This window comes from Mesorhizobium sp. M7A.F.Ca.CA.001.04.2.1 (genome assembly GCF_003998485.1).
GTDB lineage: Bacteria > Pseudomonadota > Alphaproteobacteria > Rhizobiales > Rhizobiaceae > Mesorhizobium > Mesorhizobium ciceri.
Genome location: NZ_RZQT01000012.1, coordinates 1 through 85,869 on the forward strand (window position 1 = coordinate 1; position 85,869 = coordinate 85,869).

Annotated in this window: 75 protein-coding genes and 1 pseudogene; 43 read left to right on the plus strand and 33 right to left on the minus strand. The window is 63.3% G+C overall.

What is annotated here, in order from left to right; genetic code table 11:
* The first annotated feature begins 141 nt into the window (after positions 1-141).
* The 4 genes from EN955_RS06100 to EN955_RS06115 all read left to right on the plus strand — a co-directional run bounded on the left by EN955_RS06100 (position 142) and on the right by EN955_RS06115 (position 3,384).
* Positions 142-1,143, plus strand: coding sequence for an Ldh family oxidoreductase (locus EN955_RS06100; RefSeq protein WP_024501902.1), 1,002 nt, complete (start codon positions 142-144; stop codon positions 1,141-1,143).
* Between the two features lie 239 nt (positions 1,144-1,382).
* The gene (locus tag EN955_RS06105; RefSeq protein WP_013528193.1) at positions 1,383-1,664 is read left to right on the plus strand and encodes a hypothetical protein; all 282 of its coding nucleotides are present in this window, start codon (positions 1,383-1,385) and stop codon (positions 1,662-1,664) included.
* Between the two features lie 196 nt (positions 1,665-1,860).
* Positions 1,861-2,313 (plus strand): DoxX family protein, encoded by a 453-nt coding sequence (locus EN955_RS06110; RefSeq protein ID WP_024501903.1) that lies wholly within the window; start codon positions 1,861-1,863, stop codon positions 2,311-2,313.
* A gap of 93 nt (positions 2,314-2,406) precedes the next feature.
* The gene (locus EN955_RS06115) at positions 2,407-3,384 is read left to right on the plus strand and encodes a complex I NDUFA9 subunit family protein (protein WP_024501904.1); all 978 of its coding nucleotides are present in this window, start codon (positions 2,407-2,409) and stop codon (positions 3,382-3,384) included.
* Positions 3,385-3,413: 29 nt separating this feature from the next.
* Here EN955_RS06115 and EN955_RS06120 read toward each other — a convergent pair whose 3' ends face one another.
* Positions 3,414-4,781: a cytochrome P450 gene (locus EN955_RS06120; RefSeq protein WP_024501905.1), complete on the minus strand. Its 1,368-nt coding sequence runs from the start codon at positions 4,779-4,781 to the stop codon at positions 3,414-3,416.
* Positions 4,782-4,958: 177 nt separating this feature from the next.
* Between EN955_RS06120 and EN955_RS06125 the strand changes: the two genes are divergently transcribed.
* Positions 4,959-5,528 carry an NADPH-dependent FMN reductase gene (locus tag EN955_RS06125; protein WP_024501906.1) on the plus strand — a complete coding sequence of 190 codons (570 nt, stop codon included), beginning with the start codon at positions 4,959-4,961 and terminating at the stop codon, positions 5,526-5,528.
* 115 nt (positions 5,529-5,643) lie between these two features.
* Here EN955_RS06125 and EN955_RS34735 read toward each other — a convergent pair whose 3' ends face one another.
* Complete coding sequence (locus EN955_RS34735; protein ID WP_155924935.1) at positions 5,644-5,784, minus strand: hypothetical protein; 141 nt, start codon at positions 5,782-5,784, stop codon at positions 5,644-5,646.
* On the opposite strand from EN955_RS34735, the gene EN955_RS35850 reads away from it, so the two are divergent.
* The 3 genes from EN955_RS35850 to EN955_RS06135 all read left to right on the plus strand — a co-directional run bounded on the left by EN955_RS35850 (position 5,777) and on the right by EN955_RS06135 (position 9,597).
* Positions 5,777-5,908, plus strand: a complete 132-nt coding sequence (locus EN955_RS35850; RefSeq protein WP_255337201.1) for a hypothetical protein — start codon at positions 5,777-5,779, stop codon at positions 5,906-5,908. The two genes, EN955_RS34735 and EN955_RS35850, sit on opposite strands and share 8 nt — an antisense overlap.
* Before the next feature lie 70 nt (positions 5,909-5,978).
* Positions 5,979-8,450: a DNA topoisomerase (ATP-hydrolyzing) subunit B gene (gene gyrB, locus EN955_RS06130; protein ID WP_013528198.1), complete on the plus strand. Its 2,472-nt coding sequence runs from the start codon at positions 5,979-5,981 to the stop codon at positions 8,448-8,450.
* A 229-nt stretch (positions 8,451-8,679) separates the two neighbouring features.
* Positions 8,680-9,597 carry a hypothetical protein gene (locus EN955_RS06135; protein WP_013528199.1) on the plus strand — a complete coding sequence of 306 codons (918 nt, stop codon included), beginning with the start codon at positions 8,680-8,682 and terminating at the stop codon, positions 9,595-9,597.
* Positions 9,598-9,695: 98 nt separating this feature from the next.
* Here EN955_RS06135 and EN955_RS06140 read toward each other — a convergent pair whose 3' ends face one another.
* The 11 genes and pseudogenes from EN955_RS06140 to EN955_RS06190 form a co-directional block, all read right to left on the minus strand.
* Positions 9,696-11,177 (minus strand): hypothetical protein, encoded by a 1,482-nt coding sequence (locus tag EN955_RS06140; RefSeq protein WP_024501907.1) that lies wholly within the window; start codon positions 11,175-11,177, stop codon positions 9,696-9,698.
* Between the two features lie 147 nt (positions 11,178-11,324).
* Positions 11,325-12,722 (minus strand): NAD(P)(+) transhydrogenase (Re/Si-specific) subunit beta, encoded by a 1,398-nt coding sequence (locus EN955_RS06145; protein WP_013528201.1) that lies wholly within the window; start codon positions 12,720-12,722, stop codon positions 11,325-11,327.
* Positions 12,723-12,728: 6 nt separating this feature from the next.
* A complete protein-coding gene (locus tag EN955_RS06150; RefSeq protein ID WP_024501908.1) occupies positions 12,729-13,157 on the minus strand; it encodes an NAD(P) transhydrogenase subunit alpha in 429 nt (142 codons plus the stop codon).
* Positions 13,154-14,434, minus strand: a complete 1,281-nt coding sequence (locus EN955_RS06155) for a Re/Si-specific NAD(P)(+) transhydrogenase subunit alpha (RefSeq protein WP_013528203.1) — start codon at positions 14,432-14,434, stop codon at positions 13,154-13,156. The genes EN955_RS06150 and EN955_RS06155 overlap by 4 nt, the downstream gene beginning before the upstream one ends.
* An 85-nt stretch (positions 14,435-14,519) precedes the next feature.
* Positions 14,520-14,744, minus strand: a complete 225-nt coding sequence (locus tag EN955_RS06160; RefSeq protein WP_013528204.1) for an aa3-type cytochrome c oxidase subunit IV — start codon at positions 14,742-14,744, stop codon at positions 14,520-14,522.
* Positions 14,745-14,941: 197 nt separating this feature from the next.
* A pseudogene (locus EN955_RS06165) lies at positions 14,942-15,075 on the minus strand (DUF3096 domain-containing protein); the annotation flags it as partial.
* A 119-nt stretch (positions 15,076-15,194) separates the two neighbouring features.
* Entirely contained in the window at positions 15,195-15,974 is a 780-nt protein-coding gene (locus EN955_RS06170; protein WP_013528206.1) for a hypothetical protein, read from the minus strand.
* A gap of 335 nt (positions 15,975-16,309) precedes the next feature.
* Positions 16,310-18,622 (minus strand): EAL domain-containing protein, encoded by a 2,313-nt coding sequence (locus EN955_RS06175; protein WP_024501909.1) that lies wholly within the window; start codon positions 18,620-18,622, stop codon positions 16,310-16,312.
* 144 nt (positions 18,623-18,766) lie between these two features.
* Entirely contained in the window at positions 18,767-22,261 is a 3,495-nt protein-coding gene (locus tag EN955_RS06180) for an indolepyruvate ferredoxin oxidoreductase family protein (RefSeq protein WP_024501910.1), read from the minus strand.
* A 220-nt stretch (positions 22,262-22,481) separates the two neighbouring features.
* On the minus strand, positions 22,482-23,018 hold the full coding sequence (locus EN955_RS06185) for a hypothetical protein (protein ID WP_013528209.1): 537 nt from the start codon (positions 23,016-23,018) through the stop codon (positions 22,482-22,484).
* Complete coding sequence (locus tag EN955_RS06190; protein WP_024501911.1) at positions 23,011-23,622, minus strand: CGNR zinc finger domain-containing protein; 612 nt, start codon at positions 23,620-23,622, stop codon at positions 23,011-23,013. The genes EN955_RS06185 and EN955_RS06190 overlap by 8 nt, the downstream gene beginning before the upstream one ends.
* Positions 23,623-23,770: 148 nt before the next feature.
* On the opposite strand from EN955_RS06190, the gene EN955_RS06195 reads away from it, so the two are divergent.
* From EN955_RS06195 to EN955_RS06210, 4 genes are all read left to right on the plus strand, one after another.
* Positions 23,771-24,676 (plus strand): branched-chain amino acid ABC transporter permease, encoded by a 906-nt coding sequence (locus EN955_RS06195; RefSeq protein WP_024501912.1) that lies wholly within the window; start codon positions 23,771-23,773, stop codon positions 24,674-24,676.
* Between the two features lie 188 nt (positions 24,677-24,864).
* On the plus strand, positions 24,865-25,449 hold the full coding sequence (locus EN955_RS06200; RefSeq protein WP_013528212.1) for a TRAP transporter small permease subunit: 585 nt from the start codon (positions 24,865-24,867) through the stop codon (positions 25,447-25,449).
* Complete coding sequence (locus tag EN955_RS06205) at positions 25,446-27,230, plus strand: TRAP transporter large permease subunit (RefSeq protein ID WP_196815380.1); 1,785 nt, start codon at positions 25,446-25,448, stop codon at positions 27,228-27,230. The genes EN955_RS06200 and EN955_RS06205 overlap by 4 nt, the downstream gene beginning before the upstream one ends.
* Before the next feature lie 18 nt (positions 27,231-27,248).
* Entirely contained in the window at positions 27,249-28,277 is a 1,029-nt protein-coding gene (locus EN955_RS06210; RefSeq protein ID WP_024501914.1) for a zinc-dependent alcohol dehydrogenase family protein, read from the plus strand.
* Between the two features lie 85 nt (positions 28,278-28,362).
* Here the strand turns inward: EN955_RS06210 and EN955_RS06215 are convergent, their stop codons facing one another.
* A complete protein-coding gene (locus tag EN955_RS06215) occupies positions 28,363-29,472 on the minus strand; it encodes a TRAP transporter substrate-binding protein (protein WP_013528215.1) in 1,110 nt (369 codons plus the stop codon).
* 263 nt (positions 29,473-29,735) lie between these two features.
* Between EN955_RS06215 and EN955_RS06220 the strand changes: the two genes are divergently transcribed.
* Entirely contained in the window at positions 29,736-30,509 is a 774-nt protein-coding gene (locus tag EN955_RS06220) for a gamma-glutamyl-gamma-aminobutyrate hydrolase family protein (RefSeq protein WP_024501915.1), read from the plus strand.
* Here EN955_RS06220 and EN955_RS06225 read toward each other — a convergent pair whose 3' ends face one another.
* The 5 genes from EN955_RS06225 to EN955_RS06245 form a co-directional block, all read right to left on the minus strand.
* Positions 30,510-30,914, minus strand: coding sequence for a hypothetical protein (locus EN955_RS06225; RefSeq protein ID WP_024501916.1), 405 nt, complete (start codon positions 30,912-30,914; stop codon positions 30,510-30,512).
* 82 nt (positions 30,915-30,996) lie between these two features.
* Positions 30,997-31,980, minus strand: a complete 984-nt coding sequence (locus EN955_RS06230; RefSeq protein WP_024501917.1) for a 2-hydroxyacid dehydrogenase — start codon at positions 31,978-31,980, stop codon at positions 30,997-30,999.
* A complete protein-coding gene (locus EN955_RS06235) occupies positions 31,977-32,999 on the minus strand; it encodes a LacI family DNA-binding transcriptional regulator (protein WP_081714208.1) in 1,023 nt (340 codons plus the stop codon). Before EN955_RS06235 ends, EN955_RS06230 begins: the two co-directional genes overlap by 4 nt.
* Positions 33,000-33,076: 77 nt before the next feature.
* Positions 33,077-33,961, minus strand: a complete 885-nt coding sequence (locus EN955_RS06240; RefSeq protein ID WP_032898728.1) for a DMT family transporter — start codon at positions 33,959-33,961, stop codon at positions 33,077-33,079.
* Positions 33,962-34,159: 198 nt separating this feature from the next.
* Entirely contained in the window at positions 34,160-34,567 is a 408-nt protein-coding gene (locus tag EN955_RS06245) for a DUF2000 family protein (protein WP_024501919.1), read from the minus strand.
* A gap of 49 nt (positions 34,568-34,616) precedes the next feature.
* On the opposite strand from EN955_RS06245, the gene EN955_RS06250 reads away from it, so the two are divergent.
* Positions 34,617-35,486 carry an AraC family transcriptional regulator gene (locus EN955_RS06250; protein WP_024501920.1) on the plus strand — a complete coding sequence of 290 codons (870 nt, stop codon included), beginning with the start codon at positions 34,617-34,619 and terminating at the stop codon, positions 35,484-35,486.
* Between the two features lie 24 nt (positions 35,487-35,510).
* Here the strand turns inward: EN955_RS06250 and EN955_RS06255 are convergent, their stop codons facing one another.
* Together EN955_RS06255 and EN955_RS06260 are read right to left on the minus strand one after the other, a co-directional pair.
* The gene (locus tag EN955_RS06255) at positions 35,511-35,981 is read right to left on the minus strand and encodes a MarR family winged helix-turn-helix transcriptional regulator (protein WP_013528223.1); all 471 of its coding nucleotides are present in this window, start codon (positions 35,979-35,981) and stop codon (positions 35,511-35,513) included.
* Positions 35,982-36,197: 216 nt separating this feature from the next.
* Positions 36,198-36,944 carry an intradiol ring-cleavage dioxygenase gene (locus tag EN955_RS06260; protein WP_024501921.1) on the minus strand — a complete coding sequence of 249 codons (747 nt, stop codon included), beginning with the start codon at positions 36,942-36,944 and terminating at the stop codon, positions 36,198-36,200.
* Positions 36,945-37,143: 199 nt separating this feature from the next.
* Here EN955_RS06260 and EN955_RS06265 point away from each other — a divergent pair, with 199 nt between their 5' ends.
* Positions 37,144-38,196 (plus strand): GTP-binding protein, encoded by a 1,053-nt coding sequence (locus EN955_RS06265; protein ID WP_024501922.1) that lies wholly within the window; start codon positions 37,144-37,146, stop codon positions 38,194-38,196.
* A gap of 253 nt (positions 38,197-38,449) precedes the next feature.
* The gene (locus tag EN955_RS06270; protein ID WP_024501923.1) at positions 38,450-39,424 is read left to right on the plus strand and encodes a WD40 repeat domain-containing protein; all 975 of its coding nucleotides are present in this window, start codon (positions 38,450-38,452) and stop codon (positions 39,422-39,424) included.
* A gap of 6 nt (positions 39,425-39,430) precedes the next feature.
* Here the strand turns inward: EN955_RS06270 and EN955_RS06275 are convergent, their stop codons facing one another.
* Entirely contained in the window at positions 39,431-39,883 is a 453-nt protein-coding gene (locus tag EN955_RS06275) for a hypothetical protein (RefSeq protein WP_024501924.1), read from the minus strand.
* A gap of 155 nt (positions 39,884-40,038) precedes the next feature.
* On the opposite strand from EN955_RS06275, the gene EN955_RS06280 reads away from it, so the two are divergent.
* The 4 genes from EN955_RS06280 to EN955_RS06295 all read left to right on the plus strand — a co-directional run bounded on the left by EN955_RS06280 (position 40,039) and on the right by EN955_RS06295 (position 45,612).
* A complete protein-coding gene (locus tag EN955_RS06280) occupies positions 40,039-41,418 on the plus strand; it encodes an aspartate aminotransferase family protein (protein ID WP_024501925.1) in 1,380 nt (459 codons plus the stop codon).
* An 11-nt stretch (positions 41,419-41,429) separates the two neighbouring features.
* A complete protein-coding gene (locus EN955_RS06285; RefSeq protein WP_081714209.1) occupies positions 41,430-42,836 on the plus strand; it encodes a glutamine synthetase family protein in 1,407 nt (468 codons plus the stop codon).
* 80 nt (positions 42,837-42,916) lie between these two features.
* A complete protein-coding gene (locus EN955_RS06290; protein ID WP_024501927.1) occupies positions 42,917-44,152 on the plus strand; it encodes a putative DNA modification/repair radical SAM protein in 1,236 nt (411 codons plus the stop codon).
* 2 nt (positions 44,153-44,154) lie between these two features.
* Positions 44,155-45,612, plus strand: a complete 1,458-nt coding sequence (locus EN955_RS06295) for a UdgX family uracil-DNA binding protein (protein ID WP_024501928.1) — start codon at positions 44,155-44,157, stop codon at positions 45,610-45,612.
* 62 nt (positions 45,613-45,674) lie between these two features.
* On the opposite strand, the gene EN955_RS06300 is transcribed toward EN955_RS06295, so the two are convergent.
* The 4 genes from EN955_RS06300 to EN955_RS06315 form a co-directional block, all read right to left on the minus strand.
* On the minus strand, positions 45,675-46,940 hold the full coding sequence (locus EN955_RS06300; protein WP_024501929.1) for a glycerate kinase: 1,266 nt from the start codon (positions 46,938-46,940) through the stop codon (positions 45,675-45,677).
* Entirely contained in the window at positions 46,937-47,440 is a 504-nt protein-coding gene (locus tag EN955_RS06305; RefSeq protein WP_024501930.1) for a heme-degrading domain-containing protein, read from the minus strand. The genes EN955_RS06300 and EN955_RS06305 overlap by 4 nt, the downstream gene beginning before the upstream one ends.
* Positions 47,441-47,633: 193 nt before the next feature.
* The gene (gene guaD / locus EN955_RS06310) at positions 47,634-48,950 is read right to left on the minus strand and encodes a guanine deaminase (protein ID WP_013528234.1); all 1,317 of its coding nucleotides are present in this window, start codon (positions 48,948-48,950) and stop codon (positions 47,634-47,636) included.
* 1 nt (position 48,951) lies between these two features.
* Positions 48,952-50,169: a urate hydroxylase PuuD gene (locus EN955_RS06315; RefSeq protein ID WP_024501931.1), complete on the minus strand. Its 1,218-nt coding sequence runs from the start codon at positions 50,167-50,169 to the stop codon at positions 48,952-48,954.
* A gap of 131 nt (positions 50,170-50,300) precedes the next feature.
* Between EN955_RS06315 and EN955_RS06320 the strand changes: the two genes are divergently transcribed.
* The 3 genes from EN955_RS06320 (at position 50,301) to EN955_RS06330 (ending at position 53,600) form a co-directional block, all read left to right on the plus strand.
* A complete protein-coding gene (locus EN955_RS06320; protein WP_024501932.1) occupies positions 50,301-51,221 on the plus strand; it encodes a LysR family transcriptional regulator in 921 nt (306 codons plus the stop codon).
* Positions 51,222-51,345: 124 nt separating this feature from the next.
* Positions 51,346-52,353 (plus strand): LLM class flavin-dependent oxidoreductase, encoded by a 1,008-nt coding sequence (locus EN955_RS06325; RefSeq protein WP_024501933.1) that lies wholly within the window; start codon positions 51,346-51,348, stop codon positions 52,351-52,353.
* A complete protein-coding gene (locus EN955_RS06330) occupies positions 52,350-53,600 on the plus strand; it encodes an LLM class flavin-dependent oxidoreductase (RefSeq protein WP_024501934.1) in 1,251 nt (416 codons plus the stop codon). Before EN955_RS06325 ends, EN955_RS06330 begins: the two co-directional genes overlap by 4 nt.
* Before the next feature lie 12 nt (positions 53,601-53,612).
* Here EN955_RS06330 and xdhC read toward each other — a convergent pair whose 3' ends face one another.
* The 4 genes from xdhC to uraH form a co-directional block, all read right to left on the minus strand.
* Positions 53,613-54,494, minus strand: coding sequence for a xanthine dehydrogenase accessory protein XdhC (xdhC, locus tag EN955_RS06335; protein ID WP_024501935.1), 882 nt, complete (start codon positions 54,492-54,494; stop codon positions 53,613-53,615).
* A 74-nt stretch (positions 54,495-54,568) separates the two neighbouring features.
* Positions 54,569-56,929, minus strand: a complete 2,361-nt coding sequence (gene xdhB / locus EN955_RS06340; protein ID WP_024501936.1) for a xanthine dehydrogenase molybdopterin binding subunit — start codon at positions 56,927-56,929, stop codon at positions 54,569-54,571.
* A 190-nt stretch (positions 56,930-57,119) separates the two neighbouring features.
* The gene (gene xdhA / locus EN955_RS06345; RefSeq protein ID WP_024501937.1) at positions 57,120-58,601 is read right to left on the minus strand and encodes a xanthine dehydrogenase small subunit; all 1,482 of its coding nucleotides are present in this window, start codon (positions 58,599-58,601) and stop codon (positions 57,120-57,122) included.
* 3 nt (positions 58,602-58,604) lie between these two features.
* Positions 58,605-58,979 carry a hydroxyisourate hydrolase gene (gene uraH, locus EN955_RS06350; protein WP_013528242.1) on the minus strand — a complete coding sequence of 125 codons (375 nt, stop codon included), beginning with the start codon at positions 58,977-58,979 and terminating at the stop codon, positions 58,605-58,607.
* A 203-nt stretch (positions 58,980-59,182) separates the two neighbouring features.
* Here uraH and puuE point away from each other — a divergent pair, with 203 nt between their 5' ends.
* From puuE to EN955_RS06420, 14 genes are all read left to right on the plus strand, one after another.
* A complete protein-coding gene (puuE, locus tag EN955_RS06355) occupies positions 59,183-60,601 on the plus strand; it encodes an allantoinase PuuE (protein WP_024501938.1) in 1,419 nt (472 codons plus the stop codon).
* Positions 60,602-60,611: 10 nt separating this feature from the next.
* The gene (locus tag EN955_RS06360) at positions 60,612-61,475 is read left to right on the plus strand and encodes a bifunctional allantoicase/(S)-ureidoglycine aminohydrolase (RefSeq protein ID WP_024501939.1); all 864 of its coding nucleotides are present in this window, start codon (positions 60,612-60,614) and stop codon (positions 61,473-61,475) included.
* The gene (locus EN955_RS06365) at positions 61,472-61,978 is read left to right on the plus strand and encodes an ureidoglycolate lyase (RefSeq protein WP_024501940.1); all 507 of its coding nucleotides are present in this window, start codon (positions 61,472-61,474) and stop codon (positions 61,976-61,978) included. The genes EN955_RS06360 and EN955_RS06365 overlap by 4 nt, the downstream gene beginning before the upstream one ends.
* Positions 61,975-62,568 carry a nucleoside deaminase gene (locus EN955_RS06370; protein ID WP_024501941.1) on the plus strand — a complete coding sequence of 198 codons (594 nt, stop codon included), beginning with the start codon at positions 61,975-61,977 and terminating at the stop codon, positions 62,566-62,568. The genes EN955_RS06365 and EN955_RS06370 overlap by 4 nt, the downstream gene beginning before the upstream one ends.
* 82 nt (positions 62,569-62,650) lie before the next feature.
* Complete coding sequence (locus EN955_RS06375; RefSeq protein ID WP_024501942.1) at positions 62,651-64,636, plus strand: CocE/NonD family hydrolase; 1,986 nt, start codon at positions 62,651-62,653, stop codon at positions 64,634-64,636.
* A gap of 155 nt (positions 64,637-64,791) precedes the next feature.
* Entirely contained in the window at positions 64,792-66,378 is a 1,587-nt protein-coding gene (locus tag EN955_RS06380) for an ABC transporter substrate-binding protein (protein WP_013528248.1), read from the plus strand.
* A 16-nt stretch (positions 66,379-66,394) separates the two neighbouring features.
* Entirely contained in the window at positions 66,395-67,354 is a 960-nt protein-coding gene (locus EN955_RS06385; protein WP_013528249.1) for an ABC transporter permease, read from the plus strand.
* Between the two features lie 9 nt (positions 67,355-67,363).
* A complete protein-coding gene (locus tag EN955_RS06390; RefSeq protein ID WP_013528250.1) occupies positions 67,364-68,188 on the plus strand; it encodes an ABC transporter permease in 825 nt (274 codons plus the stop codon).
* Positions 68,188-69,858: an ABC transporter ATP-binding protein gene (locus tag EN955_RS06395; protein WP_013528251.1), complete on the plus strand. Its 1,671-nt coding sequence runs from the start codon at positions 68,188-68,190 to the stop codon at positions 69,856-69,858. The genes EN955_RS06390 and EN955_RS06395 overlap by 1 nt, the downstream gene beginning before the upstream one ends.
* A 185-nt stretch (positions 69,859-70,043) precedes the next feature.
* Positions 70,044-71,633, plus strand: a complete 1,590-nt coding sequence (locus tag EN955_RS06400) for an ABC transporter substrate-binding protein (RefSeq protein WP_024501943.1) — start codon at positions 70,044-70,046, stop codon at positions 71,631-71,633.
* Positions 71,634-71,730: 97 nt separating this feature from the next.
* Entirely contained in the window at positions 71,731-72,570 is an 840-nt protein-coding gene (locus EN955_RS06405; RefSeq protein WP_024501944.1) for an alkaline phosphatase family protein, read from the plus strand.
* A gap of 170 nt (positions 72,571-72,740) precedes the next feature.
* Positions 72,741-73,307 carry a sigma-70 family RNA polymerase sigma factor gene (locus EN955_RS06410; protein WP_024501945.1) on the plus strand — a complete coding sequence of 189 codons (567 nt, stop codon included), beginning with the start codon at positions 72,741-72,743 and terminating at the stop codon, positions 73,305-73,307.
* The gene (locus EN955_RS06415) at positions 73,304-73,972 is read left to right on the plus strand and encodes a hypothetical protein (RefSeq protein WP_024501946.1); all 669 of its coding nucleotides are present in this window, start codon (positions 73,304-73,306) and stop codon (positions 73,970-73,972) included. The genes EN955_RS06410 and EN955_RS06415 overlap by 4 nt, the downstream gene beginning before the upstream one ends.
* Complete coding sequence (locus EN955_RS06420; RefSeq protein WP_024501947.1) at positions 73,962-75,395, plus strand: S8 family serine peptidase; 1,434 nt, start codon at positions 73,962-73,964, stop codon at positions 75,393-75,395. Before EN955_RS06415 ends, EN955_RS06420 begins: the two co-directional genes overlap by 11 nt.
* Here the strand turns inward: EN955_RS06420 and EN955_RS06425 are convergent.
* Both EN955_RS06425 and EN955_RS06430 read right to left on the minus strand, forming a co-directional pair.
* Entirely contained in the window at positions 75,392-75,901 is a 510-nt protein-coding gene (locus EN955_RS06425) for a hypothetical protein (protein ID WP_024501948.1), read from the minus strand. The genes EN955_RS06420 and EN955_RS06425 overlap by 4 nt on opposite strands.
* 23 nt (positions 75,902-75,924) lie before the next feature.
* Complete coding sequence (locus EN955_RS06430; RefSeq protein WP_024501949.1) at positions 75,925-76,743, minus strand: class I SAM-dependent methyltransferase; 819 nt, start codon at positions 76,741-76,743, stop codon at positions 75,925-75,927.
* Between the two features lie 78 nt (positions 76,744-76,821).
* Here EN955_RS06430 and EN955_RS06435 point away from each other — a divergent pair, with 78 nt between their 5' ends.
* A complete protein-coding gene (locus EN955_RS06435; protein WP_024501950.1) occupies positions 76,822-77,730 on the plus strand; it encodes a LysR family transcriptional regulator in 909 nt (302 codons plus the stop codon).
* Positions 77,731-77,849: 119 nt separating this feature from the next.
* Here EN955_RS06435 and EN955_RS06440 read toward each other — a convergent pair whose 3' ends face one another.
* The gene (locus EN955_RS06440; protein ID WP_013528260.1) at positions 77,850-78,872 is read right to left on the minus strand and encodes a substrate-binding domain-containing protein; all 1,023 of its coding nucleotides are present in this window, start codon (positions 78,870-78,872) and stop codon (positions 77,850-77,852) included.
* Between the two features lie 361 nt (positions 78,873-79,233).
* On the opposite strand from EN955_RS06440, the gene EN955_RS06445 reads away from it, so the two are divergent.
* The 5 genes from EN955_RS06445 (at position 79,234) to ugpC (ending at position 85,793) form a co-directional block, all read left to right on the plus strand.
* On the plus strand, positions 79,234-80,589 hold the full coding sequence (locus EN955_RS06445) for an ABC transporter substrate-binding protein (RefSeq protein ID WP_013528261.1): 1,356 nt from the start codon (positions 79,234-79,236) through the stop codon (positions 80,587-80,589).
* A gap of 228 nt (positions 80,590-80,817) precedes the next feature.
* Entirely contained in the window at positions 80,818-81,831 is a 1,014-nt protein-coding gene (locus EN955_RS06450) for a sugar ABC transporter permease (RefSeq protein WP_024501951.1), read from the plus strand.
* Between the two features lies 1 nt (position 81,832).
* Positions 81,833-82,987 (plus strand): carbohydrate ABC transporter permease, encoded by a 1,155-nt coding sequence (locus EN955_RS06455; RefSeq protein WP_024501952.1) that lies wholly within the window; start codon positions 81,833-81,835, stop codon positions 82,985-82,987.
* A 4-nt stretch (positions 82,988-82,991) separates the two neighbouring features.
* Positions 82,992-84,656 carry an alpha-glucosidase gene (locus tag EN955_RS06460; RefSeq protein WP_024501953.1) on the plus strand — a complete coding sequence of 555 codons (1,665 nt, stop codon included), beginning with the start codon at positions 82,992-82,994 and terminating at the stop codon, positions 84,654-84,656.
* A 24-nt stretch (positions 84,657-84,680) separates the two neighbouring features.
* On the plus strand, positions 84,681-85,793 hold the full coding sequence (gene ugpC / locus EN955_RS06465; protein ID WP_013528265.1) for a sn-glycerol-3-phosphate ABC transporter ATP-binding protein UgpC: 1,113 nt from the start codon (positions 84,681-84,683) through the stop codon (positions 85,791-85,793).
* The last annotated feature ends 76 nt before the right edge of the window (positions 85,794-85,869 follow it).

Sequence of the window (85,869 nt, forward strand, 5' to 3'; positions counted from 1 at the left end):
GTAGGGGAGTAGGGGAGTAGGGGAGTATCAGGCCACTATCCACATTCACATTTCCATCCCCATTCGCTATTCACTGCCCACTGTCCCGTACTCCCCTATTTCCTTACTCCCCTACTCCCCTACTCCCCTAGGACGGCCATGATGCAACTCAGTCTCGACCAGGCAAAAGGACTGTGCCGGATGGCGGCACTTGGCGCCGGCGCCAATGAGGAAGCGGCGCAATCGCTCACTGCTTCGATCATATCAGCCGAGGCCGAAGGGCTTTCCTCGGTCGGTCTGTCGCATTTCATCGACTATCTCGAGGCGCTGGAAGCCGGACGCATCGACGGCAATGCCGACCCGGTGATCACCCGGCCGGCGCTGGCAGTCTATCTCTCCGATGCACGCGGCGGGCTGGCGCATACCGGCTTCGACCGCACCATCGACGACCTCGCCAAGGCGGCAAAGCTGTTCGGTGTCGCCATCTTCTCGCAGAAGAACGCCTATACATGCGGCGCGCTCGGCTATTTCACCGGAAGGCTGGCAGCACAAGGACTGGTGTCGTTCGCAGCCACCAACGGCCCGGCCGTGCTTGCCGGCTCGGGCTCGGTCAAGCCGGTCTACTGCACCAACCCGATGTCGTTTGCCGCGCCTGCCGCCGACGGGGCGCCGCTGGTCATCGACCAGTCGTCGAGCGCCACCGCTTTCGTCAACATCCGCAAAGCGGCCGAGGACGGCAAGACAATCCCGGAAGGCTGGGCACTGGACGCCAGCGGCAATCCGACCACCGATCCCGCCGCCGCCATGAAGGGTGCAATGCTCGCCTTCGGCGGTCAGCGCGGCGCCAACATCGCGCTGATGGTCGAGGTGCTGGCGGCGGGCCTGTCGGGCGCCAACTGGTCGCTCGACGCGCCATGGTTCAGCGGCGGGCCGGACAGCCCCGGCACGGGACTGTTCGTGCTTGCTATCGAACCCAAGCTGCTCGATCCAGATTTCGAGCAACGAATGAAGGACCAGCTTGACCGGCTGCGGCGGCGCTTCGGCGTACATGTGCCCGGTCGTGCCCGCGCAGAGGCCGCCGAGAAGGCGCAAGCGCGCGGCATTACCGCATCGAAGGCCGTGGTGCAGCGCATTTCCGAATTCGCTGCACGCTATTCTTCCTGAATGTCCATTAATATCAACTAATTATCGGAATCCACCCGCTGCAGGCGCGGCGCAGTGCGATTTTCTTTGCGCGCCGCTGAACCTTTCCGCGCCTTGCTGCGACCCAGCTTTGTCCAGGGCAAGGCGAGCTTGCCCGATCCACACCGAGGGAAGCAGCAAACCGAAATCGAAAGCCTGCATCACGCGAAGGCCGGTCCTTCGCGCATCGGAAAACTCAACCCAAATCAAAGGAAATTGCCATGACCAACACCAAGATTACCATGCTGACCGCCGTCCTTCTGCTCGGCTCGTTCATGGGCGCCACACAGGCAGCCACCCTGAAGGCCGCACCGGTCAAGCCGTCCAGCCCGGGTGTCATCGCTGCCCCGAGCGGCGGGGCCACCGAAGACCACTACTGCAAGAACGGCCATGCAAAATTCGCCAATTGCAGCGCCGATTTCGTCGCCGCCTGCAAGAAGGTTGGTGGCACCATGTCGGATGTTCAGGGCTGGGGTGGGCGTACTTGCTTCACGCCCTCCTGATACCGTCTCAGGTCAGGCCGCGCCGTCGGCCCCTGGCTTCGCATGGATGTCACCCGGAAAACCCCGCTTCGGCGGGGTTTTCTGCGTTTTGATCGCACGATGGTAAAACATTCTCGTTTTGGTCAACTTTTGTTTATTTGACTTCGACCAACCTGATCGGCCGTTTGCGCTGATTGAGCAAAACAGAGGAGCTACAATGTCGGCAAGCACGGACAACCCCCGCAACGCCCTTGTCATCCCGGTCCTTGGCAGGTTTTACGCGGCCCTGCACGATGGTGCCGAAACCCTTCTTCGCGTCGTCGCCGGCGGGTTTCTCGCGATCCACGGTTCGCAGAAGATCACCAATCCTTTCGGCGCTGCCGAGATGGTCGAGGGTCTCGGCTTCTATCCGGGCGCGTTGTGGTCGTTGCTTCTGGCCTGCACTGAATTCTTCGGCGGCATCTTCATCGCCATCGGGTTTTTGACGCGGCCGGCCGCCTTTGCCGGCCTGTTCGTGCTGCTGGTCACGGTCTGGTTCCACTGGGTCACCATGGGCCAAGGCTATTCGGGTGCGGAAAAGTCGCTGCTGTGGGCAGCGATCCTGCTCTTCTTCGTCATTCGCGGCGGCAACCGCCATTCGGTCGACAACCGTATCGGCAAAGCGTTCTGACAGGCTGATAGCGACGACGCGTCGCCCTTTGCCTTTGGCACGAAACGGATTATGAAACGGCTTCAGCCAAGCCTGCGAGCGCCGGAGCCAGCCATGACCGAAATCCTGCAGACCCCAAAGCTCGTCGTCGTCTTTGGCGGGTCAGGCTTTGTCGGCCGCCATGTCGTGCGCGCGTTGGCCAAGCGCGGCTATCGCATCAGGGTCGCCTGCCGGCGGCCCGATCTCGCCGGCCATTTGCAGCCGCTCGGCAATGTCGGCCAGATCCAGCCGGTCCAGGCCAATGTGCGCGTGCGCTGGTCGGTAGACCGCGCCGTGCAAGGCGCCGACCATGTCGTCAATCTGGTCGCCATCCTGCATGAGAGCGGCCGGCAGAAATTCTCCGCCGTGCACGAGTTCGGCGCCCGCGCAGTGGCCGAGGCCGCGCGCTCGGTCGGCGCCGGCCTGACCCACATTTCTGCGCTTGGCGCCGATCTGGACTCCGAATCAGACTACGCGCGCACCAAGGCGCTTGGCGAAAAGGCTGTGCTGGAGACGATCAAGGACGCCGTGATCTTCCGGCCGTCGATCAATTTCGGACCCGAAGACGGCTTCTTCAACCGCTTCGCCAACATGGCGCGCTATTCGCCGGTGCTGCCGCTGATCGGCGGCGGCCAGACCAAGTTTCAGCCGGTCTATGTCGGCGACGTGGCCGAAGCGGTGGCGCGCTCGGTCGACGGCAAGGTGGATGGCGGCCAGATCTATGAACTCGGCGGACCGAAGGTGCTCACCTTCAAGCAGTGTATGGAAGAGCTGCTCGACGTGATCGAGCGCAAGCGGCTGCTGGTGCCGGTTCCGTGGTGGGTGGCCAACATCCAGGCCTCGATCCTCGGTCTCCTGCCCAACCCGCTGCTGACCAAGGACCAGGTGATGCAGCTGCGCGAGCACAACATCGTTTCGGACGCCGCCAACCAGACCAACAGGACGCTTGCGGGGCTAGGCATCCAGCCGCAGTCGATCGCGACGATCCTGCCCAGCTATCTCTGGCGCTACCGAGCCGCCGGCCAGTTCCAGCAACGCAAGCCCGCGGCCTAATTCGGCGCAACTGCCTGAAGGTGTCATGCCTAACGCGGCGTGACCTGCATCGGTAGACCGCCTTGCGGCTGCGTGGTCAGTTTCTGTACCGGCCAGGGTTTCGTTTCGGCGGTGGTGTCGAAGCGGAAGCGCGACAGCATGATCGCCAGCGCGATGATCGCCTCCTGCATGGCGAAGCTGGCGCCGATGCAGACGCGTGGGCCGGCGCCAAACGGCAGATACTGGAAGCGGTCGATCTTTTCGCGATTTCCCGGGTGGAAGCGCTCCGGCAGGAAGGCATCCGGCCGGTCCCACAGTTTCCTGTGGCGATGCACGACCCAAGGCATCACCAGCACCGCGGCGTGCTTGGGGATATGAAGATCCTTCCACATTTCCGGTTCGATCGGCTCGCGGTTGATCGACGGCGCCGGCGGATAGAGCCTGAGCGCTTCGTCGAAAGCCGCGCGCGTGAACGGCATGGCATCGAGCCATTTCGTCGGATCGGGCTCGCGCGCCAGCACCTGGTCGATCTCCTGCTCGACCCGGTTGCGCTCCCAAGGTGATTCAGCGAGGCAATAGAGCGTCCAGCCGAGCGCACGCGCCGTCGTCTCATGGCCGGCGCCGATGAAGGTGATGATATTGTCCTCGACCTCGGCCCGCGTCAGTCCGTCGGGTCCCTCGGCCTTGAGCAGCAGTGTCAGGAAATCCTGCGGCACGGCATCGGGATCGCGCTTGAATTTCGCTTCGCGCATCTTGACCGTGTCGGTGACGATCTTGCGGAAATAGGCCATGGTCTTGCGGCCACGGATGCGGGTCAGCCTCGGCAGCCAGTCGGGCGCGCGCAACAGGTCGAGCGGATCGACGCGACCCATGGTCTCGAACAGGCGGTCGATCTCGTTGGCGAAACTGCCGGGCTCGCCTGATATCTCGCCGGAAAACAGCGTCTCGGCCAGGATGTCATAAGTGAGCAGCGTCATGTCATGGGCGATGTCAGACGTGCCGCCGTCTTCGTAACGGGTGACGAAGTCCTGCGTGCGCCTCAGCATCGGCTGGGCGAAGCCGAAGATGTGGCGCGGCGTGAACACCGGCGCCATCGCCTTGCGCGACCGCTTCCAGACCTCGCCCTCGGCGGTGAGCAGGCCGTCGCGCAGGATCGGCCGCAGGATCTTCTGGCGCACCGTCGCCATCTTGTAGTTCCTGGCGTTGTCGACCAGCACATGCCGGATCAGGGCGGGATCATTGGCGACGATCAGATGTCCGCCAACGCCGTTCGCCGAGATCCACGGCTCGTTGTAGGTATGCTCACCCCACAATTCGAGCGGGTTGCGGTAGACGATGCGGATCATCTCCAACGTCGAGGGCGGCGTCGTGCGCGGCTTCGGCGCCGGGGGAATGAAGGGGGCGGGCTGGACGTCCATGCTGTGCTCCGCTGATGACCCAATGTAGTGGGCCGCAAAGCAGGCGTCCATGTGACCGAACGGCAAGGCCCTGCTCTCCGGAATGTGACCGGTTACCGCGAGGTGCCTTCTTGTTGCCCCGAGCGGCATGCCCTAGGTGGCAGTCACCAATGGATACCGCCACCGCAGGAGCCCAGCTTGAAGCACCAGTTGAACATCATCATCGGCAGCACGCGGCCAGGCCGCGCCGGACCGATTTTTGCCGAGTGGCTGGAGAGGTTCGCGCGCGAGCACGGGAAATTCGAGCCTGTACTGACCGACATCGATGCGTTCAAGCTTCCGGTGCTGGACGAACCGCACCATCCAAGGCTTGGCAACTACCAGAACGATCATACCAAAGCCTGGTCCAAGGCGATCGATGCCGCCGATGCCTTCGTCTTCGTGGCGCCGGAATACAATTATTTCGTGGCGCCGGCGATCGTCAACGCGATCGACTATCTCTCGCGCGAATGGAAGTACAAGGCAGCCGCCATTTTCAGCTATGGCGGCGTCTCCGGCGGCCTGCGCGCGGCGCAAGCGCTGAAGCCGCTGCTGACCTCGGTAGGTGTCATGCCGATCCCGGAAGGCGTCGCGCTGCCGATGTACCAGAAACTGCTCGACGAAAATGGCGCTTTCAACGCCAGCGAACAGGTGCAGGGCGGAGCCAAAACCATGCTCGACGAGCTGCTGCGCTGGAGCGAGGCTTTGAAGCCGATGCGGGCAGGCTGAAAACGCTGGTCTTCCGCAAAAAACCCCGGTTTGCTGCCATAGAGAGGTGGTCGTGCACAGGAACGAGCTGGGGGGCAGTTCGATTTGCGCTTGCTGTTTGCCTTGCTGCCTATGCTCACCACCGCCACCGCAGTGGTGGCGCCTGGCCCTGGTCATCGCCAACGACGACCACCGCCTGATCCGGCCGCCCGCCCGACATGACGCCGGGGCGCGACCGCAGCAGGCGGCTGGCGCCGAGATACAAGTTCATGATCAAGGTTTCTCAAGGACCGCTGGCCGAAGTGAAATGGGGGCCGGCGGAGGCCCGCCATTGGCAGCCGGCCATTCCCAGTGAAATGCCTGCAAACCTTGGAAAAACCGCCTTTTGCGCCTATATCTAGTCGATATCAGAGGCGCGATTCGGCGCGGATTTTTCGCGCTGTGCAGGCGGCATCCAGACAACAGGTTTTCATGAGCGATCAGATCGACAACAACAACGGCGCTGAAGCCGAATACGGCGCCGATTCCATCAAGGTTTTGAAGGGGTTGGACGCTGTCCGCAAACGCCCCGGAATGTATATCGGTGATACAGACGACGGCTCGGGCCTGCATCACATGGTCTATGAAGTGGTCGACAACGCCATCGACGAGGCGCTGGCCGGTCACGCCGACCTCGTCACCGTGACGCTCAACCCCGATGGTTCGGTCACTGTGATCGACAATGGCCGCGGAATTCCGACCGATATCCACACCGGAGAAGGCATTTCGGCGGCCGAAGTGATCATGACGCAGCTGCATGCCGGCGGCAAGTTCGACCAGAATTCCTACAAGGTCTCGGGCGGCCTGCATGGCGTCGGCGTCTCGGTGGTCAACGCGCTGTCGGCGTGGCTAAAGCTGAAGATCCGCCGCAACGGCCAGATCTTCGAGATGAGTTTCACGCATGGCAATGCCGACGCACCTCTGAAGGCGACCGGCACCTATGAGCAGGACAAGCAGCCGGGCACCTATGAGGGCCGCAGCGGCAGCCAGATCACCTTCTTCCCGTCGGCCGAGACCTTCACCATGGTCGAGTTCGACTTCGGCACGCTGGAACACCGGCTGCGCGAGCTTGCCTTCCTCAATTCCGGCGTGCGCATCATTTTGACCGATGCCCGTCACGCCGATGTCGTGCGCCATGAACTGCACTACGATGGAGGCCTCGAAGAATTCGTCAAATATCTCGATCGCGTCAAGAAACCGCTGATCGACAAGCCGATCGCCATCCGGGCGGAGCGCGACGGGATCACCGTCGAAGTGGCGATGTGGTGGAACGACAGCTACCACGAGAACGTGCTGGCCTTCACCAACAACATCCCGCAGCGCGATGGCGGCACGCATCTGGCCGGCTTCCGCGGCGCGCTGACGCGTCAGATCACCGGCTATGGCGAATCCTCTGGGCTGACCAAGAAGGAAAAGGTCTCGCTGATCGGCGACGATTGCCGCGAAGGTCTGACGGCGGTGCTGTCGGTCAAGGTTCCCGACCCGAAATTCTCCTCGCAGACCAAGGACAAGCTGGTCTCGTCGGAAGTCCGTCCTGTCGTCGAAGGCCTGGTCAACGAAGCGCTCGGCACCTGGCTGGAAGAACACCCGAGCGAAGGCAAGGTGGTCGTCGACAAGGTGATCCAGGCGGCGGCGGCGCGCGAAGCGGCGCGCAAGGCGCGCGATATCACCCGCAAGAGTTCGCTCGGCGTCACCTCCCTGCCCGGCAAACTGGCCGACTGCCAGGAACGCGACCCGGCGAAATCCGAAATCTTCATCGTCGAGGGTGATTCCGCCGGCGGCTCCGCCAAGGGTGGGCGTTCGCGCCAGAACCAGGCGATCCTGCCGTTGCGCGGCAAGATCCTCAATGTCGAGCGGGCGCGCTTCGACCGCATGCTCGGCTCCGACATGATCGGCACGTTGATCACGGCGCTCGGCACCTCGATCGGCAAGGACGAGTTCAACGCCGACAAATTGCGCTACCACAAGATCATCCTGATGACCGACGCCGACGTCGACGGCGCCCATATCAGAACCTTGCTGCTCACCTTCTTCTTCCGGCAGATGCCGGAGCTGATCGAGCGCGGCCATCTCTACATCGCCCAGCCGCCGCTCTACAAGGTGACGCGCGGCAAGAGCTCGCAATACATCAAGGACGAGAGCGCGTTCGAGGAGTTCCTGATCGGTTCGGGACTGGAGGAAGCATCGCTTACGCTCGGCTCGGGCGAGGTTCGCATCGGGCAGGACCTGCGTGGCGCCATCGATGACGCGCTGGCGGTGCGCCAGCTGATCAACGGCCTGCACACGCGCTACAACAGAGGCGTCGTCGAGCAGGCGGCGATCGCCGGTGGGCTCAACCCGGACGTGTTCGCCGATCTCGGCCGCGCCAACGACATGGCGGAGCGGATTGCAAAACGCCTCGACATCATTGCCGAGGACACCGAGCGCGGCTGGACCGGCCGCATGTCGACCTCGAATGAAGGCGTGGGCGGCTATGTGTTCGAGCGCACGGTGCGCAGCGTCAAGGAATATGCGCATCTCGACCTGGCGCTGATCAATTCGGCCGACGCACGCCAGCTCGACCGCTACGCACAGCGCCTCAGCGAGGTCTACGGGTCGCCGCCGGTGCTGCGCCGCAAGGATGTCTCCGAAACCATCTCGGGGCCGCTGGCGATGCTCAATGCGGTCTTTGCGACCGGTCGCAAGGGCCTGACGATGCAGCGCTACAAGGGTCTCGGCGAGATGAACGCCGAACAGCTGTGGGAAACCACGCTCGATCCGAACGTGCGCTCGCTGCTGCAGGTCAAGGTCAATGACGCGACCGATGCGGATTCGCTGTTTTCGCGGCTGATGGGCGACGAGGTCGAGCCCAGGCGCGAGTTCATCCAGGACAACGCGCTGTCGGTCGCCAATCTGGATATCTGAGCTGACGTTAATCTGAATTGGCGCGCTGCGGCGCGCCAATTGTTCCACCGGCGGCAACAAAATCAATTTGCAACGCGCCGGAACGGAAGTCCCTGCGAGACATTGTGACAATATCGATCACAATTTCTAACAGGAGGTTTCCATGGGACGCGGCATTTTGCTCTGGTTGCTCGGCATACCGATCCCGATCATCATTCTGATCATGCTGTTCGTACGATAGGGGGCACTTATGCAGTCCACCCTATCGGCTGTCGACGTTTCCACTTCAACAGAATCCTCCTCCACCGCCGTCAGTTGGGGACCGATCATCGCCGGTGCCTTCGCGGCCTCGACGCTGACCTTCATCCTCATGCTGCTGGGCTCCGGGCTTGGATTGAGCATGGTGTCGCCCTGGTCGGGATCCGGCGCATCTGTCACCACTTTCGCGGCATCCACTGCCGTCTGGCTGATCATCGTGCAATGGCTGTCCTCGGGTGTCGGCGGCTACCTTGCCGGACGCCTGCGCACCAAATGGGTCGGCATCCACACGGACGAGGTGTATTTCCGTGATACCGCCCATGGCTTTCTTGCCTGGGCGTTGGCCACACTACTCGTCGTCGGCGTGCTTGGCTCCGCGCTTTCCGCTGCCATAGGCTCGGGCGTGCAGGCGGTGTCCACCATCGCGTCTGGTGCGGCCATGGGCGCATCGGCGGGGGCTTCGGCCAATGCCGGCAGCGCGTCGGCCGACAATGCGACATCCTACCTGGTGGATTCACTGTTCCGTCCGGCCGATCCGGGCAAGCTCGCGGCCGCCAATCCGGACAGCGATGCGGCCGCGGTTGGGCAGGCTTCGCGCATCCTGATCGCCGGCGCCGCGGCAGGCGAGGTTTCCGCAGACGACAAAACCTATCTGTCGCAGCTGGTCGCCGTTCGCACGGGGCTTTCGGAAGCAGATGCCAGGACCCGGGTGGATGCCGTCCTCGCCAAGGCCCAGGACGCCAAGGTCAAGGCGCAGCAGGCCGCCGACACAGCCAGGAAGGCCAGCGCGACGTTTGCCTTGCTTGGTGCGCTCTCGCTGGCGATCGGCGCCTTTATCGCCAGTGCTGCCGCGGCCCTTGGCGGCAGGCAGCGCGACGATGAGGAAGCGGTTTTTATCACCAACCGTTGAACTGCACTTGCAACAAAGCCACTCTGGCCCGCCCGGAGCGGCTTTGCTTTGAAGTTGTCGAGCGGCGCTGCCTTGGCCCCGTTCGCTGAAATCCGTTCTTATTTTCGGGGAGGAATCGCCGGCACTTCGGCTTGGCTCGGCTCCAGTTTGCGACCGAGGTCGACAGCGTCGCGCAGCACGGCGAGATGCGAGCGCGGCTGATCGCCGGCGGCAACCTCGATACCGGTCGCCGCCAACGACCAGTACAGCGTGTGGGTGAAGACACGGCCGAGGGAACCGCGCAGCTCGACCTGGATGTTTTCTATGCCCGGGCCGAAATTCTCCGCCATCGGCCCGGAGATCGGGTCGCCCGTCAGCCAACCGTTGCCGCGGTCGAAGATATTGGTCCAGCGCGTCGCAGCAAACACCGCGCCATGATGCACCGCCCGCTGCGGCTTGCCGGAAGAACGGTTGCGCCCTTCCTGATAAAGCACGGTGCCACCGGCCGCCGCTCCCTCGGCAATCGGCGGACATGCCGAGAACAGGCGTTCGGCGATGCCGCGCCTGAATTCGGCGAGATTGTGCGTCACCAGAAATTCGCTGTGGGTCAGCGGGCTACCAAGCGTGACGAAATCGCTGATCTTCCAAGGCCGATGGTTGTCGTCCCTGGTGCGCAGTTGGCGATAGAGCTCCCACTGATCGCGCCGGAACCCGGCAAGGTCGTCAAGGCTGCCGGGCCATGCCGAGCCGTCGGCAACAAGCGTCGCCTTGTCGATGGCGTGGATAGCTTTCAGTTTCGCCTTGTCGCGGATGGCCTCGAGTTTTCGGGGCCTGAAATCGGACCACAAGATCTGCAACAGGTCATAGGCGATCATCGAGCCGAGGCTGTGCGAGACCAGCACGATGCGATCGTAGGTATCGTCCATCATCAGACGCTTCAGCAGCTTCAGGCCGCGGTCGCGGATCAGCGCCCGCTTCTCTACCGTGGCCGCTTCAGCGCGCACATAGGCCGCGACATCGCCGAAATAGGGAAGGCCAAAACGGTCCACCGACCAGATGACGAACGAGGCCAGGATGGTGACGAGGACGCCGACGGTCCACGAAATCTGCTGCTGCCAAACCGACGTCGCAAGCGCGAGCGTCGCGACCAGGACGATGATGACGGCAACCAGGGTGACCAGATAGAGCTTTCGGGCGTCCGGCGGTATGTCGGCGGGCTTGCGCCACAGCAGATTTGTCACCCAGGCGGCAAGCCGGCCTCGCGTCGTGCCCTGCGTGATGTCGGCCCAGTAAAGCTCGTAGAAGTCGGTGCGGCGGCCATCGACATCGTAGGGCGTGGTGATGCGGCGAAGTTCGTACGAATTGGTCCGGCTGTCGGGAGTGATCCAGCTCTGGTTGATCTTCGCGCCGGCGGGGTCGGCCGGATCGGCGACATGGGCATAAAACGGCGCGCGGTTGGGGTCATGGCTCCAGACAGCCTGGACAAAGCCTCGCAGCGTATCCATCGGCCGCTGTTCGCCCATGCCATGCACGATCACCACCGCCTGGCCAGGCTTGCGCGGCGCTTTCCCGGCGGGCGGCGATGCGAACGGGTCAGGCACCAACGTCTCCGTCGACGACAATCCCGCCGTCGAGGCGGGAATTCGTCATCGTAGCGCCGAAATCGCCGTCAAGCCAAGAAAGCCAGCCAAGAAAAAGCCCGGCGCGAAGCCGGGCTCTTCTTGGCGTGTCCCGGCGCTTATCCCGGATCAGTGATCCATGGCTTTGACGATCTCTTCGGTCATCTTCTTGGCGTCGCCGAGCAGCATCATGGTGCCGTCCTTGTAGAACAGCGTGTTGTCGATACCGGCATAGCCGGAACCGAGCGAGCGCTTGACGAACAGGCAGGTGCGCGCCTTGTCGACATCGAGGATCGGCATGCCGTAGATAGGTGAGGACTTGTCGTCGCGCGCGGACGGGTTGGTGACGTCGTTGGCGCCGATGACATAGGCAACGTCGGCTTGCGCGAACTCCGAGTTGATGTCCTCAAGCTCGAACACCTCGTCGTAGGGCACATTGGCTTCGGCGAGCAGCACGTTCATGTGGCCGGGCATGCGGCCGGCGACCGGGTGGATGGCGTACTTCACGTCGACGCCATTGGCCTTGAGCTTGTCGGCCATTTCGCGCAGCGCATGCTGCGCCTGGGCAACCGCCATGCCGTAGCCCGGCACGATGATGACTTTCTGGGCGTTCATCATGAGGTAGGCGGCATCGTCGGCAGAACCCTGCTTGACCGTGCGTTCGATGCCGTCATCGGCGGCCGCTGCCGTCTCCCCACCGAAGCCGCCGAGAATGACCGAGATGAAGCTTCGGTTCATGCCCTTGCACATGATGTAGGACAGGATCGCGCCGGATGAGCCGACCAGCGCGCCGGTGATGATTAGCGCCAGATTGCCGAGCGTGAAGCCCAGGGCCGCCGCCGCCCAGCCGGAATAGGAATTCAGCATCGAGACGACGACCGGCATGTCGGCGCCGCCGATCGGGATGATCAGCAGGATACCGAGCACCAGCGAGGCGGCAACGATCAGCCAGAAGACCAGCTTGGACTCGGTGGTGACCAGCAACACGATCAGCACGACGAGCGCGATGGCAAGTGCGGCGTTGATGAAGTGGCGTGCGCCGATCATGATCGGCTTGCCGGACATGCGGCCATCGAGCTTGAGGAAAGCGATGACCGAGCCGGTGAAGGTGATGGCGCCGATGGCGACGCCAAGGCTCATCTCGATCAGGGCCTGGGCATGAATGTCGCCATCCGTGCCGATGCCGAAGCTTTCCGGGGCATAGATCGCGGCAGCCGCCACCATGACGGCGGCGAGGCCGACCAGCGAGTGGAAGGCAGCGACCAGCTGCGGCATCGAGGTCATGGCGATGCGGCGCGCGGTAACGGCGCCGACGCCGCCGCCAATGGCAAGGCCGAGCACGATCAGGCCGAAGCGACCGGCGGACGGGGTCGCCAGAGCCAGTGTGGTGGCGATGGCAATACCCATGCCGATCATGCCGTAGAGATTGCCCTGCCGGCTGGTGGTCGGATGCGACAGGCCGCGCAGCGCCATGATGAACAGGACACCGGAGACGAGGTAGAGGAAGGACGCGAAGTTGGCGTTCATGGCGCTCTACTTGTCCTTCTTCTTGTACATGGCCAGCATGCGCTGAGTGACGAGGAAGCCGCCGAAGATGTTGACCGAAACCAGCATCAGCGCGACGAAGCCGAAGCCCGCGGCAATGCCGGAGGCGGCGATGCCGACGGCAAGCAGCGCGCCGACGACGATGACCGAGGAGATGGCATTGGTGACGGCCATCAGCGGCGTATGCAGTGCGGGGGTCACCGACCAGACGACGTAGTAGCCGACGAAGATCGCCAGGACGAAGATGGCGAAGCGGAAGACGAAGGGATCGATGGCGCCGCCGGAGAGCGCATGCGCGGCATCACCGGCTGCGTCAGTGCCGCCGGGCGCGGTCGCCAGATTGTGCACCGCCAGCCGGACGGCGGCGGAGGCCTGGTCGAGCTGGTCGAGGGCTTTCTGCAGGGTCTGGTCCATCACGCGATCCCTTTCGGCTTCGACGAGGGCGACTTGGGTGCGGCCGCCTTCTTGGGCGCGGCTTTCTTGGGCGAAGCATCGGCGACCATGGTCTTGGCCGGGATCGCGGCCGGCTCGACATATTGGCCCTTTGCCGGCTGCTGGTCGGCTTTCACGAAAGCCGGATGAACCACCTTGCCGCCATCGGTCAGCATCGTTGCCTTGACCAGATCGTCGTCGCGATTGATGGCAAGCGTCTTGGTCGTCTTGTCGACCAGCGTCTCGAGAAAGGCGAACAGGTTCCTGGCATAAAGCAGCGAGGCCGACGCCGCGATGCGGCCAGGCACATTGAGATGGCCGACAATCTTGACGTTGTTGGCGGTGGTGACCACCTTGCCGGCTTCGGCGCCCTCGACATTGCCGCCGCGCTCGACCGCGAGGTCGACGATCACCGAGCCCGGCTTCATCGAAGCGACCATCGCCGCCGAGACCAGCTTGGGCGCCGGCCGGCCGGGAATGAGCGCCGTGGTGATGACGATATCCTGCTTGGCGATGTGCTCTGATGTGAGTGCCGCCTGCTTGGCCTGATATTCCTTCGACATTTCCTTGGCGTAGCCGCCGGCCGTTTCGGCCGCCTTGAATTCCTCGTCCTCGACCGCGAGGAACTTGGCGCCGAGCGAGGCGACCTGTTCCTTGGCGGCGGGGCGAACGTCGGTGGCGGTGACAACCGCACCAAGCCGGCGCGCGGTGGCGATCGCCTGCAGGCCAGCGACGCCAACGCCCATGATGAAGACCTTCGCCGCCGGCACCGTGCCGGCCGCCGTCATCATCATCGGCAAGGCGCGGTCATATTCCGAAGCCCCGTCGATCACCGCCTGATAGCCGGCCAAATTGGCCTGCGAGGACAAGACGTCCATCGACTGCGCGCGGGTGATCCGGGGCATGAATTCCATCGAGAAAGCGGTGACGCCGGCCTTGGCAAGAGCTGCCACGGCGGCATCGTTGCCGTAGGGGTCCATGATGGCGATCACAGCCGCGCCGGGCTTGTAGCTCTTCAGCTCGGCATCACCAGGCCGGCGCACCTTCAGCACCACATCGGCCTTGGCGACATCGGAAGCCTTGCCGATAGCAGCGCCGGCGCTCGCATAGTCGGCATCGATGATGCGCGATTTCAGACCGGCACCGGCCTCGACGACGACGTCGAAGCCCAACGCCGCCAGCCGTTTCACCGTATCGGGCGAAGCCGCGACGCGCGGCTCGTTGGCATCGAGCTCACGAGGGATGAAAACCGTCTGTCCCACCGCATGATCCTTTCGGCCGGAAGCTATTTCCCGCAAGACGCCGGCCGGCCTCGCGGCGGCGCCGTGGACAAGATGTCGGAAAAATCTATCGGAGGATAAAGGCGCCGACAGCCAGAATCAGCACGAACAGAATGGTCGCCGAGAAGAAGCCGCCCGCGAAGAAGCCGAAGGCCATCGCCAGGAGCAGGGCGCCACAAAACAGCGAGCCGTACTTGGCCAGCGCGAGGAAGCCCGCATAGGTGCGGTCATGCTCGGCATAGTCCATCTTCGCGCCCAGTTCGACAGGACCAGTCGGCGAGTGATCAGCCATAGGAATACCCCTTCGAAGACATCTTTCAGGCACATAGCGAAAAGCCGCGCCGAGAGCAATGGCGCTATTGCCGCACAACAACCGACAACTGCCTCAAAGAAAGATTGAAGCCAGCAGTCGACGCCGCGACGGAGTCCGATCGCTGGATTCTGATGCTTGATGCGGAACTCCGAAGGGCGGACGCTTGCGTGGCCTAAGCCGGCTAGATGCGGAAATAGCCCGAGCAACCCGACGACGATCAGATAGAGCGCGACGATGTAGTTCAACAGCCTTGGCATGCGCCGGCGATCAGCGAGATGAGCGGGGTTAGCGCAAGTGTGGAAATGGTCATGGCGGGTTCCCTCAAAAACCTCAGATCGACCCGGAGCGCTGCTCGTGGCCTCACCCAGAACGCCGAAGTCGCCAAAAGGCTCCTGTCGGCCCTGCAAAATCGTGTGGATCCCTGCCGTATCAGGCGGCTTCGTGATAGTATTTTGCCGTCGGCAGGATGGTCAGCGGCGCGAGTTCCCCGACATGCGGCGTATCGAACAGCATGCGCTGCTCCATTGGCGTCGAGCGGAAGAACGGGAACCGTGAGAAGGACCGCTCGCGGATTGCGTTGACGTCGGCGCGGTAGAGCACGACCTTGTTGAAAACGCCCGGATAGGCGCGCGACTCGCTGATCTTCTCCGAGTAGTAGATACGCTTGTAGAAGCCGGCGTGATCCTCGCGAATGGTCGACAGGCAGTAGGGCGCGTTGAAATGGAAGCACGCCATGCCGGCCAGCCGCAGCGTCAGGTAGGGAATCTGCGGGTAGACGCGCGACCATTCGGGATCGGACGCAAACCGGCTGGGACAGATGAAGCTCAGCCCGTCACGAAGCATCGGCATGACGATGTCGCCAAAGGCCTTGGTGGAAGGCGACATCGGCGTGGCCAAGGTGACGTGATGGATACGCAGCGTGCTGACGAGTTCCTGGTCGATATAGACCCCGAAGCGGTACACATTCGGTGCCTCGTCGAGCTCATCGTGAATGGTATGGTTTTCGTTGTCGGGCACCATATCGTTCGAGCGATATGACTTGTAGCGCAGGCGGTAGATGTCCTCGAGATCTTCGCCCTTGTCGCAGCGGCGGTACTCTGTCCGCTCAAGCATCGCCGAAACGTTGCGGGCGAAGCTGGACATGGTGTCGGCGGCGTCCTTGCCGTCCTCGCCCGTCACCGGACGAAGCGAACTCAACTGCACAATCATCAACTCAATCCCCGTACATTGCCGCCGCGATCCGACACTACGACAGGGTCTTGGGATGTAAAAGATGAAAACAGGAAGCAGCCCGTTTACCAGTCGTTAAGGTTAACGATTGCTAAAATAAAACTAAAATTGGTGGTTTTCTTCGTTTTCTGCGTCGCGACGGGGAAAGAGCGTGTCTCGAACATGACGGGAAGCGGCTGAAATTCTGGCATGGCCCGCGATGTGCAAAGAAACCTCGAATGCGGTGAATGCCTAAAGCCTGGGCGCCTGTTCAATCCTGATGGAAACAGGGATGGGCTCTCAGTGCCTGGGCACCATGCGCCAGGCGCCGCAAATCAGCGGCGTACCGCCTTTTTGGCGGTCCTGATATCCTTGGCGAAGGGCCATACCGTGTTCGACATCGTCTCGATGCCGGAAGCGCTGAGCGCCGAACCGAACAGGAACCCCTGGACAAGATCAGGCTTGACCTGCAGCGCCAGGATCTTGAGCTGCTCGAAGGTCTCGACCCCTTCGACGGTCACCGAAAGCCCCAGCGGCCGCGACAGGTTGACGATACCCTTGAGCAGCTCGAGCGAACGGGGATTCTGGGTGACGTCCATCAGGAAAGAGCGGTCGATCTTGATCTTGTCGAGCGGCAGCTTGTGCAGGTAGCTCAGGCTCGAATAGCCGGTGCCGAAATCGTCGAGCGCGATGCGCACGCCAAGCTGCTTCAGCTCCTCAATATACTGGCGCGTCAGCGACTTGTCGTCGAGCAGCGCCGTTTCGGTGACCTCGATCTCGAGCCTACTGGCGGCGAGGCCGGAGCCGGCCAACGCATCGCGAACCTTCTGGATGACATCGCGGCTGCGGAAATCCTTGGCCGAGAGATTGACCGAAACGCTGGTCTGGTCCGGCCATTTGGCGCATTCGGCGCAGGCTGCCTGCAGCACGAAGGTGCTGATCTCGGAAATGATGCCCATTTCCTCGGCAAGCGGAATGAAGATGCTGGGCGAGATTGGCCCGAGATCTGGATGATCCCACCGGCACAGCGCCTCGCAACTGGCGATACGCATGGTGCTCATCGCCACGATCGGCTGATAGACCACCCGCAGGCTCTTGCCCTCTACCGCGGTGCGCAGATCCGCCTTCATCAGCTGACGGTTGCGGAAGGCGGCATCCATCGAAGCTTCGAACAATCGCCAGCTGTTCTTGCCGAGTTCCTTGGCCTTGTAGAGCGCCAGGTCCGCCTTCACGATCATGGCGTCGACATCGGTATCCTTGACCCGTGACAGCACCGCGCCGCCGCTGGCCTGGATGCGCAGCCCGTGACCGGCGACGTCGACTTCCCCTTGCAGGCCGGCGAAAATCTCGTCGAGCTGGCTGGTCAGATGGCTCTCATCCTCGACGCGGTCGAAGAAGATCATGAACTCGTCGCCACCGAAACGGCTGACCGTGATATCTTGCTTGGCAATGGCGGCAAGCCGCTCGGCAACGGCATAGATCAAGCCGTCGCCGATCGGATGGCCAAGCGTGTCGTTGACGCTCTTGAAATCGTCGAGATCGAGCACCGCAAGGCCGCAGAGACGGTCGCGATCGCCGGACGCCATGGCCTCGCCCACCAATTCATGGAAATAGGCCCGGTTGGGCAGGCCGGTGAGATTGTCGTAGCGTGCCATGAAGCGGATCTTGTCTTCCGCCTCGACACGGGCGGTGACGTCCTCGAAGGTGATGACGCCCAGTTCCTGGCTGCCCTCGCGAGCCGAGAACTCGTAATGCTGGCCGTTGGCGAGGGAAACCAGCACCTTGCGGTCGCGACCCTCACGCAGGGCACGCGTCAGCTGCGCCTCGATGTAGCGGCAATCCTTGGGCGCCAGCATGCCGCCGGCGACACCGCGCATCAACAGACCGTGGATCGACCGTCCGAGCAGCGCGTCGGGCGACTTGAGCGACATCAGATGCGCGGCCTCGGCATTGGCCACCGCGACGCGGCCGTCCGGACCGAGCATGACAAGGCCGTGCGACATGGTGTTGAGCGCCCGGTTGAAGCGCTGGGCAATGCGGTTGGCCTTCTTCTCTTCCGAGACGGCCGCAAAAAGCACATCGCGTACGGTGTTGGCGAATTTCCGGATGGCGAACAGGAACGGCGCCGACAGGAGCCCGAGGAGGACATGGTAGATGTCGCCGCGCAGCAGGAAGCCAAGCGAGATTGGCCAGGTCAAGGCAATGGTCAGGATGGTGACCATGCGCGGCGAGCCGTAGTTGCGGCCGGCGATGGAGGTCGCCGTCGCCAGCGTCAGGCAAACGGAGGCGATTTCGGCGAAACCATCGCGCGCGAAATAGATGCCGAGCAGGCAGAAAGCGCCAAGCGTCAAGCCATGCAGGGAGCCATAGAGAATGTAGTCATTCTCACGCTTGTGCGCCTCTTCCCAGGTCGTCGGCGACGGCATGCTGTTGTATTTTCGAAAGTTTCTCATGCGGAACACACCGACGAGAACCATCGAGATCGCGACCAGCAAATACCGCGGATCGCCGCTCTTCCACCAGACCAGGCCGATCAGGAAAGTCTGCGCGAGAATGCCGATCGAAAGCGTCAGCCCGTCGCGAAACAGGGTTTCCACGAACGGAATATAGACGTCGACCGGGATCTCGTTCTTTTTTCGCAGATTCAACGCCTGAATCCCAACCCTGGGGAGCCAAGCAGTGCCACATCCGCCTTAAGAAAGATTTAGAGAGACCCTCGCGCTCCTGCCGTCAAGCCGGGTGACGCAGCGGAAAGCAAGGAAACTGTCGTTCAGGTAAACAAGGCGTATCGATCATTCGGCGGCCTGAAGTTCGGGCCGCGCCGGCGTACTCGACAGGCGTTCGAGCAGCCTTTGGCGCTCGCCGGCGGCCTTTTGCGCGCTGGCTTGACGGACGTGGCCATAGCCGCGGATGAGGGCAGGCACCGAGGCCAGCGCAACCGCCGCATCGACCCTGGCTGGGGCCAACGATCCGGCGATGAGCTCCAGATCCGCCTCGTACCGCGCCAGCAGCTGCCGCTCCATGCGCCGTTCGGCGGTGTAGCCGAACAGGTCGAAGGCAGTGCCGCGCAAGCCCTTCATCGCCGCCAGCACGCGAAAACCCTTCATCATCCACGGGCCGAAGCTCGATTTCCGCGGGCTTCCGTCATTGCCGCGACGGCCCATGATCGGCGGAGCGAGGTGGAATTCGAGCCTTTCGTAGCTCTGGAACTGCTTGCCCAGTTCGGCGGCGAAAGAGCCGTCCGTGTAAAGACGCGCCACCTCGTATTCGTCCTTGATCGCCATCAGCTTGAACAGGTTCCTGGCGGCAGCCTGCGACACCGCGGTCGAACCAGGCACGGCCTTCGCTTCGGCGGCGCGCAACGCGGCCAGTTTTCCGGCATAACGCCTGCCATAGGCGGCGTTCTGATAGGCGGTCAGGAAGGCGACGCGGCGGGCAATGATGTCGTCCAGCGTCTCGGCGGTATCCGTGGCCTGGCCTGCCTTTCCAGCCGCGGTCGGACCCGGCTGGGCAACCAGCCCGCGCACGAAATCCGGCTGATGGGCAGCGCGACGGCCCCAGCGGAAGGCGGCGATGTTCATCGCCACGGCTTCGCCATTGAGCTCGATCGCCTTCTCGACCGCCTCGGCCGACAGCGGCAGGCCGCTGTGCTGGAAGGCAAAGCCAAGCATGAACATGTTGGCGCCGAGCGAATTGCCGAAAAGTGCCGTGGCAGTGCGGGTGGCATCGAAGAAATGTGCCTTGTCGTCGCCCGCAGCCGCGCGGATCGCCTTTTTCAGCCGCTCTATCGGCAACGAAAAATCGGCCGAGCGGGCGAATTCGCCGGGCATGATCTCGGCGGTGTTGGCGACGAAGATGGTGTGGCCCTCGCGCACCGCGGTCAGCACCTTCTTGGCGCCCGACACGACGAGATCGCAGCCAAGCACGAGATCGGCCTTCCCCGCCGAAACGCGGATCGCATGGATGTCGTCCGGGGTACGAGCGATGCGGACATGGGTGAACACCGAGCCGCCCTTCTGGGCGAGGCCGGCCATGTCGATCATGCCGCAGCCCTTGTCCTCAAGATGCGCCGCCATGCCGAGCACCGCACCGACGGTGACGACGCCGGTGCCGCCGACGCCGTCGATGATCGCCGCCCAGCCTTGCTCGCCAAGCGGGAATTGCGCCGGCACGGGCACGCCTTCCAGCGGATCGGCCTTGCCGGCCAGGCCCTCGGCCTTGCGGATCTTGGCGCCGTGCACGGTGACGAAGGACGGGCAGAAGCCGTTGACGCAGGAGAAATCCTTGTTGCAGCTCGACTGGTCGATCTTGCGCTTGCGGCCGAATTCGGTCTCGACCGGCTGGATCGAGACGCAGTTCGACTGTACGCCGCAATCGCCGCAGCCTTCGCAGACCAGTTCGTTGATGAAGACGCGCTTGTCGGGATCGGGGAATGTGCCGCGCTTGCGGCGGCGGCGTTTTTCGGCGGCGCAGGTCTGGTCGTAGAGCAAGACCGAAACGCCCTTGACGTCGCGCAGCTCGCGCTGGACGAGATCGAGGTCGTCGCGGTGATGGATAGTGGCGCCGGCCGGGAATTCGGCTTTGCCCGCATATTTGTCCGGCTCATCCGTGACGATGGCAATGCGGTCGACACCCTCGGCCCGCACCTGCCTGGCAATCATATCGACGGTCAGGCCGCCTTCGTGCGGCTGGCCGCCGGTCATGGCGACCGCGTCGTTGTAGAGGATCTTGTAGGTGATGTTGGCATCGCTCGACAGCGCGAAGCGGATCGCCAGCGTACCGGAATGGTTGTAGGTGCCGTCGCCAAGATTCTGGAAGATGTGCTCGCGCTTGGAGAACGGCGCCTGGCCGACCCATTGCGCGCCCTCGCCGCCCATGGCCGTGAAGCCGACTGTGTTGCGGTCCATCCACAGCGCCATGAAGTGGCAGCCGATGCCGGCCGCGGCGATCGAGCCGTCCGGCACCTTGGTGGACGAATTGTGCGGGCAACCGGAACAGAAGAACGGCGTGCGCGAGCCGATGTCGGTGGCCTCGGTGAGCATTGCCTGGAACTGGCGCAGTTTTGCCACCCGCGCCGAAATCTCTTCGGACGGGCCGATGGTCCTGACGATCCTCTCGCCAAGCGCGATGGCGATCTCGTTGGGATCGAGCGCGCCTTTGGCCGGAAACAGCCAGTCGCCGCGCTCGTCCTTCTTGCCGATAATGACCGGTTGGGTGGCAGTGCCATAAAGGCTTTCGCGCAACTGTACCTCGATCAGCGAGCGCTTCTCCTCGACGACGACGATGGTGTCGAGGCCGCGGGCGAAACCGGCGATGTGATGCAGGTCGAGCGGCCAGGGGCAGCCGACCTTGAACAGCCTCACCCCGATGCGGTTGGCGGCCGCTTCGTCGATGCCGATATCCTCCAGCGCCTGGCGAACGTCGAGATAGCTCTTGCCGAGCGTGATGATGCCGATCTTCGGGTTGCGGCCCCCCGAATAGACGATGCGGTTCAGCCCATTGGCAAGGATGAAGGCGGAGGCCGCGGCGCGCTTGTGTTCATGCAGCCGCTCTTCCTGGCCGAGCATGTCGATCTCGTGGCGGATGTTGAGACCGCCAGGCGGCATGTCGAACTCCGGCACGACGATGTTCAGCCGCTCGAGCGCGGCATCGACCGAGGCGGTCGATTCGATGTTGTCCTTGACGCATTTGATCGCCGCCCACGTGCCGGCAAAGCGCGACATGGCGAAGCCGTAGAGCCCGTAGTCGATGATCTCCTGGACACCGGCCGGGTTGAGGATCGGCACCATCGTGTCGACGAACAGGAATTCGGTGGCGTGCGCGTTGGTCGAGGATTCGGCCATATGGTCGTCGCCCATCAGCGCAAGCACGCCGCCATGCTTCGACGATCCGGCGAGGTTGGCGTGGCGGAACACATCGCCTGAGCGGTCGACGCCCGGTCCCTTGCCGTACCAAACCGAAAAGACGCCGTCATGGGTGCCCTCGCCCAGCAGCTCCGTCTGCTGCGCTCCCCAGCAAGCGGTGGCGGCAAGCTCCTCGTTGAGGCCCGGCTGGAAGACGATGTCAGCCTGGGCGAGCTGTTTTTTCGCCTTCCACAGCTGCATGTCGAGGCCGCCGAGCGGCGAACCGCGATAGCCGGAGACGAAGCCGGCCGTGTTCAAGCCGGCGCGACGGTCGCGCTCGCGCTGCATCAAGAGCATGCGAATGACCGCCTGCGCGCCGGACAGGAAGATGCGCTCCTTTGCGAGATCGAACTTGTCGTCGAGCGCGACGTCGTGCAGCGTCATCAGGCATTTCCTCTGCGGAGGCCACGCGGGGGCAGGCAGCCAACGTCGGGATCGGATGACGCATCCTTTCTCCCCTTGCAAGGCAGGTCAAACAAAATCGCAGATGCCAGGCAACGCGCAACGAACAGTCCGCGGCCATCCTGAATCGGGTATGAAACCGATCCGCGGACATTGCCCAGCGCATGAACATTACAGCTGCGGCGCGGGCGGCCGCGACGCGTCAGCCGCCTTTCGAGCAATCTGGCTTCGGCTCGCCCGGCAGCTTGCCGTCGGGATGGCCGACGAGATCGGGATTGGCGGTGTAGAGCTGGTCGATGACCAGCGGCCGGTCGGGCAGGATCGACTGGTCTTCCGTCGACATCAGCGTGGTGTCGATCTTCTGCAGGACCGCGCCGTCGGCGCCCTTGATGCTGATGGCAATCGCATAGGGCTTGTTCTTGACGACGCAGGTCAGTGCCGGGCTCTCCAGCGTCACCTTGTCGAGCTTCGGCCAGACCTTCTGCTCGACCACCAGAGGTGCGCCGCCGGCGGGATCCTGGAAGCTGGCGACCGCCACCTGGCCCTCTCCCATCGGCTTCAGCGGCCGCAGGGTCACCACATAAGTCGCCCTGGCGAGGCGGTAGTTGAAAACGAATATCTTGCCGGAAATCTCGAACAGCTTGCCTTCGGCGTCGCCGGTATCGCGGCAGGCGCCGAGCGCAACGGCCACGATGAGCGCCGCGCCAACAAGGATCGAACGGGAAAGGCCGCTACGCATTCTTGACCTCATTTTCCGCCATGCGACGACGGCGATAGTGACGGCTTGCCTTCTGACGGTTGCCGCACACTGCCATGTCGCACCACAGGCGGCTGGAATTGCGGCTTCTGTCGACGAACAGCCAGGTGCAGTTGGGACAGATCCTGAGCCTTGCGACGGTATCGTCGCGCAGAAGCGATAGCGCCGAAACCGCCAGCGCCGCCTCGAAGGCGATCGGCGTCAGGGGATCACCGAACGGCCTTCCCGGCGCACCGATCTCGGTCCGGCTGCCGGCCAGACCCTCGGCGCAGGCGCTCAGGAATCCGGGCAGATCAGCGGTGGCGACCGCACCCTTCGATACCGCTCCACGAAACAGCCGGTCCGTCGCCTCGCGGATCGACAGCACGACGGGTGCGATCGCCACCGGCGAGGCTACCGCCAGCGGCCTTTCGCCAAGCTCGGCGGCGCGAAAGCGGCTCGCCGCGTCGGCGAAGCGGGCAATCTCGGCCGGATCTTCGAAGCGGTCGAACGTCCGCCCCGGATCGCCGCGCAGCACGACGGTGTTCGCCGTGTCGAGCGCAAGCAGGCCGCCGGTGAAGCGGTGCGGGGTCCATGATACCGTCATGGCGAAAATCTAACCGATAAATCATATTTGACAAGTTAGATTCAGCGATGCAACCTCACTCCGGGATGCGGCGGTCTCCGCAGCCTTTTGAGCATGCTGTTGGCCAGGACCGCTTCGCACTTTTGGGCGGCATGCTTCGAGGTTTTGCATGCTCTATTTCTTCCAGCAGGTGCTGAACGGGCTGCATTCGGGCGCGCTGTATGCGTTGCTCGCCTTTGGCTATGTGCTGACCAACGGCATCCTGCACCGCACCAATCTCGCCTATGGCGCGTTGTTCGCCTTTTGCGGCCAGACCATGATCCTGACCGCGGCCTTCGGCTATCAGGTGCTGTGGCTGACGCTGCTGGCGGCGGTGGCGCTCGGCGTCGTCGCTGCATTCCTCTATGCCGCGCTGATCAGCCACGTGCTGTCGCGCAGTGTCTTCGAACCGTTGGCCGACCGCACGCCCAATGCAATCGTGGTGACGACTCTCGGCATCCTGCTGCTGCTGTCCGAAGCGAGCCGCATCGCCGCCGACACGCATGATCTGTGGCTGCCGCCGATGCTGGCGGAGCCCATCGTTTTCGCGCAGGGCGCGACCTTCAAGGCAACGCTGACGCTCATCCAGCTTATCGACTGCGCCGTGGTGGTGGCGGCAATCGCGCTGGCAAGCTGGGCATTTGCCCGATCGAGCTTCGGACGGCGCTGGCGCGCCGTCTCCGACGACCCCAAGGCTGCCGCGATGTGCGGCGTCGACGTACGCGCGGTGTTCCGGCACGCGGTGCTGTTCGGCGGCTTCTGCGCCGCGCTGGCCGGTGTCATGGCCGGGCTCTATTACGGCAATGTCAGCTTCGGCTCGGGCCTCGTCTACGGACTGAAGATCCTGTTCGTGACGGCGGTCGGCGGCTATCTCTCACCACCGCGCGCGGCGCTCGGCGCGGCGGCCTTCGGCATGGCCGAATCGCTGTGGGCCGGCTATTTCCCGGTCGAGTGGCGCGACGCGTGGATGTACCTGTTCCTGGTCACGACGCTGATCCTGATCGGCGCCGGCCGCGACACCGGCAAAATCGCCTGAAAACGTCAGACTTTGGTTGCATGACGCGAGGGCAGATCGCCGGTATTGGGCACTGTCTGCGATGCGATGATATTCGCTGCCTCTATCCTTGTTGACCCGTCAGTCCACGCGCGGCATACCGTTGGACCACGTGGCGTGACGGACAAAAAGGGGGAAGCCGGCACGCCTCCGGTACAAGGGAGGAATGCATGGCAGGGCTTCTCGCTCTATCCAGGACTATTGATCGCGCCAACGAGTTCATCGGCAAATGGATATCGTGGCTGATCCTGCTGGCGATCCTGGTGAGCGCCGCCAACGCCATTATCCGCAAGGTGTTCGACATATCGTCGAACGCTTGGCTCGAGCTGCAATGGTATCTGTTCGGCGCCGCCTTCATGCTGGCCGCCGCCTATACGCTGAAGCAGAACGAACATATCCGCATCGACGTCGTCTACGGCCTGTTTCCACGCCGCGTGCAGCACTGGATCGACCTTTTCGGGCATGTCTTTTTTCTGATGCCGTTCGTGACGCTGATGGTGATCTATTTCGTTCCTTATGTGTCGCTGTCGTTTCGCAGCGGCGAGATGTCCAACAATTCCGGCGGCCTGATCATCTGGCCCGCCAAGGCCATCCTGCTCGTCGGGTTTTTCCTGCTGGCGCTGCAGGGCATCTCCGAGATCATCAAGAAGATCGCCATCATGCGCGGAGACATGGACGACCCCAATCCCTTCATATCGGTGCATGAGCAGGCCGAACTCGAAGCCAAGGCGCTGGCCGACGAGGTGCGTTCGTGATGGAGTTCATCGCGCAGAACATGGCGCCGATCATGTTCGCTTCGCTGATCATCTTCCTGCTGATCGGCTACCCCGTCGCTTTTTCCTTGGCCGCCAACGGCTTGATGTTCTTCTTCATCGGCGTGCTGCTGTCTCCCTATTCCGGAGGATCGATCAACCTCGCCTGGCCGCTCCTGCACGCATTGCCGGATAATTTCTACGGCAGCCGGGTGATGTCGAACGACACGCTGCTGGCCATCCCGTTCTTCACCTTCATGGGCATCGTGCTCGAGCGATCGGGCATGGCCGAAGACCTGCTCGACACGATCGGCCAACTGTTCGGGCCAATCCGCGGCGGCCTCGCCTATGCGGTGATCTTCGTCGGCGCGCTTTTGGCGGCGACCACCGGCGTGGTGGCGGCTTCCGTCATCGCCATGGGCCTGATCTCGCTGCCGATCATGCTGCGCTATGGCTATGACCGCCGGCTCGCATCCGGTGTCATTGCCGCCTCCGGCACGCTTGCCCAGATCATCCCGCCGTCGCTGGTGCTGATCGTGCTTGCCGACCAGCTCGGCCGCTCGGTCGGCGATATGTACGCGGGCGCGTTGATCCCGGGCCTCGTGCTTACCGGCCTCTATATGTCCTATATCCTGATCATGTCGATCATCCGGCCGAACTCGATGCCGGCGCTGCCGCTCGAGGCCCGTACACTTGGCCATGGCGTGATGTCGCTGCTGGTGGCTTTGCTGGTCACATCGGCGGTTTCCTACGCGGCGTATCGTTACCTGGCGCCGGCGCATGGCGACAATGCCGACATTCTTGGCGCGACTGCCGGGGTGCTGTTCATCTACATCGTCGCCATTGCCGACAAGCGCCTGAACTTCAACATGATGTCCAGGCTCGCGCAGCAGGTGATCATCGTGCTGATCCCGCCACTGGCGCTGATCTTCCTGGTGCTGGGCACCATCTTCCTGGGCATCGCCACGCCGACCGAAGGCGGCGCCATGGGCTCGGTCGGCGCCTTGTTCATGGCGGCGGCCAAGGGGCGCTTGTCGCTTGACGTCGTCAAGCAGGCACTGGCCTCGACGACAAGGCTGTCGTCCTTCGTGCTGTTCATCCTGATCGGCGCACGGGTGTTCTCGCTGACCTTCTACGGCGTCAACGGCCACATCTGGGTCGAGCACCTTTTGACGTCGCTGCCGGGCGGCGAGGTCGGCTTCCTGATCGGCGTCAACATGCTCGTCTTCTTCCTCGCCTTCTTCCTCGACTTCTTCGAACTGGCGTTCATCATCGTACCGCTGCTGGCGCCCGCCGCCGACAAGCTCGGCATCGACCTGATCTGGTTCGGCGTGCTCCTGGGCGTCAACATGCAGACCAGCTTCATGCACCCGCCCTTCGGCTTCGCGCTGTTCTACCTGCGTTCGGTGGCCGCGCGCGTGCCCTATCTCGATCGTCTCACCGGCAAACAAATCGCGCCGGTGACCACCGGGCAGATCTATTGGGGCGCGGTGCCCTTTGTCTGCATCCAGGTGATCATGATCGGGCTGACCATCGCCTTCCCGCAAATGGTGATGCACTACAAGGGAACGACCGTCGATCCGGGCACCATCGACTACAAGGTACCGGAGGTGCCCGGCCTGTCGCCGCTGGGCACGCCGCCGGCGGATGGAGCGGCGCCCACTGGTGGCGGCACGGCGCCGGCCGCTCCTGACCTTTCGCAACCGCCCAGTTTCGGCGATCCGACACCGGCAAAGCCGGCAGTGCCGCAGCCCGACCTGTCGCAACCGCCAAGCTTCAACTGAACCGGCATGGTCAAGACCATGAAAGCGGTGCGGCTGGAAGCAGTGGGCGACATCACGCTGCGCGACGTCGACATGCCTGACATCGGTTCGGATGAGCTACTGGTGCGCATCGAAGCCTGCGGCGTCTGCGGCACGGACCGGCATCTGTTTCACGGTGAATTTCCTTGCACGCCACCGGTGACGCCCGGCCATGAGTTTTCCGGCATCGTCGAGGCGATCGGAAAATCGGTCTCGGGTTTTGCCATCGGCGATCGTGTTACCGGCGACCCCAACATAGCCTGTGGGCGCTGCGCGCACTGTCACGCGGGACAAGTCAATCTCTGCAGCAATCTGTGCGCGATCGGCATTCATCGCGACGGCGGCTTTGCCGACTATCTTGCCTTGCCGCAGAAACAGGCTTTCGTCCTGCCTGTAGGCCTGAACCCCCTGCACGGTGCCTTCTGCGAGCCGCTCGGCTGTTGCCTGCATGGCGTCGACCTGGCCGGTATCAAACCGGGCAGCTCGGTGGTCGTGCTTGGCGGCGGCGTGATCGGCCTGCTCACCGTGCAGCTGGCAAGACTGGCGGGAGCCACGACCATCATCCTGTCGACCAGGCAGGCTTCGCGGCGCGCCCTCGCCGAGGACCTCGGCGCGACAGCGACGATCGATCCGACAGCCACCAATGTCATCGATGCGATCGCCGGACCGGCTGGTCTGGCGCCAGGTGGCGTCGACGTCGTCTTCGAATGCGCCGGCGTGCGAGAGACCGTCGAGCAGTCCATGCGCCTGGCCCGAGCCGGCGGCACGGTCGTCATTGTCGGCGTGACGCCGCAAGGCATGAAAGCGGAATTCGAGCCGTTCGACCTGTTGTTCCGGGAACTGAAGGTGCTCGGTTCCTTCCTCAATCCCTACACCCATCGCCGCGCCGCCGAACTCATCGCTTCCGGTGCGGTCGAGATCGACAGGCTGATCTCCAGGCAGGTGTCGCTTGAAGAAGCGCCAGCGGTGATCGCCAATCCGCCGGCGCCCGGCGAGGTCAAGGTTCTGGTGGTGCCGCGCCGCGGCTGAACCGCCGGCTTCGCCTCCCGGCATATACAGAAAAGCTCCCTGAGCGGGGTCCGCCCAGAGAGCTTTTGAGCAGAAGTCCGGCCGGCTACAGCTTGCCGTTGCGCTGCTGGACCATCATGAAGGTGTCGTAATTGTATTCGGCCACCTGTGCCCAGAGATAATGCTCCTTGCGGAAGCCCTTGATCGATTCCCAGATCTTCTTGAACGGGGCGTTGGAAGCTTCCATTTCGGTATAGACCTCGTTGGCCTTTTCGAAGCAGGCGGCCATGATCTCCTGGCTGAACGGGCGCAGTTTCGCGCCGCCGGCCACCAGCCGCTTCACCGCCGCAGGGTTCAGATAATCGTATTTCTGCAGCATGTTGGCGTCGGCCGCCTGCGCGGCAGTGTGCAGCAGCGACTTGTACGTTGGCGAAAGCTCTTCGTACTTCGCCTTGTTGAACATCAGGTGGACGGTCGGGCCGCCCTCCCACCAGCCGGGATAGTAATAATAGGGCGCCACCTTGTAGAAGCCGAGCTTCTCGTCGTCATAGGGACCGACCCATTCGGCCGCGTCGATGGTGCCTTTTTCCAACGCCGGATAGATGTCGCCACCGGCGATCTGCTGCGGCACGACGCCGAGTTTCTGCACCACCTTGCCGGCAAAACCGCCGATTCGCATCTTGAGGCCGGAAAGGTCGGCCACCGTGTTGATTTCCTTTCGGAACCAGCCACCCATCTGCACGCCGGTGTTGCCGCCCGGCAGGCCGAAAAGGCCCTGCGTGGCGAGAAACTCGTTGAACAGGTCGATGCCGCCGCCATGGTAATGCCAGGCATTCATGCCGCGTGCGTTGAGCGAAAAGGGAACCGCCGCACCGAGCGCCCATGTCGGGTCCTTGCCCCAGTAATAATATGCCACCGTATGGCAGGCCTCGACCGTGCCGGCGGTGGTGGCGTCGGCGGCCTGCAGGCCAGGCACCAGCTCACCGGCAGCAAAAACCTGGATCTGGAAATTGCCGTCGGTGGCTTCCGACAGCATCTTCGAGAACACCTCGGCGCCGCCATAGATGGTGTCGAGCGACTTCGGGAAGGACGACGCCAGCCGCCATGTCACCTTGGGATTGGACTGGGCGATTGCAGGCGCCGCCAGCGTGGCCGCCGCCGCCGCGGCACCGACGCCGGTGACACCGGCCTTGCGAATGAATGAACGACGATCCATGAAGTTCCTCCCTTTTGGATCAACAGGCCGACGTCAGAAAATCCTCGGTTTCCGTGTCGGTTCGTTCGAGACAATACACAGGCAAGAAGTCGAGTCCAGCAGGCCGGCCCGATTTGACGGCGAAGCCCGGCTGCACTGCAACTATAGTCTAACAGGCCGTTTCGTGGCCCATGCGACACGCCGAAACTTGGCATGGAAAAATAACGTGGGATCGCCTATTTTGAAGGCAGGTATCCCTTGCCCCGATGGAACACAGAGCCCAAATGCATCAGCCGCTCGTCGCCATATCGACCGACGTCCGCCAGTTCGACAACTACACCTGGCACGCCGCCCCACAACAATATCTGGAAGCGGCGATCACCGGCGCCGGCGTGTTCCCGGTGCTGGTGCCATCGTTCGGCGACCGGCTCGATTTCGACGAACTCCTGTTGTCGGTCGACGGCGTCATGGTCACCGGCTCGAAATCCAATGTGCATCCCTCGCTCTATGGCGGCGACGCCAGTGAAGCCAATGGCCCCTATGATCCGGCGCGCGACGCCACGACGCTGCCGCTGATCCGCCGGGCGATCGAACGCGGCGTGCCGCTGCTCGCCATCTGCCGCGGCATCCAGGAACTGAACGTGGCGTTGGGCGGCACGCTCGGCACCGAGATCCAGGAGCGCGAGGGCTCGCTCGATCACCGCGCGCCGGTGAGCGACAAGCAGGACGAACGCTTCGCCATCCACCAGACCATTTCGATCAAACCTGACAGTTGCCTGGCCGGTGTGTTCGGTGCCGGCGACATCAAGGTCAATTCGTTGCACCGCCAGGCGATCGACCGGCTCGGTTCGAAGCTGCAGGTCGAGGCCGTCGCCACCGACGGTACGGTCGAGGCGGTTTCGGTGCGGGACGCCCGCGCCTTCGCCGTCGGCGTGCAATGGCACCCGGAATACTGGGTCAAGTCGGACAGCAATTCGGTGAAAATATTCCGTGCCTTCGGCGATGCGGTTCGGCTGCACGCCGCAGCGAAGGCGGGCGCGCGGGCCGCAGCGGAATAATTAGTCGCCGGATTTTTTATCACGGGTGGCCGCCAGCGACAGCAGCGGCAGCGCCGGGGCATAGGATTCGTAGCCGTCGCCATCGGCAGCCGCGAAGGTGACGATTGGATCGGTGCCATTGGCGCTGAAGGCAACGGTGCCATCGTTTTGCTCGCGCCAGAACTTCGCCTGTTCTATGCCCGGCAAGAGCCGACGGCATTTGGGAGCAACGGTGAGCAACGACAAACCGTCCGAAATTTCGGCTCCGCGGCTGACTGCACAGACCGCCTCATCGCCATTGGCGACCAGCCTGTAGCTGTTGGACGGGGCGGCCTCGTTGGCTACGCTTTCCCGGCTGCCGCCATGAAACAGCTGAATGCCACCAAACAGCGCTGCGGCAGCGATCAATGCGGAAAGTGCTTTCATCATTCTTCATCCACGTACACGGACAGGTTGAACAATGATTCCAAAGGGTTAAGCTGACGTTAATAAATGTGGCAGCCACCGATCAGTTTCTAGCCTTCACATGCGCCGTCTCAGGCACCGGCGTCAGCGGCCGGCGCTCGGTGAACCAGGACACCAGATTGTCGACGCACAGATCCGCCATGGCGCGGCGTGTATGGTCCGAGGCCGAGCCGACATGCGGCAGCAGCGAGGCGTTGGGCGCGTCGAGCAGCGCCTTGGGCACGTTCGGTTCGTCGGCAAAGACGTCGAGGCCGGCAGCGGCGATGGTGCCGTTGGCAAGGGCTGCCGCAAGCGCTGCCTCATCGACCGTGCTGCCACGGCCGATGTTGACGAAGACGCCGTTGGCGCCAAGCGCCGACAGTATCTCGGCATTGACCGCCTTCTCCGTCGAGGCGCCCCCCGGCGCGACCGAAATCAACGTATCCACGGCTTCGGCAAGCCCTTTCAGGGTCGCATGATAGTGGTAGGAAAGACCTTCGACACGGCGCCGGTTGTGGTAGGCGACCGGCAAGCCAAAGGCTTCCAGACGCCGGGCAATAGCCTGCCCGATGCGGCCCATGCCGAAAATACCCACACTGCGCCCGCGCAAGGTCAGCCGGCTCAGCGGATAGTTGCCCTTGCGCACCCAGCTGCCGTCGCGCAGCCAGGTCTCGGCGCGCGGCAGGTCGCGGATGGTGTTGATCAACAGCCCGATCGCGGTGTCGGCGACCTCCTCGGTCAACACGTCGGGCGTGTTGGTGACCATGATGTTTTTCGCCGCCGCATGACCGACATCGACCGAATCATAGCCGACGCCGAAGGAAGCGATGAGTTCGAGGTTGGGCAATGCATCCATCATCGCCGCGTTGATGCCGGCGAACGAAGCGATGCCGCGCACATCACTGCGCATCTCGTCGGTGACGAGCGCCGGATCGGCGCGTTCAATTCTGACACGCCTGAACGTGCGGTTGATGCGGTCGACCGCGTGGTCGTTGAAATCGCCCGGCACCAGGATGGCGACGGTCTGCAACTGTTCGGCCTTGGTCATGCACGCTCCACCGGCTTGCCGGTCGACTGACGCACATGCAGTTCCGGCTTGATCAATTCCTGCGAGGGTCGCACCGTCTGCCCGTTGAGCTTGTCGAGCAGCGCGCTGGCGGCGCGGCGGCCAACCTCGCGCTGGCCGTTCCAGACTGTGGTCAGCGCCGGCGTCGCGATCGCCGCCTCTTCGAGGTCGTCATAGCCGGTGACCGAGATGTCGACGCCCGGCACCAGGCCGGCGCGGGCAATGCCGTTCATCAGGCCGATGGCGACGAGGTCGTTCCAGCAGCAGGCTGCCGTCGGCCTGTCCTTCAGCGCCAGGAACTGTCCGGCGGCCTCGAAGCCGGCCTGCTTGGTGCGCGGCCCGGCGATGCGCCAGGACGGCCTGACTTCCAGCCCGGCCGCCTCCATCGCGTTGATATAGCCTTGGTAGCGGTCACGGCCGGTCGAGGTCTGGTCGGTGCCGCCGATCATGGCGATGCGCTTGTGGCCGAGCGAGATCAGGTGGTTGGTGGCGAGGCCTGTTCCATAAGAGTCGTCGCCGCGAAAGACCGGCACGTCGGCACCCTCGACGGTGCGCGCGATCAGCACAGCCGGCAGGCCGTTCTCCTCGGCCATCACGATGTCGGAAGCCGGCGTGCCTATCGCCGGCGACATGATGACGCCGTCGGCGCCGAGTTGCAAAAGCGTATCGATGAAAGTGCGCTGCTTTTCGAGCTGATCATAGTGGTTGGACAGGATGAAGGTTTGCCGGCTGCGGTCGAGCTCGCTTTCGATCGAGCGCAGGATCTCGGCGAAGAACGGGTTCATGATGTCGTGCACGACGACGCCGACAATGCCGGAACGCGAGGTGCGCAGGCTGGCGGCGCGTCGGTTGTAGATATAGCCGATGGCGCGGGCATGTTCCTTGATGCGGTCACGGGTGGTCCCGGCAACAAGAGGGCTGTCGCGCAGCGCCAGCGAGACCGTGGCCGTGGACACGCCGAGCGCATCCGCGATCGTCGAAAGCTTGATTTTTTGTGCCAGCGACGTGTGCTCCCCGGACCTGACTTTCCAGACCTAAACTGTTTAAAGGCGGCGTTATGCCACCGATCGGGGGCAAATCAAAGTTTTTTTGCCAACGCCTCGGCCTCGACGTCCGAGGCCGCGCGGCTCCGCAGCCGAAGCCTATGCTCGCGATGGACGATGTAGAGGCCGCTGGCGACGATGATGGCGGCGCCGACCAGCGTCCAGCGGTCGGGAAACTGCTTGAAGACGATCCATCCGGAAATGATCATCCACACCATCTGCGAATAGGGATAGGGCGCCAAAGCCGTGGTCGTCGCCAGCCGGTAGGCCTGGACGAGCAGCCAGTGACCGACGCCGCCGAACACGCCGAGCATCAGCAGCACGAACCAGTGCCAGCCGTCATGCGGCAAGGAAAACGAAAACGGCAGCAGGGGCAACAGCAGCAGCGCCGGCGCCAGCGCCGAAAACAGGATGAGGCTCTCCGATGTCTCGGTCGCCGACATGCGGCGCGTCATGATGACGTAGAAGCAGTTCGACAGCATCGAGCCGAGCGCGAAGAGATGTCCGATGCCGAACACGCCGACGCCCGGTCGGGTGATGATGAGGACGCCGGCAAAGGCCGCCAGGATGGCCAGCCAGCGCCGCCAGCCCGCCCACTCGCCAAGCAGCGGACCGGCCAGCGCCGTGATCACCATCGGCCCAAAGAAATAGATCGAGGTTGTCCCGGCCAGTTGCAGGGATTTGAGCGCCAGGACATTGAATATGGTCGATCCGAACAGGAAAGCCCCGCGCAGGATATGCGCAGGCAGGTTGACCGGGCGAAACCGCATGGGTTGGCGCCAGCCGCGCAACAGGGTGCCGACCAGGATGACATGCACGGCAAAGCGCACCCAGGCAACGACCAGCACGGAAATGCCGGCGAGGACGAGGTATTTGCTTGATGTGTCGAGGAAGGTGAAGCAGACGTAAGTGGAAAGCATGCACAGGATCGCCACCGGGGGCGTCGCGCTTTCTACATGTCTTTGGGGAGCACTCACTTGCAGGCCGGGTGGGAACTGGGCTGGACCCACCTTTGCGGGAATTGCCGGCTCCCGGCAAGCCAATTGTCGGCTGTCGCCACGCCAAAGCCGGCTGGCACAACAAGTGTCGGCGGCAGGCTTAGTCGATGCCTTTGAAAGCTACGGGTGCATACGGGCGCCCTTGGTGATCTTATCGACCAGCTTCTTGTCGGCGCGAAGCGCGATCCCGACCACCTTGGCGTCTTCAGGCGCAAATTCGGCGAAGACGGCCCGGTTGGCCGCGTCAAAGCCGGTCGAAAACATCTCCTCGACATAGAGCGAGGTGGTCACGCCGCGCTCCAATGTGCGCCGGTGGATCGTGCCCAGCGTGGCCTGGTCGGCGGACAAAACGATGACCGGCTGGATCGACAGCGGGTTATAGAGATTGCCGGCGCGGTCGCGATAGGGTTCGCCGATGATGTCGCGAAACTGGGCGACAATGCCGCTGGTCAGGAAGGCGGTGACGTTGAGTTTCTGCCAGACCGGCAGATCCTCCCTGAGCACGATTGCAAATTTCGTATCGAACATGAGACATTGGCCATTCGGTTTGTGCCCCAATGCGAGGCTTACGGAGACGATGTCGCACGATCTAGACAGCCAGGCCTTCGAGGGTCTTGGACGTTTGTGCATCGATGCGGCGGAAAACCGTATTATCTCCGCCCCCGATCCCGCAGGCATGGAGCGGATCGAGGCACGCTTCCATGGCAGCGCGTTCGACCTGCATCGCCACGACACCTATGCGATCGGGGTAACGCTGCACGGTGTGCAGACGTTTCGCTATCTTGGTGCTGCGCGTCACAGCCTTCCAGGCCAGATCATCGTGCTACACCCCGACGAACTGCATGACGGCGGCGCCGGCACCGAGGACGGCCTGCGCTACCGAATGCTCTATTTGGAGCCGTCGCTGATGCTCGACTGCCTCGGCGGCGTTTCGCTGCCTTTTGTGAGGGATGGCGTGGTGACGGACGCGGCCTTTTGCGCAACGCTGCTTTCGGCTCTGGGGCCGCTGGAGCAGGAACTCGACGACCTGTTCGTCGACGACTTCCTGGTCCAACTGATGCAAAGCCTGACCCGGCATGGCGGCCAGCCGGCAAAGCCGATGACCCGGACGGCGTGGCGGGCGGCTGCACTGGCGCGCGACTATCTCACGGAAAACCTGACCCGGCCGGTGCGCTCCGGCGAACTGGAAGCGATAACCGGGCTCGACCGCTATGCCTTGTCACGGCATTTCCGCGCGGCGTTTTCGACCAGTCCGCATCGCTTCCTGGTGATGCGCCGGCTTCAGCGTGCGCGGCGGATGATCGCCGCCGGCGAACCGTTGGCGCAGATCGCGGTCGAAGCCGGCTTCAGCGACCAGAGCCATTTCATCAGGCAGTTCAAGAAGGCGTTCGGCATGACACCGGGACGCTGGTCGTCGCTGATCCAGGGCTCTGCCGCGGCGGCTTGATCGCCTGCCGCGACAATCCGCCGGTCAGTCGTCCGACTCGGCGTCGTCGTCGATGAGCACCAATTCCTCGTTCGAGAGGTTGGCCTCGATGCGGGCAAGCAGTTTGAACAGCGACTTCTGGTCCTTCTTGTCGAGGCCCTTCAGCGCCTGCTTTTCGGTCTTCTTCACCGATTTCTCGATGGCGTGGATGATGTCGCGGCCTGTATCGGTGAGGAAGATGTGGGCCTGGCGGGCATCGGCTTCAGAAGCGCGCTTCTCCAGGAAACCCTGGGCCTGCAGCCGGTTGATGGTCTTGGTGATCGTCGGCGGGCGCACGCCGAGACGTCCGGCAAGATTGCCCGGCGTCTGGCCGTCCTCACGGTCGAGCGCCAGCATGATCTGGTCCTGGCCGGCATAGAACCCGTGCGCCAGAAGCCGGGCAGCCAGCGCCGTCCTTGCCAGCCTTGCCGCGGAATGCAGCCGGCTCATTGTCGCAGTCTTGTCCGCCTTGGCCATGGTCTTCCCTCTTCGGCCGTACCGGTGCGGGCAGCATAGAGGCAGCCGGCCGGTTGGCAATCGACGATCAAAAAGATTCCGGTGCTTCAAACAGCTTTGCCGGCAAGCATTGTGGTGTCCGCCGTGGCTAATGCCAGATGTTTATTTCAGTTAGATGACAAACGAATTCCCAGCCGGAGTTTTCGTCGCGAGTGGTGGTGGTGGAGTGACCGCCGCTCAGCCGGGCTTCACCGCCACGATCATCAGCGCCTGATAGGCATCGTTCAACTCGCGCAGCGCAGCCTGCGATTGCGGTCCTGCCCGCCTGGCGATGCCGTCATCGGCGTTTGAAGTGTCGCGCTTGCCGGGCCGGTCATTGTAGGGCGCGACAGAGGTGAATATCTGCTCGCTGAGGCTGTCGGGGAAGAACAACTGGCCGGTCATCACCGACCTGTCGTCAGGGAAGACCTTGAAATGGATATGGGTGGTGCGGCCGCGATACCAGCCGGGATAGATCGTGGCGAAGGAAACGATGCCGCTTGCATCGGTTTTCTGCCAACCACGCAGGAAGGTCTGGCCCGACGTGTCGACGTCGCGGCCGTCACCCTGTCCGGGATAGCCGGAATAGGCGCCCTGCGCGTCGCAATGCCAGATATCGACGCGGGCGCCGGCAAGTGGGCGGCAGTCCACGTCGACAACCTGCAGCCGGACGTCAAGGGCAATACCTTTCTTGCCTTCGGTGACATCGGCACGTTCGAGTTTCGGGTCGAAATAGAACGGTCCCTCGGTCACTTCAGGCGTAATGGTGCAGACACCGGCGCCGTTTTCGAACAAGGCCAGTCCGGCATAGGGTGAAGCCTGGGCAGCCGAAGATTGAGCGGCCATTGCCGAGGCCGGCAGGAAGGCACCACCTCCGGCGGTGACCGCGATCAACCCGAGCGCCTGGCGCCGGCTCAATGAGAAGGAGGATGGCTTGCCGGACATATCTTGCCTCTCAAATTGATCTTCCGCATCCCGAGCTAGGCAATCACAGCGGCTTTCGCCAGTCAAAATCCGGTATTGTAGCAAGCCGGTTTGGCCCATCGGTTTGCCCCGTGCAAAAGCCCGGCACACATCCTATATGGAACCGACAATCCCTTTTGAGGGCCGGATCTTTCGCGGCCCAGCACTTTCGAGGCAAGCCATGAGCGACGCACAGACGCAAATCCCCGTAACCGTTCTCACCGGCTATCTCGGCGCCGGCAAGACGACGCTGCTCAACCGCATCCTGTCGGAAAACCACGGCAAGCGCTACGCCGTCATCGTCAACGAGTTCGGTGAAATCGGCATCGACAACGATCTGATCGTGGAATCCGACGAGGAAATCTACGAGATGAACAATGGTTGTGTCTGCTGCACGGTGCGCGGCGACCTGATCCGTGTCGTCGAGGGCCTGATGCGCCGCCCCGGCCGCTTCGACGCCATCGTCGTCGAGACCACCGGGCTCGCCGATCCGGTGCCGGTGGCGCAGACCTTCTTCATGGACGACGATGTGCGCTCCAAGACCAGGCTTGACGCGGTGGTGGCGCTGGTCGACGCCAAGCACCTGCCGTTGCGGCTCAAGGATTCCAGGGAAGCCGAGGACCAGATCGCCTTCGCCGACGTCGTCGTGCTCAACAAGACCGACCTCGTCACGTCAGAAGAACTCGCCAAGGTCGAGGCAACGATCCGCGCCATCAATCCGGCGGCAAAGATCCATCGTACCACCCGCGCCGGCGTCGACCTGACCGAAGTACTCGACCGCGGCGCTTTCGATCTGTCCCGAGCACTGGAAAACGATCCGCACTTCCTCGAGGCGCATGACGATCGCGATCATCATGACCACGACGGCCACGATCACCACCACCATGATCATGACGGGCACGACCACCATCATGCGCATGCTTCGGACATTCATGACGTGACGGTACAGTCGGTATCGCTGCGCGGCGGCGAGATGGACCCGAAGAAATTCTTCCCCTGGATCGAGAAGATCACCCAGATGGAAGGCCCCAACATCCTGCGGCTGAAAGGCATCATCGCGCTCAAGGGCGACGACGAGCGCTATGTCATCCAGGGCGTGCACATGATCATCGAAGGCGACCACCAGCGCGCCTGGAAAGTCGGCGAAAAGCACGAGAGCCGGCTGGTGTTCATCGGCAGGGAACTCGACGCCGAGCGGCTGAAGAAGAGTTTTGACGCCTGCCAGGCGGCTTGATTTCCAAGCCTTATGACGCTAGCGCTGCCCCTTCTGTCCTTCTCCCCTTGTGGGAGAGGGTGGCCGTGCGAAGCTCGGTCGGATGAGGGGTGCTCCAGCTGGGCACCGACGGCGATCCGTCCAACACCCCTCAACCGTCTCGGCGCTGCGCGCCGATCCACCTTCTCCCACAAGGGGAGAAGGTTGGCGCCACACCTGGCCGCGCTGGCGACTTCCCGGGGATGGCAACAAACTTCATTGGAATGGTTCCCTGATGCCCACAGTCGCCCCCCTAGACCTCGAAGGCCATTGCATCGCCGCCGTCTTTCTCGGCGACGTGCCGCATTTCGCGATGGCCGACGGCGCCATCCATCGGCTCGACCATGGCCACAAGACGGTTCAGGCCAATGACGGGCTGCTCGCCGCCTTCCATGATGCGGCCAATGACCGGATGATCACCGGCGGCGAGGACGGCAAGGTGTTTGCCGTGAAAACGGGCGGCGAGGCCACGGAATTGGCAAGCGCGGCCAGGAAGTGGATCACCAGCGTTGCCGCCGGGCCGCAAGGCGCCATCGCCTATGCCTCAGGCAAGACTGCCTTCGTGCGCTTCGCCGACGGCAAGACCAGGGAATTCGTCCATCCGCGTTCGGTGGAGGGGCTGGCCTTCTCGCCCAAGGGCATGCGCTTCGGCGTCGCCCGCTACAATGGCGCGACGCTGCATTTCCCGGCCGCCGAGGGCAAGCCGGTGGAACTCGAATGGGCCGGCGCCCATACCGGCATCACCTTCTCGCCGGATGGCGCCTTCCTCGTCACCACCATGCAAGAAAACGCATTGCACGGCTGGAAGCTCGCCGACGGCAAGCACATGCGCATGACCGGCTATCCCGGCAAGGTCAAAAGCCTGTCGTGGAGCGTGAAGGGCAAGTGGCTTGCGAGTTCCGGCGCGCCGGCGGCGATCGTCTGGCCGTTTTCCGGCAAGGACGGGCCGATGGGCAAGGCACCGCTGGAACTCGGCACGCGCGGCAACGCCGTGGTGACGGCTGTCGCCTGTCACCCGAGCCAGGATGTCGTCGCCGTCGGCTATGATGACGGCATGGTGATGGCGGTGCGTTTTGCCGACGCCAAGGAAGTGCTGTTGCGGCGGCCGGGCAAGGGCGCCATCACCTCGATGATGTGGGACAAGGAAGAACGCCGCGTCGCCTTCGGCAGCGCGGCAGGCGACTGCGGCGTCATCGACATCACGGCCTGACCCCGCTCACTCCGCTCCGCACGACACTTTGCCGCTGATTTCGACCGGTTTGCCGTCCTGGTCCGTATCCGCCGCGGCGTCGTAGATGGAGAGCGTATAGCTCCCGTCGTAGACGCCTTCGTCGCTGGTCCTGGTCAGGATCGTCAGTTCGACCGAGTTGATCTTTTGCGCGGCCTCGTGCTCACGATAGATGTTCAGCCGCAATTCCTTGCCGTCGAGCCAGTACTGCGTCAGGTTGGAATCCTCAAACACGGTCTTGCGCAGGCTGTCGCTGGCAGGCCGGCTCAGAATTTCGAGGTTGCCGCGAAAATTGAAGGTCGGCCCGCCCATGCCTCTGGTGACGCCGGCCTCGACCTCGAATGTCGCCGCCGCGTCGTCGGTGGAGCACCAGATGCCGCCCGAGGCGAAGGCCGCGCTCGCCGACGACAGGTGCATCGCCACACAGATGACCGTCCTCATTACCCCTCCCCCCTCAATTCCCGCTCATATTGGCGCCGACTTCGGCAGCACGGTCAAGCGCCGCCGCCAAAGGCTGAGCCAACGCAGGACAGATGCGCGGCCAATTGCGGATGCAGACACGGATTGGCTAAGAGGAATCGACCAGAGGGGTTTTCATGCACAGCGATATGTCCAAGACGTCCATCGGCGGCATCGGCCGCGACCGCATTGCCGATCTGCGCGAGACCGAGGGGGCAGCCTTCCGCAAGGCGCGGCCGCAATCTCAGGCGAAGGTCGGCAACGGCCTGCCCGGCTTCTTCGGCGGCGTGCCGATGCACTGGATGAACGACTGGCCGACGCCGTTCCCGATCCTGGTCGACAGCGCCAAGGGCGCCACGATCACCGACATCGACGGAAACAAGCTCGACGATTTCTGCCTTGGCGACACCGGCTCGATGTTCGGCCATTCGCCGCCGCCGGTGGCGCGCGCCATCCGCCGCCAGGCCGGACGTGGCCTGACCTATATGCTGCCTTCGGAAGATGCGCTGGCCATCGGGCCGCTGCTGCAGCAGCGCTTCGGCCTGCCGTTCTGGCAGATCGCGACGACGGCAACCGACGCAAACCGTTTTGCATTGCGCGTCGCCCGCGCCGTCACCGGCCGGGAGAAGATCCTTGTCTTCAACGGCTGCTACCATGGCTCGGTCGACGAGACGATGGTGCGGCTGATCGACGGCAAGCCCGTCAACCGGCCGGGATTGGCGGGCGAGTTCCGCGACCTGACCCGTACGGCCAAGGTCATCGAGTTCAACGATATCTCAGCACTCGAAGCCGCGCTTGGGGATAAGGACGTCGCCTGCGTCATCGCCGAACCGGTGCTGACCAACTCCTGCATGGTGCTGGCCGATCCGGGCTACCATGACGCCCTGCGCAAACTGACACGCGCAGCCGGCACACTGCTTCTGATCGACGAGACGCACACGATCTCGACCGGCCCCGGCGGCTACACGAGGAAATATGGTCTCGACCCGGACTTCTTCGTCCTGGGCAAGCCGATCGCCGGCGGCGTGCCGGCCAGTGTCTGGGGCATGAGCGACGACGTCGCCTCGCGCTACGCGGACTACAACAGGACCAAGGAGCCGGGCTATTCCGGCATGGGCACGACGCTCTCGGCCAACCCGCTGCAGTTCGCAGCGATGCGCGCCGCGCTTGAAGAGGTAATGACGCCGGAAAATTATGACCGCATGGATCACCTGGCGCGGCGGCTCGATGCCGGGTTGACCGGCGTGATCGATCGCTATCGCCTGCCCTGGCATGTTTCCCGTGTCGGCGCCCGCGTCGAGTTCATCTGCGCGCCCGGTCCGCTGCGCAATGGCGCCGAGGCGGAAGTGGCGCATGCGCCGGAACTGGAGGCCGCGATCCATGTCGCGCTGGTCAATCGCGGCGTGCTGATCGCACCCTTCCACAACATGATGCTGATCTCGCCGGCGACCACTGCGACCCAGGTCAACCGGCTGATCACCGCCTTCGGCGCGGTTGCGGCAAAGCTTGGGGCATGAGACAAGCGGCGATGGACCATCCCAATGCCACAATGACCTCACCTTCGGGCTCGACATCCGCCGAGGCGCAAGCCTTTCTCGACGCCCATCCCGAGATCGAAGCCTTCGATATCGTGCTGACCGACGCCAATGGCGTCGGCCGCGGCAAGATCGTGCGCCGGCATGAGCTGAAGAGCATCTTCGAGGGCGGCCGCCATATGCCGATCTCGATCCTGGGCCTCGACATTACCGGCGAGGATGTGCACGAGACCGGGTTGATCTGGACGACCGGCGACGGCGATCTCAGGGCATGGCCGATCCCCGGCACGCTGGTGCCGCTCTACGGCACGAGCCCGCCACGTGGCCAGCTGCTGATGGCGATGTACATGCTCGACGGCCGGCCGATGTCGTCGGATCCGCGGCTGGCGTTGGCTCGGCAAGTCGACATCCTGGCGGCCAAGGGCCTCTATCCGGCCGGAGCCTTCGAACTTGAATTCTTCCTGCTGGCCAATGAGCGCGACGCCGACGGCAAGGTGCAGCCGGCGCGCGCCGTGCTCGACGGCCGCGTCTCGGGCAAGACGGAAGTCTATTCCGTCGATCATCTGCACGGCATGGAGCCACTGTTCTCCGACATCTATGCCGCGGCCAAGGCACAAGGCATTCCGGCCGAGACCGTGATTTCCGAATATGCGCCCGGCCAGTACGAATTGACGCTGAACTATCGCAAGGATGTGATGCGGGCGGCCGACGACCTGGTCATGCTGAAGCGGCTGGTGCGGGCGCAGGCGCGCCGCTACGGCGTCACCGCCTGTTTCATGGCCAAGCCGATCGAGAAATACGCCGGTTCGGGCATGCATTTCCACGTCTCGCTGCAGGACAAGGCCGGCCGAAACGTCTTTGCCGAAGCCGGCGGCGAGAACTGGTCGCTGCCGTTGCTGCAGGGGCTCGGCGGTCTGATCCAGACCATGGCGGAATCGATGCTGGTGTTTGCGCCGCACGCCAATTCCTGGCGGCGCTTCGTCTCGCAATCCTATGCGCCGGTGGCGCCGACATGGGGCGTCAACAACCGATCGGTGGCGCTGCGTGTGCCGGCCGGCGACGCCAAGAACCGGCGCATCGAGCACCGGCCGTCGGGCGTCGACGCCAACCCCTATCTGATCGCCGCAACCGTGCTCGCCGGCATCATCAAGGGCATGGATGAAGGGCTCGATCCGGGGCCCGAAACGACCGGCAACGGCTATGAGGCAGCGGTCACGCGCACAACCATGCCTGTCGACTGGCGCGCCGCGATCGAATCGGCCCGGGCGTCCAGCTTCCTGAAGAACGCGCTCGGCGAGGACCTGCACCGGACCTTCGTGGCGATCAAACAGTCCGAATACCTGCGCGTGGCACGCACGGTCAGCGAACTGGATTACCACCTCTATCTGCACGAAGTCTGAGGGCCGGGCGGGCGATCACTTTTTCGCCGTTTCCATCAAATGAGGTGGCATAAGGGCGGATAAGAACATATCATGAACGGATGAGCGCACTCACCGTCCGTGAAAAACTGGCTGTCCTCTCCGATGCCGCCAAATACGATGCGTCCTGCGCCTCGTCGGGTGCGGCGAAAAAGGACTCGCTGGAATCAGGCGGCATCGGCTCCACCGAGGGCATGGGCATCTGCCATTCCTACGCGCCGGACGGCCGCTGCATTTCGCTGCTGAAAATCCTGCTGACCAATTTCTGCATCTATGATTGCAGCTACTGCATCAACCGTTCGTCTTCCAACGTGCGGCGAGCCCGCTTTGGCATCGACGAGGTGGTGAAGCTGACCATGGATTTCTACCGGCGCAACTACATAGAAGGCCTGTTCCTGTCCTCGGGTGTCGTTCGCTCGCCGGACGAGACCATGGGGGAGATGGTCGAGGTGGCGCGCCGGCTACGCCTGGAGGAGAAATTCTCCGGTTACATCCATTTGAAGACCATCCCGGAAAGCTCGGCCGAACTGGTCGAGCAGGCCGGTCTCTATGCCGACCGGCTGTCGATCAATGTCGAACTGCCGACCGACGAGGGTGTGAAGCGGCTGGCGCCCGAGAAGAAGCCGGAGACAATCCGGCTTTCCATGGCCAGGCTGCGCCAGAAGATGGAGGAGAAGGCCGAGCCGACTTTGAAGACCAAAAAGCGCGAACGCTTTGCGCCGGGCGGCCAGTCGACGCAGATGATCATCGGCGCCGACAAGACATCCGACGACGGCATATTGCACACGAGCGCCCGGCTCTATGGCAGCTACCATCTGCGGCGGGTCTATTACTCGGCCTTCAGTCCGATTCCGGATTCGTCGTCGTCGCTGCCCCTGCAGAAGCCGCCTCTGATGCGTGAGCACCGGCTTTATCAGGCCGACTGGCTGATGCGGTTTTACGGCTTTTCGCAACCGGAAATCCTCGCCGGCAGCAGCGACGGCATGCTCGATCTCGCCGTCGACCCGAAGCTGGGCTGGGCACTGCGCAACCGGGGGCAGTTTCCCGTCGACATCAATCGCGCCGACCGCGAAGCGCTGCTGCGGGTGCCGGGTCTCGGCACCAAGGTGGTGGCGAAGATTTTGGAGACGCGCCGGCACCGGCGCATGCGGCTCGAGGACGTCGGACGGATCTGCCAGTCGATCGCCAAGCTCAGGCCGTTCATCATCGCCGAAGGCTGGTCACCTGGCGCGCTGACCGACAAGGCCGGCCTGCGCGAAAAGATTGCCTCCTCCTGCGAACAGTTGTCGTTGTTCTGATCATGCGGCCGGCGGAACTCGATCTCGCCAGATACAGAGTTCGGCTCGACAGCGAGACGGATTTTGCGGGCTGGCGTGACGCGGCACGGCGGCTGGCCTTGAATGAGGTCAGGCCCGAGGACGTCGACTGGCATGTCGCGCCAGGCTCTGAGCAGGCACAATTGCCTGAAGTGCCTGCGGGCGCGCAACTCGTCGTGCCGCGCGACTTCCTCGGGCATGCCGAAACGGCGTTCTGCCATTCCGATCCCGGCCGGTTTGCCTTTCTCTACCGAATGCTGTGGCGATTGCGCGACGAGGCTAAACTGCTGGAAATCGCGTCGGATTCCGACACCAGGCGGCTCGAGGCCATGGAGAAGGCGGTGCGGCGCGACAGCCACAAGATGCACGCCTTCGTACGTTTCCGGAAAATCGGCGACGGTGCCGATGAGCGCTATGTCGCCTGGTTCGAGCCGGATCATTTCATCGTCGAGCGCAACGCCGATTTCTTCGTCAGACGTTTCACCGGCATGCGCTGGACGATCCTGACCCCTTATGCCTCTGCCGACTGGGATGGCGAAAGGCTGGCGATCGGGCCGGGCGCGGCCAAGGGCGATGCGCCTGATCAGGACGATACCGAGGCGCTCTGGCGCACCTATTTCGAGAACATCTTCAACCCGGCGCGATTGAAGGTGAAAGCCATGCAGAAGGAGATGCCGAAGAAATATTGGCGGAACCTTCCCGAGGCCTCGCTCATTCCAGACATGATCGCAGGAGCGGACAAGGCCGCCAAGGACATGATTGCGAAGATGCCGACAACACCCGCGCCGCACCACGCAAAGGTGCAGGCACGGCATTGGCCGAAGCAGCCCGTCGAAGCACCGGAAGATGATGCAAGCACGATTCCGGAATTGCGCGAGGCAGCGAAAGGCTGCCGCCGCTGCCCGCTGTGGCGCGACGCGACGCAGACCGTCTTCGGTGAAGGCCCTGACAATGCCAAGGTGATCTTCGTCGGCGAACAGCCGGGGGATCAGGAGGACCTCGCCGGCAAACCTTTCGTGGGTCCGGCCGGCAAGGTGTTCGATGCGATCCTGGACGATGCCGGTGTCGACCGGCAAAAGGTCTATGTCACCAACGCGGTCAAGCACTTCAAGTTCGAGCCGCGCGGCAAGCGCCGCATCCACTCCAAACCGAATTCCGGTGAGATTCAGGCCTGCCGCTGGTGGATCGACCAAGAATTCGAGCTGATCAAGCCGAACCTCGCCGTGGCACTCGGCGCGACAGCGGCGATGTCGCTGCTCGGCAAGGCGATTCCGGTGACAAAGATGCGCGGACAAGTGATCGAGCGCGAGGACGGATTGCGCGTGTTCATCACCATCCATCCCTCCTTCATCCTGCGCATCCGCGAACCCGCGGACAAGGAGGCTGAACGCGAACGGTTCCTGCAGGACATGAAGCTGGTGAAGCGGCTGATGGCCGCCTGATTGTCTGTTTTGCGCGATTCCGGACGGAAAACCGCTTCACGGTTTTCCTGGAATTGCTGCGGCTATCTGATCAGAATTGCCCTGAGATCGTTGACATTCGTACCGGTCGGGCCGGGTACGAAGAGATCGTCAACCGCGTTGAAGGCCGTCCAGGCATTGTTGCCGGCAAGCATAGCCTTGGCGTCCACCCCGGCAGCGCGCATGCGCGACACGGTCGAAGCATCGGCAAAGGCACCGGCATTGTCTTCCGAACCGTCGATGCCGTCAGTGTCGGCGGCCAGCGCATTGATACCGTCGACGCCATTGATGCCGATGGCGAAGGCGAGCAGGAATTCCGAATTGCGGCCGCCCTTGCCTTTTGCGCGCAGCGTCACGGTTGTCTCGCCGCCCGACAGGATCAGCACCGGCCTCGAGAAAGGCCTGTTGCGCGTCGCCACTTCACGCGCGATCGCGGCGTGGACACCGCCAACCTCGCGCGCCTCGCCTTCGATGGCATCGGAGAGGATAACCGCCTCGACGCCTTGCCGTTTCGCTTCCGCAGCGGCGGCTTCCAGCGATACCCCGGCCGAAGCGATCAGATGCACCTCGTTGCGCAAAAAGCGCTCGTCATCCGGGCTTGGCGCATCGGCGGCCGGCGAATTGATATGCGCCATCACCGAGGCCGGCAGTTTCATGCCATAGGCCGATATCGAGGCCAGCGCGTCGGCGCGGCTGCCTGTATCCGGTACGGTTGGGCCGGAGGCGACCATTGCCGGATTATCGCCGGGAATATCGGAGACGATCAGCGACACCACCCTGGCCGGCCATGCGGCCGCCGCCAGCCTGCCGCCTTTGATGGTGGAAAGGTGCTTGCGGATAGTGTTCATCGCCGCGATCGGCGCACCCGAGGCGAGCAGCGCCTCATTGACCGCGATCTCGTCGGCCAGCGTCAAGCTGCCGGCCGGCGACGGCAACAGCGCCGAGCCGCCGCCGGAAATCAGCGCCACCACCAGATCGTCCGCCGTCAGCCCTTGCACCTTCGCCAGCAGCCGGCGCGAGGCTTCAAGGCCGGCAGCGTCCGGCACCGGGTGCGCCGCCTCGATGATCTCGATGCGCTCGCAGGTCGCGCCATAGCCATAGCGGGTGACGACCAGCCCTTCGATGGGGGCGTCCCACACTTTCTCGAAGGCTGCCGCCATTTGCGCCGAGCCTTTGCCCGCGCCGATGACGATGGTACGGCCCTTGGGCTTGGCCGGCAGATGATCCCTGATGGTTCGTTCCGGATCGGCGGCGGCGACGGCGGCGTTGAAGATGGAGACGAGGAACAATTTGGGGTCGAGCACGGTCATTCGGCTTCCCGAGGCAATGCCAAGCCGCGCTTGTCGACGCCCAAATGATCGCACAGCGCATCGACGACGACGCCGTGATCCTCGCGCTCCGGCAGTCCGGAAACGGCGATGACGCCAATGACGCCGGTGCCCTTGGCGTTCACCGGAAAGCCACCGCCGGCCAGCACGTAGTCGGCAATTTCCAGCCCTTCACCAATCTTGAAGGTGCGGTCGGGGCGCTGCTGTTCCAACACCATGCGATAGGTGCTTCTCAGGAACCGTTTGACCACATTGATCTTGCGCCGCGCCCAGTCGGGATTGGAAGCGTTCGAGCCCGGCAGCGCGGCGTAGAACAGCGGCCGGTCCCACAGCCTGATGTCGACTATGATGGGTAGATCTTCGGCGATTGCACGATCGCGAATGGCGGAGCCGATTTTGAAAGCGACGGCCTCGTCGAAGGTCGCGAAGACAAGGGTCTCTTCCTGTCTCTTGATCAGAGCGATGTCGTCAGCAACGGCCATTTTCTTTCTCCGAAATCGTCACACGTCGTGTGTACGACAAGCTCCGCTCGGTCAAGCTTCCGTGGCGTGGCCACCTTCTCCCGAGGGGAGAAGAGACGAGCACGGGCCTCGGCTTCCTCCTCTCCCCTCGGGGAGAGGCCGGATTGCCCCGAATTGCCTTCGCAATTCGGTTGGTAATCCGGGTGAGGGGGTCTTACCCCGCGCTCATGTCAGCCTTGGCTGGCCGCCCCGCCACATAAACTTCGCGGACGGAGCGGTCGTCGCCCAGCGTCTGCAGGAGAAAGAGTTCCTGCGCCAGCGTCTCGACCGTCTCCATCCTGAGCCGCATTCCCGGCGTTGCCCTGGCGTCCAGCACGACGATGTCGGCGTCGGTGCCCGCGTCCAGCGTGCCTATCTTTTCCACCACCGACAGCGCCTCGGCATTGCCGCGCGTCGTCTGCCAGAAGGACTGGAACGGGTTGAGCTTTTCGCCATTCAGCGCGATCACCTTGTAGCCTTCGTCCATGGTGCGCAGCATGGAGTAGTTGGTGCCGCCGCCGACATCGGTGGCGGCGGCGATGCGGATCGGCTTGTCGCGTCGGCGAAAGCGCTGATAATCGAAGAGGCCGGAGCCGAGGAAAAGGTTCGAGGTCGGGCAGAACACCGCCACCGAGCCCGAGTCCGAAAGCGCATCCGCTTCGCGCTCCGACAAATGGATGCAGTGGCCGAACAGGCTCTTTTTGCCTAACAGCCCGTAATGCTCGTAGACGTCGGTGTAGTCGCGCGCCCACGGGTAGAGTTCCTGCGTGAAAGCGATCTCGGCGTGGTTTTCCGACAGATGCGTCTGCATGTGCAGGCCGGGATGTTCGCGGCACAACACGCCCGCCATCTCCATCTGCTCCGGCGACGAGGTGATGGCGAAGCGCGGCGTGATGGCGTAGTGCTGGCGGCCCTTGCCGTGCCACTCCTTGATCAGCGCCTTTGTGTCGTCATAGCCGGATTGCGGGGTGTCGAGCACGCCGTCGGGCGCATTGCGATCCATCATCACCTTGCCGGCGATGTTGAGCATGTTGCGGTCATGCGATTCTGCGAAGAAGGCTTCGGCCGAGGCCTTGTGCACCGAGCAGTAGGCGGCGACCGTCGTGGTGCCGTGGCGCACCATTTCGTCGAGGAACAGCCGCGCGATGCGGCGGCCGTGCTGGGCGTTGGCGAACTTCGTTTCTTCCGGAAAAGTGTAGGTGTTCAGCCAGTCGAGCAGTTCGGCGCCATAGGAGGCGATGATCTGCATCTGCGGAAAATGCGCATGGGCATCTATGAAGCCGGGCAGCAGCAGATGCGGCCGGTGGTCAATCCTTTTCACCGTTTCGTCGGCTTGCTTTTCAACATCGGCATAAGTACCCGCGGCGACGATCCTGCCGTCACGGATCAGCAGTCCGCCATCCTCCTCGTAGCGCCAGGCGGAATGGTCTTCGAGAGTTTGCGGCCAGCGCACAAAGGACAGCGTGCGGCCGCGCAGAAGTGTCGAATTCATGCTATTTCCCTGCGCCTTCGAACCAGGCCACCAGCAGCGCCCGTTCCTTGTCGGTGATCTGAGAGACGTTGGCGGGCGGCATGGCGTGGCTGCGGCCGGCCTGCAGATAGATTTCGCGGGCGTGGTTGGCGATATCCGCATCGGTGTCGAGCATCACGCCCTTGGGCGCATGATAGATGCCCTCATAGACCGGCTCCGCCGCGTGGCACATCGAACAGCGGCCGAGCACGGTGTCGCGCACCGCCGGGAAATGCGCTGAAGCGACATAGACTTGCGCCGACGCGGATTCCTTGGGTTCGCCGGTCAGCACTTTCGGCGCGGTCGACAGCCAAATGATGACGATGAACAGGACGAGTGCCGCCATCCAGGTCCAGGTCGGATTGCCCTTGCGCGCATGGACCGAGTTAAAATAGTGCCGGATCAGCACGCCGATGATGAACACCAGCGAGGCGATGACCCAGTTGAACTCAGTGCCGAACGCCAGCGGATAGTGGTTCGACAGCATCAGGAACAGGACCGGCAGCGTCAGGTAATTGTTATGGAGAGAGCGCTGCTTGGCGATCTTGCCGTATTTCGGGTCGGGCTTGCGGCCGGCGATGAGGTCGGCGACGACGATCTTCTGGTTGGGGATGATGACCATGAAGACATTGGCCGACATGATCGTGGCGGTGATGGCGCCCAGATGCAGGAAGGCGGCACGGCCGGTGAACAGGTGGGTCAGTCCCCAGGCGATGAACACCAGCACGCAATAGAGCACCAGCATCAGGCCGGTGTCGCTTTTTCCGAGCGGCGAGCGGCACAGCAGATCGTAGACCACCCAGCCGACGCCGATCGTTGCCAGCGACAGCAGGATACCGACCGGGACCGACATCGGCAGCACGTTCGGATCGATCAGGAACAGATCGGCTCCGGCATAATAGACGACGCACAGCATGGCGAAGCCGGACAGCCAGGTGGCGTAGGATTCCCATTTGAACCAGGTCAGGTGTTCCGGCATTTCGGCCGGCGCCACCAGATATTTCTGGATGTGATAAAAGCCGCCGCCATGCACCTGCCATTCCTCGCCGAAGGCGCCGACGGGCATGCCGGGACGCTGGCGCAGGCCGAGATCAAGCGCGACGAAATAGAACGACGAGCCGATCCAGGCGATGCCGGTGACGACATGCAGCCAGCGCACGGCAAAACTCAGCCAATCCCAGAAAATCGCGAAATCCATCATTGAAATCGTCCCTGCCGATTGGGTGACTTTACGGGCTGGAGCGCAAACGGAAAGAGGCGAGGCGCACGAGGACTTTCAAAAAAAAATGGAAAATACTAGGTTGATCCTGCAAACCGGCGAAGGTGCTCCGCATGGCCTATCTCGACAACATCGCCGTCTTCGTTCGCGTCGTTGAACTCGGCAATCTGTCGGCGGCCGGGCGCGACATGCGCATTTCGCCGGCGGTCGCTTCCAACCGCATCAAGGAACTGGAGAAGCACCTTGGCGTGCGGCTGTTCAACCGCACCACACGGCAATTGATGCCGACCGAGCATGGCACGGTTTTTTACGGGGGCGCCAAGCAGGTGCTGGAGGCAATCACCGAGGCGGAAGCGGCGGTCTCTGCCCTTTCCGGCCAGCCGCGCGGCACCATCCGCGTCACGGCACCGCTCGGCCTCGGCCGCCGGCTGGTGGCTTCGGGCATCCCCGATTTCCACGACAAATACCCTGATATCGAGGTGCGGCTCAGGCTCTCGGACCACAATGTCGACATCATGAAGGAAGGCATCGACGTCGCCTTCCGGCTCGGCATCATCGAGGATTCCAGCCTCAGGATGCGCGGCATCATGGAATGCGAGCGCGTGCTGGTGGCGGCGCCGAAATATCTCGAAGCGCGCGGCGAACCGATTGAGCCGCAGGAACTGATCGGCAAGAAGCACGACTGCCTGATGCTGCGTTATTCGGGCGCGCGCGAATATGTGTGGACGCTGCAGACCCCCACCGGCCCGCAGAAATTCGAGGTACACGGGCCCTACGACACCGACGATGGCGACGTGCTGACCGGCTGGGCGCTTTCAGGCCGCGGCATCATCAACAAGCCGCGCTTCGAGGTCGAGCCATTCATCCGCGACCGGCGGCTGAAGGTGATCCTGCCCAGCACGCCACCGACACCGGTGCAGTTCGCCGCCGTCTATCCGCACAAGAAGCTGCAGGACCCAAAAGTGCGGCTGCTGCTCGACTTCATGGCCGAGCGCTGCCAGCGGCTGATCAACGATCTTCTTGCTGGCAAATAAAGGCTGGCCGGCAAATAGGGACTGGCCGGTAGGTGAGCGGCGGTTTGGCCCAGCGCCGGCGGTTGCCATCCGAGGATGTGGCGAACATAGTTCGGGTGGCATTTCATCTCATAGGGAACCCTCGATGGACAACGGCGCCACAATGCATCTTGCCGTTTCGCTCGCCGATCCATCACTCGAGACTGGGTTGGAATTCAGCCGCCTGGCTGGTTTCGTGCAAAAGGCTGAAGCAGCCGGGCTGGACATGGTGCTGCTTGCCGATGCCGCGCCAGCGTCCGAAAGCGAAGCCGCGAACAAACGGATGCCCTTCGAAGCGACGACCTTGCTGGCCGCTCTGGCGACTGTCACAAGCAGGATCGGCTTGGTTGCCGCTGCCTCGACAATTGCCCACCAACCCTACAATCTGGCACGCCGTTTCGCTTCGCTCGACGTTATCAGCCACGGCCGCAGTGGCTGGAACGCAACCATGACGCAAGCGCCACGGGAAGCAGCCAATTTCAGCCGGCCCGAAGGATTTTCGCCTAACGATTTCCGCCGTCGCAGTGAGGAATATATCGGCATCGTGCAAGGTCTGTGGCAGGGCTGGGATGCGGACGCGCTGCTGTTCGACCAGAGCGGCGGCCGCTTCCACGACCCCGAAAAGATGCACCTGCTGGAGCACAAGGGCGAATTCTTTTCCGTGCGCGGACCGCTGAACGTCGCCCGGTCGCCGCAGGATACGCCAGTGCTCGTCTTGTCGGGCCTGCAGGAATCCGACTTCGATATTGCCACTCGCACCGCCGATGTCATCCTGCTGGACGGCGGACTGGTGGAGGGCGCGACCGAACGCTATGACGATATCAGGCGCCGTGTCACGGCGTGCGGACGCGATCCGGATGCTGTGAAAGTGCTGACGAACGTCGCGCTTATCGCCGATAGTAAGCCGGCTGCCGTCGCCGAGAGGCTGGAAAAGGAATTCCGGGCGAGAGGCTGCGACGGGTTCAACATCCTGATGCCGGCACAGCTTTCTGCGCTCGACGATTTCGTCGATCTGGTCTTGCCGGCGCTGCGGCGGCGTGGCTTGTTTCGAGAGAACTATCGCGGCACGATGTTGCGCTCGCATCTCGGGCTTGCCGGCGGAGGTGACCGATGACCGCTCGCCAGATGAAGCTCGGCGCCTTTCTGTGGGCGACAGGTCATCACATCGCCGCCTGGCGCCACCCCAAGGCGCACGTCACCGCCGGCATAGACATCGATCATTACATCCAGCTGGCGCGCACGGCGGAGGCGGCGAAGTTCGACATGGTGTTCTGCGAGGACGCCGCCGGCCTGCGTGAAGCCAATATCGGCATTGCCAGCCAGACGTCGCGCTCGATCGGTTTCGAGCCGATCAGCCTGCTCTCGGCGCTCGCCGTCCAGACCAGCCGCATCGGCCTCGTCTCGACAGCGTCGACAAGCTACAACGAGCCTTATGGGCTGGCACGAACCTTCCTGTCGCTCGACCATCTGAGCGGCGGCCGGGCCGGCTGGAATCTGGTCACCTCGGCCAGCCCCATCGAAGCAGCCAATTTCGGCGCGACGGGCCTCAAGCCCCATGCCGACCGCTACGAACGGGCGCGCGAGTTTGCCGAGGTGGTGACCGGCTTGTGGCACGGCAAGGCTTCCGGCCATAACGGCCAGAGCTTTTCGGTTCGCGATCCGCTCGACCTGCCGCGCTCGCCGCAGGGCGCGCCGGTGATGGTTCAGGCCGGCGCCTCGGATGTCGGCCGCGACCTTGCCGCCCGCACCGCCGATGTGGTGTTCACGGCGGCGCAGACCTTCGAGGAAGCCAAGGCCTTCTATGATGATCTCAAAGGACGTCTGCCGGCCTACGGGCGCGAGCCGGACGACATCAAGATCATGCCGGGCGTCGCACCGGTGGTGGCGGAGACCGAAGCGGAGGCCCGTGAAAAATACGAGGAATTGCAGGAGCTGATCCCCGACGATGTCGGCGTGGCGCTGCTGTCCAGCTATCTCAGCATCTCCGATCTGTGGCGCTATCCGATCGATGGGCCACTGCCGGAACTGCCGGAGAGCGAGGGGATGAAGAGCAGGCAAGCGCTGGTCATCGAGCAATCGCGCCGCGACGGCCTCTCCATCCGCCAGCTCGCCCGGCATTTTGCCGGCGCGCGGGGCCATTGGCGCATCGTCGGCACAGCGGCCCAAGTCGCCGACGAACTGCAGGCGCGGTTCGAGGGTGGCGCGGCCGACGGTTTCAACGTCATGCCCTCATATTTCCCTGGGGAACTCGATGCCTTTGCCACGCTCGTCGTGCCGGAGTTGCAGCGGCGCGGCCTGTTCCGGACGGAATACCAGGGCCGCACGCTGCGCGACCATCTGGGTTTGAAACGGCCGGTTTAGCTGCGGCGCAGCTTAGCCTGCCATCACCCTGCCATGCGGAATTTGATGGTCGGCATTAAAGGCTGCGTTGTGATTGACCAGCGCCATCATGATCTCGGCCGCAGCCAGCGCCGCGATGACCTGAGGGCGCTTGTCCTTGACGGTGTCGCCGCCAATTGGCGAGACGAGGCGGGCAAACTCGGCTTGGCTGCCGTCCGCCGATTTCAGGAACCAAGTCCTGAACGTCGCTTTCTTGGTCTTCGAGCCGATCATGCCGACATAGGCGGTGTCACCGCGTTTCAGCGCTTCCGCGACGATCAGGAAATCCAGCGCATGATCGTGGGTCAGGATGGCGAAGGCTGCGCCGGCGGGGGCATTCCGCACCATCGCTTCCGGCATAGCTGTCAGCCGTGTCTCGATGGTTTCGGGCATGCCTTCCAGTGCTTCGGCCCGCGTCTCGATGACGATGCCGTGCACGGGAAGAAGTGCGATCGCCGATGCCAGCGCCTGGCCGACATGGCCGCCACCGAAGATGTAGACGTACGGCAGGTGCGCCTCCTCGGCTTCCGCGGCCGCAACCAGGTCGCCGGCAAGCGCAGCATCGACGAGCCGGATCAAGACTTCGACGCGCCCGCCGCAGCATTGGCCGATCTCGGGACCCAGCGGGACGTCTAGGATAGCGCAGACTTCGTCAACCTCGATGCGGACTTCTTTGCCCAACATCTGCCTGGCCTTGTCGATTGCCATATATTCGAGCTGACCGCCGCCGATGGTGCCAAAGATCGCCGTCTGCGAGACGAGCATAAAGGCGCCCTTCTCGCGTGGCGTCGAGCCTTTTGTTCCGGCCACTTCGACCAGGGCAACCCGACCGGCGCTGGCGAGAAAGGCTTTCAGGCTTTGCACTTTCGAGTTCATGGTTCACGTTCCCGAATGGGAAATATAGGTTTTTTCGGCCCGGATTGCACGCATTGCCGACCCTGGGGCCGGATTCAGGCGCCGGCCTCCTTCTTCAGCCGCTCGATCGCCATTAGAACCCGCTCCGGGGTCGCCGGAGCATCGAGGCGCGGGCAGATCCTGTTGTCGGCGACACTGGCCACCGCGTCCGATAGCGCATGCAGCACCGACATGCCGAGCGGGAACGGCGGCTCGCCGACCGCCTTGGAGCGGTGGATGGTCGGCTCGCCGGCTTCCGGCCAGTCGGCCAAGGTGACGTTGAAGATCTTCGGCCGGTCGGAGGCGAGCGGGATCTTGTAGGTCGACGGCGCATGCGTGCGCAGCCGGCCCTTGGCGTCCCACCACAGTTCTTCCGTCGTCAGCCAGCCCATGCCCTGGATGAAGCCGCCCTCGATCTGGCCGATATCGATCGCCCGGTTCAGCGAGCGGCCACAGTCATGGAGAATATCGGTACGCTCGACCATGTATTCGCCGGTCAGCGTGTCGACCGAGACCTCCGAGCACGAGGCGCCATAGGCGAAATAATAGAAGGGGCGGCCCTCGCCCTTGTCGCGGTTCCAGTGGATTTTCGGCGTCTTGTAGAAACCAGCCGCCGACAGCTGGATGCGGGCCATATAGGCCTGCTTGACGAGGTCGGCGAAGGCGATTTCCTGGTTGCCGATGCGCACCCGGTTGGGCAGGAACAGCACCTGATCATGCGGCACCTGATATTTTTCGGCGGCGAAATCGGTCAGCCGATCCTTGATCTGGCGCGCGCCATTCTGCGCCGCCATGCCGTTGAGGTCGGAGCCGGACGACGCTGCCGTAGCCGAAGTGTTCGGCACCTTGCCGGTCGTTGTCGCGGTGATCTTCACCTGGTCGAGATCGATCTGGAACTCTTCCGCCACCACCTGCGCCACCTTGACGTTGAGGCCCTGCCCCATCTCGGTTCCGCCATGGTTCAGATGCACCGAACCGTCGGTGTAGACATGCACCAGCGCGCCGGCTTGATTGTAATGCGTGGCGGTGAACGAGATGCCGAATTTGACCGGCGTCAGAGCGAGGCCCCGCTTGATGAAACGGCTGTTGGCATTGAAGGCCGATATTTCACGCCGCCGCCGCGCATAGCTCGCGCTTTGCTCCAGCTCGGCGACGATGCGCTGGATGATGTTATCCTCGACCGTCTGGTGGTAGGGCGTGATGTTGCGGCCCCCCTCGCCGTCACCACTGGTGCCGTAGAAATTCTTCTTGCGGATTTCGAGTGGATCCTTGCCGACGGCAAAGGCCACCTCGTCGATGACGCGCTCGGCGCCGACCATGCCTTGCGGGCCGCCGAAACCACGAAAGGCGGTGTTCGACACGGTGTTGGTGTAGAGCGGCGCCGACTGCGCATGCACAGCCGGCCAGAAATAAGTATTGTCGCAATGGAACAGCGCGCGATCGGTTACCGGGCCGGAAAGGTCCGACGAAAAACCGCAGCGCGCCGCGAAAATGAAATCGACGCCGAGGATGTTGCCCTCGTCATCGAAGCCGACCTCGTAATCGACGAGGAAATCATGACGCTTTCCGGTGGCGATCATGTCGTCGTCGCGGTCGGGCCGGATCTTCACCGCGCGGTGGTGCTTCTTCGCGGCGATCGCGGCCAATGCGGCAAACTGATTTCCCTGCGTTTCCTTGCCGCCGAAGCCGCCTCCCATGCGGCGGATTTCCACCGTGACGGCATTGCTCGGCACGCCGAGCGCATGGCTGACCATGTGCTGGACTTCGCTTGGATGCTGGGTCGAGGAATAGATGGTGACGTCCTGATCCTCGCCAGGAACGGCCATGGCGATATGGCCTTCGAGGTAGAAGTGTTCCTGGCCGCCGATGCGCATTTTTCCCTTTAGCCGGCGCGGCGCCTGACGGATCGCCGTAGCGGCATCGCCGCGCTTCAGGGTGAGAGGCGGCGTGACGAGCTTGTCCTTCTTCGGATCGAGCGCGCCGATGTCGGTGACGAAAGGCAATTCCTTGTATTCGACCTTTGCCAATCTTGTGGCGCGGCGCGCCTGCTCGCGAGTTTGCGCAATAACGCAGAAGATAGGCTGGCCGTAGAATTGCACCTTGCCGTCGGCAAGCACCGGCTCGTCGTGGCGGCCGGTCGGCGAAATGTCGTTTTCGCCCGGCACGTCACTGGCCGTCAACACGTCGACCACACCGGGCGCTCTACGCACCGCCGAAAGATCCATGCTGGTGATGGTGGCATGCGTGGCACCGGAAAGCCCTAGGCAGCCATGCAGCGTGCCTGATGGTTCCGGCATGTCGTCGATGTAGACGGCGGTACCGCTGACATGTTTGTGCGCGGAATCGTGGCGCTGATCGGTGGCGACGCCGCCAGCGATCTTTTCAGCCTTGAGGTTGGGGGCAGCGTGCTTGTTCATCGAATGCCTCTTTTCCCTTCTCCCCGCTCACGGGGAGAAGGTGGCCCGAAGGGTCGGATGAGGGGCGACGCTGACCGTGACTGGTTTGCAGATACCGATCGACGACGGCGCCGCCCCTCATCTGCCTGCCGGCATCTTCTCTCCGTGAACGGGGAGAAGGACGCTATTGGTTTGCTGGCGCTGATATGCATCACGCCGCCTCGTGCCGTGAGACCTGGAATGGCGCCTTGGTGCCGCTGGTCTCGGCAAAGAAACGCAACAGCAGGTTCTTTGCCGCCAGCGCCCGATATTCGGCGCTTGCCCGCATATCGGTCAGCGGCGTGAAATCATTGGCGTATTCGGCCATGGCCGCCTCGACCGTGGCCTCCGTCCAGGGTTTGCCGAGCAGGGCCTGCTCGACACCGAGGGCCCGTTTAGGTGTCGCTGCCATGCCGCCATAGGCGATGCAAATGTCGGCCACCGTTCCGTCCTTGGCCAGATCCAGGAAAAACGCGCCAAGGGCCGCGGTAATGTCCTCGTCGCGACGCTTGGTGATCTTGTAGACGGCAAACTTCGTTTCCTTGGCCGGCACCGGCACATGCACGGCCTCGACGAATTCACCCGGCTGCCGATCCTGTTTGCCGTAGGCGATGAAGAAGGTTTCCAACGGGATCGTCCGCTGCTTCTTGCCCTTGCGCAAGGTGAGACTTGCGCCAAGTGCGATCAATGGCGGTGGCGTATCTCCGATCGGCGAGCCGTTGGCGATGTTGCCGCCGATGGTGCCCATGTTGCGCACCTGTTCGCCGCCGATGCGATCGAACAATGGCCCCAACGCCGGGATGCGCTTCGCCAATGTCGCGAAGGCGTCAGTGTAGGTGACGCCGGCGCCGATCGAAATGACGCCCTTGTCTTCCGAGATGGTGCAAAGCCCGTCGAGATCGCCGATGAAAATGGCCGGTGAAATATCGCGCATGTGCTTGGTCACCCACAGGCCGACATCGGTCGAGCCGGCCACGATGGTAGCGCCGGGTTCCTTGTCCAGCACGGCGGCGAAATCGTCGACATCGGCCGGCACGACCAGCCGCGCCTTGCCGGTTCCGATCTCGACCCGGGCGCCGTCACGCATGGCCTCGAGCCTCGCGGTGATCGCCTTGCGTTCCGTGGCCAGCGGGTCCTTTGCCGCCTTGCCGTAGCTGGAGATGGCCTGCGCGGCGCGCATGATCGCCTCGTAGCCGGTGCAGCGGCAGAGATTGCCTTGCAAAGCCTTTTCGACATCCGCGTTCGAGGGATCAGGCGACTTCATCCACAAGCCATAGAGCGACATGACGAAGCCGGGCGTGCAGAAGCCGCATTGCGAGCCGTGGAAATCGATCATCGCCTGCTGCACCGGATGCAACTGGCCGGGTGAACCGCGCAGATGCTCGACCGTCACGACATGGGTGCCGTCGAGCGAGCCGAGGAAGCGGATGCAGGCATTGACGCTTTCATAGACCAAGCCGCCCTCCGACAGCTTGCCGACCAGCACGGTGCAGGCACCGCAGTCTCCCTCGGCACACCCTTCCTTGGTGCCGCGCAGCGAACGGTCGAGCCGCAGCCAGTCGAGCAAGGTCGCGTCGGGTGCCACCGACGAAAGCGCCACATCCCTGCCATTGAGAATGAAGCGGATTTCGTTGCGGATGCTAATTTTGGTCATGCCTCAGCTCCCCCTGTAGGTCGAGTAACCGTAGGGCGAGACCAGCAGTGGCACATGATAATGCACAGGCTCGGCCATGCCGAAGCGGATCGGTATCACATCGAGAAAGGCGGGTTTCGGCAGGCTCAACCCCTGCTGGCGCAAATAGTCGCCGGCGGCGAAGACCAGTTCGTATTCGCCGGTGCGGAACTCCGCGCCGGCGAGCAGCGGCTTGTCGCAACGGCCGTCGGCATTGGTGAGAACGGTCTTCAGATGTGTCCGCGCCTTGCCCTCGAGGTGATAGAGCGCGATCGACAGTCCCGCCGCCGGCTTGCCGGTCGCCGTGTCGAGGACATGGGTCGTCAGACGCCCGCCGTCGGCTTTCGACGTTTCTGCCATTGGCCGCCTCCCATTTCCGGTACGAGCGAATTGGCCCGGTACGGTCAAGTATCAACAGTGAATTGTGCGCCAATTAAAGGCGATGCATAAGTCCCGGTCGAGCGGAGTGCGACAAAAACACTTTCAAAAATTTTCGGGGGAATGCGAGAAGCACCCTTTCGATATTCTGATCATACTTCGGGCCGTGCCCGGCGGGAGGGACGATGCGTTACAGCAGAGACATGCGCGGCTACGGAGCCAATCCGCCGGACCCGAAATGGCCTGGCGGTGCACATGTCGCCGTGCAGTTCGTCGTCAATTACGAGGAAGGCGGCGAAAACTGCGTGTTGCATGGCGACAAGGCGTCCGAAGCCTTCCTGTCGGAAATCGTCGGCGCGGCACCCTGGGTGGGTCAACGCCACTGGAACATGGAATCCATCTACGAATACGGCGCCCGCGCCGGCTTCTGGCGGCTGCTCCGGCTGTTCACCGAGTCGCAAGTGCCGATCACCTGCTACGGCGTCGCCACAGCGCTCGCCCGTTCGCCGGATCAGGTAGCGGCCATGCAGGACGCCGGCTGGGAGATCGCTTCGCACGGCTTAAGATGGATCGACTACCGCGACCACAGCGCCGAGGATGAGCGCCGCGACCTCGAGGCGGCGATCAAGCTGCACTACGAAGTGACCGGCGCGCGCCCGACCGGCTGGTATACGGGTCGCACATCGATCAACACGGTGCGGATTGTGGCGGAAGAAGGCGGCTTCGACTATGTGTCGGACACCTATGACGACGAGCTGCCGTACTGGTTCGAGCATGAGGGCGGCGCGCAGCTCATCATCCCCTATACGCTCGACGCCAACGACATGCGGTTCGCCACGCCGCAAGGTTTTAACTCGGGCGACCAGTTCTTTGCCTATTTGAAGGACAGCTTCGATACGCTCTATGCCGAGGGCAAGGCCGGCCGGCCACGCATGATGAACATCGGCCTGCACTGCCGCCTCGTCGGGCGGCCGGGCCGGGTGGCGGCGCTGAAGCGCTTCGTCGACTATGTGAAGTCGCACGACAAGGTCTGGCTGGCGAGGCGCATCGACATCGCCAAGCACTGGCAAGAGGTCAATCCTTATCAACCGGCGGCACTCCGTCCATCGAAGATGGAATTCGAGACCTTCGTCCACACTTTCGGCGGCGTGTTCGAGCATTCGCCCTGGATCGCCGAACGCGCCTACGAACTGGAACTAGGCCCGGCGCATGACACTTCGGGCGGCCTGCACAATGCGCTTTGCCGTATCTTCCGCTCCGCCAGCGAAACCGAACGGCTTTCGGTGCTCAACGCCCATCCCGACCTTGCCGGCAAGCTGGCCAAGGCCAAACGGCTGACGGCGGAATCGACCAGGGAACAGGCCTCGGCCGGCCTCGACGCGCTGACCGACAAGGAGCGCGAACTGTTTTCCAAGCTCAACGCCGCCTACGTCACCACCTTCGGCTTCCCTTTCATCATCGCGGTGAAGGGCAAGACGAAGGAGGAAATCCTGGCGGAGTTCGAGGCGCGCATCGGCAACAGCCGCGGCGTCGAATTCGAGACCGCCTGCAAACAGGTCGAGCGCATCGCGCTGCTCCGCCTCAAGGACATGCTTCCGCAATAGGTTTGAAACCATGGATACGATCAGGATGCCCGAGCGAACCTATTACGCGCCACATGGCGGCCATTCCGGCCAGAACGAGCTTCTGACCGGCCGCGCCGTCTTCACCGAGGCCTATGCCGTCATTCCCCGGGGTGTGATGCAGGACATCGTGACCAGTGCGTTGCCGTTCTGGGACGAAACCCGCGTCTGGATCTTGTCGCGACCGCTATCGGGTTTTGCCGAGACGTTCTCGCAATACATTGTCGAGGTCGCGCCCGGCGGCGGCAGCGATCGGCCGGAACCCGATGCCGGCGCCGAAGGCGCTCTGTTCGTGGTCGAAGGCGAACTGACGGTTCTGCTTGCCGGCAAGACGCATGTGTTGCGGCCCGGCGGCTTTGCCTTCCTGCCGCCGGCCAGCGGCTGGACGGTTCGCAACGAAAGCAGGGCCGCCGTGCGCTTCCACTGGATTCGCAAGGCTTACGAGGTGGTCGACGGTCTCGATGTGCCGGAAGCCTTCTTCACCAATGAGCAGGAGATCGCGCCAACGCCGATGCCCGGCACCGAAGGCCGCTGGGCGACGACGCGGTTCGTCGATCCGGCAGATTTGCGCCACGACATGCACATGACCATTGTCACGCTGGAACCCGGCGCGGTCATTCCCTTCGCCGAGACCCATGTCATGGAGCACGGTCTCTATGTGCTGGAGGGTAAGGCCGTCTACCGCCTCAACCAGGACTGGGTCGAGGTCGAGGCCGGCGACTATATGTGGCTGCGCGCCTTCTGCCCGCAGGCCTGCTATGCCGGTGGCCCGGGTAAATTCCGCTATCTGCTCTACAAGGATGTCAACCGGCACGCCAAGCTCGGCGGCGCCGGCATCGCAAGGCGCGCGCTGTGACCCGTATCGTCGCGCGGCCGCTGACCCGCGAGGGCTTTGCCCCCTTCGGCGATGTCATCGACATGGGCGGCGACAACCACTACCCGATCAATGGCGGCAGGGCCGAGCGCCATCATGATCTGGCTACCGCCGAAGCAACCGGTCCGAACGCCCGCGTGCTGATCTCGATGGTGCGCGGCACGCCCTACGAATTGCCCCTGAAATTGAGCATGGTCGAGCGCCATCCCTTCGGCAGCCAGGCCTTCATCCCGCTCTCGCCGCGCCCCTTCCTGGTCGTCGTCTGCCATGACGGGGAGCAGGGGCCGGGCGAGCCGCATGCCTTCATCACCGCACCCGGACAAGGCATCAATTACCGGCGCAATCTCTGGCATGGCGTGCTGACGCCGCTCGGCGAGGCTCAGGACTTCCTGATCGTCGACCGTGGCGGCGATGGCTCCAATCTCGAAGAGTTCCATTTCTCGCACGCCTACGAGATCCACTTGCCCAACGAGAGCCTCCTGTGACCGATATTTCACTGATCGACCGCCTGCTCGATGTGATCGAGCACGACATCGTGCCGAAGACGGCCGAGGGCGTTACCTATGGCAACAAGCTGTTCGGCGCGGCGATCCTGCGCAAGGACGACCGTTCGCTGGTGCTGGCTGAAACCAACAACGAGATGGAAAACCCGCTCTGGCATGGCGAGGTACACTGCCTGAAGCGTTTCTACGAAATGCCCAGGGCTGAGCGCGTCGATACGAAAGACGCCATCTTCATCGCCACGCACGAACCCTGCTCGCTGTGCCTGTCGGCGATCACCTGGACCGGCTTCGACAATTTCTACTATCTGTTCAGCCACGAGGATTCGCGCGACAGCTTCGCCATCCCGCACGACCTGAAGATCCTGAAAGAGGTCTTCACCCTCGATCCCGGCGGCTACAATGCCGAGAATGCCTACTGGAAGAGCTTTTCTATCCGCAGGCTGGTGCGAGCGTTGCCCGAGGCAGAGCGGCGACGGCTGGAGACCCGTATCGGCGCGATTTCGGCGCGCTACGATGAATTGTCCAACATCTATCAGGCGAACAAGGACGATAACGATATCCCGCTGAACTGACGCGGATTGACCAGCCGAATTCGTTGGCTGGCCCACGACGCGGCACGGCAGGCTCCATCATCTGGCGATCCTGGAGCATGCCATGAAAACCGTCACCGAATTTGCCCGCAAAATCGTCGAATTCCCGGACATGGGCATCGTCATGCCGGATGGCTGCCGCCTGTCGGCGCGGGTGTGGATGCCGGAGGATGCGGGCGACGATCCGGTGCCTGTCATCCTAGAGCATCTGCCCTACCGCAAGCGCGACGGCACCATCTTTCGCGATCAGCTGACGCATCCTTATTTCGCCGGCCACGGCTATGCTTCGATCCGCGTCGACATGCGCGGCAATGGCGATTCCGAAGGGCTGATGGACGACGAATATTCCGAGCAGGAATTGCAGGACGCCTGCGACGTCATCGCCTGGGCGGCAAGCCAGCCCTGGTGCAACGGCAATGTCGGCATGATGGGCATTTCCTGGGGCGGCTTCAACTGCCTGCAGGTGGCGGCCAAGCGGCCGCCGGCGCTGAAAGCGGTGATCAGCCTGTGCTCGACCGTCGACCGCTATGCCGACGACATCCACTACAAGGGCGGCTGCCTGCTGATCGAGAATTTCGGCTGGGCCTCGACCATGCTGTCCTACTCGTCGCGGCCGCCGGATCCGCTTTTGGCCGGCGACAACCGGTGGCGCGATCTGTGGCTGACCCGGCTGGAGAACCAATCCTTCCTGGCGCCGCTGTGGCTGAAACACCAGCACCGTGATGCCTACTGGAAGCGCGGCTCGATCTGCGAGGATTTTTCCGCCGTCAAAGCCGCCGTGCTGTCGATCGGCGGCTGGCATGACGGCTACCGCAACACCGTCTCGCATCTGGCGACCAACATCCAAGCCCCGGTCAAGGGCATCGTCGGGCCATGGATCCACAAATACCCGCACTACGCCGGGCCCAAGCCTGCCATCGGCTTCCTGCAGGAGGCCTTGCGCTGGTGGGACCGCTGGCTGAAGGGTGTCGACACCGGTGTCGAGGCCGACCCGGCCTACCGCGCCTATGTCATGGACAGCGTGCGTCCGGCGCGCTGGCACCCCGAGCGTCCCGGCCGTTGGGCGGCGGAGCAGGAATGGCCCTCGCCAACCATCAAGATGCAAACGGTTGATCTGATCCCCTCAACGGAAAAACCCGCCATCATCGCCTCTCCGCAAAGCTGCGGCCTGGCCGGCGGCGAGTATTTTCCCTTCACCTTCGGTCCCGAACTGCCCGGCGACCAGCGCCCCGACGATGCGCTGTCGGTGTGTCTCGACCAGCCGGAACTCATCGAGCCGATCGACATCGTCGGAGCGCCGGAGGTCGAGCTGCGGCTGTCCTCTGATCGTCCGCAGGCCAACATCGCGGTCCGGCTTTGCGATGTGCATCCCGACGGCGCCTCGGAGTTGATCTCCTATGGCGTGCTCAATCTGACGCACCGCAATTCGCACGAATTCCCCGAGGCGCTGGTGCCGGGCGAAACCGTCTCGGTGCGCGTCGTGCTCGATCAATGCGCCTATCGTGTGCCGGCCGGCCACCGGCTGCGTGTTGCCGTTTCGAACGCCTATTGGCCTGCCATCTGGCCGTCGCCGGAGCCGGTCCAGCTCACCTTGTCGACGGCGACGCTCAATTTGCCGCTGCGGCCGCTGGCGACAGGCGACGAAGTAACGTTCGCCGAGCCGGAAGGTGCCACCCCCTGGGCAACAGAGACGATCCGCGCCGCCAATTCAGAGCGTCATGTCGATCGTGATGAGAAGACCGGAATGGTGACGCTTTCCATTGTTGACGATTTCGGCGAGGTGCGCGATCTCGCCCATCGCCTCGCCAATGGCAGCATCGCCCGCGAGACCTGGACGATCCATCCCGACGATCCGCTGTCGGCCTCGGGGAAGACGCACTGGACGCAGACCCTGTCGCGAAACGGATGGTCAGTACGCACCGAAACGACAGCCGAAATGCGATCGGATGCGCAAAACTTCATCGTCAGCGCCAGAATCGAGGCCTATGAGGACGAAACCCTCGTCTTCGAGCGCAATTTCGAGGAGAAGGTGCCGCGCGCGCTTCTTTGAATGCCGATTTCATTGGTCCAATTGCGACGTACGATTTACGCCACGGCATGTCGCATTCGGTCTTGCTTACCGCTTTCCCTTGCGGTCATTATTCTCCTCACAAGAAACAAGAAAAACGACCGCAGAGTCGAACCAACAGAGTGAGGAACTCAAAAATGTCGAACGAACTGGAATTTCTTAGCCGGCGTGTCGCGTCGGGCAAACTGAGCCGTCGTGATTTTCTCGGCCGGGCGGCGGCGCTCGGTATCTCCGCGCCCTTCGCCAACTCGCTGCTTTCAAGCGCTGCACGCGCGGCAGGCCCGGTCAAGGGCGGCACACTGAAGGCCGGACTTGTCGGCGGCGAATCCACCAACAGCCTTGATCCGGCACTGTTCATGACTCAGGTGCCGTTCGCCTTCGGCAAGATGTGGGGCGAATTGATTGTCGAGCTTTCGCCGGAAGGCAAGCTCGAGAACCGCATCGCCGAGGAGATCGGCTCGTCGGACGACGCCAAGGTGTGGACGCTGAAGATCCGCGACGGCGTCGAATTCCACAACGGCAAGACAGTGACCGCCGAGGACGTGGCCGCCACACTCGAGCGCCATTCCGACGAGAAGTCGAAATCCGGCGCGCTCGGCTACATGAAAGGTATCGAGACCATCAAGGCCAGCGGCAAGGAAGTCGTGCTGACGCTGAAGGAGGCCAATGCCGATCTGCCCTATTTGCTCAGCGACTATCACCTGATCGTCCAACCAAATGGCGGCAAGGACAAGGCTGACGCAGGCATCTCGGCCGGTCCTTACAAGGTCACGACCAATGAGCCCGGTGTGCGCCATGGCGGCGAGCGTTTCGCCAATTACTGGCAGGGCGACAAGATGGGCCATGCCGACCAGATCGAGATCATCGTCATCAACGATGCGACAGCGCGCACGGCCGCCCTGCAGGGCGGCCAGGTCAACGTGATCAACCGCGTCGAGCCGAAGATCGTCGACCTGATCAAGCGCCTGCCGGGCGTCACCATCCGCAACCACGCGGGTCCTGGCCACTACGTGTTCATCATGCATTGCAACACGGCGCCGTTCGACAACGCCGATTTGCGCATGGCACTGAAGCTGGCCATCGACCGCGAGGAAATGCTGGACAAGATCCTGCGCGGCTACGGTTCGCTCGGCAACGACTTCCCGATCAATGCGTCCTATCCGCTGTTTACCGAGATCGAGCAGCGCAAATACGATCCCGACAAGGCCAAGTTCCACTTCAAGAAGTCCGGCCACGACGGCGCGGTCCTGCTGCGGACCTCGGACGTCGCTTTCCCGGGCGCCGTCGATGCATCGCAGTTGTTCCAGCAGAGCGCGGCCAAGGCCGGCATTCAGATCGAGCTGAAGCGTGAGCCCGGCGACGGCTATTGGAACGAGGTCTGGAACAAGCAGCCCTTCTGCGCGTCCTACTGGGGCGGCCGCTCGACCCAGGACCAGATGTACTCCACCGCTTATCTGTCGACCGCCGACTGGAACGACACGCGTTTCAAGCGTCCTGACTTCGATAAGATGGTGCTGGCGGCGCGCGCCGAGCTCGACGAGACCAAGCGCAAGCAGATGTATCATGACATGGCTGTCCTGGTACGAGACGAGGGCGGCCTGATCCTGCCGATGTTCAACCAGTTCATCGACGCTACCGGCGCCAAGGTCGGCGGCTGGGTCGACGATCCGCATCAGGAGCTGATGAACGGCTACGCGCTGGCGAAGTGCTGGCTCGAAGCCTGAGCTTGGCCTTGCGGATATGTCCTCACCCATCTTGAAACTGGTGGCCCAGCGCGTTGCGCTGGGCATTCTGCTCTTGTTGGCCGTTTCGGTCCTGATCTTCGCCGGCACCCAGATCCTGCCCGGCGACGTCGCGCAAGCCATTCTCGGACAGTCGGCGACGCCGGAGTCGCTTGCCAATCTGCGCGAGCAGCTCGGACTCAACCAGCCAGCCTATCTCAGGTATTTTCATTGGCTGGGCGGCGTGCTGACCGGCGATCTCGGCACGGCCATGTCGAGCGGGCAGGACATCGCCACGTCGATCAAGGGACGGCTGTGGAACACGCTGTTCCTCGCCTTCTGGGCGGCGATCGTCGCCGTGCCGCTGGCGATCATCCTCGGCCTGATCGCGGTGCGCTACCGCAATGGCTGGGTCGACAAGCTGATCTCCGGGCTGGCGCTGGCCTCGACCTCGTTTCCCGAATTCTTCATCGGCTATGTGCTGGTCTATTTCTTCGCCGTGAAATGGCAGATATTCCCCGGCATTTCGACCGTCTATGACGGCATGCCTTTTGGCGAACGGATGCAGGCGATCGCCTTGCCGGCGACGGCGCTGACGCTGGTCGTGCTCGCCCACATGATGCGCATGACACGCGCGGCGATCCTCAATGTCATGCAGTCGGCCTATGTCGAGACGGCGGAACTGAAGGGCCTGTCGGCCTTCAACGTCATCCGCAAGCACGCCTTCCCCAATGCCATCGCGCCGATCATCAATGTCGTCATGCTCAACCTCGCCTACTTGATCGTTGGCGTCGTCGTGGTCGAGGTGATCTTCGTCTATCCGGGTATGGGACAGTATCTGGTCGACCACGTCACCAAGCGAGACGTGCCGGTGGTGCAGGCGGTCGGCCTGATCTTCGCCGCCGTCTATATCAGCCTGAACATCATTGCGGACATAGCGGCGATCGTCGCCAATCCGCGTCTCAGACATCCGAAATAGGGGGCGGATATGCTCGATATCAAACGCATCCCCATCCCCGCGCTGATCGGCATCGTGCTGACGGCATTGTTCGTGCTTGCGGCGGTCTTCGCCCCCTGGATCGCGCCGCACGGCAATGGCGAAATCGTCGGCGACGTCTGGGAACCGATGTCGGCTGCCCATTTGCTGGGCACCGACAATCTCGGCCGAGACCTGCTTTCGCGCATGATCTACGGCGCCCGCATCACTTTGTTCATCGCGGTGCTGGCCACCGCGCTGTCGTTCTCGCTCGGCGCCATTCTCGGCTTCTCGGCGGCCGTCTTCGGCGGCTGGTTCGACACGCTGCTGTCGCGCCTCGTCGATCTCTTGATGTCGATCCCGACACTGATCATGGGTCTCGTCGTGCTGTCGGTGCTGCCGACCAATCTGGTGACGCTGATCCTGGTGATGGGCATTCTGGATTCGACCCGCGTCTATCGCCTGTCGCGCGCGGTCGCCGTCGACATCAACGTCATGGACTATGTCGAAGCGGCGAAACTGCGCGGTGAAGGCAGCGGCTGGATCATCTTCCGCGAGATCCTCCCCAACGCATTGTCGCCGCTGGTTTCCGAACTCGGTCTGCGCTTCATCTACGCGGTGCTGTTCCTGTCGACGCTGTCGTTCCTCGGCCTTGGCGTGCAGCCACCGGACGCCGACTGGGGCGGCATGGTTAAGGAAAACAAAGACGGCATCGTGTTCGGCATCGCGGCCGCACTCATCCCAGCGGGGGCGATCGCGCTGCTGGCGATTTCCGTCAACCTGGTTGCCGACTGGGTGCTCAACCGGACGACAAGCCTCAAGGGAGGACGCGGGTGATGGCCGACACCAAAGCGAAGCTCGGGCAACCGAAGTCAGGCCTGCTGCTCGACATCCGCAATCTGCGCATCGAGGCTACCGTCTTCCCGCCCGGCGAACCGCCGAAGGACATCGTGCTGGTGCACGATGTCTCACTGACGCTCGAGAAGGGCAAGGTGCTCGGCCTGATCGGCGAATCCGGCGCCGGCAAGTCGACTATCGGCCTGTCGTCTATGGGCTACGGCCGCGGCGGCGTGCGCATCACAGGCGGCGAGGTGATCCTGAACGGCCGCGACATCCTCAAGGGCGGCAAGGACGGCTTCCGCAAATTACGCGGCCGCGAGGTCTGCTATGTCGCGCAGTCGGCGGCAGCGGCCTTCAACCCGGCGCACAGACTGATGGACCAGGTGGTGGAAGCCACCCTGCTGCACGGCACCGCGACACGCGCCGAGGCCGAGAAGCGCGCGGTTGCGCTGTTCAAGAAGCTCAGCCTGCCGAACCCTGAAACCATCGGCGAGCGTTTTCCGCACCAGGTTTCGGGCGGCCAGTTGCAGCGTGTGATGACGGCGATGGCCCTGTGCTCCGAGCCGGACCTGATCGTCTTCGACGAGCCGACCACGGCGCTCGACGTGACGACGCAGATCGACGTGCTGGCGGCGATCAAGGACGCCATCCGCGACACCCATGTCGCTGCGCTCTACATCACGCACGACCTTGCCGTCGTCGCCCAGGTCTCCGACGAGATCATGGTGCTGCGCCATGGAAGGCTGGTCGAATGGGGCGGCACAAGGCAGATCATCAAGGAGCCGCGCCAGGAATACACCAACGCGCTGGTCTCGGTGCATGAGATCGAACACCAGGAGCAGAAGCCCGGCACGTCGCCGTTCCTGTCGGTGAAGAACGTCACCGCCGCCTATGGCCGCAGCCATATCAAGGTGCTGAAGGACGTATCCGTCGACATCTATCCGGGCCAGACGCTGGCCGTGGTCGGCGAGTCCGGCTCCGGCAAGTCGACGCTGGCGCGCGCCATCACGGGACTTTTGCCACCCGAACAGGGTACCGTCACCTTCGACGGACGCGCGCTGGCCAACAGGCTGGCCGACCGGCCGAAGGAGGATCTGCGCCAGTTGCAGATGATCTACCAGATGGCCGATGTGGCGATGAACCCGCGTCAGACCGTCGGCACCATCATCGGCCGGCCGCTGGAGTTTTATTTCGGCATGCGCGGCCGTGAGCGCGACAGACGCGTTGCCGAACTGCTCGACAAGATCGAGATGGGCAAGGGATTTTCCGACCGCTACCCGGCCGAGCTTTCCGGCGGCCAGAAACAGCGTGTCTGCATCGCCCGGTCGCTTGCCGCCAAGCCGAAGCTGATCATCTGCGACGAGGTGACCTCGGCGCTCGATCCGCTGGTGGCACACGGCATCCTCGAGCTGCTGCTGGAGTTGCAGAAGGAAGAGAACGTCGCCTATCTGTTCATCACGCATGACCTTGCCACGGTGAAGTCGATCGCCGATTCAATCGCGGTTATGTATCGCGGCGAGGTGGTGCGTTACGGCCCCAAGGGCAAGGTGCTGAGCCCGCCCTTCGACGCCTACACCGACCTGCTGCTCTCCTCGGTTCCAGAGATGGAAATCGGCTGGCTGGAAAAGGCAATCAAGGGACGGCGCATGGCCAGCGCGGGGAACTAAAGCAATTCCGGGAAAACTGGGAACCAATACTGCCGGAAGAAAAAGGCAGGCGCTTCCCCTGGAAATTGTGTCAGACCAAGCTGCCACATAGGGGCGTCAGCGACCGTCATCCGGATGCAACACTAGAGCGCCACACGTCCTTCGGGACGAGCGCCGCTCGCACGACTTTTAAACAGGGGTAGGACATGAAAACTGAACTCGATTATCTCGCCGAACTCGCCGGTCACGGCCGGATATCGCGCCGTGCCTTTCTTGGGCGCGCCGCCGCGCTCGGCGTATCGGCGGCCATGATGCCGGCGCTGGCCGGCAAGGCATTTGCCCAGACGGCGGTGAAGGGCGGTATCATCAAGGCTGGCCTGCAGGGCGGGGAATCCACCAACAGCCTCGATCCGGCGCTGAATCTCAGCCAGGTAACCTTCAGCTTTGGCAAGCTTTGGGGCGAGTATCTTGTGCGCCTCACACCGGACAACAAGCTGGTCAACCTGATTGCCGAAGAGATTGGCGCCTCAGCCGACGCCAAGACATGGACGATCAAGATCCGCGATGGCATCGAGTTCCACAATGGCAAGACGGTCGGCGCGGAGGACGTTGCCGCCACCATCGAGCGCCATGCGGACGAGAAGTCCAAGTCCGGAGCACTCGGCATCCTCAAGAACATCAAGGGCGTCAAGGCGAGCGGCAAGGAAGTCATCGTCACGCTCGGCGACGCCGATGCCGACTTCCCCTATCTGATGGCCGACTACCATCTCGTCATCCAGCCGAATGGCGGCAAGGACGATCCGAATGCCGGCATCAGCGCCGGACCCTACAAGGTTAGCGTCAACCAGCCAGGCGTGCGCCATGGCGGCGAGCGTTTCGCCAATTACTGGCTTGGCGACAAGGCCGGCCATGCCGACCAGGTCGAGATCATCGTCATCAATGATGCGACCGCACGGCTTGCAGCCTTGCAAGGCGGCCAGGTGCACATGATCAACCGCGTCGAACCCAAGGTCGTCGATCTGGTCAAGCGCATCGCGGGCGTTTCCATCGAGAACGTCTCGGGCAAGGGCTACTATCCGTTCAACATGTTCTGCGACACCGCACCTTTCGACAGCAATGATCTGCGCATGGCGCTGAAGCTAGCCATGGACCGCGACGAGATGCTGGAAAAGATCCTGCGCGGCTATGGCTCGGTGGGTAACGACTTCCCGATCAACGAGGCCTATCCGCTGTTTTCCGCCGATATCGAACAGCGCAAGTTCGATCCGGACAAGGCGGCGGCAGCCTACAAGAAATCAGGCCACAGCGGCTCGATCGTGCTGCGCACCTCGGACGTCGCCTTCCCGGGCGCCGTCGATGCCGCACAGCTCTATCAGCAGTCCTGCGCCAAAGCCGGCATCAAGATCGAGATCAAGCGCGAACCCGGCGACGGCTACTGGTCGGAGGTCTGGAACAAGCAGCCCTTCTCGCTCTCCTACTGGGGCGGACGCGCCACGCAGGACCAGATGTATTCCACCGGCTATGTCTCGACCGCCGACTGGAACGACACGCGCTTCAAGCGGCCGGAATTCGACAAGATGCTGTTTACCGCGCGCGGCGAGCTCGACCAGGCCAAGCGCCAGGCGATCTACCACGATATGGCAGTGATGATGCGTGACGAAGGCGGGCTGATCGTGCCCTTCTTCAACCAGTTCATCGACGCGGCCGCCACCAACAAGATCGGCGGCTATGCCAAGAGCCCTATCGGCGAAATGATGGACGGCTACGCGCTTGCCGAGTGCTGGCTCAACGCTTGAGCGGACCCTGATCGGCCGATTTCATCTATCAGAACGCCGTGTGCCCGGGACGGCACACGGCGTTCCCGTTTCAACCGCCAACCGCATGGAGCAGCCCGTGGCGCTCAAATCCAAGCTTCTGCTGATCATCCTCGATGGCGTGCCTTACCGGAACTGGCGCCGGCTGATGGGCAATCTCGAAGGCTGGGTGCAATCGGGCGAGGCGCAGGTCTGGAAGATGCGCTCGGTGCTGCCGTCGACCTCGGCCTGCTGCTATGCCTCGATCCACACCGGGGTTTCGCCGCAGGTGCACGGGATTCTCTCCAATGAGAACCGTTTCCGCGTCGAGCAGCCCGATATCTTCTCCGAGGTCAGCAAGGCAGGCGGCAAGACGGGGGCGGTGACCCATTCCTACTGGTCGGAATTCTTCCGCGCCTACCCGTTCGACCTGGTCGAGGGCATGGAATTCGACGAGCCAGGCGGGCCGATCACGCATGGCCGCTTCCACACCATGACCGGTTACAATCTCCGCAACCAGATGACGCCGAGCGATGTCGACCTGTTCGCGACGCTGACCATGCTGACGAAACGCCATGGCATCGACTACGGCATCCTGCACACCTGCACGCTGGATTCGATGGGACACCGCTTCGGCCACGACTGCCACGAGATGGACCATGCCGTCTATGCGATGGACGGCATGCTGGCCGCCTTCCTGCCGCGCTGGATCGAAGCCGGCTATGAGGTGATCGTGACCGCCGATCACGGCCAGACCGATCGTGGCCATCACGGCGGCCATGACGACGAGATGCAGGATTTCGCGCTGTATTATTTTGGACAAGGCAAAGGGCCGGATGCGGACACACTACTCGACCAGCTGCAGCTCGCGCCGACGGTGCTGAGCCGACTGGGTGTTCCCGTGCCCGCGACGATGAAGGCGAAGTCTTTCTTGGAGTGAGAAGCGGTCCGCGAAGCTCTTCCCTTCTGCCCTTGTGGGAGAAGGAAGAGGCGCACCTCTGGCAACCTCCGCGCTCTTCGGTTAGCCTCCGCAAAATTCCTTGGCGGAGGATGAACCTTTTTGGGCCGATCAGCGACAGAGCAGACAGGAGCCAGGCGGCTCGACCGGCCATGACGGCAGCGACGGAGACCGATCGCGCGCTCGTCGACCGGGTCGCGAAGGGCGACCGAGCCGCCGTGCGGCTCCTGTTCATGCGTCACCACGCGCGGGTCTACCGCTTCGTGGCGCGCCAGACCGGATCGGAAATGATGGCCGACGATATCGCCAACGAAGTCTTCCTCGAGTTGTGGCGCCAGGCGCCCGGCTTCGAAGGGCGTTCCGAAGTCTCGACATGGCTGCTCGGCATTGCCCGTTTCAAGGCGCTGTCCTTTCTGCGCAAGAAAAAGGAAGACTGGATCGACGACGAGGCCGCCGCCGCGGTGCCCGACGGCGTTGACACGCCGGAAGTCGTCACCATGAAGGAAGACAAGGCGGCCGCCCTGCGGCGCTTCGTCGACGCCTTGCCGGAAGAGCATCGCGTCGTCATCGATCTTGCCTATTATCACGGGCAGTCGGTGAGCGAGATCAGCGAGGTGCTCGACATTCCGGTCGCCACCGTCAAGACCCGGATGTTCTACGCCCGCAAGAAACTCGGCGAGGCTCTCAAGGCCGCCGGTTACGACAGGGGGTGGCCATGAGCGCCGCTGAAAAGATGTCGCGCCGCGACGAAATGGAAACGCTGCTGCCGTTCTACCTGAACGGCTCGCTGGAAGGTTCCGACCTGGAAGCGGTCGAGGAATGGCTGGCCAGCGATCCGGCCGCACTTGCCGCCCTTGGCGAAGCTGAAGCCGAATTCTCCGGCGCCACGGCCGCCAACGAAGCAATCCGGCCGCCGGCCGATGCGCTCAGCCGCTTTGCCAAGGCACTCGACGCCGAGGCCGGGCCTGCGCGCAAGCCGGCAGGATCGTCCTGGCTGGCGCAGGCCTGGGGCCGCTTCATGGCGGTGCCGGTCGGCGTCGCCTGGGCGGCAGCCGCGGTTCTGCTGGCGCTGGTCATGGTGCAGTCGTTTGTCGAACCCGGCGGAAAGGGCAATGATTTCGAGATTGCCGGCGCGCAAGACGATCTGGCGAAAATGCCGTTCGCCCTGGTCAAGTTCAAGCCGGATGCGAAGATGTCGGACATTTCCGCCTTCCTCGGCAGCAACGAGCTGAAGATCGTCGGCGGACCGACCGCCGACGGCGTGTTCCGGCTTGGCATCCCGGCTGCCAACGCAGCCGACTACACCAGGCAAATCGGCCTTGTTGCCGCCCAGGCTTTCACGGAGACTGTGATCGAGGGAAGGAAACCGCTTGATGGCGGCTGAGGCGGTCATTCGATTTGCGGCAATGCTTGCGGCGGCGATGACAATCGTCGCCGTGCCCGCGTCGGCGCAGACCAAAGATCCCAATCCCGACCAGACGAAAATCGACTGCCGCGACAGGACCAATGCGGCAGGCGCCGACTGCGCCAAGGATGGCAGCGACACAGAGGGCGGATCGGATGCGGCGCAATCCGGCGCGGTGTTCCTGCCGGCCCTGATCGTCGACCTGTTTCCCAACCCGGCGGCGCCCCCGACCCCTGTGCCGACGCCACGGCCCGAACCGGCGACGCCGCCGGCCGACACTCAAGCCGGCCCCCCGCCCGGTGGCCCGATCGTCTCGCCGACCGATCTCATTGCCGTTCAGCCGCCGCGCGCGGTGGTTGGCGATTTCGTGCCCGACGAGGTGCTGGTGACCGTCGACGGCGATGCCGGCGCTGTCCAGCAGATCGCCGCCTCCTTCGGCCTGCAGGTGCGCTCGCAGCGCCAGTCGCGGCTGCTTGGCACCACACTGGTGCGCTTCGGCATTCCCGACGGCCGGCCCGTCGGCGTCGTGCTGGCGCAACTGGCCGCCGACGGCCGCACCCAGCGGCGCGAGCCCAATCACGTCTATTCGCTGCAGCAGGCCGCCGGCATCGTCAACTATGCGTTCGACCGCATTGCACTCGATTCCAAGCAGGCCAGCGGAGAAAACGTCCGCATCGCGGTGATCGACACCGGCATCGACGACACCAACCCGGCGCTCTCGGGCGTCATTGCCGGGCAGTTCGACGCCATGCCCGACGTGCCGATCGAAAAGCGCGATCACGGCACGTCGATCGACGGGCTGATCGCCGGCGTCGGCGCGCTGGAAGGCATGGCACCGGGCGCAAAAATCTATCACGCCCGCGCCTTCGAGGGCGGCAAGTCGACCATGGACGTCATCCTGTCGGCGCTCGACTGGGCGGCGGAACAGGACGTGCGCATCATCAATATGAGCTTTGTCGGGCCGAAGAACGATTTGCTCGGCGTCGCCTGCCGCAATGCCCGCGCGCTCGGCATGGTGCTGGTCGCCGCAGCCGGTAACAACGGGCCGAAGGCGCCCTATGGCTATCCGGCCGCCTTCGATGGTGTCGTCGCGGTGACCGCCACCGATGCCAAGGACGGGCTGATGCCGCAGGCCAATCGCGGCGCCTATGTCTTCATCTCGGCACCCGGCGTCGAGATGGTGGCGCCGAGCGGCGCCGGCTCGGATCTGGTCACAGGCACCTCGTTTGCCGCGGCGATCGTGAGCGGCGCCATCGCCAATCTCATCCATGCCGCGCCCGATCGCTCGGCCGACGACATCGAAAAGGCGCTCGCGGCAACGGCCAGGGATCTCGGTCCCAAGGGACGCGACAATGATTTCGGCTACGGCCTGCTGGACATCAAGGCGGCGGCAAAGGACTAGTCTGCGACAGTCCAAGCGGCGGCCTGCGGGGGACGCACCAGAAAATAGAACGCGACGATGTGCGTGATCATCAGCAGCGGCACGTAGATGATCGGGATCGCGTAGGTGGCGCCCAGTTCGCCCGCACGCTGGGGGAGGCCGACCTGGATGGCGTGGTAATAGTCTACGATCAGATCAACCGTCCCGACCAGATTGAAGGCGACGACGAGCGCCCAGAAGAGCCGAGGTATCCTTGCCGTGAGCAGCGCCAGCATGGCCAGCACTCCTGTTGCAAGGTCGCCGTAGGCAGCAAACACGGCAAAGCCGGCAGGCAAATCGGGGCTGACGACACCCGGAACGAGGAAGACCAGCCCGAAGAAGCGGAAGCTGTGCAGAGTGGCAACAGCGCGTTGCGCCGCGACCCGGTCCATCGATCTGAGCCACGGCAAACCGTATACAGCGAAGCAAAGCAGCCACGCGACATAGCCCAGAACAAGATGGATTTGGAATAGGACTTCGGTGGACATCTGGCCTCCTCTCGACAATTGGTTCATGCGGCCTCGAACACTGCGGTCAGGATACCGAGCCGACCTTGCATAAGATTTCGTCCGAGGTTGGCCGCAAGCTCAGCGAAGTCCGGTCCCATCACCACGCCGAGATTGGGCGAAGGCGGCGGCCCCGACGCGCGCAACTGTGCGAACCACGCCTTGGCGGCGTCGGTGTCGTCTTGCCATGCCAGCATGCGGAAGCTGGCCGGTTCGATCGCCTCGCGCGTCGCACCGGCTGTTAGGAGAAAGCTCGTCGCCGGCGTTCTCGCCCAGGGAAGCGGATAGTGCGGCTCGCCTCCAGACAACACGACGTCGTATGTGGCAAACCTGCCGCCTGGCTTCAGCACGCGCCGAATCTCGCTGTAGAGCAGCGTCCGGTCAGAGATGTTCATCGCCACGTGCTGCAACAGCACCGCGTCGAAACGGCCATCGTCGAATGGGAGCTCCAATGCGCTGGCGGTCTGGAACGACAGCTGCCCGCTCTGTCCCGTGCGCTCGGTCAGATAGCGCGCGGCATCCACGAAAGGCTCGCTGAGATCCACGCCAGTAACCCGGCAGCCATAGGTCGCAGCCAGAAAGCGCGCCGGCCCACCGACGCCCGAGCCGACGTCCAGTATCGACATGCCGGCAGCGATCCCCGCCAATTGGGCAAGCTCGGCGGTGGCAGCTAGCCCACGGGTGTGAAACTGGTCGAGAACGCCCAATTGTTGGGGCGTGAGGAGCTGGTCCTCCGGGCCGAGGGCAGCCAACACCGTCTTCAGCCGCTCGGTCAGGCCCGTCGCGCGATAATGGTCCCGTACCCCTTCAAGTTCATCGGTCATCGCATGATGTCTCCTAGGTTCAGCTCATACCTAGGCCCACTTCCATAATTCGACTACCCGGCGTAATAACAACAACCTATGAAGCAGAACTACACAGTCCGACATGGTGCGCTGGAGGGCATCGAGGCGTTCCTGGCTGTCGCCAGGCACCGCAACTTCCGCCGCGCCGCAGCGCAACTCGGCGTGACACCGCCCGCCGTGAGCCAGGCGGTGCGCGCGCTGGAGGCACGCATGGGTGCGGCGCTGTTCGTCCGCACGACACGGAGCGTCGGCTTGACCGAGCCTGGCCAGCGGTTCCTCGATCGTGCCGGCCCTGCTTTCGAAGAACTCGTCGCGGCCGGCGAGGCCGTGCGTGACATCGGCCAACGGCCGACCGGTCTGCTGCGCCTGTCCGTGCCCCGCGCCGTCGTGCCGTTGATCCTGGAGCCGATGATCGCGTCGTTCTGCCGGGCTTACCCCGAGATCGAGCTGGAGATCGCCGCGAGCGACGAGATGGTCGATCTCGCGGCCGGCGGGTTCGATGCCGGCATCCGTCTCGGCCAGTTCATTGCGGTCGACATGGTCGCGGTGCGGCTAACCCCATCGTTTTCGTTCGTGGTCGTCGGCAGCCCTGACTATCTCAAACGCCACGGCCGCCCCGAACGCGTCGATGATCTGCGCAACCACGCCTGCCTGCGCTTGCGCCGTTCGAACGGCGCCATAGCGCCCTGGGCTTTCGTCGACGGCAACGAGGCGATCGAGGCGATGCTCTCAGGCCCGCTGATAGCGCACGATTATCCGACATTGCTCGGGGCCGCGATGCGGGGCGTCGGGCTGGCGCAGACGCCTCGACCAATCGCTGAAGCTCCGATAGCCGAGGGTAAACTGGAACCGGTGCTGGACGGTATCGCCGCCACGACGCCGGGCGTCTTTCTGTATCATCCCGGCAAGCGCCAAGTCCTGCCGAAGCTGCGCGCCTTCATCGACCACCTCAAATCCGCGGCGTGAGATGTCGGAATCCGGCCCCCTTGCGGTGGTCTCGCTACTGCCGGCGTCGGGCGAGATTGATGCGGCGTGAGTGTCGCGTCTCAACTCGATCCCGCAGAGCACATGGCTTTGATCTCCAGCTACGCCGGCGCACCGGCGACTGACCCTCTCACCACCAGGTCGACCGGCCAGACCTCGCCTCGCGCGCCCTCCTCCAGTCCTGAAATCCGTGCCGCCAGCCGCTCGGCGACACGGGCGCCGGCGAGACGGATCGATGAACGCGTCGTCGACAGCGGCACCGAGAAATTCTCCGGCCTCAGCCAGGGGAAGACATCGTCATGGGCGATCAGCGAGACGTCGCCCGGGATGCTCAAGCCGAGGTCGCGCACCGCACGCACGACGCCCAGCGCCATGATCAGGCTGGAGCAGGCGATCGCCGTCGGCGCGTCGTCCCCTTCCAGCAAACGCCTGGTGGCGCGGTAGCCGTTCTCCTCGGTCATATCGACCGAGCAGACATGGCGTTCGATCAATGTCAGTCCGCTCGCGGCGAGTGCCCGGCGCACGCCGCGTTCGCGATGGATGGCGAAGGTCTCGCGGCCGTCACCGTTGATCAGCGCCAGCCGCCGATGACCGAGCTGGATCAGCAGCCTGGCCGCTTCGTGGAAGGCGCCCTCATTGTCGATGTCGGTGAAGGCGTAGTCGAAATCGAAGCCCTCACTGCGGCCATGGACGATGAAGGGAATGCCGAGCGTGTTGACCAGCGCCACGCGCCGGTCAGCGGGCCTTGGAGAGGAGATATAAACAGCGTCGACCTGCCGGTTGGCGACGATGCGCCGGTAGGTCGTCTCCTGGTCGTCGGCGTCGGCCGGCGACAGCACAAGGTCGAGCTCGTGCGAGCGGGCATAGTCGCCAAGGCCGGACAGGAACTCGACGAAATGCGGATCGATGTCGACGGACGCACCGGTCGGCAGGACATAGCCGATCATGCCGGTCTTGCCGGTCGCCAGCCGGCGCGCGCTCGGGTTGGGCCGATAGCCATGGCGCTTGGCGGCATCCATGACACGCCTGCGCGTCTCCTCGTTGACCTCGGGATAGCCGTTCAGCGCGCGGCTTACCGTGGTTTGCGAAAGTGCCAGCATGTGGGCGAGCTGCTTGAGGTTCACGAAAGTCTCCATTCCCTCAAAGCGCTTTTAAATTGAATCGACCCAAGTGCCACCGGGGCCGAGCCATACGAAGCCCAACCATAGACGCGGTTTGGGCATGTTTGAAACAAAAATTGCTGCTGCACTGCCATAATAGCGTGCTGCGACGCACTTTTTGGGCGCAAATGCGCGAACCTAAATCGATTGATTCGCCAGCCCCTTGACTTCCCCGCGATTCAATGGCGTGATCGAAAAAGCCAAAGCGCTTTGGAAGACTCTTCGAAAGGTTGCGGTTCCTTTCCGACTGAGTCACAGTCCTGCGGCGTCGGCGGGCGGAATGGAGGTTCCGTCCGGTGTGTGAGACCCACTGGGAGGAATACCGATGAAGAAAATGCTTTTGCTGGGTGCTGCGTTTGCCACGTTCGCCCTGAACGCGCCCGCGCAGGCCGAACTGAAGTTCAAGCCCGGCGAAGACAAGCGCTTCAACTGGGCGAACTACGAAGAGCTCAAGAAAGTCGACCTCAAGGGTGAAACGCTGTCGATCTTCGGACCGTGGCGCGGCGAGGACGAAGGCCTGGTGCGCGGCGTTCTCGACTATTTCTCGGAAGCCACCGGCGTCGAGATCAAATACTCCTCCTCGGAGAATTACGAGCAGCAGATCGTCATCGACACGCAGGCCGGCAGCCCGCCCAACATCGCCGTGCTGCCGCAGCCGGGCCTCATCCAGGACCTGGCGTCGAAGGGCCTTTTGACGCCGCTCGGTGACGACACCGCCAAATGGGTCAAGGACAATTACGGCGCCGGCCAGTCATGGGTCGATCTCGGCACCTTCAAGGACAAGGACGGCAAGCCGGGCTTCTTCGCCTTCCCCTACAAGGCCGACGTGAAGTCGCTGGTCTGGTACTCGCCGGATAATTTCGAGGAAGCCGGCTACAAGGTGCCGAAGACCCAGGAAGAACTCGCCGATCTCGAAAAGAAGATCATCGCCGATGGCGGCAAGCCGTGGTGCATCGGCCTCGGCTCCGGCGGTGCCACCGGCTGGCCGGCAACCGACTGGGTCGAAGACCTGATGCTGCGCACCCAGCCTCCGGAGGTCTACGACAAATGGGTGAAGAACGAGATCCCGTTCAACGATCCGGCGGTGGTCAACGCCATCGACATTTTCGGCAAGATCGCGACCGACGACAAGATGGTCGACGGCGGCGCCAAGGCGGTTGCGGCGACCGACTTCCGCGACAGCCCGAAGGGCCTCTTTTCGGTGCCGCCGAAATGCTACCTGCACCACCAGGCATCGTTCATTCCGACCTTCTTCCCGGAAGGCACCAAGGTCGGCCAGGACGCGGACTTCTTCTACTTCCCGCCCTATGCCGCCAAGCCTGAACTGGGCACGCCCGTGCTCGGCGCCGGCACGCTGGCGATGATCACCAAGGACAGCAAGAGCGCGCGCGCATTCATCGAATTCCTGAAGATGCCGCTCGCCCACGAGATCTGGATGGCCGAAGGCGGCTTCGTGACGCCGCTCAAGTCGGTCAACAAGGATGCCTATGCCAGCGACGCGCTGAAGAAACAGGGCGAAATCCTCGCCAATGCCTCGACTTTCCGCTTCGACGGTTCCGACCTGATGCCGGGCAAGATCGGCGCCGGCGCCTTCTGGACCGGCATGATCGACCTGGTCGGCGGCAAGTCGGCGCAGGACGTCGCCACCGACATCCAGAAGAGCTGGGACGCCATCAAGTAGACGGCTGGCACGTAGACGACCAACCATTCTCGCACTGGATCCGGACCGTACCGGCCCGGATCCGACGGCGGCCCGTGCCGCAGCCTTTCGTCATGAGCGCATTGACATGAAGCGCGATCGGCAATGTGCGCAAGCCGCCGATGACGCGCTCCAAACAACTGAATCGGCGCCTGGTCCCCGTCACCAAGGTCATTCCTTGTCGGGTCATGCGCAGGGGGAGAGGGACCCATGGCGGCTCAGATTTTCTCGGCCATATTCGTCATCATCGTCGGCGTCGGCGGTTGCGTCGCCTATTTCTGGGGCGCCAACAAACTGGTCGACCTGATATTCCCATCACGCGGCGTCGCCGGTGCCGCGGCCATCGACAATCTACGCCGGCAAGGGTTGGTCCGCCCATGGCTGTTCGTCGGCCCGGCGATGATCATCCTCACCATCTACCTGATCTATCCGGTGGTCGAGACGCTGCGGCTGTCGTTCCTCGATCGCGGCGGCATCAATTTCGTCGGCCTGGCGAACTATGAATGGGCGTTCGGCGACCGCGAGTTCCGCAACTCGATCCTCAACAACATCGTCTGGCTGGCGGTGGTGCCGGCCGCCTGCACCTTCCTCGGGCTGATCATCGCCGTGCTTACGGACAAGATCTGGTGGGGCACGATCGCCAAGAGCCTGATCTTCCTGCCGCTGGCGATCTCCTTCGTCGGCGCCAGCGTGATCTGGAAATTCATCTACGAGTATCGGGGCGAGGGCCAGACGCAGATCGGCATCCTCAACGCCATCATCCAGCATTTCGGCGGCCAGCCGCAGGTCTGGATATCGCTGCCGTTCTGGAACAATTTCTTCCTGATGATCATCCTGATCTGGATCCAGACCGGCTTTGCCATGGTCATCCTGTCTTCCGCCCTGCGCGGCATCCCCGAGGAAACGCTGGAAGCCGCCGTCATCGACGGCGCCAATCCGTTCCAGATCTTCTGGAAGATCATGGTGCCGCAGATCTGGGGCACCATCGCCGTGGTCTGGACCACGATCACCATTCTGGTGCTCAAAGTGTTCGACATCGTGCTGACCATGACCAACGGCCAGTGGAACAGCCAGGTGCTGGCCAATCTGATGTTCGACTGGATGTTCCGCGGCGGCGGCGATTTCGGCCGCGGCGCCACCATCGCCATCATCATCATGATTGCGGTCATTCCGATCATGGTCTGGAACATCCGACAGGCGAACAAAGAGACGGGAGGACATTGAGATGGCCGTCGCGACCGGAAATTCCTTCGCCAGCCGCTTCGGCGTCCACATCGCCGTGCTCATCTTCGTCGCGATCTGGACCATACCGACCCTCGGCATCCTGGTCTCGTCGCTGCGCGACAAGAACCAGATCATCGCCTCGGGCTGGTGGAACTCGTTCGCCAGTTCCACCCAGACCGAAGCCGGCCGGCTGCCGCCCGCCTCGGCGCAAGTCGAGAAGGCCGGCAAGTTCGTGCTCGAGGGCAATATCTTTGGCGACGGCGCCAAGCGCGACATCAGCGCCTTCGGGGTCAAATCGGCGGCACCGACGCAGTATCCCGCCGGCACCACAGCCGATCTCGGCGACGGCGTGACCTTGCAGCTCAATGCCGACGGCACCTTCGTCATGCAGTCCCCGAAAGCGTTCGAAGGCGATCGCGGCCAGCGCGTCTATTATGCTTCGTCGGCGCCGCCGAAATTCACCACCGATAATTACAAAACCGTGCTGTTTTCCGAAGGCATCGGACGGTCTTTCATGAATTCCCTGACCGTCACCATTCCGGCGACCGTCATCCCGATCCTGATCGCCGCCTTTGCCGCCTATGCGCTGGCCTGGATGCGGTTTCCCGGCCGGGCGCTGCTGATCGCGGTCATCATCGGCTTGCTGGTGGTGCCATTGCAGATGTCGCTGATCCCGCTGTTGAAACTCTACAACGGCGTCGGCGCTTTCTTCGGCATGCCGTCGAAGACCTATCTCGGCATCTGGCTGGCGCATACCGGCTTCGGCCTGCCCTTCGCCATCTACCTGCTGCGCAGCTACATTGCCGGCCTGCCGCGCGAAATCATGGAATCGGCGCGCATCGACGGCGCCAGCGATTTCGAGATCTTCGTCAAGATCGTCTTGCCGCTGTCGTTTCCGGTGCTGGCTTCGTTTGCCATCTTCCAGTTCCTGTGGGTATGGAACGATCTGCTGGTGGCGATGGTTTTCCTCGGCACAGAGGCAGACCAGATTGTGCTGACCGCCAAGCTCAACGCGCTGTTGGGCTCACGCGGCGGCGACTGGGAGATTCTGACGACATCGGCTTTCGTGACCATCATCGTGCCGCTGATCGTGTTCTTCTCGCTGCAGCGCTATTTTGTCCGCGGGCTGCTTGCCGGCTCGGTGAAAGGAGGCTGAGACGATGCAATCCGCTTTGAAGGCCAGCTCGAAGCCTGACCTCGCCATCGATCGCGACTGGTGGCGGGGCGCGGTGATCTACCAGATCTATCCGCGCAGCTACCAGGACTCGAACGGCGACGGCATCGGCGATCTCAAGGGCATCATAGGCCGCCTCGCCTACATCGCCGCACTCGGCGCGGACGCTATCTGGATTTCGCCGTTCTTCAAGTCGCCGATGAAGGATTTCGGCTATGACGTGTCGGATTACTGCGATGTCGATCCGATGTTCGGCACGTTGGCCGACTTCGACGCGCTGACCGCCGAGGCACACAGGTTGGGCTTGAAGGTGATGATCGACGAGGTGCTGTCGCACACCGCCGACAATCATCCCTGGTTCAAGGAAAGCCGGTCGAGCCGCAGCAACCCGAAAGCCGACTGGTACGTCTGGGCAGACGCCAGGCCGGACGGCACGCCGCCCAACAACTGGCTGTCGATCTTCGGCGGCTCGGCCTGGCAATGGGACACCAGCCGCCAGCAATATTACATGCACAATTTTCTGGCCGAGCAGCCCGACCTCAACTTCCACAACCACGAAGTCCAGGACGCGTTGCTCGACGTCACCCGCTTCTGGCTGGAGCGCGGCGTCGATGGTTTCCGGCTCGACACCATCAATTTCTACTTCCACAGCCAGGGCTTGGAAAACAACCCGCCGCTGCCGCCGGAAGAGCGCAACGACCAGACCGCGCCGGCGGTCAACCCCTACAACTACCAGGACCATCTCTACGACAAGAGCCGGCCCGAGAATCTCGGCTTCCTCGAACGGTTCCGTGCCCTGCTCGATGAATATCCGGCAACGGCAGCGGTCGGCGAGGTCGGCGATTCGCAGCGTGGGCTTGAAGTGGTGGCCGCCTACACCGCCGGCGGCAAGCGCGTGCACATGTGCTACTCCTTCGATTTCCTGGCGCCGGAAAAGATCAGCGCGGGCAAGGTCCGCTCGGTGCTGGAATCCTTCGGCAAGGTCGCCAGCGATGGCTGGTCGTGCTGGGCCTTCTCCAACCACGATGTAATGCGCCCGGCCTCGCGCTGGGCCGCCAATGAGCCCGACCCGACCGCCTACCTCAAGGTCATCTCGGCGCTGCTGATGTCCTTGCGCGGTTCGGTCTGCATCTATCAGGGTGAGGAACTTGGGCTCGGCGAGGCCGACCTTCGGTTCGAGGATTTGCAGGATCCCTACGGCATCCGCTTCTGGCCTGAATTCAAGGGCCGCGACGGCTGCCGCACACCGATGGTGTGGGACGGCGGCGCCAAGAATGGCGGCTTCTCCCAGGCAAAACCCTGGCTGCCGGTGCCGGCCAAGCATTTGGCGCAAGCGGTCAATGTCCAGCAGGGCGACGAGGCTTCGCTGCTCGAGCACTACCGGCGCTTTCTCAGCTTCCGGCGTGCCCATCCGGCGCTGGCCAAGGGCGACATCACCTTCATCGAAAGTGAGGGAGATACCGTCGCCTTCACGCGCCGCGCAGGCAACGAGCAGATCGTCTGCGTCTTCAATCTGGGAGCCGGGCGGGCCAAGGTTGACCTTGGCGGCCGATCGCTGCAACCTCTGCCCGGGCACGGATTTTCGGGGCAGGCGAGCAGCGGTTCCATCGAGCTTGGCGGCTACGGCGCCTGGTTCGGGCGTCTCGACTGAATTTCCAATCACTGGAGGAAACCAATGGCCGATGTCACGCTAAGACAAGTGAAGAAGTCCTACGGCAATCTGAACATTCTCCACGGCATCGACCTCGATATTAAGTCGGGCGAGTTCATCGTCTTCGTCGGCCCGTCGGGCTGCGGCAAGTCGACATTGCTGAGGTCGATCGCCGGGCTCGAGGAAATCACCTCCGGCGAACTCAGAATAGCCGGCGAAGTGGTGAACGACGTGCCGCCGTCGAAGCGGGGCATCGCCATGGTGTTCCAGTCCTACGCGCTGTACCCGCACATGACCGTCTACGACAACATGGCGTTCTCGATGAAGATCGGCAAAGAGAACAAGGCCGAGATCGACCGCCGCGTGCGCCAGGCCGCCGAGATCCTGCAGCTGACCAAATATCTCGACCGGCTGCCCAAGGCGATGTCGGGTGGCCAGCGCCAGCGCGTCGCCATCGGCCGCGCCATCGTGCGCAATCCGAAGGTGTTCCTGTTCGACGAGCCGCTTTCGAACCTCGACGCCGCGCTGCGCGTCGCCACCCGCATCGAGATCGCCAAGCTCAAGGAATCGATGCCCAACACGACCATGATCTACGTTACCCACGACCAGGTCGAGGCGATGACGCTGGCCGACCGCATCGTGGTGCTCAAGGACGGCCATATCGAGCAGGTCGGCACGCCGATGGACCTCTACAAGAAGCCCGGCAATCTGTTCGTTGCCCAGTTCATCGGCTCGCCGGCCATGAACATCCTGCCGGCGACCATCGAAAAGACCGGAAACCCGACCGTCGTCAGCCATGTCGGCGGACGCAAGGCGACCGTGCCGATTGCGACGCCGGCTTCGGCAAAGGGCGCCGCGGTGAGCTTTGGCGTGCGGCCGGAGGACCTGATCATCGCCAGCGGCGCGGACTATCTGTTCGAGGGGACGGTCGACTATGTCGAGCAACTCGGCGAGGTGCAGCTTGTCTATGTCGACATCGGCCGCGCCGATCTGCCGCTGGTGACCAAGCTGCCCGGCAATGTCGAGGTCAAGCGCGGCTCGACATTGCGGCTGAGCGCCAATGGCGAGGACCTGCATATCTTCGACGCGGATGGACGTTCTTTCGCGTTGCATGAAGTGGAAGCAAAGGCGGCTTAACCGCAATTACCGTGTCAGGCACAAAAAAGAGCGGCGGGGCGGGCCCGCCCCCCTTTTACTTTGAGATAGACATCGG

What these genes read in the sequence shown, in the direction of transcription:
- EN955_RS06100 (WP_024501902.1), top strand. Translation starts at nt 142, where the DNA reads ATGCAACTCAGTCTCGACCAGGCAAAAGGACTGTGCCGGATGGCGGCA.
- EN955_RS06105 (WP_013528193.1), top strand. Translation starts at nt 1,383, where the DNA reads ATGACCAACACCAAGATTACCATGCTGACCGCCGTCCTTCTGCTCGGC.
- EN955_RS06110 (WP_024501903.1), top strand. Translation starts at nt 1,861, where the DNA reads ATGTCGGCAAGCACGGACAACCCCCGCAACGCCCTTGTCATCCCGGTC.
- EN955_RS06115 (WP_024501904.1), top strand. Translation starts at nt 2,407, where the DNA reads ATGACCGAAATCCTGCAGACCCCAAAGCTCGTCGTCGTCTTTGGCGGG.
- EN955_RS06120 (WP_024501905.1), bottom strand. Translation starts at nt 4,781, where the DNA reads ATGGACGTCCAGCCCGCCCCCTTCATTCCCCCGGCGCCGAAGCCGCGC.
- EN955_RS35850 (WP_255337201.1), top strand. Translation starts at nt 5,777, where the DNA reads ATGATCAAGGTTTCTCAAGGACCGCTGGCCGAAGTGAAATGGGGGCCG.
- gyrB (WP_013528198.1), top strand. Translation starts at nt 5,979, where the DNA reads ATGAGCGATCAGATCGACAACAACAACGGCGCTGAAGCCGAATACGGC.
- EN955_RS06135 (WP_013528199.1), top strand. Translation starts at nt 8,680, where the DNA reads ATGCAGTCCACCCTATCGGCTGTCGACGTTTCCACTTCAACAGAATCC.
- EN955_RS06145 (WP_013528201.1), bottom strand. Translation starts at nt 12,722, where the DNA reads ATGAACGCCAACTTCGCGTCCTTCCTCTACCTCGTCTCCGGTGTCCTG.
- EN955_RS06160 (WP_013528204.1), bottom strand. Translation starts at nt 14,744, where the DNA reads ATGGCTGATCACTCGCCGACTGGTCCTGTCGAACTGGGCGCGAAGATG.
- EN955_RS06170 (WP_013528206.1), bottom strand. Translation starts at nt 15,974, where the DNA reads ATGATTGTGCAGTTGAGTTCGCTTCGTCCGGTGACGGGCGAGGACGGC.
- EN955_RS06180 (WP_024501910.1), bottom strand. Translation starts at nt 22,261, where the DNA reads ATGACGCTGCACGACGTCGCGCTCGACGACAAGTTCGATCTCGCAAAG.
- EN955_RS06185 (WP_013528209.1), bottom strand. Translation starts at nt 23,018, where the DNA reads ATGCGTAGCGGCCTTTCCCGTTCGATCCTTGTTGGCGCGGCGCTCATC.
- EN955_RS06190 (WP_024501911.1), bottom strand. Translation starts at nt 23,622, where the DNA reads ATGACGGTATCATGGACCCCGCACCGCTTCACCGGCGGCCTGCTTGCG.
- EN955_RS06195 (WP_024501912.1), top strand. Translation starts at nt 23,771, where the DNA reads ATGCTCTATTTCTTCCAGCAGGTGCTGAACGGGCTGCATTCGGGCGCG.
- EN955_RS06200 (WP_013528212.1), top strand. Translation starts at nt 24,865, where the DNA reads ATGGCAGGGCTTCTCGCTCTATCCAGGACTATTGATCGCGCCAACGAG.
- EN955_RS06210 (WP_024501914.1), top strand. Translation starts at nt 27,249, where the DNA reads ATGAAAGCGGTGCGGCTGGAAGCAGTGGGCGACATCACGCTGCGCGAC.
- EN955_RS06215 (WP_013528215.1), bottom strand. Translation starts at nt 29,472, where the DNA reads ATGGATCGTCGTTCATTCATTCGCAAGGCCGGTGTCACCGGCGTCGGT.
- EN955_RS06220 (WP_024501915.1), top strand. Translation starts at nt 29,736, where the DNA reads ATGCATCAGCCGCTCGTCGCCATATCGACCGACGTCCGCCAGTTCGAC.
- EN955_RS06225 (WP_024501916.1), bottom strand. Translation starts at nt 30,914, where the DNA reads ATGAAAGCACTTTCCGCATTGATCGCTGCCGCAGCGCTGTTTGGTGGC.
- EN955_RS06230 (WP_024501917.1), bottom strand. Translation starts at nt 31,980, where the DNA reads ATGACCAAGGCCGAACAGTTGCAGACCGTCGCCATCCTGGTGCCGGGC.
- EN955_RS06240 (WP_032898728.1), bottom strand. Translation starts at nt 33,961, where the DNA reads ATGCTTTCCACTTACGTCTGCTTCACCTTCCTCGACACATCAAGCAAA.
- EN955_RS06245 (WP_024501919.1), bottom strand. Translation starts at nt 34,567, where the DNA reads ATGTTCGATACGAAATTTGCAATCGTGCTCAGGGAGGATCTGCCGGTC.
- EN955_RS06250 (WP_024501920.1), top strand. Translation starts at nt 34,617, where the DNA reads ATGTCGCACGATCTAGACAGCCAGGCCTTCGAGGGTCTTGGACGTTTG.
- EN955_RS06255 (WP_013528223.1), bottom strand. Translation starts at nt 35,981, where the DNA reads ATGGCCAAGGCGGACAAGACTGCGACAATGAGCCGGCTGCATTCCGCG.
- EN955_RS06260 (WP_024501921.1), bottom strand. Translation starts at nt 36,944, where the DNA reads ATGTCCGGCAAGCCATCCTCCTTCTCATTGAGCCGGCGCCAGGCGCTC.
- EN955_RS06265 (WP_024501922.1), top strand. Translation starts at nt 37,144, where the DNA reads ATGAGCGACGCACAGACGCAAATCCCCGTAACCGTTCTCACCGGCTAT.
- EN955_RS06270 (WP_024501923.1), top strand. Translation starts at nt 38,450, where the DNA reads ATGCCCACAGTCGCCCCCCTAGACCTCGAAGGCCATTGCATCGCCGCC.
- EN955_RS06275 (WP_024501924.1), bottom strand. Translation starts at nt 39,883, where the DNA reads ATGAGGACGGTCATCTGTGTGGCGATGCACCTGTCGTCGGCGAGCGCG.
- EN955_RS06280 (WP_024501925.1), top strand. Translation starts at nt 40,039, where the DNA reads ATGCACAGCGATATGTCCAAGACGTCCATCGGCGGCATCGGCCGCGAC.
- EN955_RS06285 (WP_081714209.1), top strand. Translation starts at nt 41,430, where the DNA reads ATGGACCATCCCAATGCCACAATGACCTCACCTTCGGGCTCGACATCC.
- EN955_RS06290 (WP_024501927.1), top strand. Translation starts at nt 42,917, where the DNA reads ATGAGCGCACTCACCGTCCGTGAAAAACTGGCTGTCCTCTCCGATGCC.
- EN955_RS06295 (WP_024501928.1), top strand. Translation starts at nt 44,155, where the DNA reads ATGCGGCCGGCGGAACTCGATCTCGCCAGATACAGAGTTCGGCTCGAC.
- EN955_RS06300 (WP_024501929.1), bottom strand. Translation starts at nt 46,940, where the DNA reads ATGACCGTGCTCGACCCCAAATTGTTCCTCGTCTCCATCTTCAACGCC.
- EN955_RS06305 (WP_024501930.1), bottom strand. Translation starts at nt 47,440, where the DNA reads ATGGCCGTTGCTGACGACATCGCTCTGATCAAGAGACAGGAAGAGACC.
- guaD (WP_013528234.1), bottom strand. Translation starts at nt 48,950, where the DNA reads ATGAATTCGACACTTCTGCGCGGCCGCACGCTGTCCTTTGTGCGCTGG.
- EN955_RS06315 (WP_024501931.1), bottom strand. Translation starts at nt 50,169, where the DNA reads ATGATGGATTTCGCGATTTTCTGGGATTGGCTGAGTTTTGCCGTGCGC.
- EN955_RS06320 (WP_024501932.1), top strand. Translation starts at nt 50,301, where the DNA reads ATGGCCTATCTCGACAACATCGCCGTCTTCGTTCGCGTCGTTGAACTC.
- EN955_RS06325 (WP_024501933.1), top strand. Translation starts at nt 51,346, where the DNA reads ATGGACAACGGCGCCACAATGCATCTTGCCGTTTCGCTCGCCGATCCA.
- EN955_RS06330 (WP_024501934.1), top strand. Translation starts at nt 52,350, where the DNA reads ATGACCGCTCGCCAGATGAAGCTCGGCGCCTTTCTGTGGGCGACAGGT.
- xdhC (WP_024501935.1), bottom strand. Translation starts at nt 54,494, where the DNA reads ATGAACTCGAAAGTGCAAAGCCTGAAAGCCTTTCTCGCCAGCGCCGGT.
- xdhB (WP_024501936.1), bottom strand. Translation starts at nt 56,929, where the DNA reads ATGAACAAGCACGCTGCCCCCAACCTCAAGGCTGAAAAGATCGCTGGC.
- xdhA (WP_024501937.1), bottom strand. Translation starts at nt 58,601, where the DNA reads ATGACCAAAATTAGCATCCGCAACGAAATCCGCTTCATTCTCAATGGC.
- uraH (WP_013528242.1), bottom strand. Translation starts at nt 58,979, where the DNA reads ATGGCAGAAACGTCGAAAGCCGACGGCGGGCGTCTGACGACCCATGTC.
- puuE (WP_024501938.1), top strand. Translation starts at nt 59,183, where the DNA reads ATGCGTTACAGCAGAGACATGCGCGGCTACGGAGCCAATCCGCCGGAC.
- EN955_RS06360 (WP_024501939.1), top strand. Translation starts at nt 60,612, where the DNA reads ATGGATACGATCAGGATGCCCGAGCGAACCTATTACGCGCCACATGGC.
- EN955_RS06375 (WP_024501942.1), top strand. Translation starts at nt 62,651, where the DNA reads ATGAAAACCGTCACCGAATTTGCCCGCAAAATCGTCGAATTCCCGGAC.
- EN955_RS06380 (WP_013528248.1), top strand. Translation starts at nt 64,792, where the DNA reads ATGTCGAACGAACTGGAATTTCTTAGCCGGCGTGTCGCGTCGGGCAAA.
- EN955_RS06385 (WP_013528249.1), top strand. Translation starts at nt 66,395, where the DNA reads ATGTCCTCACCCATCTTGAAACTGGTGGCCCAGCGCGTTGCGCTGGGC.
- EN955_RS06390 (WP_013528250.1), top strand. Translation starts at nt 67,364, where the DNA reads ATGCTCGATATCAAACGCATCCCCATCCCCGCGCTGATCGGCATCGTG.
- EN955_RS06395 (WP_013528251.1), top strand. Translation starts at nt 68,188, where the DNA reads ATGGCCGACACCAAAGCGAAGCTCGGGCAACCGAAGTCAGGCCTGCTG.
- EN955_RS06400 (WP_024501943.1), top strand. Translation starts at nt 70,044, where the DNA reads ATGAAAACTGAACTCGATTATCTCGCCGAACTCGCCGGTCACGGCCGG.
- EN955_RS06410 (WP_024501945.1), top strand. Translation starts at nt 72,741, where the DNA reads ATGACGGCAGCGACGGAGACCGATCGCGCGCTCGTCGACCGGGTCGCG.
- EN955_RS06415 (WP_024501946.1), top strand. Translation starts at nt 73,304, where the DNA reads ATGAGCGCCGCTGAAAAGATGTCGCGCCGCGACGAAATGGAAACGCTG.
- EN955_RS06420 (WP_024501947.1), top strand. Translation starts at nt 73,962, where the DNA reads ATGGCGGCTGAGGCGGTCATTCGATTTGCGGCAATGCTTGCGGCGGCG.
- EN955_RS06425 (WP_024501948.1), bottom strand. Translation starts at nt 75,901, where the DNA reads ATGTCCACCGAAGTCCTATTCCAAATCCATCTTGTTCTGGGCTATGTC.
- EN955_RS06430 (WP_024501949.1), bottom strand. Translation starts at nt 76,743, where the DNA reads ATGACCGATGAACTTGAAGGGGTACGGGACCATTATCGCGCGACGGGC.
- EN955_RS06435 (WP_024501950.1), top strand. Translation starts at nt 76,822, where the DNA reads ATGAAGCAGAACTACACAGTCCGACATGGTGCGCTGGAGGGCATCGAG.
- EN955_RS06445 (WP_013528261.1), top strand. Translation starts at nt 79,234, where the DNA reads ATGAAGAAAATGCTTTTGCTGGGTGCTGCGTTTGCCACGTTCGCCCTG.
- EN955_RS06450 (WP_024501951.1), top strand. Translation starts at nt 80,818, where the DNA reads ATGGCGGCTCAGATTTTCTCGGCCATATTCGTCATCATCGTCGGCGTC.
- EN955_RS06455 (WP_024501952.1), top strand. Translation starts at nt 81,833, where the DNA reads ATGGCCGTCGCGACCGGAAATTCCTTCGCCAGCCGCTTCGGCGTCCAC.
- EN955_RS06460 (WP_024501953.1), top strand. Translation starts at nt 82,992, where the DNA reads ATGCAATCCGCTTTGAAGGCCAGCTCGAAGCCTGACCTCGCCATCGAT.
- ugpC (WP_013528265.1), top strand. Translation starts at nt 84,681, where the DNA reads ATGGCCGATGTCACGCTAAGACAAGTGAAGAAGTCCTACGGCAATCTG.